Origin of the sequence: Frisingicoccus caecimuris (assembly GCF_004340975.1) — a bacterium.
GTDB lineage: Bacteria > Bacillota > Clostridia > Lachnospirales > Lachnospiraceae > Frisingicoccus > Frisingicoccus caecimuris.
In genome coordinates, this window is sequence record NZ_SLXA01000001.1 from 346,025 (window position 1) to 461,367 (window position 115,343).

At 45.3% G+C, this 115,343-nt stretch carries 114 protein-coding genes, 1 tRNA gene, 1 pseudogene and 1 other annotated feature (2 of these 117 running past the window's edge); of the genes and pseudogenes, 12 read left to right on the forward strand and 104 right to left on the reverse strand.

From position 1 onward, the window contains the following. Nucleotides 1-64 carry the 3' portion of a DegV family protein gene (locus EV212_RS01720; RefSeq protein WP_132087915.1) on the forward strand. 851 nt of this gene lie to the left of the window's left edge, so the window shows 64 of its 915 coding nt (coding positions 852-915); its start codon lies off the left edge, out of view; the stop codon is at nt 62-64. On the opposite strand, the gene EV212_RS01725 is transcribed toward EV212_RS01720, so the two are convergent. The 8 genes from EV212_RS01725 to EV212_RS01760 all read right to left on the reverse strand — a co-directional run bounded on the left by EV212_RS01725 (nt 51) and on the right by EV212_RS01760 (nt 7,671). Next, nucleotides 51-887, reverse strand: coding sequence for an undecaprenyl-diphosphate phosphatase (locus tag EV212_RS01725; RefSeq protein WP_334295604.1), 837 nt, complete (start codon nt 885-887; stop codon nt 51-53). The two genes, EV212_RS01720 and EV212_RS01725, sit on opposite strands and share 14 nt — an antisense overlap. Nucleotides 888-1,063: 176 nt before the next feature. Beyond that, a tRNA-Asn gene (locus EV212_RS01730) sits at nt 1,064-1,135 on the reverse strand. 91 nt (nt 1,136-1,226) lie between these two features. After that, complete coding sequence (gene rplT, locus EV212_RS01735) at nt 1,227-1,583, reverse strand: 50S ribosomal protein L20 (protein WP_132087921.1); 357 nt, start codon at nt 1,581-1,583, stop codon at nt 1,227-1,229. A 24-nt stretch (nt 1,584-1,607) separates the two neighbouring features. Continuing rightward, nucleotides 1,608-1,805 (reverse strand): 50S ribosomal protein L35, encoded by a 198-nt coding sequence (gene rpmI / locus EV212_RS01740; RefSeq protein ID WP_132087924.1) that lies wholly within the window; start codon nt 1,803-1,805, stop codon nt 1,608-1,610. 31 nt (nt 1,806-1,836) lie between these two features. Beyond that, the gene (gene infC / locus EV212_RS01745) at nt 1,837-2,334 is read right to left on the reverse strand and encodes a translation initiation factor IF-3 (RefSeq protein ID WP_132088291.1); all 498 of its coding nucleotides are present in this window, start codon (nt 2,332-2,334) and stop codon (nt 1,837-1,839) included. A gap of 352 nt (nt 2,335-2,686) precedes the next feature. Continuing rightward, a complete protein-coding gene (locus EV212_RS01750; protein WP_132087927.1) occupies nt 2,687-3,265 on the reverse strand; it encodes a DJ-1/PfpI family protein in 579 nt (192 codons plus the stop codon). A gap of 64 nt (nt 3,266-3,329) precedes the next feature. Continuing rightward, nucleotides 3,330-5,585 carry an autotransporter outer membrane beta-barrel domain-containing protein gene (locus EV212_RS01755; RefSeq protein WP_132087930.1) on the reverse strand — a complete coding sequence of 752 codons (2,256 nt, stop codon included), beginning with the start codon at nt 5,583-5,585 and terminating at the stop codon, nt 3,330-3,332. Beyond that, nucleotides 5,575-7,671: an efflux RND transporter permease subunit gene (locus EV212_RS01760; protein WP_132087933.1), complete on the reverse strand. Its 2,097-nt coding sequence runs from the start codon at nt 7,669-7,671 to the stop codon at nt 5,575-5,577. The genes EV212_RS01755 and EV212_RS01760 overlap by 11 nt, the downstream gene beginning before the upstream one ends. Nucleotides 7,672-7,830: 159 nt before the next feature. Here EV212_RS01760 and EV212_RS01765 point away from each other — a divergent pair, with 159 nt between their 5' ends. Then, entirely contained in the window at nt 7,831-8,445 is a 615-nt protein-coding gene (locus tag EV212_RS01765; protein ID WP_132087937.1) for a TetR/AcrR family transcriptional regulator, read from the forward strand. A gap of 184 nt (nt 8,446-8,629) precedes the next feature. Here EV212_RS01765 and thrS read toward each other — a convergent pair whose 3' ends face one another. Then, the gene (thrS, locus tag EV212_RS01770; protein ID WP_132087940.1) at nt 8,630-10,555 is read right to left on the reverse strand and encodes a threonine--tRNA ligase; all 1,926 of its coding nucleotides are present in this window, start codon (nt 10,553-10,555) and stop codon (nt 8,630-8,632) included. A 122-nt stretch (nt 10,556-10,677) separates the two neighbouring features. Beyond that, nucleotides 10,678-10,926: a binding site (T-box leader), on the reverse strand. Nucleotides 10,927-11,134: 208 nt separating this feature from the next. Between thrS and EV212_RS01775 the strand changes: the two genes are divergently transcribed. Continuing rightward, nucleotides 11,135-11,689: a biotin transporter BioY gene (locus EV212_RS01775; RefSeq protein ID WP_132087943.1), complete on the forward strand. Its 555-nt coding sequence runs from the start codon at nt 11,135-11,137 to the stop codon at nt 11,687-11,689. 66 nt (nt 11,690-11,755) lie between these two features. On the opposite strand, the gene moaA is transcribed toward EV212_RS01775, so the two are convergent. The 11 genes from moaA to EV212_RS01830 form a co-directional block, all read right to left on the reverse strand. Further along, on the reverse strand, nt 11,756-12,736 hold the full coding sequence (gene moaA / locus EV212_RS01780; protein WP_132087947.1) for a GTP 3',8-cyclase MoaA: 981 nt from the start codon (nt 12,734-12,736) through the stop codon (nt 11,756-11,758). A 21-nt stretch (nt 12,737-12,757) separates the two neighbouring features. Then, nucleotides 12,758-14,212 carry an iron-containing alcohol dehydrogenase gene (locus EV212_RS01785; RefSeq protein WP_132087950.1) on the reverse strand — a complete coding sequence of 485 codons (1,455 nt, stop codon included), beginning with the start codon at nt 14,210-14,212 and terminating at the stop codon, nt 12,758-12,760. Between the two features lie 2 nt (nt 14,213-14,214). Next, a complete protein-coding gene (locus tag EV212_RS01790) occupies nt 14,215-14,439 on the reverse strand; it encodes a MoaD/ThiS family protein (protein WP_132087953.1) in 225 nt (74 codons plus the stop codon). A gap of 17 nt (nt 14,440-14,456) precedes the next feature. Then, the gene (locus EV212_RS01795; protein WP_132087956.1) at nt 14,457-16,379 is read right to left on the reverse strand and encodes an aldehyde ferredoxin oxidoreductase family protein; all 1,923 of its coding nucleotides are present in this window, start codon (nt 16,377-16,379) and stop codon (nt 14,457-14,459) included. A 26-nt stretch (nt 16,380-16,405) separates the two neighbouring features. Continuing rightward, nucleotides 16,406-17,128, reverse strand: coding sequence for a HesA/MoeB/ThiF family protein (locus tag EV212_RS01800; RefSeq protein WP_132087959.1), 723 nt, complete (start codon nt 17,126-17,128; stop codon nt 16,406-16,408). Further along, nucleotides 17,091-19,004: a molybdopterin biosynthesis protein gene (locus EV212_RS01805; protein ID WP_132087962.1), complete on the reverse strand. Its 1,914-nt coding sequence runs from the start codon at nt 19,002-19,004 to the stop codon at nt 17,091-17,093. Before EV212_RS01805 ends, EV212_RS01800 begins: the two co-directional genes overlap by 38 nt. Then, nucleotides 19,004-20,236: a molybdopterin molybdotransferase MoeA gene (locus EV212_RS01810; RefSeq protein WP_132087965.1), complete on the reverse strand. Its 1,233-nt coding sequence runs from the start codon at nt 20,234-20,236 to the stop codon at nt 19,004-19,006. The genes EV212_RS01805 and EV212_RS01810 overlap by 1 nt, the downstream gene beginning before the upstream one ends. Beyond that, complete coding sequence (locus EV212_RS01815) at nt 20,233-20,937, reverse strand: ATP-binding cassette domain-containing protein (RefSeq protein ID WP_132087968.1); 705 nt, start codon at nt 20,935-20,937, stop codon at nt 20,233-20,235. The genes EV212_RS01810 and EV212_RS01815 overlap by 4 nt, the downstream gene beginning before the upstream one ends. A 3-nt stretch (nt 20,938-20,940) precedes the next feature. Next, nucleotides 20,941-21,636, reverse strand: coding sequence for an ABC transporter permease (locus EV212_RS01820; RefSeq protein WP_132087971.1), 696 nt, complete (start codon nt 21,634-21,636; stop codon nt 20,941-20,943). A gap of 2 nt (nt 21,637-21,638) precedes the next feature. Then, nucleotides 21,639-22,556, reverse strand: a complete 918-nt coding sequence (locus EV212_RS01825; RefSeq protein WP_165873261.1) for a substrate-binding domain-containing protein — start codon at nt 22,554-22,556, stop codon at nt 21,639-21,641. 983 nt (nt 22,557-23,539) lie between these two features. Then, on the reverse strand, nt 23,540-24,565 hold the full coding sequence (locus EV212_RS01830; protein ID WP_132087977.1) for a hypothetical protein: 1,026 nt from the start codon (nt 24,563-24,565) through the stop codon (nt 23,540-23,542). A gap of 408 nt (nt 24,566-24,973) precedes the next feature. On the opposite strand from EV212_RS01830, the pseudogene EV212_RS13995 reads away from it, so the two are divergent. Both EV212_RS13995 and EV212_RS01840 read left to right on the forward strand, forming a co-directional pair. Then, nucleotides 24,974-25,063 (forward strand): annotated as a pseudogene (locus tag EV212_RS13995) (IS3 family transposase); the annotation flags it as partial. Nucleotides 25,064-25,252: 189 nt separating this feature from the next. Further along, nucleotides 25,253-26,494, forward strand: a complete 1,242-nt coding sequence (locus EV212_RS01840; RefSeq protein ID WP_132087980.1) for an IS256 family transposase — start codon at nt 25,253-25,255, stop codon at nt 26,492-26,494. 214 nt (nt 26,495-26,708) lie between these two features. Here EV212_RS01840 and spoIVB read toward each other — a convergent pair whose 3' ends face one another. The 23 genes from spoIVB to EV212_RS01955 all read right to left on the reverse strand — a co-directional run bounded on the left by spoIVB (nt 26,709) and on the right by EV212_RS01955 (nt 44,574). Beyond that, nucleotides 26,709-28,013 (reverse strand): SpoIVB peptidase, encoded by a 1,305-nt coding sequence (gene spoIVB, locus EV212_RS01845; protein ID WP_165873262.1) that lies wholly within the window; start codon nt 28,011-28,013, stop codon nt 26,709-26,711. 68 nt (nt 28,014-28,081) lie between these two features. Then, complete coding sequence (gene recN, locus EV212_RS01850; RefSeq protein ID WP_132087986.1) at nt 28,082-29,776, reverse strand: DNA repair protein RecN; 1,695 nt, start codon at nt 29,774-29,776, stop codon at nt 28,082-28,084. Nucleotides 29,777-29,784: 8 nt separating this feature from the next. Next, nucleotides 29,785-30,234 (reverse strand): arginine repressor, encoded by a 450-nt coding sequence (locus EV212_RS01855; protein ID WP_132087989.1) that lies wholly within the window; start codon nt 30,232-30,234, stop codon nt 29,785-29,787. A 24-nt stretch (nt 30,235-30,258) separates the two neighbouring features. Then, nucleotides 30,259-31,122 carry an NAD(+)/NADH kinase gene (locus EV212_RS01860; protein ID WP_132087993.1) on the reverse strand — a complete coding sequence of 288 codons (864 nt, stop codon included), beginning with the start codon at nt 31,120-31,122 and terminating at the stop codon, nt 30,259-30,261. 12 nt (nt 31,123-31,134) lie between these two features. Then, the gene (locus EV212_RS01865; protein ID WP_132087996.1) at nt 31,135-31,941 is read right to left on the reverse strand and encodes a TlyA family RNA methyltransferase; all 807 of its coding nucleotides are present in this window, start codon (nt 31,939-31,941) and stop codon (nt 31,135-31,137) included. Beyond that, nucleotides 31,938-33,803 (reverse strand): 1-deoxy-D-xylulose-5-phosphate synthase, encoded by a 1,866-nt coding sequence (dxs, locus tag EV212_RS01870; protein WP_132087999.1) that lies wholly within the window; start codon nt 33,801-33,803, stop codon nt 31,938-31,940. The genes EV212_RS01865 and dxs overlap by 4 nt, the downstream gene beginning before the upstream one ends. 15 nt (nt 33,804-33,818) lie before the next feature. Beyond that, nucleotides 33,819-34,730 carry a polyprenyl synthetase family protein gene (locus EV212_RS01875; RefSeq protein ID WP_132088002.1) on the reverse strand — a complete coding sequence of 304 codons (912 nt, stop codon included), beginning with the start codon at nt 34,728-34,730 and terminating at the stop codon, nt 33,819-33,821. A gap of 30 nt (nt 34,731-34,760) precedes the next feature. Beyond that, nucleotides 34,761-34,952: an exodeoxyribonuclease VII small subunit gene (xseB, locus tag EV212_RS01880; protein ID WP_132088005.1), complete on the reverse strand. Its 192-nt coding sequence runs from the start codon at nt 34,950-34,952 to the stop codon at nt 34,761-34,763. Next, nucleotides 34,939-36,210, reverse strand: coding sequence for an exodeoxyribonuclease VII large subunit (xseA, locus tag EV212_RS01885; protein ID WP_132088008.1), 1,272 nt, complete (start codon nt 36,208-36,210; stop codon nt 34,939-34,941). The genes xseB and xseA overlap by 14 nt, the downstream gene beginning before the upstream one ends. Nucleotides 36,211-36,268: 58 nt before the next feature. Beyond that, nucleotides 36,269-36,664 (reverse strand): transcription antitermination factor NusB, encoded by a 396-nt coding sequence (gene nusB / locus EV212_RS01890; RefSeq protein ID WP_132088011.1) that lies wholly within the window; start codon nt 36,662-36,664, stop codon nt 36,269-36,271. Between the two features lie 94 nt (nt 36,665-36,758). Continuing rightward, nucleotides 36,759-37,145, reverse strand: coding sequence for an Asp23/Gls24 family envelope stress response protein (locus EV212_RS01895; RefSeq protein WP_132088014.1), 387 nt, complete (start codon nt 37,143-37,145; stop codon nt 36,759-36,761). A gap of 77 nt (nt 37,146-37,222) precedes the next feature. Next, nucleotides 37,223-37,876 (reverse strand): SpoIIIAH-like family protein, encoded by a 654-nt coding sequence (locus EV212_RS01900; protein WP_243115429.1) that lies wholly within the window; start codon nt 37,874-37,876, stop codon nt 37,223-37,225. A 12-nt stretch (nt 37,877-37,888) separates the two neighbouring features. Beyond that, a complete protein-coding gene (locus tag EV212_RS01905; RefSeq protein WP_132088017.1) occupies nt 37,889-38,479 on the reverse strand; it encodes a stage III sporulation protein AG in 591 nt (196 codons plus the stop codon). Then, entirely contained in the window at nt 38,476-39,096 is a 621-nt protein-coding gene (locus EV212_RS01910; protein ID WP_132088020.1) for a stage III sporulation protein AF, read from the reverse strand. Before EV212_RS01910 ends, EV212_RS01905 begins: the two co-directional genes overlap by 4 nt. A 4-nt stretch (nt 39,097-39,100) precedes the next feature. Then, nucleotides 39,101-40,243, reverse strand: coding sequence for a stage III sporulation protein AE (locus EV212_RS01915; RefSeq protein ID WP_165873263.1), 1,143 nt, complete (start codon nt 40,241-40,243; stop codon nt 39,101-39,103). Beyond that, nucleotides 40,243-40,626, reverse strand: coding sequence for a SpoIIIAC/SpoIIIAD family protein (locus EV212_RS01920; RefSeq protein ID WP_132088026.1), 384 nt, complete (start codon nt 40,624-40,626; stop codon nt 40,243-40,245). The genes EV212_RS01915 and EV212_RS01920 overlap by 1 nt, the downstream gene beginning before the upstream one ends. A gap of 15 nt (nt 40,627-40,641) precedes the next feature. Beyond that, nucleotides 40,642-40,836: a stage III sporulation protein AC gene (gene spoIIIAC, locus EV212_RS01925; RefSeq protein WP_132088029.1), complete on the reverse strand. Its 195-nt coding sequence runs from the start codon at nt 40,834-40,836 to the stop codon at nt 40,642-40,644. A 13-nt stretch (nt 40,837-40,849) separates the two neighbouring features. Further along, nucleotides 40,850-41,368, reverse strand: coding sequence for a stage III sporulation protein AB (locus tag EV212_RS01930; protein WP_165873264.1), 519 nt, complete (start codon nt 41,366-41,368; stop codon nt 40,850-40,852). Nucleotide 41,369: 1 nt separating this feature from the next. Further along, a complete protein-coding gene (gene spoIIIAA, locus EV212_RS01935) occupies nt 41,370-42,287 on the reverse strand; it encodes a stage III sporulation protein AA (protein ID WP_165873265.1) in 918 nt (305 codons plus the stop codon). 95 nt (nt 42,288-42,382) lie between these two features. Further along, on the reverse strand, nt 42,383-42,559 hold the full coding sequence (locus EV212_RS01940) for a PspC domain-containing protein (protein WP_132088038.1): 177 nt from the start codon (nt 42,557-42,559) through the stop codon (nt 42,383-42,385). Between the two features lie 10 nt (nt 42,560-42,569). Further along, nucleotides 42,570-43,457 carry a DUF4097 family beta strand repeat-containing protein gene (locus EV212_RS01945; RefSeq protein ID WP_165873266.1) on the reverse strand — a complete coding sequence of 296 codons (888 nt, stop codon included), beginning with the start codon at nt 43,455-43,457 and terminating at the stop codon, nt 42,570-42,572. Further along, complete coding sequence (locus tag EV212_RS01950) at nt 43,454-44,251, reverse strand: DUF1700 domain-containing protein (RefSeq protein WP_132088044.1); 798 nt, start codon at nt 44,249-44,251, stop codon at nt 43,454-43,456. Before EV212_RS01950 ends, EV212_RS01945 begins: the two co-directional genes overlap by 4 nt. Then, a complete protein-coding gene (locus EV212_RS01955) occupies nt 44,248-44,574 on the reverse strand; it encodes a PadR family transcriptional regulator (RefSeq protein ID WP_132088047.1) in 327 nt (108 codons plus the stop codon). The genes EV212_RS01950 and EV212_RS01955 overlap by 4 nt, the downstream gene beginning before the upstream one ends. Nucleotides 44,575-44,784: 210 nt before the next feature. On the opposite strand from EV212_RS01955, the gene EV212_RS01960 reads away from it, so the two are divergent. Beyond that, the gene (locus EV212_RS01960; protein ID WP_132088050.1) at nt 44,785-45,909 is read left to right on the forward strand and encodes a glycerate kinase family protein; all 1,125 of its coding nucleotides are present in this window, start codon (nt 44,785-44,787) and stop codon (nt 45,907-45,909) included. 51 nt (nt 45,910-45,960) lie between these two features. Here the strand turns inward: EV212_RS01960 and EV212_RS01965 are convergent, their stop codons facing one another. The 10 genes from EV212_RS01965 to aroD all read right to left on the reverse strand — a co-directional run bounded on the left by EV212_RS01965 (nt 45,961) and on the right by aroD (nt 54,609). Next, nucleotides 45,961-46,809 (reverse strand): tyrosine-protein phosphatase, encoded by an 849-nt coding sequence (locus tag EV212_RS01965; RefSeq protein ID WP_132088053.1) that lies wholly within the window; start codon nt 46,807-46,809, stop codon nt 45,961-45,963. 98 nt (nt 46,810-46,907) lie between these two features. After that, nucleotides 46,908-47,297: a methylglyoxal synthase gene (locus EV212_RS01970; protein ID WP_132088056.1), complete on the reverse strand. Its 390-nt coding sequence runs from the start codon at nt 47,295-47,297 to the stop codon at nt 46,908-46,910. 153 nt (nt 47,298-47,450) lie between these two features. Beyond that, the gene (locus tag EV212_RS01975) at nt 47,451-48,443 is read right to left on the reverse strand and encodes a pyruvate kinase (RefSeq protein WP_132088059.1); all 993 of its coding nucleotides are present in this window, start codon (nt 48,441-48,443) and stop codon (nt 47,451-47,453) included. An 18-nt stretch (nt 48,444-48,461) separates the two neighbouring features. After that, nucleotides 48,462-49,310, reverse strand: a complete 849-nt coding sequence (locus EV212_RS01980; RefSeq protein ID WP_132088062.1) for a patatin-like phospholipase family protein — start codon at nt 49,308-49,310, stop codon at nt 48,462-48,464. A gap of 83 nt (nt 49,311-49,393) precedes the next feature. Beyond that, entirely contained in the window at nt 49,394-49,951 is a 558-nt protein-coding gene (efp, locus tag EV212_RS01985; RefSeq protein ID WP_132088065.1) for an elongation factor P, read from the reverse strand. A gap of 68 nt (nt 49,952-50,019) precedes the next feature. After that, nucleotides 50,020-50,532 carry a YqeG family HAD IIIA-type phosphatase gene (locus EV212_RS01990; protein ID WP_132088068.1) on the reverse strand — a complete coding sequence of 171 codons (513 nt, stop codon included), beginning with the start codon at nt 50,530-50,532 and terminating at the stop codon, nt 50,020-50,022. Beyond that, nucleotides 50,525-52,030 carry a cobyric acid synthase gene (locus EV212_RS01995; RefSeq protein ID WP_132088071.1) on the reverse strand — a complete coding sequence of 502 codons (1,506 nt, stop codon included), beginning with the start codon at nt 52,028-52,030 and terminating at the stop codon, nt 50,525-50,527. The genes EV212_RS01990 and EV212_RS01995 overlap by 8 nt, the downstream gene beginning before the upstream one ends. Further along, entirely contained in the window at nt 52,027-52,782 is a 756-nt protein-coding gene (locus tag EV212_RS02000; protein ID WP_132088074.1) for an exodeoxyribonuclease III, read from the reverse strand. The genes EV212_RS01995 and EV212_RS02000 overlap by 4 nt, the downstream gene beginning before the upstream one ends. Continuing rightward, complete coding sequence (cobD, locus tag EV212_RS02005; protein WP_165873267.1) at nt 52,779-53,861, reverse strand: threonine-phosphate decarboxylase CobD; 1,083 nt, start codon at nt 53,859-53,861, stop codon at nt 52,779-52,781. Before cobD ends, EV212_RS02000 begins: the two co-directional genes overlap by 4 nt. After that, entirely contained in the window at nt 53,845-54,609 is a 765-nt protein-coding gene (aroD, locus tag EV212_RS02010) for a type I 3-dehydroquinate dehydratase (protein WP_132088080.1), read from the reverse strand. The genes cobD and aroD overlap by 17 nt, the downstream gene beginning before the upstream one ends. Before the next feature lie 97 nt (nt 54,610-54,706). Here aroD and aroE point away from each other — a divergent pair, with 97 nt between their 5' ends. Further along, nucleotides 54,707-55,576: a shikimate dehydrogenase gene (aroE, locus tag EV212_RS02015; protein ID WP_132088082.1), complete on the forward strand. Its 870-nt coding sequence runs from the start codon at nt 54,707-54,709 to the stop codon at nt 55,574-55,576. Between the two features lie 50 nt (nt 55,577-55,626). On the opposite strand, the gene EV212_RS02020 is transcribed toward aroE, so the two are convergent. The 18 genes from EV212_RS02020 to EV212_RS02105 all read right to left on the reverse strand — a co-directional run bounded on the left by EV212_RS02020 (nt 55,627) and on the right by EV212_RS02105 (nt 73,422). Continuing rightward, nucleotides 55,627-56,208 (reverse strand): isopentenyl-diphosphate Delta-isomerase, encoded by a 582-nt coding sequence (locus EV212_RS02020; protein WP_132088085.1) that lies wholly within the window; start codon nt 56,206-56,208, stop codon nt 55,627-55,629. A gap of 24 nt (nt 56,209-56,232) precedes the next feature. Further along, nucleotides 56,233-56,655 (reverse strand): nucleotidyltransferase domain-containing protein, encoded by a 423-nt coding sequence (locus tag EV212_RS02025; protein ID WP_132088088.1) that lies wholly within the window; start codon nt 56,653-56,655, stop codon nt 56,233-56,235. A gap of 8 nt (nt 56,656-56,663) precedes the next feature. Next, complete coding sequence (locus EV212_RS02030; RefSeq protein ID WP_132088090.1) at nt 56,664-57,179, reverse strand: shikimate kinase; 516 nt, start codon at nt 57,177-57,179, stop codon at nt 56,664-56,666. 27 nt (nt 57,180-57,206) lie between these two features. Beyond that, complete coding sequence (gene cbiB / locus EV212_RS02035) at nt 57,207-58,151, reverse strand: adenosylcobinamide-phosphate synthase CbiB (RefSeq protein WP_306812182.1); 945 nt, start codon at nt 58,149-58,151, stop codon at nt 57,207-57,209. Continuing rightward, the gene (locus EV212_RS02040; RefSeq protein WP_132088093.1) at nt 58,141-59,571 is read right to left on the reverse strand and encodes a cobyrinate a,c-diamide synthase; all 1,431 of its coding nucleotides are present in this window, start codon (nt 59,569-59,571) and stop codon (nt 58,141-58,143) included. The genes cbiB and EV212_RS02040 overlap by 11 nt, the downstream gene beginning before the upstream one ends. 31 nt (nt 59,572-59,602) lie before the next feature. Further along, on the reverse strand, nt 59,603-60,388 hold the full coding sequence (gene cobK, locus EV212_RS02045) for a precorrin-6A reductase (protein WP_132088096.1): 786 nt from the start codon (nt 60,386-60,388) through the stop codon (nt 59,603-59,605). Further along, the gene (gene hemL, locus EV212_RS02050) at nt 60,376-61,662 is read right to left on the reverse strand and encodes a glutamate-1-semialdehyde 2,1-aminomutase (protein ID WP_132088099.1); all 1,287 of its coding nucleotides are present in this window, start codon (nt 61,660-61,662) and stop codon (nt 60,376-60,378) included. Before hemL ends, cobK begins: the two co-directional genes overlap by 13 nt. A gap of 6 nt (nt 61,663-61,668) precedes the next feature. Next, nucleotides 61,669-62,640, reverse strand: a complete 972-nt coding sequence (hemB, locus tag EV212_RS02055) for a porphobilinogen synthase (protein WP_132088102.1) — start codon at nt 62,638-62,640, stop codon at nt 61,669-61,671. Between the two features lie 5 nt (nt 62,641-62,645). Further along, nucleotides 62,646-65,153 (reverse strand): hydroxymethylbilane synthase, encoded by a 2,508-nt coding sequence (hemC, locus tag EV212_RS02060; protein WP_132088105.1) that lies wholly within the window; start codon nt 65,151-65,153, stop codon nt 62,646-62,648. Then, nucleotides 65,146-65,856 (reverse strand): precorrin-2 dehydrogenase/sirohydrochlorin ferrochelatase family protein, encoded by a 711-nt coding sequence (locus EV212_RS02065; protein WP_132088108.1) that lies wholly within the window; start codon nt 65,854-65,856, stop codon nt 65,146-65,148. Before EV212_RS02065 ends, hemC begins: the two co-directional genes overlap by 8 nt. Nucleotides 65,857-65,858: 2 nt before the next feature. Next, the gene (cobJ, locus tag EV212_RS02070; RefSeq protein WP_132088111.1) at nt 65,859-66,599 is read right to left on the reverse strand and encodes a precorrin-3B C(17)-methyltransferase; all 741 of its coding nucleotides are present in this window, start codon (nt 66,597-66,599) and stop codon (nt 65,859-65,861) included. Further along, on the reverse strand, nt 66,586-67,779 hold the full coding sequence (gene hemA / locus EV212_RS02075; protein WP_132088114.1) for a glutamyl-tRNA reductase: 1,194 nt from the start codon (nt 67,777-67,779) through the stop codon (nt 66,586-66,588). Before hemA ends, cobJ begins: the two co-directional genes overlap by 14 nt. Next, nucleotides 67,776-68,753, reverse strand: coding sequence for a cobalt-precorrin 5A hydrolase (locus EV212_RS02080; protein ID WP_132088117.1), 978 nt, complete (start codon nt 68,751-68,753; stop codon nt 67,776-67,778). The genes hemA and EV212_RS02080 overlap by 4 nt, the downstream gene beginning before the upstream one ends. 3 nt (nt 68,754-68,756) lie before the next feature. Then, the gene (locus tag EV212_RS02085) at nt 68,757-69,443 is read right to left on the reverse strand and encodes a DNA alkylation repair protein (protein ID WP_132088120.1); all 687 of its coding nucleotides are present in this window, start codon (nt 69,441-69,443) and stop codon (nt 68,757-68,759) included. Between the two features lie 22 nt (nt 69,444-69,465). Then, complete coding sequence (locus EV212_RS13795; RefSeq protein WP_132088123.1) at nt 69,466-69,978, reverse strand: methylated-DNA--[protein]-cysteine S-methyltransferase; 513 nt, start codon at nt 69,976-69,978, stop codon at nt 69,466-69,468. Between the two features lie 317 nt (nt 69,979-70,295). Next, complete coding sequence (locus EV212_RS02095) at nt 70,296-71,147, reverse strand: 3-hydroxybutyryl-CoA dehydrogenase (RefSeq protein ID WP_207669041.1); 852 nt, start codon at nt 71,145-71,147, stop codon at nt 70,296-70,298. A gap of 16 nt (nt 71,148-71,163) precedes the next feature. Beyond that, the gene (locus EV212_RS02100) at nt 71,164-72,360 is read right to left on the reverse strand and encodes an acetyl-CoA C-acetyltransferase (RefSeq protein WP_132088126.1); all 1,197 of its coding nucleotides are present in this window, start codon (nt 72,358-72,360) and stop codon (nt 71,164-71,166) included. A 276-nt stretch (nt 72,361-72,636) separates the two neighbouring features. Beyond that, complete coding sequence (locus EV212_RS02105; RefSeq protein ID WP_132088129.1) at nt 72,637-73,422, reverse strand: enoyl-CoA hydratase/isomerase family protein; 786 nt, start codon at nt 73,420-73,422, stop codon at nt 72,637-72,639. A gap of 200 nt (nt 73,423-73,622) precedes the next feature. On the opposite strand from EV212_RS02105, the gene EV212_RS02110 reads away from it, so the two are divergent. Then, the gene (locus EV212_RS02110) at nt 73,623-74,507 is read left to right on the forward strand and encodes a LysR family transcriptional regulator (RefSeq protein WP_132088132.1); all 885 of its coding nucleotides are present in this window, start codon (nt 73,623-73,625) and stop codon (nt 74,505-74,507) included. Between the two features lie 48 nt (nt 74,508-74,555). On the opposite strand, the gene EV212_RS02115 is transcribed toward EV212_RS02110, so the two are convergent. From EV212_RS02115 to EV212_RS02195, 17 genes are all read right to left on the reverse strand, one after another. Then, nucleotides 74,556-75,695: an acyl-CoA dehydrogenase family protein gene (locus tag EV212_RS02115; protein ID WP_132088135.1), complete on the reverse strand. Its 1,140-nt coding sequence runs from the start codon at nt 75,693-75,695 to the stop codon at nt 74,556-74,558. 213 nt (nt 75,696-75,908) lie between these two features. Continuing rightward, the gene (locus EV212_RS02120) at nt 75,909-76,361 is read right to left on the reverse strand and encodes a MaoC family dehydratase (RefSeq protein ID WP_132088138.1); all 453 of its coding nucleotides are present in this window, start codon (nt 76,359-76,361) and stop codon (nt 75,909-75,911) included. Nucleotides 76,362-76,374: 13 nt separating this feature from the next. Beyond that, nucleotides 76,375-77,940, reverse strand: coding sequence for an acyl CoA:acetate/3-ketoacid CoA transferase (locus EV212_RS02125; protein WP_132088141.1), 1,566 nt, complete (start codon nt 77,938-77,940; stop codon nt 76,375-76,377). 32 nt (nt 77,941-77,972) lie between these two features. Beyond that, a complete protein-coding gene (locus tag EV212_RS02130) occupies nt 77,973-79,271 on the reverse strand; it encodes a GntP family permease (protein ID WP_207669042.1) in 1,299 nt (432 codons plus the stop codon). A gap of 62 nt (nt 79,272-79,333) precedes the next feature. Continuing rightward, nucleotides 79,334-80,473, reverse strand: coding sequence for an acyl-CoA dehydrogenase family protein (locus EV212_RS02135; protein ID WP_132088144.1), 1,140 nt, complete (start codon nt 80,471-80,473; stop codon nt 79,334-79,336). Nucleotides 80,474-80,475: 2 nt separating this feature from the next. Next, nucleotides 80,476-81,477 carry an electron transfer flavoprotein subunit alpha/FixB family protein gene (locus EV212_RS02140; RefSeq protein WP_132088147.1) on the reverse strand — a complete coding sequence of 334 codons (1,002 nt, stop codon included), beginning with the start codon at nt 81,475-81,477 and terminating at the stop codon, nt 80,476-80,478. Nucleotides 81,478-81,492: 15 nt separating this feature from the next. Next, the gene (locus tag EV212_RS02145; protein ID WP_132088150.1) at nt 81,493-82,278 is read right to left on the reverse strand and encodes an electron transfer flavoprotein subunit beta/FixA family protein; all 786 of its coding nucleotides are present in this window, start codon (nt 82,276-82,278) and stop codon (nt 81,493-81,495) included. Between the two features lie 57 nt (nt 82,279-82,335). After that, nucleotides 82,336-83,109, reverse strand: coding sequence for an enoyl-CoA hydratase/isomerase family protein (locus EV212_RS02150; protein ID WP_132088153.1), 774 nt, complete (start codon nt 83,107-83,109; stop codon nt 82,336-82,338). Nucleotides 83,110-83,402: 293 nt separating this feature from the next. Next, complete coding sequence (locus EV212_RS02155; protein ID WP_132088156.1) at nt 83,403-84,788, reverse strand: sigma-54 interaction domain-containing protein; 1,386 nt, start codon at nt 84,786-84,788, stop codon at nt 83,403-83,405. A gap of 48 nt (nt 84,789-84,836) precedes the next feature. After that, entirely contained in the window at nt 84,837-85,613 is a 777-nt protein-coding gene (locus tag EV212_RS02160; RefSeq protein ID WP_132088159.1) for an HAD-IIA family hydrolase, read from the reverse strand. Between the two features lie 140 nt (nt 85,614-85,753). Continuing rightward, entirely contained in the window at nt 85,754-87,442 is a 1,689-nt protein-coding gene (locus EV212_RS02165; RefSeq protein ID WP_132088162.1) for a Na/Pi cotransporter family protein, read from the reverse strand. A gap of 31 nt (nt 87,443-87,473) precedes the next feature. Then, nucleotides 87,474-88,247 carry a precorrin-4 C(11)-methyltransferase gene (cobM, locus tag EV212_RS02170; protein ID WP_132088165.1) on the reverse strand — a complete coding sequence of 258 codons (774 nt, stop codon included), beginning with the start codon at nt 88,245-88,247 and terminating at the stop codon, nt 87,474-87,476. Beyond that, a complete protein-coding gene (gene cobI, locus EV212_RS02175) occupies nt 88,247-88,945 on the reverse strand; it encodes a precorrin-2 C(20)-methyltransferase (protein WP_132088168.1) in 699 nt (232 codons plus the stop codon). The genes cobM and cobI overlap by 1 nt, the downstream gene beginning before the upstream one ends. Before the next feature lie 17 nt (nt 88,946-88,962). Beyond that, complete coding sequence (locus tag EV212_RS02180) at nt 88,963-90,450, reverse strand: methyltransferase domain-containing protein (RefSeq protein ID WP_132088171.1); 1,488 nt, start codon at nt 90,448-90,450, stop codon at nt 88,963-88,965. A gap of 11 nt (nt 90,451-90,461) precedes the next feature. Further along, the gene (gene cbiE, locus EV212_RS02185; RefSeq protein WP_132088174.1) at nt 90,462-91,727 is read right to left on the reverse strand and encodes a precorrin-6y C5,15-methyltransferase (decarboxylating) subunit CbiE; all 1,266 of its coding nucleotides are present in this window, start codon (nt 91,725-91,727) and stop codon (nt 90,462-90,464) included. Continuing rightward, a complete protein-coding gene (cbiD, locus tag EV212_RS02190) occupies nt 91,724-92,833 on the reverse strand; it encodes a cobalt-precorrin-5B (C(1))-methyltransferase CbiD (protein WP_132088177.1) in 1,110 nt (369 codons plus the stop codon). Before cbiD ends, cbiE begins: the two co-directional genes overlap by 4 nt. A gap of 164 nt (nt 92,834-92,997) precedes the next feature. After that, nucleotides 92,998-93,195, reverse strand: coding sequence for a cold-shock protein (locus tag EV212_RS02195; RefSeq protein WP_132088180.1), 198 nt, complete (start codon nt 93,193-93,195; stop codon nt 92,998-93,000). A 203-nt stretch (nt 93,196-93,398) separates the two neighbouring features. Here EV212_RS02195 and pyrB point away from each other — a divergent pair, with 203 nt between their 5' ends. Then, entirely contained in the window at nt 93,399-94,319 is a 921-nt protein-coding gene (pyrB, locus tag EV212_RS02200) for an aspartate carbamoyltransferase (RefSeq protein WP_132088183.1), read from the forward strand. Next, a complete protein-coding gene (locus EV212_RS02205; protein WP_132088186.1) occupies nt 94,313-94,738 on the forward strand; it encodes an aspartate carbamoyltransferase regulatory subunit in 426 nt (141 codons plus the stop codon). The genes pyrB and EV212_RS02205 overlap by 7 nt, the downstream gene beginning before the upstream one ends. 70 nt (nt 94,739-94,808) lie before the next feature. Here the strand turns inward: EV212_RS02205 and EV212_RS02210 are convergent, their stop codons facing one another. The 4 genes from EV212_RS02210 to EV212_RS02225 all read right to left on the reverse strand — a co-directional run bounded on the left by EV212_RS02210 (nt 94,809) and on the right by EV212_RS02225 (nt 96,282). Further along, on the reverse strand, nt 94,809-95,042 hold the full coding sequence (locus tag EV212_RS02210; protein ID WP_132088189.1) for a hypothetical protein: 234 nt from the start codon (nt 95,040-95,042) through the stop codon (nt 94,809-94,811). 11 nt (nt 95,043-95,053) lie between these two features. After that, entirely contained in the window at nt 95,054-95,503 is a 450-nt protein-coding gene (locus tag EV212_RS02215) for a hypothetical protein (protein WP_132088192.1), read from the reverse strand. 215 nt (nt 95,504-95,718) lie between these two features. Further along, nucleotides 95,719-95,880: a rubredoxin gene (rd, locus tag EV212_RS02220; protein WP_132088195.1), complete on the reverse strand. Its 162-nt coding sequence runs from the start codon at nt 95,878-95,880 to the stop codon at nt 95,719-95,721. Nucleotides 95,881-95,913: 33 nt separating this feature from the next. Beyond that, nucleotides 95,914-96,282: a desulfoferrodoxin family protein gene (locus tag EV212_RS02225; protein ID WP_132088198.1), complete on the reverse strand. Its 369-nt coding sequence runs from the start codon at nt 96,280-96,282 to the stop codon at nt 95,914-95,916. 130 nt (nt 96,283-96,412) lie between these two features. On the opposite strand from EV212_RS02225, the gene EV212_RS02230 reads away from it, so the two are divergent. Beyond that, a complete protein-coding gene (locus tag EV212_RS02230) occupies nt 96,413-97,057 on the forward strand; it encodes a Crp/Fnr family transcriptional regulator (RefSeq protein ID WP_132088201.1) in 645 nt (214 codons plus the stop codon). Here EV212_RS02230 and ftsH read toward each other — a convergent pair. The 6 genes from ftsH to EV212_RS02260 all read right to left on the reverse strand — a co-directional run bounded on the left by ftsH (nt 97,011) and on the right by EV212_RS02260 (nt 108,179). Next, on the reverse strand, nt 97,011-98,855 hold the full coding sequence (ftsH, locus tag EV212_RS02235) for an ATP-dependent zinc metalloprotease FtsH (RefSeq protein WP_132088309.1): 1,845 nt from the start codon (nt 98,853-98,855) through the stop codon (nt 97,011-97,013). The two genes, EV212_RS02230 and ftsH, sit on opposite strands and share 47 nt — an antisense overlap. Nucleotides 98,856-99,096: 241 nt before the next feature. Continuing rightward, nucleotides 99,097-100,002, reverse strand: coding sequence for an Hsp33 family molecular chaperone HslO (gene hslO / locus EV212_RS02240; RefSeq protein WP_132088204.1), 906 nt, complete (start codon nt 100,000-100,002; stop codon nt 99,097-99,099). A gap of 5 nt (nt 100,003-100,007) precedes the next feature. Further along, entirely contained in the window at nt 100,008-100,835 is an 828-nt protein-coding gene (locus tag EV212_RS02245) for a class I SAM-dependent DNA methyltransferase (protein ID WP_132088207.1), read from the reverse strand. A 3-nt stretch (nt 100,836-100,838) separates the two neighbouring features. Beyond that, complete coding sequence (locus EV212_RS02250) at nt 100,839-101,045, reverse strand: small, acid-soluble spore protein, alpha/beta type (RefSeq protein ID WP_132088312.1); 207 nt, start codon at nt 101,043-101,045, stop codon at nt 100,839-100,841. Nucleotides 101,046-101,139: 94 nt separating this feature from the next. Next, nucleotides 101,140-104,784, reverse strand: a complete 3,645-nt coding sequence (gene addA, locus EV212_RS02255; RefSeq protein WP_132088210.1) for a helicase-exonuclease AddAB subunit AddA — start codon at nt 104,782-104,784, stop codon at nt 101,140-101,142. Beyond that, the gene (locus EV212_RS02260; RefSeq protein ID WP_165873268.1) at nt 104,745-108,179 is read right to left on the reverse strand and encodes a PD-(D/E)XK nuclease family protein; all 3,435 of its coding nucleotides are present in this window, start codon (nt 108,177-108,179) and stop codon (nt 104,745-104,747) included. The genes addA and EV212_RS02260 overlap by 40 nt, the downstream gene beginning before the upstream one ends. Before the next feature lie 96 nt (nt 108,180-108,275). On the opposite strand from EV212_RS02260, the gene EV212_RS02265 reads away from it, so the two are divergent. After that, a complete protein-coding gene (locus EV212_RS02265; protein ID WP_132088216.1) occupies nt 108,276-108,713 on the forward strand; it encodes a hypothetical protein in 438 nt (145 codons plus the stop codon). Between the two features lie 75 nt (nt 108,714-108,788). Here the strand turns inward: EV212_RS02265 and EV212_RS02270 are convergent, their stop codons facing one another. The 6 genes from EV212_RS02270 to EV212_RS02295 form a co-directional block, all read right to left on the reverse strand. Then, nucleotides 108,789-110,705, reverse strand: coding sequence for an NAD(+) synthase (locus EV212_RS02270; protein WP_132088219.1), 1,917 nt, complete (start codon nt 110,703-110,705; stop codon nt 108,789-108,791). A gap of 21 nt (nt 110,706-110,726) precedes the next feature. After that, on the reverse strand, nt 110,727-112,733 hold the full coding sequence (locus tag EV212_RS02275) for a fructose-1,6-bisphosphatase (RefSeq protein WP_132088222.1): 2,007 nt from the start codon (nt 112,731-112,733) through the stop codon (nt 110,727-110,729). Between the two features lie 21 nt (nt 112,734-112,754). Then, nucleotides 112,755-113,513 carry a 4-hydroxy-tetrahydrodipicolinate reductase gene (gene dapB / locus EV212_RS02280; RefSeq protein WP_132088225.1) on the reverse strand — a complete coding sequence of 253 codons (759 nt, stop codon included), beginning with the start codon at nt 113,511-113,513 and terminating at the stop codon, nt 112,755-112,757. Nucleotides 113,514-113,584: 71 nt separating this feature from the next. Next, a complete protein-coding gene (gene dapA / locus EV212_RS02285) occupies nt 113,585-114,478 on the reverse strand; it encodes a 4-hydroxy-tetrahydrodipicolinate synthase (protein ID WP_132088228.1) in 894 nt (297 codons plus the stop codon). A gap of 182 nt (nt 114,479-114,660) precedes the next feature. Further along, the gene (locus tag EV212_RS02290; protein WP_243115432.1) at nt 114,661-115,164 is read right to left on the reverse strand and encodes a cob(I)yrinic acid a,c-diamide adenosyltransferase; all 504 of its coding nucleotides are present in this window, start codon (nt 115,162-115,164) and stop codon (nt 114,661-114,663) included. A 54-nt stretch (nt 115,165-115,218) separates the two neighbouring features. Then, nucleotides 115,219-115,343, reverse strand: partial view of a single-stranded DNA-binding protein gene (locus tag EV212_RS02295; RefSeq protein ID WP_132088231.1) — the final stretch only. Its footprint extends 502 nt past the window's final position; 125 of the gene's 627 nt are visible here — the last part of the coding sequence; the start codon falls outside the window, past its right edge — the gene reads right to left on this strand; the stop codon is at nt 115,219-115,221.

Sequence of the window (115,343 nt, forward strand, 5' to 3'; positions counted from 1 at the left end):
TGCCGGTCCCTACTCCATCGGATATGGCGTCATTCAACGAAGCGATTTTATTACACATGTATAATACCACAGATGTTAAACAGGATGACCACCATGCCAAGAATGATCCGATACCAGCCAAATACCTGAAAATCGTGTCTCTTTATGTAATCCATCAAAAACCGAATGACAAACACAGAAACAATAAATGCAACCAGCATGCCAACAATCAATATGGCCGCTTCCATTCCTGTAAAGGACAATCCAAATTTCAATATTTTTAATAAACTGGCCCCAAACATGACGGGAATAGCAAGGCAAAAGGTAAATTCTGAAGCAGCAGTCCGGGACACTCCGACAAGCAGGGCTCCGACAATGGTAGCGCCCGACCGGGATGTTCCGGGAAACACGGCGGCAATCAACTGAAACATACCAATAATCAAAGCGGTCTTAAAATCAATATCTTCCATCTCTCGGATTCTCGGCCGTCGTGATTCATTTCCCCGCTCAATAAGGATAAAAGCAATGCCGAAAACAATCAATGCGATCGCTACCGGAAGGGCATGATAAAATAATGCCTCAAATACATCATCAAATAAAATTCCGACCACTGCCGCCGGAATACAGGCCACAATAATCTTGCACCAAAGCACCATTTTCTCCTGCTCGATCACTGGTTTTTGCCGGTCTTTGAACTGAAACGGAAATATTTTATTCCAGAATAACCATACGACCGCTAAAATCGCGCCAAGCTGGATGACGACCAGAAACATCTCCATAAATTCTTCGCTACAATCCAATTTAATAAAATCATCCAGAATGATCATATGCCCAGTGCTGCTGATGGGCAGCCATTCGGTGATACCTTCCACAATGCCAAAAATAATCGCTTTTATAATTTCTAACAATATTTTTCCCTCCCTTATTTTTTCGGGTATGCGGTCCATTATACTATTTTCCTAAAAAAAATTGCCACATCACTGTGACAATCTTTTTTAAACTCATTTTCATTAAGTACTTTCGGTGTCGTCCGTCAGCTAAATTCAAGCGGCGCTTACGCTTGCTTTCATTAAGTGCTTTCGACCTCCCCGAGCGGGGCTCGAACCTGCAACAACTCGGTTAACAGCCGAGCGCTCTACCATTGAGCTATCGAGGATTAGTATGACATAATCCTAGTCCTTTTTGGCCCATTTGTCAAGACTGAAGATAAAAAATGCCCCCGAAAAATATCGGGGACATTTTACAAATTATGCTAATTTTGCTTTAGCTACTTCGCAAAGTGCTGTAAATCCGGCAGCATCACTGATCGCCATTTCGGAAAGCATCTTACGGTTTACATCAACACCGGCTAATTTCAGACCATGCATTAATTTGCTGTAGGAAAGTCCGTTCATTCTTGCAGCAGCGTTGATTCTTGCAATCCAAAGCTGTCTGAACTGACGTTTTCTTTCTTTACGGCCTGCAAAAGAGCTTGTTAATGCTCTCATTACGGACTGTTTTGCTACTCTATACTGTTTGCTTCTGGCTCCTCTGTAACCTTTAGCCAGCTTTAAAGTTCTGTTATGTTTTTTTCTAGCGTTTAACGCACCTTTAACTCTTGCCATCGTTATATCCTCCGTTTCGTTCTATTACAGATAAGGTAAAATCTTCTTCATTACTTTTGCGTTTGTAGCGTCTGTAATGGTTGCTTTTCTAAGATTTCTCTTTGTCTTTGTGGATTTCTTTGTAAGAATATGGCTCTTGTAAGCTTTCATTCTTTTTAATTTACCAGTACCTGTTTTTTTGAAACGCTTTGCGGCTGCTCTGCTTGTTTTAACTTTTGGCATAGTGTGTATCCTCCTTAATATTTACAAATGATTAATTGCGTTTTTCTGATAAGAACATGACCATGCTCCGGCCTTCCAGTTTGGCTGCTTTATCAATTACTGCAACATCCGATAACTTCTCTGCAAATCCTTCCAGAATAACCTTACCTGATGCGGTATGTGCCAGTTCACGTCCACGGAAACGTACAGAAACCTTTACCCGGTTACCGCCTTTCAGGAACTTCCGTGCCTGGTTCATCTTTGTATTCAAGTCGTTGACATCGATATTCGGTGATAAACGAATCTCTTTAATATCAATAACCTTCTGTTTCTTTCTAGCTTCCTTTTCCTTACGAGCCATCTCATAACGATATTTACCGTAATCGATGATTTTACATACCGGCGGCTTTGCCTGAGGGGCGATCTTTACTAAATCTAAATTAGCTTCTTTAGCCAGTTTCATAGCTTCTTTAGCAGACATAACCCCTAACTGTTCTCCGTCTGAACTGATCAGACGTACTTCTCTGTCACGAATCTGCTCGTTAATCATTAAATCGCTGATAATTGACACCTCCATAATCAAAAAATGGTGAGCAGCATACTACTCACCATTCATAAGACACTTGCGTGCCAATCTCTCGGAATATACCCCAAAGGGCATACCGTAATACATGCTCCTGATGGAGCGGGCGAACTCTGTTCGTCAAGGTATTAACCCGAGTCATTTCAAATGCTGAGGTGAGAGTGAGTACTCTGCTTTCTTATCGTGTTCTAAACACCTAAAATAGAATACAACACTTCTCACCGAATGTCAAGCATTTTTATACTTTATCGCACGCAGCCTGACGGCGTGCGCCCATGCGGAGCATCTGACATACGGTGTGCCCGGATGGGTATAGCTTTTAGATCTCAATCTTAGCTCCGAGAAGTTTTACAAATTCTCTGATGATCGCTGTATCACCAGGCCAGGCCGGAGCTGTAACCAGATTGCCGTCCACAACAGCTTCGGAAGCGTCAACCTCCACATAGGTTCCGCCGGCCAGAGTCACGTCCGGTCCGACTGCCGGATATGCGGTTGCTTTATATCCTTTCAGAACGCCGGCAGCAGTAAGTACCTGAGGTCCATGGCAGATTGCTGCTACAGGTTTTTTATCTTTGAAGAATTCCTGAACGATCTCGATCACTCTGGCATTCAGACGAATATATTCCGGCGCACGGCCGCCAGTGATGAAAAGTCCAACATAGTCTGCTGTATCTACTGCATCAAAATCTGCTGTAATAGCAAAGTTATGACCTGGTTTTTCCGTATAGGTCTGATCGCCTAAAAAGTCATGCACTGCTGTACGTACAACATCACCTGCCTTTTTATCCGGGCAAACTGCATCTACCTGATATCCCAACATAGATAACGCCTGAAATGGCACCATTGTTTCATAATCCTCAGTAAAGTCACCAACAAGCATCAAAATTTTCTTTGCCATACAAATACCTCCTAACATAGATTTTGTCTAAATTATAGCACTATGTCCTAAAAATATCTATCTTTTATTTGTCTGTGATTAAAATAAATTTTACTTCACCCTCCATTTTATCCGAAATGCCTGAAAAATTATTATATTTTTTTGATGCATCCAGAATCTCATTCAAATTATCCAACATGCTTTCCACATCACCATCAAAAGCATTGACTAATTTCTGAATACCATCCTGATTAAACTGAATCATACCGCTGTTTAATTCAGCCGCACCATTGTCCAACTGTGTCACACCGTCTACCAGTTCTCCTGAACCGGACTGTAATGTGCCAAGACCCGAATTCAGAATCACAGTCCCGGCCTGAAGGTTGGAGGCCCCTTCCACTAAAGCCTCAAGGCCAGCCGCCAATGTCCGGGCGCCATCATCCGCCGTTTTCATGTTTTCACTTAATGTATGACTCCCCTCACTGATCTGAGCAGCGCCATCGGCCAGAGTTCCCAATCCGTCATTTAAATCTTCGGTTCCACTCAATAAGGCCCCGGTTCCGGAAGCAAGCTGAGACGTACCGTCTTTTAACTGTCCGGCCATCTGCGTCACACCCGCATCCAACTGGGCGGCTCCGGTGCTCAAATCTTCATTTAATGCGTTATTCAGTCCATCAGCGCCATTTTTAATATCTCCATTAATAGCGCCGGACAAGGCTTCGGCTCCGGCAGCCGCATTATTTAAACCATCTGTCAGTGCACTGCTTCCGGCAGCGATATTTCCGGCGGCAGCAGCCGCATTGGAAAGCGCCTCGTTGACCCCGTCGGCCTGAGTATATAATGCCCCGATAACCGCCTCAATCGTTTGAATCTCTTCATCACTCTTTCCGGCTTCCAGACCTTGCAACGCTCCAATCAAAGCGCTGTTATCAACGCCTTCCGCAGATAAGCTGTCCGCCAGACTCTGAGCTCCGGCCGCCAGTTCCGCTGAAGAAGCCGCCGCATTCGAAATGCCGCTGCTCAAATCCCCCGCACTGGTCCCTACCGTATCGATACCATCAGCTAACCGGGCGGCTCCGGCGGCTGCTTCTTCGATTCCACCCTTTAACTGGCTGGTACCGCCGGAAAGCTGGCCAATGCCGCTTTCAACCTGGGACTGCATCCCTGTCACACCATCATAAAGCTGCTGAACGCCCGAAAGTAATTGTTCTGAAGTACTTTTATGGGCGCTTTCCGCTCCGGCCGCCACCTGGGATGCACCGCCGCTTAATTTTTCCGCTCCGGCCGCCAGTTGGGATGTTCCTCCGGCAAGAGTTTTGCCGCCCTCAGAAAGTTCACCGGCGCCGGATACTAAAGTTCCTGCACCTTTTTCAAGTTCATCACCGCCGGCCGTCAGTTGACCAATTCCATCAATCAATGTCCCGGAAGATGAAAGCAGCGTATCCAATCCGGTCTTCAACTGTCCGGAACCATCGACCAGCTGATCAGCAGCACTCTGGAGCTGGTCCATAGAGCCCTCCAAATCTTCCAGGCTGTCAAAACCGTCATTGCTCATTGAATTAAAGACTTCATTGGTCGCCACAGTGATTCCCTCCACGGCCTCATAATCTGTCACATCCGCCTCAAGAACAAAATAATCCGGAATATCCATATCCTCCACATTTAATGCATCTTTCATTTTCGGTATGCCCATTCCGATGGCGAAATCTCTGTCGCCGTCGGATACAAGCTTTCCATTTTCAATTGTCACATTTGAAAATTTTTCTGTATTTAATATCAGTCCGGTTACCATTAAAAACGGTGTGTAGGCTTCATTTCCATTCCCTGTCGTATTTTCATATTCATAACGCATTTCCAGATGGCCGCTTTTTCCCTCCAACTCTTCGGCACCAATTTTCCTGCCATCCAGCGTATAGGTCACTCGAATTCCGACCGGAAGCTTCTTTTCCGTTGTTCCCTGATAGACGATATCTTTACCGTTGCCGTTCCATGTAAGTTTTCCGCCATTTTGAGAAAAACTTTCTTCTCCTTTGACATTTTCAATATCTTTCAAATCCGAAACATCTTCGATACTTTCTAATCCGCCCACGTTTTTCAACTGATCCGACACTGTCACTGACGTTATTTTTCCCGAACCATCCAGCTTCACATAAACCGTTTCATCCTTCACAGGTTCTGCTTTCGGATCATCCGCCTTTTCAGCAGCCCCCTGAGTCATCTGCCAGGTCCGACATGGACTTTCCGCGGCCCGGACCGGGATGGCAGAAACACCCATACTGCCGATGGTCAATGAAACCGTCAGCGCCATAACTAACATTTTCTGATATTCTTTATTCTTCATGATGATGACCTCCTATGAACTTGATTTTCCTCATTTCTTTTGTCGTTGTACAAATCACTTTATCAAATACTATCAGCATAGACGGCAAAATAAATATAACAACAAACATACTGATGATGGCTCCCCGTGCCATTAATGTACACAGTGAAGAAATCATGTCGATATCGGAATAGAGACCGACACCAAAGGTTGCTGCAAAAAAACCACAGGCCGAAACAAAAACTGATGTAATCGATGTAGAAAGGGCAATTTCAATCGCTTCTTTTTTCTCCCTGCCGGCACATCGCTCTTTCTTATATCTGGTCGTCATCAGGATAGCATAATCTACCGTAGCGCCAAGCTGTATAGTACCAATGACAATGGATGCGATAAACGGCAATTGTGTTCCCGTATAATACGGAATACCTAAATTAATAAAGATAGCAAATTCAATCACCGCGACCAGAATCACCGGAAGGGAAATCGATTTAAATACAAATAAAATAATCAGGAAAACGGCTGCGATCGATACAGCGCTGACCACCTTAAAGTCCTTATCTGTAATCGTGATCAAATCCTTTGTACACGGTGCCTCACCGATCAACATAGCCTCCGGATCATATTTCTTAATAATCCCTTTCAGTTGTTCGCATTGCTGATTCACCTCATCTGAGGCTACCTTATACTCAGACTGAACCAATATCAGCTGCCAGTTATCTTTTTTCAGATTCTCCGTCAGCTCTTCCGGTATCATTTCCCGTGGAATGGCCGAACCAAGCACGCTGTCCAGCCCCAATGCGAACCGCACGCCCTCTACGTCCGACATTTCATTCAGCATGGCTTTCCCATCCTTTGAGGACAAATCCGAACCGGCCAATACCATGTGGGTCGCATTCATATCAAATTGATCGGACAACTTATCATTGGCCTGAATGCTTTCAAGATATTTCGGCAAAGTAGCATCCAGATTATAATAGACCTTCGTATTCTGATATCCATACAAAGCCGGAATCAATACAACAATAAACACGAGGATAAAAACTTTATAATGTTTTGTTATAAAACCGGATAATTTATCCATTTTCGGTATCCATGCCCGATGGGTCGTTTTTTCAATCACTTTATCAAAGATCAAAATATAGGCCGGAAGAATCGTCACGCAGCTAATGACGCCGAACACAACCCCCTTCGCCATAACAATACCCATATCTCTTCCAAGGGTGAAACTCATAAAACAAAGGGCTATGAACCCGGCCACTGTCGTTACCGAACTACCCACAACGGAAGAAAACGTATTGGATATGGCATGGGCCATGGCCCGCTCTTTATCTCCCGGAAAACGCTCCTGATTTTCTTTGTAGCTGTGCCACAGGAAAATGGAATAATCCAGCGTTACCCCAAGCTGAAGCACTGCACTTAACGCTTTTGTTATGTAAGAAATCTCTCCAAGGAACACATTCGTCCCAAGATTGTAAATAACCGCCATGCCGATACTCAGCATGAAAAATAGCGGGATGATCCAGGAATCCATGGAAACCGCCAAAACAATACAGGTCAGCAGTACGGCGATCAACACGTAAATCGGCATTTCCTTATCGGAGAGATTTTTTATATCGGTGACCACCGCCGACATACCGCTGAGATAACATTGGTCATTCGTAATTCTGCGGATTTCGGCAATGGCATCCATCGTACTGTCCGCCGATGTCGTATCATCGAAGAAAATCGCCATCAGCGTTGCATCATCTGTGTTAAAAACGTCTTTTAATTCTTCCGGAAGCACTTCCATGGGAACGGAAATATCCATCAATGTATCATACCAAATGACCTCAGCCACACCATCTACAGCTTCAATCTCCTTCTTAATTCCGGCCACATCCTTCGCGGACATTCCTTCCACGATTTCCATGGCAAAAGCCCCTTTTCCGAATTCATCCATCAGTATATCCTGACCAACCATTGTCTCGATATCATCCGGCAGATAATACAAAATATCGTAATTTACCTTTGTTTTAAAATAGCCCATAGCTGAAGGAATCAACAGTAAAAATCCAATGATGAGAATTGCAACTCGGTATTTTACAATTTTTTTCCTTAATTTCTCCATGCCGTATCCTCCCTTTCATTTTTATGACCTTTGGTCATTTTTAGTCTTTCACTACTATACCGCAAAAATGACCATCAGTCAATATTGTTTTTATAAAAATTTGACTTCTGGTCATTTTTGTTCTATAATCAAATTATCTACTGAAAAAGAGGGAGAATTATGGGGAAAGCAGAAGAAAATAAACAGCAGAAACTGGAAGCACTCTATAAAAACGCCTATGAATTATTTCTGACTAACGGAATCGAAAAGACTTCCATAAGTGACATTGCTAAAAAGGCTGGTGTTGCCAAAGGAACTTTTTATCTTTATTTCACAGATAAGTATGATATTCGAGATCAGCTCATTGCCAAAACTGCTGACAATCTTTTTCATAAAGCTTTCAAAGCTATGGTGAATGAACAGATTCCGTCCTTTGAAGACCGAATCATATTTATTGTCGATTATGTTCTGGACTCTATGCAGAAAAACAAACCAATGCTCCGGTTCATCTCCAAAAACCTGAGCTGGGGAATCTTTCGTCATGCCATTACGAGCAGTCTTCCGGGAGAAGATATTGACAGCTATGACATTTATCAGAAACTCCTGTTTGAAAATCCGGATGTCCGCCTGCGTGCTCCGAAAACAATGCTGTTTTTGATCATCGAACTTGCAAGCTCCACATCCTTCAGTACAATTCTTGAAAATGACCCGATTCCCTTCGATGAATTAAAACCAGACCTCAATGCCAGTATCCGGGCCATCATACGAAATCATACCTTGTCGCGCGAAGCCTGACGGAGCGCGCCCATGCGAAGCATCTGACATACGGGATGCCCGGATGGGTATACATTGTCGCGCGAAGCTTGACGGAGCGCGCCCATGCAAAAAGAGAATTATTCCGGAAATCTCCTCCGGAATAATTCTCTTTTTTAAATCAGAGGAATACCTTACCTCTTAAATTTGCATTTTAAACCACTGCTCAGGCTTCTTCTTCAACCTGACGAATTTCTTTTGTGCGAATCTCTTCTAAAATATCAGCGATAAAGGCCTGCAGATCCTTCTGTCCCTCGTCACCTTTGAAACGGCTGCGGACAGAAACAACTTTTTCTTCTTCCTCCTTAGCGCCGACAACAAGCATGTAAGGAATCTTCTGAAGTCTTGCTTCACGGATCTTATAACCAATCTTTTCGGCGCGTGTATCAATTTCTGCACGGATACCGGCGTCATTTAACTGAGTCAGCACAGTATTCGCATATTCCATATATTTATCAGAAATCGGCAGAACTTTTACCTGTACCGGAGAGAGCCATGTCGGGAAAGCCCCCGCAAAATGCTCGATCAAAATACCGATAAAACGCTCTACGGAGCCAAAGGCCACACGGTGAATCATAACCGGACGATGTTTCTCACCATCTGCCCCGGTATATTCCAGATCAAAGCGCTGAGGCATCTGCATATCCAGCTGAATTGTACCGCACTGCCATGTTCTTCCGATGGAATCTTCCAGATGGAAGTCAATCTTTGGACCATAGAAAGCGCCGTCGCCTTCATTAACAACGTAATCAAGACCCAGATCTTCAAGTGCACCTCTGAGACCATCTGTTGCGATTTCCCAATCCTCATCGCTTCCCATGGAATCTTCCGGACGAGTGGAAAGTTCTACATGATATTTAAATCCAAAGAGATTATAAACTTCATCGATCAGTTTGGCTACGCCTTTAATCTCCTGACGAATCTGATCCTGCGTCATAAAGATATGCGCATCATCCTGTGTAAAACAGCGCACACGCATCAATCCATGAAGCTGACCAGATTTTTCATGGCGATGTACGAGACCCAATTCACCGACACGAAGCGGCAGGTCTTTATAGGAATGTGGTTCGGATTTATAAACCAGCATGCCGCCCGGACAGTTCATCGGTTTTACCGCAAAGTCCGCATCATCAATGACTGTCGTATACATATTATCTTTATAGTGATCCCAGTGACCGGAATTTTCCCAGAGATGACGGCTCAAAATAATCGGTGTAGATACTTCTACATAACCGTTTTTACGGTGAAGGTCTCTCCAGTAATCCAACAAAGTATTTTTAAGTACCATGCCCTTTGGCAGGAAGAATGGAAATCCCGGACCCTCTTCGCGAATCATGAATAATCCAAGTTCTTTACCAAGTTTACGATGATCACGTTTCTTTGCTTCTTCAATCCGTGCCAGATGTTCTTCCAAATCCGCTTTCTTTGTAAATGCCGTACCGTAAATACGCGTCAGCATCTTATTCTTTTCGCTTCCGCGCCAGTAAGCACCGGCCAGACTGGTCAATTTGAATGCCTTCACAGGTTTGGTCGTCATCAGATGTGGTCCGGCACAAAGGTCCACAAACTCACCTTGCTGATAAAAACTAATTTCCGCATCCTCCGGTAAATCTTCAATCAATTCAACTTTATATGGTTCGTCTTTTTCTTTGAAATACTCAATGGCATCCTGTCTGCTCTTTGTAAACCGGGTGATTGGCAATGCTTCTTTAACAACCTTTTTCATCTCTGCCTCGATCTTTGTCAGATCATCGGCAGTCAGGGGTGTTTCGCTGTCCACATCATAATAGAAACCATCCGCAATCGACGGTCCGATAGCCAGCTTCACATCCGGATAAAGACGTTTCAGCGCCTGAGCCATAATGTGGGATGTTGTATGACGGAAAGCTGCTGCGCCGCCTACGGAATCAAATGTTAAAATGTTTAATTCACAATCATTGTCAATAACGGTACGCAGATCCACTGTTTCACCGTTTAATTCACCGGCGCAGGCCGCCCGTGCCAGTCCTTCGGAAATATCCCTGGCAATGTCGATCACTGACATCGGCTGTGCATATTCTTTTACAGAACCATCTTTTAATGTTACTTTCATCTTGTTTTTCTCCCTTCACCAATTATTTATCTTTAAACCAGACAGAAGATTATTTATTTCTTACCCAACCGGGTTACTCTTTTGGACATAAAAAAAGTCCGCTTTCTATCATCTGTCTGACAGAAAGGGACGAGCTATTCTCGCGGTTCCACCCTTTTTGTTTCATACGTATGCTCTCCGATGCATCGATACAATCAGCCATACACCGCACAACATATGCTAAACCACTTCATTTGGATTGATAACGGAATCACCGGACTTGATTAGAGCCACTCCGAGGTAGTTTTCAGATATTTCCCAACAGGACCCTTTCAGCAGCCGGTCCCTCTCTGCGATGTTCCATATCCTACTCGTCTCATCAACGCGTTGCTTCCATTATAAACAACCGCAAAAACCTTGTCAAGTCATAGTTTTAAAGCTATAATCACCCTGCAACACGATTGTTCCACAATATGATTTTAATGCGTTCTCTTTGTTAACCTTTGATATTTTTTAGTTGACATTTCTTTTCTATCATGATATCCTTTTCAAAACTTTAACGTGTACGCCGCTCTTCGGCGTCAGAAAGAGAGGATCATTATGACATCATCGACATCAACAAAAATGAAAACACTGGATATGGCTTATATCGGACTTTTTGCCGTGGTTATAGCAATCTGTTCCTGGATTTCCATCCCTACTGTCGTTCCGTTTACTTTGCAGACTTTTGCCGTTTTTCTGGCCGTTGCTGTTCTGGGCGGAAAACGGGGCACTTTATCGGTTATCGTCTATGTACTTCTGGGGGCTGTCGGTCTTCCCGTATTTTCCGGTTTTAAAGGCGGTATCGGCGTTCTTTTAAATACTACTGGAGGTTACATCATCGGCTTTATCTTTTCTGCCCTTCTCATGTGGGCCTTTGAAAAGGCCTTCGGTAGAAAAGCCTGGGCGCTGATTCTTTCCATGATACTGGCCCTCGCCCTATGCTATGCCTTCGGCACGATCTGGTTTATGATTATTTATGCAAATAATGTGGGGGCTGTCGGTCTTTCCGCTGTCCTTGGGTGGTGTGTCATCCCATTTATCATCCCGGATCTGATCAAAATTGCTCTGGCATTTATCCTGAGCCGCCGAATTTCCAGATCAGTGACATTATAATCAAAGGCTGCAGCCCTGCTGATTCTGATGTGGTCTTTATCAGCAAGGGCGGCAGTCTCCCGGTTTTTATCCGCCAATTTGAGACATTCCTCTTATCTCGTCTTCATTTTTTGTCTTCTTTTCATCAAAATGATGAGCCTTTGGCTTTTGTTTGATAGCTGTTTTCATTGTCTCCCACAATATCTCGTCAGAAACCTTTTGCTCCAGCAATGATTTCAAATAAACTCCATGGTCATATTGAAGACAACTCTTTAAAAAGCCATCGGACGTCAGGCGCACTCTATTGCATGTATCACAAAACTTGTGACTCACAGCGCTGATAAATCCGACTTTTCCAATAAATCCGGGAACATCATAATATTTGCATGGCCCATTTCCTCTGGTTTTACCATAAGGTGTCAACTTTCCATACTTTTCTTCGATCATTTTACGGATAACCGCTTCCGATACAAATGAAAATTGCCTGCCAAGCCCAATCGGCATCATTTCAATAAATCGAATATCCACATCGGCACGTTGGGCATAATTCAGAAGCGCCAGAACATTCTGCGTATCTATGTCAGCAACACAAACACAATTGATCTTTAACCGTACCCTGTTCTCCCGGATTGCTTTTTCAATTCCACGCAAGACCCTTTCCAGTTCATCTCTTCGCGTAATCTGCTGATAAACATTCCGTTTCATCGTATCCAGACTGACTGTGATGCTATCGATTCCGGCATCGATCAACTCATCATAGTATTGTTCCAGCAAAACACCATTGGTCGTCAGGGTCACACTGGTAATTCCCGGAACTTTTTTTAACTTCCGGATAAGTACGATCGCGTCTTTTCTTACCAGAGGCTCTCCTCCGGTGATCTTTATTTTTTTCAAACCGTGTCCGGCCAATACACTGCATATCCGGGCAATCTCATCATAAGAAAGGATTTTCTCATGGCAGATGTTCTTTACGCCCTCTTCCGGCATACAATAAATACATCTCAGATTACATCGATCCGTAATTGATATCCGCAGGTAATCAATGACTCTTCCCTCATTGTCTCTCATTCCCTAAACGCTCCGCTGTCATCATTCTCCAATCAACGATAAGATAAATGTTCTGAAATCTTTTTTATCCCATGTCACCGGCGTCGGATACAATGGATTGCCTTCTTTCTCGGCCCATGCCACGATCTGATCCACATCCTCCTCCTGAATCATTTCAGGATATACCGGAATATTCATCTTATCTTTCATTTCTTCAATCCAGTCTATAAATGCCTCCGCTTTTGCTTTATCCGTATCATCCCCGGCTTTTATACCACATACGTCACACAGGTCAGCCAGCTTTCCATAGGCAGCTGGCCCGAAAGCCCGCATAACATGGGGCAGTAAAATAGACATTGCAAGCCCATGCGGCGTCCCATATAAACCGCCCAGCGTGTGGCCGATGGCATGCACATAGCCCACACAACCTCTTGTAAATGCACGTCCCGCCAAAAAAGCGGCCTTTTGCATATTATAGCGCCCCTTCAGGCTGCTGCCGTCCTGATAAACATTATAAAGATTATCATAAATAAGTTTCACAGCCTTTTTACACATATCTTTTTCCAGCTTCGAGTTATAAGTATTATTTGTATAGCATTCCACTGCATGGCTCAAAGCATCCAGACCGGTCGTTGCCGTTACATGAGGCGGCAGCCCCACTGTCAGTTCAGGATCAAGCACTGCATATTTTGGCATCAGGCACAGATCATTCATCGATGCCTTATGATGAGTTTCAGCCTCGGTGATCACTGCTGCAACGGTTGTTTCCGAACCCGTTCCGGCCGTGGTCGGCACAGCAAAAATTGTCGGGATCGGACGTAAAATCGTAAAAAGTCCCTGTAACTTTTCCACACTTTTTCGAGGTCTGGCGATACGCGCTCCGATACCTTTGGCACAATCCATTGGGGACCCTCCGCCAAAAGCGATCATACAATCACATTTGTTTTCTCTGTAGCACTTTACCCCTTCTTCAACGTTGATATCCGTCGGATTCGGTGCGACTCCGTCATAAATTGCATACTCCAGGCCCTGCTTGTCCATAGCTTCGAGCATACCATCCAATAAATGCAGTTCCATCAGAACTTTATCGGTTACAACCAGAACTTTTTTGAATTTTTTGCGTTTGATCGCCTCAGGCAGCTTTTTGACTGCTGCCCGTCCCCTCAAAGTTTTCGGCACTCGCCATGGCAATATGGCCATTCCAACTTTCATAACAGACTGGAAACCCCGGCAGTAGATTTTCTTCACGTTCAGTTTTGCTTTCATATGATATACCACCTCTCCTTTGTTGTGCATTTCAATCGCCTCAATCGGACACACCTTTGCACATATACCGCAGCCGATGCACTTGGTTTCATCCAGACTGGCAATTGTGTGAATATCTCCATGAAATTTTGGCGCTTCAATGCTCAGACAATCCATCGGACAATTTTCCACACAGACCGAACAGCCGGCACATGCTGCTTCATTGATATACGGCGTTTTCTTTTTTTTCATTTTCAACCACCTCCCGCCGGTGAAAGCATCACAACTTCATCCCCATCGTTAAATCTGTACCACCGGCTGACCGCTTTCCCGTTCACAAGTATGACCAAATCCTTTACTTCATTTTTCGTCATCCCCGGAACTGAATTTTTTAATTCATCCATCGTATGCACATCCGCCTCAAACTCGCTGACGCCGGTTTTCAGACGGGCCACACCAAACATTTTTACTTTGACCACAGACACCACCCTTTGATTTAGATAATTTCCAGTTTTTTCAAAAGTTTCTTTGTCGGCAATCCATGACTATCCCATCCCCGGGCATGATAATAAACTTTCTTCAATTTTTCCAACGGCACTTTGGATGTCGGATCTTTCGGGTCCTGCAATGTTTTCACAAGCCGGGACGGCAGAGCATCTTTATTGGCATTCACCCCAAACCTCCGGTTTATTTCTCTTTCCAGATTATATCCCCGTTCACCGCAGCGCATATAATGTCCAAATGTCATTTTCATACCTGTAGCATATTCAAAACCTTTCGTATGATGGAACACAGGCAGATGAAGTTTTAACATTTCCGGATATTTGTTCATCAGCCGGACCACAGCGCCGCAATATGGCAAGACTCCGTTGACCAGCTTTACATACCAGCTGTTCGGATGCTTCAAAAGCGGTGCCGGGAAAAAGGCATAGCTTGTAAACAGACATTGACCGGAAGCTGATATCATTTCCATCAAATCCTGGAACATCATTGTAAGATCGGCTTTTCCATGATAGGTCGTCTGATTGATCGATAGACCGAGACCCTCCAGAATAACAAGATAACCACCATTTAAATGGCATCCGCCCCGGTTGCTGACCGCATATCCAAGCCCCAGACCTACCGCCTTTCTCGGTTCATATGCCGCCAGCTCCATTCCTTTTGCATGGATGGCGAATTCTTTGCCGCCGTACTTTTCAGACAGCCTCTTACTGCCCTCAGCCAGTTCATTTCCGATTCCCCGACGATAGGCAATGTCCTCAAATATTTTGGAAATTCCTTCAATCTCCGAAAACTTCAACCCATTGTCCCACAACCCCTTTTCATTGGCTTCCATAGCATAGGACAGGGTATTTGCCGCTGAAATCGTATCCATTCCCAGTTCGTCCAGCTCATAATTCCATTTCAACACGGCTTCCAGATCATTATTTAATATACCACCGCCAAGCAACACCAGTGTTTCCAGTTCCGGCCCCTTCACCGGTCTTCCATCAATTTCCACCGTACGTGCACACCGAATGGGACATGTGAGACAGCCTTTATTGACAATATTGTATTTTTCCGCCAAAACCTCGCCGCTGACCTTTTCAAAATCCTCATACTGACCGCGGCTGTAATTTTTTGTAGAGAGCATTCCCCTCATCTGCATCGAACTGACAAGCCCGGCCGTCCCAAGTCTCGGAAGCTGGTCTCCGGTCAACGGGTGCTTTCTCAAATATTTAAACCATTTTTTCGTATGGGCGATCATCTTATCCTTATCATAAATCGGAATTTCCTTTGTGCCGCTGACGCAGACCGCTTTCAGGCGCATCCAGCCCATAACAGCCCCGGTACCGCCCCGTCCCGACACCCGGTCATTGGAAACGATGCTGGAATACAAGACCAGGTTTTCTCCGGCCGGCCCGATACAAATTTTCCCGTTTTTTCGTACACGGCCGTTTTTCATACGAAGCTTATCATCCAAAGTCTCCTGTGTACGGGTCGTTTTCATTCCCCATAAATCATCGGCATTATGGAATTTTACACTGTCATTTTGAATTTCAATCCAGGTCTTTTCCTCACACTGTCCGGTGAGAATCAGTGCGTCCAGCCCCGCCTTTTTCAGATAATAACCAAAATGACCGCCGCAATTTGACGATGTAATATATCCGGTCTGCGGTGACACGGTGGAAATATTAAAGCGACTGGCGCTCGGCGCCCCGGTACCTGTCAGCGGGCCGGTTGTGACCACCAGAAGGTTTTCCGTTGAAAATGCCTTTTCCGTCCCCTTTAAATGATCCCCCAGAATTTTGGCTGCCATGGTTTTGCTGCCGATAAACAGCTCTCTTTCTCTGTCAGAAAAGGGATACTCAGACACTTCCTTTGTCGTCAGATCAATTTTCAAAACTTTCCCCATATAACCCCCATATTGTGTAGCCATACCATCTCACCTCTTTCTCTATTCTATTACATAGCTACCCATGAAAAATCGCTGTTTAACATATCTACAAACAGCACTTTACGGTGCAGCAGTTCTCTGCTCCCTGTAGCAAACTTGATCACTTCACCAACCTGTAGGGCTGCCACAGCGCTGACCGTCGGCATAAGCGCTGTCACTTTCTGTTCTTTTCTGTGCATATACAGTTGTTCCAAAACCCTGTCTCCCGGAAAAATCGTTGTTACCTGACCGTACCAGCCTTCCACAGCTCCATGGACCAGAGGAATGTTTAATTCATCCATTAATTTTTCAAGATAAACCTTAGTCTCCATATCATCGACACAGTCCACCACAATGTCCGCCTCTGACACAAGCTCTTTTCCATTATTTCCATTTAAAAAAGTTTCATATGTTGTTATATCTATTTGTGGATGAATATCCAGAAGCCCGGCTTTCAGTACTTCCACTTTGGAGCGACCCACCGTCGAATCCGTGGCATAGAGCTGACGGTTAAAATTACTGTACTCCAATACATCCTTGTCAACCAAAATCAACTGCTCAAATCCACTGCGCACAAGTTGATGGGCCACCATTTGTCCCAGTGCACCGACACCGATGATGGCAACTTTCGTCTGCCGGATCTGCCCGGCCTGGGGCAATGTAAAGAAGTCCATATTTTTTTCAAACAAAACCTCATCCCCATTTCTATACCAGTCAAATAAAACAAATCTGTCCACATTCTTCACAGCCATAGCCGCCCAACATGTCCAGCCGTTTCTTGAAGGCTTCTCCCTTCAGAACATGAATAAATTCTCGGACAGCCGGAAGCTCCAGATATTTCTCATAAGTCACAAAATCATATTCTTCAAAGCCCACCTCGATGAAATCCAGATCCAGTGCTTTTGCACAGGAATAAATGCCCATGCCCACATCCGCATTATCCTTTTGAACGGCCACGGCCACACTCATGTGTGTCGCTGCTTCATATTCATATCCTGAAATATCTTTTTTAGAAATCCCCTCTTTTTTCAACAGATAGTCGAAGAGCACCCGGGTTCCGGCGCCCCGCTGCCGATTGATATATCGTACTCCGTGCATTATATCATGGATGCTTTGAATATTTAACGGATTCCCCTTTTTTACAATAAATCCCTGACGCCTTCGAACGCCTTTAATAATGACCATCTTCTCATTCGGAAACATCTCGCGGGTAATCGCTGTATTATAACTGCCATCCTTCTCATCCAGCAGATGGGATGGTGCCATATGGGCTTCTTTTTTCTGCAGGGCTATCAGCCCGGCCATTGAACCCACATGGGTTGAAGAAAGACATGTGTCCCGTCCTTCTTCCATCATTAAATCATTGATGACATCCAATATCAAATCATGACTTCCGATAAGTACCAGGGTCTTTCGAATCTGCTCCATGTCCTTCACAAGTTTTACCTGAATATTTTCATGGGCCAGGATTCCCTCTTTATCCTGAGGAATAACGCAAAAGCCATCCGCCCGTACAAGGGACATGGATGCGCCTGCTCCCCGTTCCAAAGGCGAAGCCACCAGCTCATTTTCCACAATTCCAAGCTTCACACGGACATACTCTTCATATTTCAGGCCGGACATCAGTGTCTTTGACAATTTTGCCGTGACCTGTTTTTGCTGCCTGACGAAACCTCCCGTCCTGCAGTACATATTCATGACAGGGAGGACAAACTCGGTAAATGTCAGATAAGAAGATACGGGATATCCCGGCAGACCAATGACCGGCTTATTCTGTATTTTACTTAAAATCACCGGTTTTCCCGGTTTAATAGCCACCCCATGGGTATATACCTCGCCCAGTTCCTGAATCGCATGAATCGTATAATCATCCCGCCCCGCGCTGGAACCGGCATTAATGATCACCATATCACACTCGCTGACGGCTTCGGTCAGCTTTTGCCGGATCAGTTCCAGATCATCCGGCAAAATCGGATAACGGTGTCCGATACCATCATTTTCCGTGACCAGATTTTCAAACATCCAGGAATTGGTTTCTATAATTTTCCCATCTTCCAATGGTTCCGTATATTCAATCATCTCATCACCGGTCGGAATGATTCCGACCACCGGTTTTTTTATCACTTCAATTTCTGTAATTCCCGCAGATATAAGCACGGAAATGTCAATAGCCCGTATCCTGTGACCGGTTGGGAGTATCATTTCTTTAGCTACAATGTCCTCCCCTATGGCCCGCACATGGGCAAAGGGATGGGTCGGGGCAATAATTGTATATCCCTCGCCGTCTTCCGTTTCGATCAAATCTTCTGCCATGATTACCGCATCATAGGGCGGCATGATCATATCACCTGTGTCCACATCCAGATAGTCTTTTTCATAGATCAGTCTCAGCGGATGGCTTTCCGAAGCCCCCTTTGTATGAGCGCTGATAACGGCGATTCCATCCATGGCACAGGAATTATAGGACGGACTGGAATATCTGGCATATACGGCCTCTGCAGTGATACGTCCAAGACTATGAATAACAGAAATCCGCTCCCTTCCCGGTTGAATATGAGAAAATGCCTCTAAAAAACGGGATAACGCCGTTTCCTTCTCCTGAACATTTAAATACAAATTTCTTTTCATCACAACACCTCTACCCAAACAAGTGCACCTTTATTCAGGCCCTCCTGGTTTCTCGGTATCCGCACATAACCATCGGCTCTGCCAAGAGCCCTGATACTTCCTGATTTGGCATGGATTGGCTTTGCTATCAAACCATCCGCTCTACGGACCAGCTGCACGGGCAAACAGGTTTCCCGTCCCTGATTACTGGAAACATTTTCACTGATTCTCGCCATATAAGGCAGAGGCATCTGCAGCCCGCTTTTTTCGCAGTACCAGTGAATGACCACCAATCGAAACATCAGCATCGCTGCCATCGGATGTCCCGGAAGTCCTGCGATTACTGTGCAGTTTTCCCGGTCATAAGCCAAAATCGTCGGTTTCCCCGGCTTTATGGCAATTCCATGGGTAAATACATTTCCCGTAAGCTCCTCCAATACCTTTTTGGTATAGTCTTTATTGCCCTTCGAGCTTCCACCGGATAAAAGAACGATATCGCTGTCTTTCGTCGACCGAGACACCGCCTGTAATATTTCTTTTTCATCATCTCTCACGAGAAGCCGTCTTCGGACAGTCATACCCATCCGTCGTGCCTCTGCCGTCAGCGCGTAAGAATTAATATCACGGATTTTGGATGCCGTCAGGGGTTCTCCAATATCCGCTAATTCATCTCCGGTAGAGATGATTGTCACCACCGGGGGCACGTAAACTTCAATATCACAAATACCAAGAGCTGCCATCATTCCGACATCTTTCGCATTAATCTCCCGCCCTCTTTGAATCAGGCAATCCCCGACCGCCATATCTTCTCCGATCTGAATAATATTTTCATCCTCACTGACCGCTTTATACCCGATGATTTTTCCGTCAGCATACTGTTCCGTATACTCCAGCATCAGAACAGCCGTTGCTCCGTCAGGCACCATAGAGCCAGTCTGCACCTGAACCGCTTCTCCCGAATCCACTGTCATTAACGCCTGTTCTTCAATATTCACATGGCCTGTCACCTGATAAAATGCCGGATTGGAATCACCGGCACCATAACTGTCTCCGGCTATGATCGCATAGCCATCCACCGTTGAACGTCTGAAAGGTGGTACATTCTCTTCCGCAATGACATCCTTTGCACAAATACATCCCAAAGCCTCCTCACAGGCAACCCTATGTATCTTTAATTCAAAATTCTTTGTTTCTTTATATAATTTTTCTCTGGCCTGAGTTAATGTATCCGTCTGTAAAAGTTCTATATTCAAATTAAAAGTTCCCCCTGAACAAATCTCTTTGTTTCTTCATTTTCCGAATGGGTAAAAAACTGCTCTGAACTGCAACATTCAACCAGTTTCCCTTTTTTTAATAAGATCACTTCTGCTGCCAGCCGTCTGGCCTGAGCCAGATTGTGTGTGACCATGACCATCGTTGTATTTTCGAAATGATTCATTTTCATGAGTATTTTTTCAATCTCACTGGTGGTATAAGGATCGATACTTGCACAGGGCTCATCCAGGAGCAGTAATTCCGGCTTAAATGACAAAGCTCTTGCCAAAGCCACTTTCTGCATTTCCCCCAGAGACAATTGATTTGCTTTTTTATTTAATAATGCTTCCAGGTTCAATTCTTGTGTAAGTTCTTGTGTCCTGGCCTCGATGGTTTCTTTAAAATACTTTCTGAGTTTCATCGGATAAGCTATATTCTTTTTGACAGTGGAACCAATTAAATAGGGCTCCTGAAATACGAGCGTCATATCCTTTTCCGGCACCTTTGTATCCCCATTATACAAAATCGTTCCTTCATCTTTTTGTATCAGATTCCCGATTAAATTTAATAAGGTAGACTTACCTGCACCATTTGGTCCGACGATGGCCGTAATCTTCCCTGTCTTGATGGTCAGTCTCTCAATATCCAGCACCATAACGCCCTCATAGGTTTTTTTCAATTTTTCAATCTCTATTTTCATTGATCATCCGTTCTTTTCTCCCTGAAAATGATAAAGGATTGTATTGACCACAAAGGAGATGAGCAGCAAAATAATTCCTACAGCCAGAGCTCTTTCATATTCACCCATGCCCTTCAGCTGAGAAATATAGGTAGTCATAACCCGGGTCTTGCCATCAATGTTTCCGCCCACGATCATGACCGCTCCAACTTCTGAAATTGCTCTTGAAAATCCGGACACCAGAGCTACCACAAGGCCGCCGCGCAGTTCAAACAGAAACAGCCCCATTGTCTGCACGGAGTTCGCTCCTAGGGTTTTCGCCAGCCGCCGTATCTTGTCCTGCTTTTCTCCGGCTGCATTGATCGTCAGGCCCATAATAATCGGCAAAATCATCAAAATCTGTGCAATAATCATGATTGTCACCGTATAATTCAGCCTTAGACTTCCCAGCGGTCCCCGACGCATAAACAATATATACACCAGAAGCCCGCAAAGCACTGGCGGCATTCCCATCAATGTGTAAATCAGTCGCATAAGGAAATGTTTCAGCGGAAACTGATATTTTGATGTCAAAATACCAAGAAATATCCCCAACACCCCTGCCACGAACAGGGATGTCAGCGATACTCTCAAAGATAATAAAACAACTTCAAATACTTCGGCATCTAAAGAAAATATAAGCCGAAAAGCCTCTTTGATGCCTTCAACAATAATGTTCATGCTTACTGAGCATTTGGTGTAAATAACGGAGCGCCATATTTTTCCACTCCATATTCGCCAATCAGCGTCTGTGTTTCTTCGGATACGATCCAATTTTGGAATGCTTTTGCCCCTTCATGATTAATCCCATCATTTTTCTCCGGATTTACACAGATAACACCATACTGATTATACAAAATACCGCTTTCATCTTTTTCACAGACAATCATCAAATCCTCATCCAGTGCAAGATTCAGCCATGTGGCTCTGTCCGATAACGTATAGGCCAGTGTTTCATTGGCCATCTCAAGAACGGCTCCCATGCCCGCACCGGCTTCCACATACCAGTCGCCGTCCGGTTCAATGCCGCATTTTTCCCAAATAGACAGTTCCTTCTTATGTGTACCGGAATCATCGCTTCTGGAAATAAAGGTGGATTCCGTGTCACTTAATATCTGAAATGCTTTAACAGCATCATTCGCTGCCTCCGCATAAATACCCGCGGGATCAGCCTTTGGTCCGATCAAAACAAAATCATTGTACATAACATCTTTTCTTCCGTCTTCGTCTGCATGTCCCGCCTCAACAAAAGCTTTTTCAGCTGCCGGAGAATGAACCAGAAGCACATCAGCCTCACCATTTTCCCCCATCTTCATAGCCTCGCCGGAACCTACGGAAACAACATCCACACTATAGCCTGTGGCTTCCTCAAATACAGGAAGAATCTCATCTAATAAACCGCTGTCCTTCGTACTCGTTGTCGTTGCAAGAATCAATGTACCTTTATCTTCAGCCGCTTCTGCACCAACGCTTTCCGTCTCTGTGCTTTCTGCTGCCGTTGCCTTCGTATCCGCCTCAGTTTCATTTGACCCACCTGTTGTTTTACTGCATGCACAAAGCATCAACGCACATATACACAAAACCAACCATATTTTTTTCATAAATACCCTCCTCATTTTTAATAAGTAATAAACTATTTTAATTTTATCTTATTATATACCACAGTGAAAGTCAATAAAAGTTAATGATTTGACGTTGTGTTTTTTGGTTATTTTGTACTATTTCTTTCCCCCTCAAACCATTTTGTTTTTAATTGCGACAGCTATATTTGTACTGTATAATAAATTTGTACATGAATAGTTTATATGTCAACGTATACAATAACTGGAAAATGGGGTTTTATCCGTGCCACCATCATACATCGCCACCTGCAGATAACTGCGATGAAATGAATTGTAAGTCATCAAAACAAATGCATTTGTAGAATAATGCTTATTTCCCCGCTTTATTAAAAACCTCCAGATTAATAAATTTTTCTTTGCCAGATCACAAGTACACCCAATTCCTTCCTAAGAATTATAATGGCCAACCGTATGCCGATACATCTTGTCACACAAAGAGTTAATTTCAACCTCAGTCACTACCTCTTCTAGCCCTACATAAGTCTTAATCATAGTAACGGTTAGTACCTTCAAGTTTCAATTCTTTTAACACAAATGAATCTGCGGGTCTGACCATCCCTGACACCTAGATATAGGTTTCATTTTCTTTTCCTTTTGTAGTAAGATAATAAGGACGTTGACCTCCTAGTGCTATATTTACAAAAATCACTACTTTTTCTTCGACAGATGCCAGCGTCACAATTGACGTGATTGTCAGAGTACAGCTATCACAAATTGCCGACGGAATTCAATCCATAATAAAAACATCATCCTGAGGAATTCCAGTTACCCTAAGCGTATCATCCTCACCCTCAAATACAATCTTTCCGCTACTCGCATTTGCAAACGCTACTATCTTCTGGTACTGCCCGTTTGAACTCAAAGTAGTGGGATTCTCCAATGTCATAAGATGCAGCTCTCTTTGTCCTTTATTTTTCGAAAAACCTTCTCCGCCTATCGCAAAAAACATTTTTCTAACTTACTTACATATCGTCAAATAAGTCACTTTTTCTTAAGGCAGAATCTAAAATCCGACTTTTCTCCTTTAACGAGAATAACCCTCTTTCCTCGTCTATTCTTTCCTGGCAATAGTCCAACACTTCTCCTTTATAATCTGTAAAATTGCTGATGACGTAAGCAGGCACTCCTTCCCCCAATAACTGTATAATCGCATATTTTGCCACCGCCCCCGCCTGCATATTACCTGTTATTTTCTTTAACATGATAAACATTTTTGTATTGTCCAATTCTTTGTCTACATTAAAATCATCAAAAAACAGCCTATTACTCTTAAGTCCATATTTTTCTAAATACCCTTTTCGGATTTCTCTGTATTTTTTCATCTGCATAGCCAGTCCATCAGGTAAATGTACTCTATAATTGTTAATTACCAAATCATTTAACTGATCGTTATAGTCTTTTATCTTTAACTTCCGAATGGCATCATTTTTCAATCCATAAAACAAAACCAATTTCACAATTAAAGCTGAAATATAATTCGAATAAACTCCTTTTTTCTTTTCTAATAACTTCTCGTTGTCTATGCCATCAATTATTTTATCACATTCTCTTAGAATGCTTTTTGCTACTTCTGCTTTAATCGGTTCCTGCTGATCTGACTCCAACAAATTCAACTCTCGTATTTTCTTTTCATACGCTTTTTTAAATTCCGCCTTTTTTTCAACCGTTTGAAAATAATCATTCGTTTTTCCATATTTATCAAAAAGGAAGCTATAAAAATTACCTATTACTGAATAGTAAATATCTACTGTTGCTCTGCTTTTGACATTTCCAGCTTTTACATAATACTCAACACTTTGTAACAGAACTTCTTTATCTGCTGTATTTAAAAAATAAATATAATTGGCTTTCGTTTCCCTGAGTTTTAAAAGTATAAAATCATAAAAAACACCTATTTTACTCCTATATGTTCTTCTCGTGCGTGGGTCATTCCCAATCTTTTTCATTAGTACATCCATAAATTCTTCAATTTCATCAAATAATTCCATTTTTTTATCCTTTCATTTGTTTTATCTACTCATTTCTTTATTTTCATTGTATCATGTGTTTAAATTTTCTACAATAGAATTTTTAAAAAGTCCGGTAAAGTTAAGTGTCCCCCAAAAATTAGACTAAAAATTTAATGATTATGAAGTAAGTTTTTTCATGGCAAAATATTCACTTGAATAAAAAATCAAATAGTTCTTGAATATTTATCTAGAAAAGAGAGTCCTAATCTTTTGGCAAAAAAAGGTCAGAAGAAATTATTAGATTCAAAAACAAAGAAAAAACACTGCCCAGACGATAAATGAAATAACAATAGACACAAATGGAGAACACGTCAAACAGCTAGAAGAATGAATTGTTGAAACTCAGAATAGAAAATACCTATTTAAAAGAACTATTTCTTTGGACTTTTAAAACAAGAAATGTACTATGGAAATACATGCTACAGTTTTGATGAACTGAACGAAGCTATTGAAAAATACATTGTGTATTACAACTAAAAACGTATTAAAGAGAAACTTGGAAGAGTCCTGTTGAATACATACTCTCAACCTTGCTGTATAAAGGTAGCATAGCAGCCATTAAACTGCTACGCTTTAAAAGTCTAGAGAGTGTGAAACTTTTTCTGTAAAATAGTATTTAGAAGGTTCTTCTATGATAAAATAAAAATCATAGGAGGGCCTTTTATTATGGCAAGACAAAAGAAACCTGTACACAGAGTACAAATGACAGAAGGAAAACGGAATATTATTCATCAGCTCTTGGAGGAATATGATATTCAGACAGCTGAAGATATCCAAGATGCATTAAAAGATCTTCTGGGCGGCACCATCAAAGAAATGATGGAAGCTGAAATGGATGAGCATCTTGGATACGAGAAATCCGAGAGTTCGGACAATGACGATTATCGCAATGGCTACAAGCGGAAACGTGTAAACAGCAGTTATGGAGCTATGGAGATCGAAGTTCCTCAAGACAGAAAATCTACTTTTGAGCCTCAGGTAGTAAAGAAGCGTCAGAAAGATATTTCTGACATTGATCAGAAGATCATCTCCATGTATGCAAAAGGGATGACTACAAGACAGATATCCGAGACGATTGAGGACATCTATGGTTTTGAGACATCAGAAGGATTTATTTCGGATGTTACAGATAAGATACTGCCACAGATCGAAGACTGGCAGAATCGTCCATTAGACGAGGTGTATCCAATCCTGTACATAGATGCAATCCATTATTCTGTTCGTGACAATGGTGTGATCCGCAAGCTGGCAGCCTATGTCATTCTTGGTATCAATACCGAAGGACGGAAAGAGGTATTGACAATCAGCGTAGGAGATAATGAGAGTTCGAAATACTGGCTCTCTGTGTTAAATGAGCTGAAAAATCGCGGTGTAAAAGATATCTTAATCCTCTGTGCAGACGGCCTTACTGGAATAAAAGAAGCAATTGCTGCAGCATTTCCGAAAACAGAATATCAACGATGCATCGTCCATCAGGTCCGAAATACTCTGAAATACGTTCCAGATAAAGACAGGAAAGCCTTTGCAACTGATTTAAAGACGATTTACCAGGCAGCTGATGAGAAAAAAGCGCTGGCTGCCCTTGAGAGAGTGACTGAGAAATGGACTCCTAAATACCCGAATTCAATGAAACGCTGGAAGGATAACTGGGATGCCATTTCTCCGATTTTCAAGTTTTTTGCAACCGTCAGAAAGGTCATTTATACGACCAATGCCATTGAATCGCTGAATTCCACCTATCGGAAACTCAACCGTCAAAGAAGCGTATTTCCGAGTGATACAGCACTGTTAAAAGCCTTGTATCTGACAACCTTTGAAGCAACCAAAAAGTGGACTTCCACAATCCGAAACTGGGGACAGGTGTATGGAGAACTAAGTATTATGTACGAAGGACGTCTTCCAGAATAGGCAATATCCCAACGTTAAAACAGGCGGCAGAACCGCCTGCTCTTGACATGCGTTTTAGTAACTGTTATATATAAACTAAGGGCGAAAAGCTGATTTTGCAAGCCTTTCGCCCATCATTATCATAGAAGAATCCTATTTACAGACTTTTCTTCATAGTCTCAAAGTCTAACTTTTTGGGGCCAACCCAAATGAGCAATATCTCCCTTCCGGACTTTTAAATATGCGAATTTCCAATTTTCTCATTATCTCTTTCCTCGAGCATATTTTCGATAAATATCCCGTATCCTTTGGTGGAGTCGTTGACGAAGACATGGGTAACGGCACCGATGATCTTGTTGTTTTGGATAATGGGTGAACCGCTCATTCCCTGGACAATACCGTTGGTGGTGTTTAATAATTCTTCATCGGTAATTTTGATGACCATATCCCGATTTTTACCGGAGCCGCCAAGTTCCAGGCTTTCGATCGCCACATCATAGTCTCTGACCTCGCCGTCGACGCAGCAACGGACGGTAGCCGGACCTTTTTCTACTTCATGTCGAAAACCTACCGGAAGTGCCTGGCTTTCGTCGTAAAGCCACACGTCGTCGGATAACGTGCCAAAGATGCCATTATCATTATTAGATTCGATTTTTCCCAAGATCTGACCATGTCTATAATCGATATTGCCGACCATTTCTCCCGGAACGCCATTCTGTCCTTTAACAATGGACAGGATATTCGACTGATAGAGCCGACCGCCGCTGATGTCGATTCTCTGACTTGTATCCACATCGGTAATACTGTGCCCCAGGGCTGCAAAGTTGTTTTTAGAATCCACATAGCTTAAAGTTCCGATTCCCTGTGCATCCTGCCGGATCCATACACCGATTTTATATTTCGAATCTTCGGTACGCACTGGTGTCACCCGCACTTCCACAGTCTCATCATTCCTCAAAATTTTTAAAAGCATGTCTCCACCATTCCATTGTTCCAGTATATCTGTCAGATCATCTATGGACTGTATCGGTTCGTTGCCGACCGCCAATATATAATCACCGCTTTGAAGGACATCTTCCGCCGGTTCCACCCGGTCGCCATCGTAAGTCGTTACTGTACCAGTGCCAAGGACCATCACGCCTTTGGTCCGGATATAAATTCCTACCGGCATTCCCAAAGGCATCAGTTTCATTTCATCGACCACGTCGACTTCCACATCTTTCAAATGAAATCCCATCCAGCGCAGTGAAAAATGGTATGTGCCTTTTTCTTCGATATTGACAGAAACCGGTTTATTTAAATTCAAATTTATCTGGTCCGACGGCACCTTCTCTCCATTTATACTGGCCACCGTCAGACTTTCCCCGTTCGCCTGCATTGTCAAAGGCAGATTGAAATTTAAAGTTTCTTCTTCTCCCACCGTCAGCTTCCAGACATCCGGTATGGATGTGTGGATGGTATAAGAAAGATAATACAAAAAAGCGCAGATATAGATTATAAACACAACGATGAGCCACCTGCGGTACTTTTTCCGATTCATCCTATCGCCTCCATACAAAAAATAAAGGATATACGAGCTGCGTACATCCTTCATAGTATGTGACATATTTAGTTTTTCAAACAGGTTTTTCTAAACTGTTCTGCCATTTTTTTCATTTCATCAGCACTATCTAAAATGGTTTGAGTGATTTCCACACCACCCATCAGGCGTCCCACTTCACGCACCTGTTCTTCTTCGGAAAGCTCACGAATCCGCGTCTGTGTCCGCTCGCCTTCCGCTGTTTTTTCAATCAGATAATGACTGTCCGCCATGGCAGCAATCTGCGGCAAATGGGTAATGCAAAGAACCTGATGGCTTCTTCCGATATAGGCCATCTTTTCAGCCACCTTCTGGGCCGTCCGTCCGCTGATTCCCGTATCGATCTCATCAAAAATCAACGTAGGAATTTCGTCAATCTCAGCAAGTACGGATTTGATACCAAGCATGATTCTGGAAAGCTCACCGCCGGAGGCTACCTGTCCGAGAGGCTTTACATCTTCACCCGGATTGGTGGAAACGAGAAATTCCACATCATCACTGCCGTTCTTTGTATATTTTCCCAACGGAGATATTTTTATCTCAAAACGTACCTGAAGAAAATTTAAATCTTTCAGTGAAGCTTCCATCTGTTTTTCCAAAACAGCCGCATATGCCTTTCGGATGCCACTCACCTCTCCCGACAGGGCTTTCATAACTTTTTCACTGGCAGAAAGCTTCGCTTTTGCTTCAGAGAGCCATTCATCATAGCCTTTCAGACGATCAAGCTCCTTCTGTTTTTCCGCCTGATAGTTTAAAATATCTTCAACGGTGGCTCCATATTTCGCCTTCAGACGATTGATCAGATCCAGTCGATCTTCCGTATCTCTGAAATCCTGCTCGTCAAAGGATAGTGTATCCATATATCCGGATAAATCCCGGTTAAAATCATTTAAAAGACTTTCAATATTTTCCAGTTGTTCACGGAGAAGGACAAGTTCCGGATCAAAGTCTTCCAGATTATAGAAATTTTTAAGTCCCCGTCCAAGCTGTTCACCGGCCGATGAAGCGTCATCATAACCTGTCCACTGATGTATCTGGGAAAGTCCCTCGATAATCTGACGTCCATGGGACATCTTCAGGTAATCGGCTTCGAGCTGCTCATCCTCTCCGACGGTCAGACGGGCATTTTCGATTTCCTCAATTTCAAATTCAATAAAAGCCATCTGTCGCAGACGCTGTTCATTGTCCATGGCATGATTTTCAAAAGCATCCTTCCAGTGCATATATTCCTGATAAGCCTTTGCCAGCCTCTCCTTTTTATCGCCTAATGGCTCTCGGATAAACCGGTCCAGAATGGTCAGATGTCTGGACCTATCCAGCAGGGACTGATGGTCATGCTGGCCATGAATATCCAACAAAAGCTGCCCGGCCCGGCGCACATCAGCAGCAGAGACAATTTCCCCGTTGATCCGGCTCACACTCCGGCCTGAGGTCATCCGTCGGGATATGATGACTGAATCATCCTCCACCGGAATCTCCATTTCTTTCAGTGTTTCCAGCACCCGTTCATCCGATACAGAAAAAAACAGCTCTGCCAGGGCATAATCGGCCCCTTTACGAATCATATCCCGGGATATACGACCGCCAAGAGCCATATTTACTGCGCCCATAAGGACAGATTTACCCGCACCGGTCTCACCGGTCAGAATATTCAGATGATTTTCAAAATTCATCTCCACTTCATCGATTAATGCCAGATTTTTTACATGTACACTTAAAAGCATTTTATCTCCTATTTCAACATCTGATTAATTTTTTCCATCACCATATGAGCATCTTCATCGCTGCGAAGGGCACACATGATCGTGTCATCTCCGGCAATGCATCCGACCACACCCGGAAGTTCCATATGATCAATGGCCACCGCCACTGCCATGGCCATCCCTGTCACCGTTTTAATAACGATCAGGCTCGTAGCAACTTCTTTTGAAATGTAGCCTTCCTTTAAAACTCTGGAATATTTGTCGGTCATCTCCATGGTTGGTTTAATGAAAGCGACATATTTCTGACGTCCGTTACTGCCCGAAACCTTAGATAATTTAAGTTCGCGGATATCCCGTGAAATAGTGGCCTGAGTGACCGAAAAGCCGCTTTCATTTAATCGGTCTGCCAGCTCTTCCTGGGTTTCAATATCATATTTATCAATTAATTCCAAAATTTTTGCATGCCGTTTTGATTTCAAATCTAACACTTCCCTTCCGCATTATTATACATTTTTCATTTTATTGCGTAATATATCGCAGAAGCTTTTCTGACGTATATTTACAATCGGCACCTTTGTACTTGCCTGCACGATCTCCACCACATCTGAGGATTCCAGTTCCCATACCGTCTGACCGTCATAAGTGACCAGAGCTTCCTCCTTCTGAGTCTTACGCCTTCGGCCTACCTCAATCTTTATCTTTGCCTGAGCTGAAACGACAACGCTCCGGGCCGATAAAGAATGGGGACAGATCGGAGTAATGATCATCATTTCTGTTTCCGGGAAAACCACCGGACCGCCGGCCGAGAGATTATATCCCGTCGACCCCGTCGGCGTAGAAACGATCACGCCATCAGCAGCATATATATCCAATAATTGATCATTCACATATATTTTTAACTCTACCAGTCGTGAGAAACCAGAACGGGTCACAATGACATCATTAAAAGCAATACTTTTCTGGAGTCTCCGCCCCTCCCGATAGACCTGGCCAAGGAGCATGATTCGCTGCTGTATGCTGAATTTTCCATCGATCAGAGCATCAATACCGTCATGAAGTCCATCCACATCGATAGCCGCCAAAAATCCCACCGTTCCCATATTGACGCCGACCATCGGAATATCCAGCCCGGCAAAATCCCGAACTGTCTGAATAAATGTCCCGTCACCGCCAAGTACAATGACACAGTCCACGTCCTCCTGCAATTTACTCATATCCGTATAACCGGTCTGAAGCGGGTCGGTACCCACCAATGGTTCCGCCAGATGACATGTACAATCTCTGGATTCAATATATTTTTTGATTTCCTTTGTAACCCTCAGTTCCCTGTCCTTGTCCTGATTTGTCACGATTAAAAATTTATCCATCCGTTTCTCCTGTTACAGCGAAGCATGGGACTGCTCCACTACTCGTCCCACATCTACCGATTCATGGACCGGTACCTCATTCTCCGGCCGTTTTTCAAGATAAATCAAATACTCAATATTGCCCTCCGGACCTTTGATCGGTGAATAGTCCAGACCAAGCACCTTAAAATGAAGTCTGTCAGCAATGCCAATGACTTTTTCAATCACTTCGATATGTACGGCCTTATCCCGGACAACGCCTTTTTTTCCTACTTTTTCCCGTCCGGCCTCAAACTGAGGTTTGATCAGACAGACCATATGACCGTCTTCCATTAAAAGATTTCTGGCTGCAGGCAGCACCAGCGCCAATGATATAAAGGAAACATCCACCGATGCAAAAGCTACTGCCTCGCCAATATCCTCAGGCGTCACATAGCGGATATTGGTCTTTTCCATACTGACGACCCGTTCATCCTGCCGCAGCTTCCAATCCAGTTGTCCCCGGCCCACATCCACGGCAAATACTTTTACTGCTCCGTTCTGAAGCATGCAGTCCGTAAAACCACCGGTGGATGAACCGATATCCATACAGACCTTATCCCGGACATCCACTCCAAAAACCTCTATCGCTTTTTCCAGTTTATAACCGCCCCGGCTCACATATTTCATTGTATGACCTTTAATTTGTATGGACGCCTTTTCCTCATCAAAAGTTGTTCCGGCCTTATCCTCCCGCTGACCATTAACAAATACATTGCCGGTCATAATAATGGCTTTAGCCTTCTCACGGGAATCAGCCAGACGACGTTCCACTAAAAGCACATCCAGTCTCTTTTTCATAATAATACCTCAGATAAAATCTTTGCGGATATGGCCCACGGGTCCATTCCCATGGACGTCTTTAATTGAGCCACATTACCGTGTTCTACAAATACATCCGGAATACCCACATGTTTAACAAATACCGGCAGTCCCTTCGTCATATAATAATCGGACACTGCTTCGCCGAAGCCTCCCCGAAGTACATTTTCTTCCATTGTCACGATCATATTGTGCTTTTCCGAAAGTGCGTCCAGCATATCCGTATCGAGAGGTTTGATAAACCTGGCGTTGACCACCGTGGCTGCAAGCCCCGCCTCTGCCAGATAATCTTTCACCTGAATGGCCGTCTCCACCATACTTCCCACAGCTACCAGAGCCACCTGTTCGCCCTCATAAAGCATCTCACTTTTTCCACAGACAATCGGCGCCCGATGCTGCTGTTCGCCTTCATAGGCATCTCCCCGCGGATAACGAATGGCCAGCGGATGTCCGAAATTCAGTGAAAACTTCATCATATCATATAATTCATATTTATTCTTCGGTGCACAGATGGTCATTCCGGGAATGGACGCAAAAAAGGATAAGTCCAGGATTCCCTGATGCGTCTCCCCATCTGCCCCGACAATACCTGCCCGGTCAATACAGAAAGTTACCGGCAGATCCGGAATGCAGACATCGTGAATGATCTGATCATAGGCTCTCTGAAAAAAGGAAGAATAAATAGCCACATAAGGTTTTAAACCTCCGGCCGCCAGACCGCCGGCAAAGGTCACCGCATGTTCCTCCGCAATTCCCACGTCAAAAAAACGTCCCGGAAATCGTTTGGCAAATTTTGTCAGTCCCGTTCCCGACGGCATGGCCGCACTGACAGCGACAACCCGTTCATCCTTTGTGCCGAGATATTGAATGGCTTTAGAAAAAGCTTCCGTATAGGTAATATTCGGACTTTTGGCAATCTCACCGCTTTTCACGTCAAATTTGCCCACGCCATGAAATTCGGAAGGCCGGGTCTCCGCCGGTTCATAACCTTTCCCTTTTTGGGTAATAACATGGACAATGACTGCCTGCTTCTCCTTCTGAGCTGTCCGGATGACCCGGAGCAGCTGGTTCATGTTATGACCGTCCACCGGCCCCATATATTCAATTCCCAAATCCCCAAAAAATCCACCCGGAATCAGCCATTGCTTCAAAGAATCCTTTGACCGCTTCACGCCCCGGGCCACCGAATCACCGATGCCGGGAATCCGGCGAAGGGCCGTCTCCACATCCGACTTAAATTCCACGTAATTTTCATTGGTCCGGATCCGGTTCAAATACTGGCTCATCCCGCCCACATTTTCCGAAATGGACATCTTATTATCATTTAAAATAATAATTAAATTCGTATTCAGCCGCGCCGCATTATTCAGTGCCTCATAGGCCATACCTCCGGTCAGGGAGCCGTCTCCGATCACAGCCACGACCGTATAATCCTCTCCGGTCAATTCTCTGGCCCGGACATAACCCAGCGCCGCCGAAATCGATGTGGAGCTGTGGCCCGTATCAAAGGCGTCACACTGACTTTCCCGATGTTTCGGGAAACCACTCATGCCGCCATAAGAACGGAGACCGGCAAATTCTTCTTTCCGTCCTGTCAAAATCTTATGGGTATACGCCTGATGTCCCACATCCCAGATAATCTTGTCTTTCGGTAAATCCAGACAAAGGTGGAGAGCCATCGTCAATTCAACAACACCCAAATTCGAAGCCAGATGTCCGCCTGTTTCGCTGACTGAATGTATAATAAACTCTCTGAGTTCTTCCGCCAGAGCATCATACTGAGACGGATCAATTTTTTTTATATCATTCGCCTGTTTAATCTGCTCTAATATCGCTGACATAATCCTATCACCTGCTTATTTTTCTCTGTGTACAAGCTGACATATCAATTCCATTAAAAATGGATTCTCCATGCCCTTCGCTTCCGACATTTCTTCCAGTAAATCGATGGCTATTTGGGAAAAATGCTCCGCTTCAGCCATCGCACCGTCAATGCCAAACAATGTCACGTAGGTCGTTTTATGATTTTTCTCATCACTGTGAATCGGTTTTCCCAGAACTTCCGGGCTTCCTGTCACATCCAGTATGTCATCCTGAATCTGAAAGCTGATACCAATATTTTTTGCCATCTGCTCCACTTTATTCAAAGCGGGCCCATCTGCTCCGGCCAGTACCGCCCCGATCATCATGGAACACTCAATTAAAGCACTTGTTTTCATCTCATGAATAAAATCCAGCACCGTTTTATCCAGAGGCTGTCCTTCCCGCTCGACATCCACAACCTGTCCGCCGATCATACCATAAATCCCCGGTTTGGACGACAATATCTGAAGCGCTTTGGCCACACATTTAAATTCCTCTGTATCCTCTGCCAGATCAAAGGCTTTTGATGCTGTTTCAAAGGCATAATTTAACAGAGCATCTCCGGCAAGGATGGCCATAGCTTCACCAAATACAACATGAGAGGTCTTTCTTCCTCTTCGGTACTCATCGTTATCCAGAGCCGGCAGATCGTCATGAATGAGCGAGTAGGTATGTATCATTTCGATTGCCGCCATAAACGGATGAACCACCGCCTCATGGCTGCCTCCAAACAGCCGGTAGGTCTCCTGAATCAGCATCGGACGCAGACGTTTGCCTCCGGCCATCAGGCTGTAATTCATCGCCTGAAATATGGTCTTCTGATACCCCTCTTCTTTTGGCGCACAGGCGCTCAATATCATCTCGATTTCTTGCGTTCTTTTTCCTAATTCTTCTTTAAAATCCATGATTTTTTCCTCGTCACTGACTTCATCAGCTTATTCTTCTTCACTTACCTCAATCAGCTTCTTCTCCACCTTGTCCAGGGAATCATTGCAGTATTTCACCAGTTTCATCCCTGCCGTATATAATTTAAAGGATTCCTCCAGACTGGTTTCTTTATTCTCCATCTGTCGGATTAAATCTTCCAGCTCTTCAAAGGCTGTCTCCAATGTCTTACTTTTTGCCATGCGCCCCACTTCCTTTCCCGGTTATTCCTCCAGTCACTGACTGCTTCGATACTTCGGATGTATCGGTATGCACCACAGATACCACCGCTTCCAGCCGTCCGTCCAAAAGACGCACCTGTATGGCTTCTCCAACAGCCGTGTCTTCCACAGAATGAATATCCTGTCCATTCTTTTTTCCGACCACCGCATAGCCCCGTTCCAATTGTTTCAGTGGTGATAAGCCAGAAAGTCTTTCACTGTAAATGGCCAGTCGATGCCGCTTCTCGTTCAGTCGTTCCCATATCAACCGATCCAGCTGGTCTTCCGTATGCATGAGCTGCTGGCGATAATCATTGATTCTTGAAAATGGACTGACATATTTCAACTGTTTTTCATACTGGCCCGTCATACTTCGATACCAGTTCAGTCGTTCTTCCATCTTCATACTCAGCCGACGGCTGCCATCCTCCAGTCGCCTTAGAATCTCTGACCACTCCGGGACTGCCAGTTCGGCGGCTGCCGAAGGCGTCGGCGCCCGCAGATCAGCCACAAAATCAGAAATAGTCACATCCGTTTCATGTCCCACTGCCGAGATGATCGGTGTCTTACATCGGTAAATGGCATCCGCCACTATTTTTTCATTAAAAGCCCAAAGATCCTCAATGGAGCCTCCGCCCCGGCCCACGATCATAACATCCACGCCATAGGCATCCAGATACTTTATTCCCCGGACAATACTTGGCGCCGCCTGTTCGCCCTGGACGATCGCCGGATATAAAATCAACTGAACATAAGGATTTCTCCGGGACGAAATGTGAATCATATCCTGAATCGCCGCTCCGGTCCGGGCCGTCACAATGCCAATCCGTTTCGGATAAGACGGAATGGGCTTTTTATGTTCCGATGCAAAATAGCCGGCCTGCTCCAACTCTTTTTTCAATGCTTCGAACTGCTGATAGAGAAGTCCCTGACCTTCCATGACAATCTCCCGGGCATAAAGCTGATACCGGCCGTCCCGCTCGTAAACACTGATATTGCCCAGAACGATGACCTGCTGTCCTTCGCCCAGGCGAAACTTCAGGCCACTCCTCGAACCTGCAAACATAACACAGGGGATGGCCCCTTCCCTGTCCTTCAGGGTAAAATAAATATGCCCGGAAGTATGATATTTGCAATTAGATACCTCACCCCGGACATAAATCCGGCTTAAAAAATAATCCTCCGAGATCAGACTTTTAATATATCGATTTACCTGTGACACGGAATATATATTCTTCAACCGAGTTTTCTCCTTTATCTTTATCGACTCTTCTGAGCCGTCTTATGTCCGGCCGTCTTCAGGCCAGTTTTGCCAGAACCGCATTGACAAAGGCCGGCGACTGATCCGTACCATACCGTTTTGCCAGTTCCACAGCTTCATTAATGGCGACCCCCGTAGGGACTTCTTCATCATAAAGCATCTCATAAGCTGCCAGTCGGATGATCGTCAGATCTACTTTTGTCATTCGTTCTGTTTTCCATTTATCTGCTACTCCGTCAATCCGACTGTCCAGATCCACCTTTTTTCCCCGGATAGCATCTACCTTTCCCTGAATATAGGTCCGGTCTTCATCGGATATTTCACCAAGGTCGTTCAGATAAAAAACTTCCTGTTCTGTCATCTCCGCTTCCGAATGAAATTCCGTGCGGAATAACAGACGAAATATATGTTCCCGCAATTCTCGTCTGCCCATAATTTCCTCCTAAAACATACCCTTTATCACTGTAAAAGTGACGCAGGGTCGGAAAGGCCCTACGTCACTTATACTCCCACGCATACGTGAAAAATTATTCGTCTTCCAGATTCACACCGGCCACCCGGATATTTACGTCCTCAACACTGAGTCCGGTCATTGTCTCAATGGCATTCTTTACTCTATCCTGAACAGCACCGGTGACTTCCGGAATATTATATCCATATTCCATATTAATGGCCAGATCAACGCTGACTTTACCGTCAGATACTTCAATCTTCACGCCTTTGGAAAGATTCTTCATGCCGAGCTTTGCGACCAATTCATTGGTAATGTTGCCGTACATGGAAGCAACACCCTTGACTTCCGTCGCTGCCAGCCCTGCAATGATTGCAACAACTTCATCCGCAATCTGCACCTCGCCGATCACACGGTCATCATGTATTGAATAATTCATTGTGTTTTCCTGTTCTTTAGCCATCGGTCTCTACCTCCATTATTTTTAACACTTCTTATCTTGTATTATAACAAAATTATATGCTTTTGCAAAGAAATTTATCAATTTAATGTCGTGATGACCACATTTTCCGTACCAACATCGGTTTTTCTTGAAATAATATCTTCGATCTGTGCCCGTTCACTCTCCGTCAGGCTTTCCCGGCAGACAACTACGTCACAGGAATCCTTTGTCAGACTCACTACTGAATTTTCAAAGCCTTTGGCAGTCAGCAGATTTTCCGCAGCAACTTCCATCTCTGAACGATTTGTCATATCCATCAGGTCCTCCATTGCTGACTGCTTCAAATCCTCAGTGACATTCTCATTATTAATGACATCGATGAGCGCTTCTTTATTTTTGGAACGCATCTGCTCCCGGTTTAATTTGGCCTGGGCGCTGAAATTCTGAGCTGCCGCTGTACTTGTCAGCACTGCTTCACCCACGTCTTCCGGGCTTTCTGTTTCACTGTTCTCCAAATCCTCCATATCCTCCTCATCAGCAACTTCAATCTCCTGAAAATTATTTTCCGTCAAATCCAGCAGAACCTCGTCCGCTGCGGTTTCTCCTCCTTCGCCGACCGCCGCATGAGACAGTACCGATGACTCTCTGGCCTCTGCTGCACCAGACTTGAAATTCAAATATCCGGCAACAACGATCATCACCGCCAGGGCCGCAATAATTACCTGATTTTTTCGGATACTTTTTTTCTTCAAACAGGACCCTCCTTATTCACCTTTCATTTTTACTACTTTAATTTTATGTACGGGAATATTAAATAGAACCTGAACCGCCTGAGTAATTTCATTTGCAACATTTTCATTATCGCCGCCCTCAGCCGCTACCAGAACCCCTTCGATCTCCGGCTCCATCTCCTTAATCACCCAGGGTACATCATTCCCGCTGCCATCCTTTGTATAAAGTGAACTCTCGCTTTTACTCGCCTCATTACTCTGACGGGTACCACCCTGGGCATCCGTTTCATTGACCGTATTTGTACTGGTGGTCAGATCCTTCTCCACCACATATTCTTTCGATGCCCTTGCCCGAATCATCACCTGACTCTTCCCGACACCATCCATTTGTTCCAGAATGTTTTTAAGCCTCTGTTCCTGATTTTCCACATAAAGGTTTAATGTTGTCTCTGTAGCATCCGAAGATGTACCTCCTGCTGCCCCGGAACCCCTTCCACTTTCCGAACCGGACAGAGAATAGCCGCTGCTTCCCGATGTTTTTCCGGAAGTCGGCCAGACGACAATAAGGCACAAAATCCCTGCCAATACGATGATCAGCGCACTCTCTTTATTCCATTTCTTCATGATAATATCTCCAGCTCCAACTGTTCCACATCCATTCCAAACTGCAGCGTTAAATCCTTTGTCCATTGTTCTATTTTTTCCTTCGGCACAGAAGATTCCCCGGCCCCCTTCTTTACTTCCTCTCCGATGCGTATTTCTTCCACATATACATGTCCGCTTTTCTCCGAAGTTTCCCCCTGAGAAATATTTTTGTCTTTTGGCAAAATCCCCACCTTCATCCTATAAATTTGTCCGTAATCACTACTCTCCACATCTTCATTCATATCCAGTTCACAGTACTTGACCACCATGGCATCCGCTTCAAAGTAAGTCCTCACTTCCTCTTGAATCATTTGACGATATTCTTTGACAAAGGTTCCGTCCATTCCAAAAATTTCTTCTCCGGCCTGAGCATCTGCTGCCGAAATGCGAAAACTCTCTTTTATAAAATTTTGATAAATCCGCTGATCCATTCCTGCCAGCCGGGTCAGTGGTAAAAGAATGACCAGAATCAGGAGCAGTCCCATCGTAAGGCGTATATATTTTTTATACTTTTCATCAGGAATCAGTTGTCCTGCCATAGTCATGAGCAGAAGAAATACGACTACATTTTGAATCCATTCCCGAAAAACCGCCATCTGTTTATCCTCCGAAAACTGCCCCTGAAGCCGCCGTCATCATTGCCATTGATAAAAAGAAAAGAATAAATACAGTCCCCTGGACCTTCAAAATGAGAAGCACCCCCTCCGCCACACTGTGGAGACAGGCAAGCATCCGCTTGTCCGCCACAGGTTGAACAATGGCCTGGGTCACCTGATACATGAGCACGATCGCCGCCAATTTTACGGCCGGTATCAGAAATAAAACCGCCAGCACGATAAGGCCTGCTGTCCCCACACCATTTTTTATAAGTACCGCTGAACCGAGCACCGTCTGCATCGCCGCTCCCATGGCATCTCCCACACCGGGAACCGCCGAGGTAACCCGCGCGGCCCACCCGTTTTTTAATGAATCAAAGGCCGGCATGATCAGACTCTGTATAAAATTCAGGCCAAGAATGACTCCAAGAACCGTTTTCAGAGACCAGCCGGCAATCGTCTTCATTAAATCGGCACATTTTGAAAGAGCATCTTCTTTTGAAAGCTGATTCACGAGAGATATCAGTACATACATATGAATCAATGTGAAAATAAATCTGGAAACCAGCCATTCCGTCAGTGTAATTCCGGTCACCATAGCCTGCTGATACCATATACCTGTCTGAATGTTTCCGGTCAGAGTCACTGACAGACAAAACACGGGGACCAGCGCCGACATGAATTTCAGCATGTTGCCCATCAGTTCCGATGCCATTTCTCCGGCCGTCATAAAGGAGGTCAAAAGAAGCGAAAAAAGTACCATATAGGTCAGATAAAACCCGGTCTCCGCAACAAAAGTCTTAGAAAAAGCCATGGAAAAATTAGTGAAAACGGCACTGATAAAAACAATGCCGAGCATTTGAACTAATATCGCTTTATTGCTCTTAATCTCATAAAAAAGCTGGTCCAGCAGATAGTCCTTCAGTTTCTCAACCACACCCTGAATATCACCGCCGACCAACTGACCTACCAGTTCCGAAAAGGATATATCGACGGATTCAGGCAGCATTTCATCCATGGCCTCCTGAATCTGTCCGTAATCCAGGGTATCATCCTCTGCCGCCAGTACTGCTGCTCCACCAAAAAACCACAGACAAAGCGCCAATACCGCCATCCACCGTGAAAGACCCGTTTTTATCTGCCCCATCATTCCCCCATAAATTCCTGAATCGTTGTGAGAAGTGTCGTTAAAATCGGCAGACTCATTACAAGAATACTCAATTTGCCAAACATTTCTATCTGAGAGGCAATACCGCCATACCCCGCATCCTTACACAGATTGGCTGAAAATTCGCTGACATAGGCGATACCGATCACCTTCAGAATAATACCGATATAGGCGCTGTTCACGGACAGATACTGGCGTATCGTGTCAATGCCGGAAAAAATAACTTCCAGCTTGGTCACCGAGAACCCAAAAAGGACGACACAGGAGGCAATTCCTGTCAGCAGGGCATATTCCGGCTGGACACTTTTTAGTTTCAAAGCCAAAAACACAGCCATCAGACCGATACAGGCAATTCGAATCATCCAAATCCCTCCCAACTAAAGTGCAAACATCTGCTCTACGGTCTGAAACAATTCATAAATATAGGGAACAATCCAGAGCAGCACAAGAATCAACCCGGCCAGACTGACTAAAAACGCCTGTTCATCTCTTCCCGAATGTTTCAGCACCTGGGTTAAAATGGATATCAGGATGCCTACGGCCGCAATTTTATAAATGATATGAATGGACATAGACGCCCCCTCCCTAAATCAACAAAAGAACAAGAAAACCACCGATGGTCAATGAAAGCACCTGATATACTTTTTCCTTATCCGGCCGTTCCGACTCCATCAGGGAAATCCGTTCACGAAGTTCTTGAATACAGTCTTCCACCGCCGCCGCCTGAATGACCACATCCTGAATACCTATAAAATCCCCAAGGCGCCGAAAAAGTTCCCTGTCTTCCCTCTCAAACACATCCCCCATCTCTTCCACCGTCTGCTGCCACAATAGCGCGCCTTCCGGCTGCTCCTGCTGTTCAAAATGTCCGGCCAGTTTTCGGTAAAAATCAGCCATCGGCAGTTTCATCTGGCTGCTGATCCGTAAAAACACCACATTCAACGGAAGACGGTAGGTTCCTGTCAAACTTTTAAAAAGTATCAGACTCTGAATCATTTCTCTTAACAGCCAGATTCGACGCCGAAGCATCGCCCCCTTCTCCCATCCGAGAAAACCACAACCGGCAAGAATCAACAGGCTTCCTATACATTTCATCCACCACATGTCAGACCGCCTTATAAAGTATCCGGCCCGCACGGTCCAGTATCTGACATACATGTCCTGCCCGCTGCCAGCCATCCAGAAACACATATCTATCAAAAAGAAATTTGCCGCACCGCTGTTTCACATCCTCCGGACGACTCCCATGGATCGTTGTCAGCACCCGGCAGCCACTGTGAACTGCATAATTTACCGCATCCAAATCTTCTTTACCGCCCAGTTCATCGAAAGCCACCACCCGTGGGCCCATCGCACGGACCATCATCTCTATGGCCGCCGCCTTCGGACAATTTGCCATCACATCGGTGCGTATGCCCACATCATTTTGCGGTATCCCCATATGACAGGCGCCAACCTCTGATCGTTCGTCGATCAGGGCCACACTGACACCCGGATACCCTGAAAAGCCATTGGAGAAAAGCCGTATAAAATCTCTTAATAAAGTTGTCTTGCCTCCGCCCGGAGGAGAGACGATCAATGTATGACATGGGTTTTCTTCCTGCCAGAGATAAGAAAAAAAGGGCATCCCACACCCTTTGATCTGATGTGAGATCCGTATATTCAGTGAGGATACACAGGATATACTTTTAATTTTTCCCTGTTCTACCGCGGCCTGTCCGGCAACACCGATACGATGACCACCCCGGACAGTTATAAATCCCCGGCGAATCTCATCCTCATAGGCATAGAGGGAATACTGGCATATGTAAGCCATGCTCTCCTGAATATCCTCCGCCAGTACCCGGACTGCCCGTGTCTCATCTCTGCAAAATGTACCGGTTTCATCCAAAAACCACTCTTTTCCTCCCCGACAGACAATCAGAGGCTGTCTGCTGCGCAGGCGTATTTCCTGAATTTCATCCCAGGATTCCCGAAGCTTCGAAAAACTCCGCCGCAATCGGATTGAAAGAATATTCTCCAAAGGACCACCACCTGAGATTAATATATGTACAGGCCATAAAAAAAATACCTTCTGCCCATTTTTCAAAATGAACAGAAGGTATTAACTTCACCGAATTATTCTTCCGGTATGATGACTGCCGCCACGATATAGGCGATCAGTCCGCTCCCCGTAAAGCCAAGCAGTAAGCATAACAGCCGGATAATCGTAGGGTCCACATTCAGATAATCTCCGATGCCTCCGCAGACACCACAAAGTACACGATTATCTTTAGAGCGATATAATCTTTTCATAACTTTCACCTCATTTATTTTTTACATCCATTTTAATTTTACCTGCATCACAACTAAGCTCCCAATCTGCCGGTGCACTGTTGTCCAGCATCTGCTGATCCTCAAGCCCTGAAAATGATTTATCATTGATCGTCAGACTGCCCGCACTTACATTGATACTGTAATTATAATCCGTCACCTCAGCCCCAGTCAATACAACTTCGGCGGAGCCGGCGTCCACATCTACAACCCCGCCATCCGAAACCCGACCTTTAAAAGAAATTTTTCCTGCATCGCAGTCCAAATCCGCCCACCCTGCATTCATATCCTTGATCGTTGCAGAACCGGCATCCACATCCACATACAGATTACTGCACTCCATCGGTAATTCGATACTGCATCCGCCCGCATCTACGTCTACTTCAATATCGTTAAAATGAATATTCTTTGGAAGATAAAGCGTTGCCTTTACAGAATCCAGATCTCCCCAGTTCCAATGGTCACCGTCCGTATTACGGATCAGCAGCATATTTCCATCAAAACTCCACTCAAAATCATCGGCATGTTCACCGGCATCCAGATAGGCTTCATTCGAATCGGAAGCCTTCACCAGAAGGCTGCCGTAATCCATATCCACCTCAAATGTCTCGATTTCTGACGAAAGGCTCACTTTTTCACTGCCGTCCGCATTTAAATTGCCTTCCATCGAAGAGTGCCCGTTCCCGGAATTTTCTCTGTAATCATCCTCAAACCATCCGCTGTGAAATGGTCCGATACGCCATGCAAAATCTCCATCGTAAACCATCTGCCGGACTTCGTCAAAAGTAACGCCGAGAATTGCTGCCGAAAGGCATAAACCACCACCGACCAGCGCAAAAATCAGAGCCACGATCAGCCATACTTTGGTTCCTCTCTTCATGCATCCGCACCTCCTCTGCGAAATATCCTGCGAATCAGTCCGGCAATCCCCCGAACAATCCATGGAATCAGCCGTGTACAAATGGCCAATGTTGCTATAACGAACAAAATACCCAGTGCCAGAAGAAGGAAAGAACAACCCATCATCAAAAGGCCTTCCGGTACAGAAGCGATCATACGGACGATGCTCATCACAAAGAGAACCACACCACCCACAACACAACCGATAGCACCGCCGCCAATGCCGACCACAAGAGCAAGAATCCCACCGGCAATTCCCATAAGAATACCTACAACTCCGGTCCCGATACCGCCGATCAACGGAAGAGCTACAATGCAAAGCACAATAATCAACAAAATCTTACCCAGATTATTTCCCCTGATTCTTTCAGACTTTGGAGAGGTACTGTCATCGGTCTTCCACTCTGTACGTCCATCCTCTGATGTTTTCCCTTCAGAAGCTTCCTTCCAGGCCCCCTCTGTCTGTTTTTCATCTTTCTGCGCCCAGTCATCCCTCTTATAGATATCCGGCATATGTTTTTGGGGTTCCCAACGGCTGTCACTGACCCCCTGCTCACTGAACTCATTCTGCTCCTCATTGTCATCATTCAGAGAGGCCCGAATCGATATGGCAATTTTCTCCGGAACATCTAAGAGCCCATCTACAGAAGCAAACTCAGAGATACCGGCCTCGTCCATATAGTCTCTGTAATATTCCAGGGCATCATCCCTGTCTTTCTCATCGATATCCTGAAGCAAATACTCCAGTTGTTTCAAAAAGTCCATACGAGTCATTGCTTCATCTCCTCCCTGTCAAATAGCTGCGTAATTTTTGATGCATAAGATTTCCATTCATTTCGATACAAATTCAACTGTACCAACCCCGCAGGAGTAATTTTATAATATCTCCTGTTTCGTCCGCCAAACTGAACATCGTATGTTTCAAGGCACTCGTCTTTCTGAAGCCTTCGAAGCACCGGATACAGTGTGGATTCTGAAATATCAATCACCTGCCGGACATCCTGAGTGATCTTATAACCATAGGTTCCATCTTTTTCTTTTGAAACAACTGAAAGAACTATGGCATCCAGCAATGCGGCGCCTGTATTAAAAACCATCCAAACCTCTCCTTTCTCCACAAGATCATCCTACTTTCTAATACAATATTATTTTTATGGTTATATTATATATTGTATAATATTAGTTGTCAATAAATATTAATTAAATTATAATATTATTTTTCTTTCATTATTCTTACAGTAACTTACAATTGCATACTCTCAGCAAAACTGATAAAATATTTTATTATCGAATATGGAGGATTCGCTATGAAAGTTGTTATTGCTATTGATTCATTAAAAGGCAGCCTGAGTTCCATGGATGCAGGGCATGCAATTAAAGAAGGCATACTCAAGGCAACCGATGCTGACGTCATCATTAAACCACTGGCTGACGGAGGTGAGGGCACCACCGACGCCCTGATCGAAGGCATGGGCGGTGAAAAGATTTCTCTCACTGTCAAAGGTCCTCTGCAAACCCCAGTTGAAGCTTACTATGGATACCTTCAGGAAAGCAATACGGCCATCATGGAAATGGCTATGGCTTCAGGAATCACGCTGATTCCAAGAGAAGCTTTAGATCCGCTGAATACCACCACTTATGGCGTCGGCGAAATGATCAAAGATGCTGTTCATCGTGGAATCCGAAACTTTATTATCGGTATCGGCGGAAGCGCTACCAATGATGGCGGTACCGGAATGCTCAGTGCCCTCGGTTATGAATTTCTGGATACCAATGGACAACCGGTTGGCTTTGGTGGACAATGCCTTGAAAAAATTGCAGCCATTTCCGATAAGAATAAACTGGCCGATCTGGAGGAATGCCACTTCCAAATTGCCTGCGATGTGGAAAATCCACTGTGCGGCCCAAAGGGAGCTACCTATATCTATGGCCCTCAAAAAGGCGCTGCAAATACATTGCTGCCGCTTCTCGACGCAGGAATGAAAAATTACGGACAAATCGCGGAAGCCTTCACCGGCAAACAGACCATGGAAACGGCCGGCGCCGGAGCAGCGGGCGGACTTGGTTTCGCCTTTGTCACCTTCTTAAACGGTGAATTAAAATCCGGCATCGATTTAATTCTGGATGCTGTCGGACTGGAAGAAAGTCTGGAAAATGCCGACTTCGTCATCACCGGAGAAGGCCGTCTTGACCAGCAGACTGCCATGGGCAAGGGCCCGGCCGGCGTCGCAAAACTCGGCAAAAAATATGGTGCAAAGACAATCGCTCTGGCAGGCTCTGTCACCGAAGATGCATCCGCCTGCAATGCAGCAGGCATCGACGGATATTTCTGTATCCTTTCTTCAATAAGTACACTGGAGGAAGCCATGAATCCGGATACGGCACGCAAAAATCTGACCCTGACCGCAGAACAGCTCTTTCGTCTGCTTTAAAACACACAAACACCTTTCAGAAACCGTCGGTTTCCAAAAGGTGTTTATTTTTCAACTCACGCAGAGCTGTTTCAGATATTCTTTTTTATCCCGGTTGAGTCCAAGTCCTTTCTCAAGATATCCATCCATCGTCCCATAATGAACTTTAATCGTATCAAACATTTTCTCAATATATGCTCTGTGTACAATGAACATCTTCATTAAACCATCATGGATACGGTGATTGTTCATTTTATCTTCTACGGATCGACAGAGCTTTTCGTTTTCGTCACGCAGAAAATCGTTGACCTTAAAATAATCGGCTTCAACCACAGCCTCCGGAACATCCAGAGCACTCAACACAAGAATCGAAGCAATTCCCGCTCTGTCCTTTCCTGCTGTACAATGCCAGAGTGTCGCTCCTTCTTCCTGTGCAAGTAATTCATCAAACATCCTTCCGTATTGCCGGGTTGCATTATCACTGAGGATAATCTTTTCATAAATATCTGACATATAACGGGTCGCGTCAAACCCCGGTGACATCACTGAAGCTGCAAGCTGGTCCAGGAAATCTCCATCCTGACCCTCCCGGGTCACTCCTAAAGCCTTTTCATCCAATACGGGCATATGTAAATTGACCACGCCATCCATTACCGGATCCGGATGCTCTTCCCGCTCCTTTGCTGTTCGAAAATCAAGCACTTTTTTCAGATCATATTCCTGCATTAACACTTTTCTGTCTCTTTCCGTAGTCACGCAAAGTTCACAGCTTCGAAGCAGATGATGTGGTTTGATATATTTGCCATCTTTTGTCGGAAACCCTCCAAAATCACGAATATTTTTTGCTCCTTCCAGAGGGATTCTCTGGATTTCTATCTGTTCCCCAGAAATATCTTTTGTTTTTTTATGCGTATCCCTCATACGCCCTACACTCCCTTCATTCTGTTTTTCCAGCACAAAAAACAAGCGACTTAGTCCTCACAACTATGCCGCCTACTTCCTGCCTTACAAATTTCTTCTTAATGCGCACGCCACTCCAGATCCCCATGCTCAAGGCCCATGATCAGGGCTTCCGCCGTCGCAATATTCGTTGCCATAGGGATACAGTAAGCGTCACACAAATTCATCATCGCATATATATCCGGTTTTTCTGTTGCTGCCATCGATGGATTATAGAAGAAAATAACCATATCCATCCGATTATCCTCAATCATCTCCATAAACTGCCGGTCACCGCCGACACTTCCCGGTAAAAACTTATTTACCTTCAGATTCGTGGCTTCCTCAATACGGCGTCCTGTAACACCGGTTGCATATAACGTGTGTTTACCAAGAATTTTTTTATATGCAATGCAGAAGTTTTCAATCAGTTCTTTTTTATTGTTATGCGAAATAATACCAACATTCATGTTCCATATATTACCCCTTTCAATACTATATACCTTCCCCCATATATAGATAATTTCCTACTTTATATATTACTTTACTTTCATTTACTTTGTCAATAACATAGCTGCATCTAAATTGTTTCCATCTTAACAATTTCTAAACCGGCTGTCCCTTTACACTTCGCACACAATTTTGTGTCTGAGGCTGCTTTCCGCTGTCTTGACCAGATACTCCATAGCTTCTGCCGGATACTCGCCCACGGCCGTTTCTCCTGTAAGCATCAGGGACGAAGCGCCTTCCAGCACCGCATTATAAATATCAGACACCTCTGCCCGTGTTGGTACGGGAGAATGTTCCATTGAATCCAACATCTGAGTGACGACCATAAATGGTTTTCCGGCCCGCCGGCACTGAGCTCCGATCCGTTTCTGTACTGCCGGCAATTCCCATAGCGGCATGGCATTGCCCAAATCACCCCTGGCGATCACAATTTCATCAGCCAGGGAAAAAAATGTATCTAAAGCTTCAACCCCCTGCATATTCTCTATCTTTGCAAAAATCTTTATATGTCCACTGTGATTTTCTTCCAGTTTCTGTCTTAGACAGAGCAGATCCCTGTCGCTTCGCACAAAAGGCAGCATCACTCCGGTAACTCCATACTGCCCGGCAACCTTCAGGTTCTCCAGGTCCTTTGCTGTCAATGTTGGCGTCTCGATGATCGTTCCTTCCGGAGTAATACTTTTTCTTGACTTTAAAATACCTCCGCGGAGTACTTTTGCCAGCATCTGACTGCTGTTACATTCCAGAATTTCTACTTCCATCTTACCATCATCCAGAAGAAAACGCATCCCTTTTTTTCCCTGAGCCAACAAAATCTCCGGCACCGGAATTCCCCTCTGCCCAAAAATCACATGACTGTCCGTTTTCAACGTTCGATAACCGGATATATCCCCAATACGTAATTCCGGTCCCTCCAGATCAATTAAGATTTTTGTCGGCTTTCCAAGAGCTTTTGCTGCCGAAGAGGCCACATAAAGCCAGTTGGCATGCTCCCGCAGCATCCCGTGGGATAAATTCAGACGTACGCCGGTCATTCCCACTTCATACATTCGGGACAGCACCGGATGCAGACAGCAGGCCGGTCCCAAAGTTCCGTAAAAATCCATAATCCCCTCCTGATCTGCCTACCCTTCCAGATAAGCTTTCAGCGCATCATAATCTTTCATCATCTGAATATACCCGTGACGGTAGAACTCCATCAGTCGTTCCCGGTTTCGTTCCGTTCTTGAAATCGTCCTGATCTCCGGCCGGATGACAAAAATCTTTCCCTCTGACTCAAGACGATCCACCAAATCCATCTGCCGGTTATAAAGGGCATACCGCATCTCCAGCGTCTGAGCCAGTTTCGGATATTTTCGAAAATAACGATGCCATATCTTATCCACCCGGGGTGACGGCGATTTACGATACCCTTTATTTCGCGTCAACACCACAAAAACTTTATCATATCCGAAGGCCAACGTTCTTTCCAAAGGAACGGAGTCGGCCACACCACCGTCCACATAAAAATCATCACCCACACGAACCATCGGCGTTACCATTGGCATACTGCAGGAAGCCCGGCAAATCTGCATCAGTCGTTCCCGGTCGCTGTTTTCCGTAAGATATTCTGCCTTACCCGTCCGAACATTGGTCGCTACAATCTCACATATAGATTCAGAAGCAAAATAGGTATCAAAATCAAAAGGATAAATACCCTTCGGATACTTGTCAAAAATCAGATCCATATCAAAGATGCTTCTTTTTTTCAAAATAGCTTTTGGCGTCATATAATCATTTTCCTTCTCCGGCATGAGACAATGCCGCGTTCTGTCGAACTGTCTGGACACAAAATCCACCGCATTACAGCTTCCTGCCGATACTCCGATGATATACGAAAATTCCACATTTTTTTCAATAAGGAAGTCCAGCACCCCAGCAGTAAATATGCCGCGGGTAGAGCCGCCTTCAAGAACTAATCCTGCCTGATACATGTCTGTTCCACCTTTCTGTCCGTTGAAAGAAAAACCCCGCAGTGATTTGCGGGGTTTTATAAGTCCTGTCCATTCTTTATCCATTATACTCTGGATAAATATTCTCCTGTACGTGTATCAATCTTGATAACATCACCGATTTCAACAAATAATGGCACATAAACAAGAGCGCCTGTCTCAACAGTTGCAGGTTTTGTTGCTCCAGTTGATGTATCGCCTTTAAATCCAGGTTCTGTCTCCGTAATCTCAAGTTCTACAAATAATGGCGGTTCCATTGCAAACACTTCATTGTTATGAGAAAGAATCTTGACCATCTCGTTCTCTTTAACAAATTTCAATGTATCGCCAACCTGATCATTGCTCAGTGCGATCTGATCGTAAGTTTCTACGTCCATGAAATGATATAAATCACCATCACTGTAAAGATACTGCATATCTTTTCTTTCAATATGAGCCTGTGGGCACTTTTCTGTTGGACGGAAAGTTTTTTCAACAACACCGCCGCTCTTGATATTTTTTAATTTTGTACGAACGAAAGCCGCACCCTTTCCAGGTTTTACATGCTGGAATTCGATAATCTGATAAACATTGCCTTCATATTCAATAGTCAAGCCATTTCTAAAATCACCTGCTGATACCATGCTTGGAATCCTCCTTAAAAATATTGCATAAATAACTTATTCTAGTATAAATAACTTCCCGCAATTTTTCAACTGTTTTTTTCTCGCTGACGTTTCTTTTTATAAAAATATAAAACAATTTTTTCCAGTTTTCGCTTGAATACGATCTGAATCTCCTCTTTCGGATGAATTGGCTGAACAAGAATGCTGTAAATTCCCGCCATATGCGCTCCTAAAATATCTGTAAAAATCTGATCGCCGATAAAAAGGACTTTGTCCTTCGGCACATCCATCAGAGCTGCTGCTTTCAGGTAATTTACCGGGCTTGGTTTATGAGCATCGCACACCGTGTAAGCGTGGATATTTTCATTAAACATCTGAACCCTCGGCCCCTTATTATTCGAAATCAATGCAAAGGCAAAGCCAATTTCCTTTAAACGCGCAAACAAAGCTTCCGCCCGCGCATCTGCCGGCGCTCCGTGGGGTACCAGCGTATTATCAATATCAAAGATGATTCCCCGATACCCTTTCCTATATAACTTTTCAAAAGGTATATCATATGTGGACGCCACCCATGCGTCCGGATAAAGTTTCTCAAACATCCGGTCTTCCTCCCATAATCTGATATATTTTTTCCATATCCAGCGATTTCCGTACCAAATCTGCCAGCTTGTCATATTCCGCTTCTTTATAGGCTTTTACATCCTGGCGTCTGCCAAAGTCTCCATTTAGATGATACTTTTCCATCAGCGGTTCAATGAGACGGCTCAGGAAATCTCCTTCATCAAAAACACCATGTAAATAAGTTCCCATCACAGTGCCATCCCGGCTCGTTATTCCATCCATACGCCCGTCGTCAAGCCTGATCCAGGGCAGAAATCCGCCGTTGTTCCCATCTTTCATCCGGGTATCACCCATATGGATTTCATAACCTTCCACCGGACATCCTTTCAGGACGCCGTTGATCACTGCCCCACGTATCCGGGTCCGGGTCTTTTCTTCACGGAAAATCGTCTGTCCGGGAAGCAGGCCCATTCCGGCCATTTCACCTCCATCTTCCACCCCTTCCGGGTCCGAAAGCACACTGCCCAGCATCTGATAACCACCGCAGACGCCCATCACAGACACCCCGTCCCTTGAAAGACGTATGATCCGTTCTTCCAGGCCATTATTTCGCAGCCACCGCAGATCCGCCATCGTATTTTTAGTTCCCGGCAGTAAGATCAAATGGGGGCTTCCCAGCTTTGACGCCCTGTCCACATAGCGCAGAGATACGCCAGACAACCGTTCAAAAGCAGTAAAATCCGTAAAGTTTGATATATGGGGCAGCCGGATGACCGCCACATCCAGACCTCCGGTCATTTCTTCCGACAGCAGATGTTCCGACAGGCTGTCTTCATCGTCGATATGGATTTTTTCCATTGGCACCACGCCCACTACAGGGATATGCACCAGGTCTTCTATCATCCGGATCCCCGACTTTAGAATCTCCGGATCTCCCCGAAATTTATTGATAATAAGCCCCTGAATCCTCGCCTGTTCTTCCTCTTCCAACAATTTAACGGTTCCGTACAGAGATGCAAACACGCCGCCCCGATCAATATCCCCGACAAGGAGCACCGGCGCATCCGCCATTTTTGCAAGCCCCATATTGACGATATCATTTTCCTTTAAATTAATCTCGGCCGGACTCCCGGCGCCTTCGATGACAATAATATCATAATCCTCAGCAAGCCGTCTAAAGGCCGCCATAATATCCGGAATCAGCTCGGTCTTGTGTTTAAAATAGTCCATAGCTTTCATCTGTCCCCGGACCCGTCCATTGACGATCACCTGTGAACCGGTGTGGCTTGTCGGTTTTAAAAGAATGGGATTCATATCTGCCGTTGGCTCCACTCCGGCCGCCTCTGCCTGTACCACCTGTGCCCTTCCTATCTCCAGTCCGTCTTTTGTAATATAAGAATTCAGCGCCATATTCTGAGATTTAAAAGGCGCTACCCGATAGCCATCCCGGGCAAATGCCCGGCACAGTCCGGCAGTGATAAAGCTTTTCCCCGAATTCGACATGGTTCCCTGAACCATAATAACCTTTGCCTTCATATATCCAATTCCAGTTCTACCGGACAATGGTCTGAACCAAAAATTTCCTGATGGATAGATGCACTCTGAAGTTTATCTTTTAATATTTCCGAAGTCAAAAAATAGTCAATGCGCCATCCCGCATTATTCTTTCGTGCATTAAACCGATAGGACCACCAGGAGTATTCCCCCGTCTTATCCGGATAAAAGTACCGGAAGGTATCAATAAACCCGGCATTTAACAGTTCGGTCATCTTTGCCCGCTCTTCATCGGAAAAGCCGGCATTTTTACGGTTTGTTTTCGGATTTTTCAAATCAATCTCTTCATGGGCCACATTCATATCTCCGCATACAACCACCGGTTTTGTTTTTTCCAGTGCTTTTAAGTAATTACGAAACGCATCCTCCCATTCCATCCTGTAGGGCAGCCTTGCAAGACCATCCTTTGAATTCGGCGTGTAAACATTGACCAGATAAAATTTATCATACTCTGCCGTAATCACCCTGCCCTCCGTATCGTGCTCTTCGATGCCAAGACCGCAGGTTACTGAAACGGGTTTTACCCGTGTAAAGACAGCAGTCCCGGAGTAACCTTTCCGCTGTGCATAATTCCAATACTGCTCGTATCCCGGCAACTCCAATGTGATCTGTCCGGCCTGAAGCTTTGTCTCCTGAAGACAAAATACATCCGCATCCAATGTATGAAATATATCCACAAAGCCTTTGCCGACGACAGCACGCAGGCCATTCACATTCCATGAAATCAACTTCATTTCAGCCACTCTCCAATCTTTTCTATCAGCGTTTTATTCGCTTCATGGGTGTTAATCCCGATTCGATAAAAATTCTCATTTAAGTTTTCATAATCATCACAGCAACGAAGCATGATCCCCTGCCGGAGCAACCAGTCTCCCAGAGGTTCTCTGTCGCCGCAGGACACTTTAAACAGCAGGTAATTGGCCTGACCGGGCACGACCTTCAAACCCAACCGCACCAGTTCTTCATACAGCCATTCCCGCTCCGATTCCACGTAAGCGAGCACTTTGCTTTCATAATCCGCCGACTTCAATGCCTCAAGTCCGGCCGCCTCCGCCACACAATTCACATTCCAGTCACAGCCGAATTTATCAATCCTTTCGCCGAGCCCTTCCTCGCCGCACAATAAATACCCCAGACGCAATCCGGCAATACCAAACATTTTAGTAAAAGATTTTAGTACAAGCAGTTTTGAATGGGCCATCAGTTCCCCGATCATGGAATACCGCTCTCCCTGTCGGACAAATTCCAGAAAGCATTCATCCACCACCATCCACGTCTCCGTCGCTTCACACCGCTTTAACACCGATATGAGGAAATCCTTTGACATCAGAAGTCCGGTGGGATTATTCGGATTGCACAGAAATACGACATCGGTCTCCGGGCGAATCTGTCCACATATATCCGCCTTTACCTGAAAATCTCCATGATTTATCTGATAATACTCTATCTGCCCATTAACACACCGAAGAGCCGCTTCATATTCGGCAAAGGTCGGCGCCAACACAAGAGCCCGCTTCGGCCGGAGGGCAAAGACCGTCCGGAAAATCAAATCCGACGCTCCGTTTCCCACACAAATATTTTCTGCCGGCAGGCCATACTTTCTATTCAGCGCTTCTTTTAAATTTCTCTTGCTGTCATCCGGATACCACCCGGCCCTGGACAGACTCTCTTCCATCGCCCGCCGGATATTCTCAGGAATTCCAAGGGGTGTCACATTGACCGAAAAATCAATCATATCTTCTTTCCTTTTATCTGCAGCTATCGCACCATCCCGACGTTTCCCGCCGTGATGTATATTACGCCATGCTTTCATGAATCGCATCCAATACCTTTTCTAACTGTTCAGCCGGCATCTGCCCCGGAGCTGATGCCTTTACTCCGGCCCCAAAAGTGATCGCCGAACCAAAAGTTTCTCCGGCCAGACGGCTGATCAGCCCCATCGGTCCCATGGACATGGTCACCACCGGTTTTTCTGTGTAAAGCCGTCCCATTTCCTCTGTAGCCGTCAACAATTCCAGTACATCGGTTTTACTCTTTGGCATCACCGCAATTTTTAGTATATCCGCACCCATTTCATCCATAAGAATCAGTCGACGGGTCATCTCATCCTTCTCCGGCGTTTTGACAAAATCATGATTCGATGCAATGACGACCATTCCCTGTCTATGGGCCATATCGATAATCTCTCTCGTTATCTTACCATCCATAAATAATTCCACATCCAGCGCATCGACCTGTCCGGACGCACAGACCGTGCGGCTGACTTCCAGATACTGGTCCGGGCGAATCGGCTTTTCGCCGCCCTCCTGGATTGAACGGAAAGTAAATAACAAAGGTTTATCACCGAGCTTATGGCGTAATGACTGCAGCATCTCTTCCAGACTTGCTCTGTCAAACACATCATCATACCAGTCAGCCCGCCATTCGATCAAATCCGCCGAAAGCTTTCGGGCAATTTCCGCCTCCCTGAAAATGTCTTCTCTGTTTTTTCCGCAGACAGGCACACAAATCTTCGGTCTTCCTTCTCCAATCGCCAATTTTCTTATATAAACTGTATCCATACAAACCTCCGTCCAAATTGACATTCCGTCTTTTTTATTTTAATATTTATTTGATATAATGGCAAGCTTTAGATTAATCAGATAAAGGAGAACACTTATGAAATCAAGAATTACCGGACATACTGTCCTGACCGGTCTTTTAGGAAGCCCGGTCGCTCACAGCATTTCACCAATGATGCACAATGAATCTTTTCACCAGCTTGGCCTGGATTACGCCTATCTGGCTTTTGATGTAGGAACAGAAAACCTGAAAACCGCCGTCGAAGGTCTGAAAGTCCTCGGCGTCCGTGGATTTAATCTGACCATGCCGGATAAAAATCTGATGGCGGAATATTGCGATAAATTATCTCCGGCGGCTGAAATCATCGGCGCTGTCAATACGGTCGTTAACGATAACGGCATTCTCACCGGGCATACCACCGACGGCATCGGCTATATGCAGGCGGCAAAGGACGCCGGATTTGACCTGACAGGAAAGACAATGACGCTCCTTGGCGGCGGAGGCGCGGCCACGGCCATCTGCGTTCAGGCTGCCCTGGACGGCTTAAAGGAGATTCATGTCTTTAATATCAAAGACCAGTTTTTCCCTCGTCTCCAGGCCCTCGTTGATAAAATTAACGACCGAACCAACTGTAAAGTCACCCTCAATGACCTGGCAGATACTTCCGCCCTTAAAACCGCTGTCGGAAACAGCCACATTTTAACCAATGGCACTTCCGTCGGCATGAGCCCGAACACAGACGGCTGCCTGATCACCGATATGTCCATGTTCCGCCCGGATTTAATCGTTTCCGACGTCATCTATAATCCGGAAGAGACCAAATTGCTCCGTCTTGCCCGCGAGCACGGATGCCGGACCTTCAACGGCCTTTACATGCTGCTTTATCAGGGAGCAGCTGCTTTTACCCTCTGGACTGGTAAAGAAATGCCGGTGGATATTATTAAAGAAAAATATTTCAACCGTTAAGTTACGAAAAAAATCGAGGCTTCCAAAAAAAGTCTCGATTTTTTGCCTGTCTATACTCTCATGCTGCAACCGTTTTTCGCCAGTGCATAGGCCCCGGCAAACCATGTGGAGAAGTCATCCGGCGCCTGACTCAGCCATTGATCCAGTTCCTCCAGAGAAATCCACCGAATTTCCGCGACTTCATCCTCATTCATCTCAATTTTGTTTTTTATCACTTCATCCGGATAGTATATAAATACACGATCCATTTCGTGCTCTGACAGTTCGCCATACCCGGAATAATATTTAAATCGGCCGGCATACCGGATATGATGCACATCCGCCACCATGTCTTCTACGATCAAATCGTCCGCAAAATCCGGCCGGATTCCCAGCTCTTCGCCCATACATCTTTTGAAGGATTCCGCCCAGGTTTCATTTTTATAAGGATGGGAACAACACGCGTTGCTCCAAAGTCCCCCGGAATGATACTTATTCAGCGCACGTCTCTGTATCAGCATCTTTCCGTCGGTTGTGTCAAAAATAAAAACAGAAAAGGCGCGGTGCAACTGCCCCAGTCGATGAGTTTCTATTTTTTCTCCATATCCAATGACTTCATCCTTCTCATTGACCCAAATTAATTGTTTTTCCATGACTCCTCCATCTTTGTTCCGACCTCATAAACCGTTTATCCATTCAAGAGTTTCTCTGCGACAAGCTACAACGGCTTCTTTGCACTCTTCAATATCCTCTGAATCCAGCATAACACTATCTTCTCCTGGATAGCGTGCTGAAAAATAAAAGCCGTCAATCAACTTTACTTTTTTTCCCTCTTTCCTTATATTCTGATAGTAAAGCATCCGGCTCTTCTCCCATTGATTTCCAATGACAATCTTCATATCTACTTCCGGATCTTCCAGATTATCCGTCGACACATTTGCCTGAAGCATCCGCATCTCTTTCCGAAGCAGCTTTCTATCAAAGTTTTCATTCAAAACAAGAAGTAAGTCTACATTGCTGCCATATTTCTCTTCTCCACGACTGCAGCTTCCATAAAGAAAAGTTGCCTGATGTCTTTCTGATTTGATAACCTTCTCCATAATATCTCCTACATCTCGTTGATTCTGCGGATGATCTCATCACAGATATCATCCACCCTTCGATGGTCCGTAGCCACGGCAATATCCGCTGCCGCAGCATATTTCGGCCGGCGCTTTTCAAGCAATTCGCCGATAAAGGCCGTATTTTTATTGCCTCTTAACAATGGTCGGCTGTCGTCATTCTTCACCCGCTTTAGAATCGTTTCCGGTTCGGCTGTAAGCCATACCACGGTTCCTGCCGCTTTCATAATAGCCGCATTGGTATCCCGAAGAGCCATGCCGCCGCCGCAGGAAACGATCAGATCATGTGCGGATTCCAGTTCCTTTAAAAGCGCTGTCTCCATATTCCGAAATGCTTCTTCCCCTTTTTGAGCAAAAATATCTGAAATGCTCATACCTTCACGTTCCACAATCAAGGCGTCCGTGTCCACTTCCCTCATATTCAGCCGTTTTTTCAGCCGGGAGGAAATCGTTGACTTTCCCGTACCCATAAAACCAATGAGTAATATATTTTTTCTATCCATTTTATCGTCATCCTATATCTATTTTAATTATAAAGGCCATACAAATCCAATCAAGGTTAAACAAAGAATGCTTGTCACAACCATCAATCGATTTGCCCGTCGTATATCCTCCGGCCCGGCCTGTCGTTTTTCATCGCCCAGAGTGGGCTTTTCCACCGGTTTTCCAAAATAATCATGGGTACCTCCGAGCTGAATTCCCAGGGCCCCTGCACAGGCGCTCTCCGTCTGAGCGCTGTTGGGGCTTAAATGCTTATTCCGGTCACGGACAAAGCAGCGCCAGGCCCCCGACGCATCATAACGGCATAAAAAAGCGGCAATGACCATCAGACCCCCGCCCAGACGAGCCGGAATAAAGTTGACCACATCATCGGTTCTGGCAGACGCCGTGCCAAAATAGCGGTATTTGTCATTCCGATAACCCACCATGGAATCCAATGTATTCACGGCTTTATAGGCAAATCCCAGGGGCGCGCCTCCAATCGCCATAAACAGCATCGGTGCGATCACCCCATCGGTCGTATTCTCCGCCACCGTTTCCACCGTCGCCTTAACAATCTCTTCTTCTGAAAGATTCACCGTATCCCGGCCCACCAGCCAGGACAGCCGTTGTCTGGCCAGGGCTATATCCTGATGCGCCAGTGCATCGTATACTTTCAATGCCTCAACCTTTAAGCATTTCATTGCTAAAATCTGATACATCCAGAAAACTTCCAGAACGTATGCCAGCCACGGATGAAGCTTTCCCGCCATGAAAATGATTCCGGCCGGCAGTCCAAAAGAAGGCAGGACCACCAATATCGTCAAAAACACGCCGGCCATCCTTTCCCCCCACAGATTTGCCGGAAAATATTGCCGCAAGAATTTTTCCGTCAGAGAAATCCATTTGCCGATCACACGAATCGGATGATAAAGCCAGACCGGATCGCCAAGCAGCGCATCCAGGACAAAAGCCAATATCAGTTTAATCATCATACTTTACTGCCTCCATTGCCCGTACAAAATTTTCTGCAATTTCCGGATTTGCGTAAAAGTATAAATGAGGGTATGCCGCATATAAGTATTTTCCGGCAGTACCGCCGCTCCAGCTGCGTCCATTGGATTTGGACAACCGAAAATCCTTTGCTCCGCCGTCCATCGCCGAATAGTGAAACTCATGGGCTATGAATCGTTCTCCGGCCGGTCCGATCAGACTGTCTTTCTGACCGGTTCCGGTCACATAACCAAAGGGCCCAAGTTTTCCCGTCATCCGACATTTTCCCGGAACAATCCCCACCATGGGCCATAGCCCGCCTCCGCCATTTGATGTATCGCGCTTCTGCATGTTCTCATTCTGAATACTTTCCGACAAATACATATATCCACCGCATTCACCGATGATCGGCAGTCCCCTTCTGGCCGCCTGACGGATGTCTTCTTTCATCCTTTTATTTTCCGAAAGTTCCTTTGCATAAAGTTCCGGATAACCGCCGCCAAGATAAATTCCCCGGATATCTTCAGGCAGATGGACATCCCGTATCGGACTAAAAGACACCAGCTCGGCTCCCAGACGACGCAGCAGTTCCAGATTGTCTTCATAATAAAAACAAAACGCCTCGTCCATCGCCACCGCCAGACGAACATGTCCCACCGGAGAAATAGTACCATAAGCATCCTCAGCCGCCATCGGTTCCGCTGTTTTTGCAAGAGCGAGCAGGCCGTCCAGATCCATATACTTTTCCGCCAGTTCGCCGAGGACCGACAGTTTTTCAGACAATCGCTCCTGTTCTGCGGCGGTCACAAGTCCCAGATGACGGCTTTCCAGAGAAACTTTAGAATCCTTCGGCAAAAATCCATAGACTTTCAGTCCGGTTTCCTCTTCGACCAGTTTCCGGTAAAAGTTATACATCGCTTCCCGAACACCATTGAGAATAACGCCCCGAATCATAGAATCTTCCCGAAAGTTTTTAAATCCCTGTATAATGGCGGCCACCGACAAAGCGGTCCCCTCTGGCCGCACAACCAGTACGACCGGTGTTTTTGTAATGGATGCCACATGATAACTGCTGCCTTTGCTGCCGCCTCCCTGACCGTCATAATAACCCATCACGCCTTCGATGAGCGCCATATCCTTTTTCTTCATGTGCCATGTAAAAATCCGACGAAGTTTTTCAGGCTCCAGAAAAACACTGTCCAGATTGATTGAAGGATTTCCCGTAATCCGGCGATGGAACATGGGGTCGATATAATCCGGACCGCATTTGTAAGTCGCCAGTTTCATTTTCCGGGCCGTCAATGCCTGAAGCGCCGCCGCCGTCACCGTCGTCTTACCACAGCCGCTCCCGGTTCCTCCAAACATCAGCCTCGGCATGGATACAAACTCTGCCGGACAGTTTTGAAATTCCCCTTTATCCATCCTTTTTCCTCCTTTACCGGACTTCTTTCTGTCATGTGAAATACACATCCAATCTGTCCAGATTTTCCAAGATATCTTTCTCCTCCGGTCTGCGGATTAAAATAACTGAAACGCCCTCCAAACGGGCAGCTTCCAGTTTTTCCGGCAGACCTCCGGCTGCGCCGCTGTCCTTTGTGACAAGCGTCTTTGCCCCGCATGTCTGCAAAAATGTCCGGTTGGCTTCCACATCGAAAGGCGGCGTCTGGGCCTGCCAGTGGGTCTCATCCTCAAAAATCTCCCGACACCTGACCTTTGACGTTTCATTATCCAACACCCGGGCATAACAGCGCTCCTGAAAGTTCCTCACATGATTCCGGTAAACATCCAATGTCTTTACCCCGGTCAGAAGAGCCACATTCCCAGATAATTGATTTAAGACCCGGGCAGCTTCCCGGCCATCGGCCACAGAATAAATCTCCGGCATCAGATTGCCTCCCGCCGCTGCTTTTCCATCCTTCATTCTATCCCGCCGGGTATAGCGGATATAAACCAATCCCAGTTCATCGCAGACCCTTTGAACAATCTGTGTCACTTCCACTGCATAAGGATGAGAGGCATCCAGTACATGGGTGATTCCTGAAACCTGTATTTTTTTGGTAAACTGGTTCTGATTTAAATAGCCGACCCAAAGTTTTACAGAAAAATCGACATAAAGAGCCGCTCCCATATCCGTTGCCACCGAGACGGTAACATCCGCTCTTTTTGACACCAGATACGTTACCGCATCCACTGACTCGGTAGTACCTCCGATGACCAGCCACCGCATTATGCCTGCCATTGTCCCAAAGCCTTTCCAATGGCTGTTTCTGTCTTCCGGATATCCTCATCCGAATGGACGCCACTGACAAACAAGGCCTCAAACTGGGATGGCGCAATGTAGATGTCTTCTGCCAGCATCACGGCAAAATATTCTTTAAAACGTTCCAGATCAGAAGATGCCGCCGAAGGATAATCTGTCACCGGCTGTTTTGTAAAGAAAATGCTCATCAATGAGCCGGCCCGGTTGCACACCGCATCCACATGATATTTTTCTATATTTTCAAGAAATGCCTTTTCCAGTTTTTCTGCCTGCATCTCCGCCTGGGTATATATTTCCGGATGAGCTTTTAATATTTCCAGAGTTTTTACTCCGGCCGCTACCGCCGCAGGATTTCCTGAAAGGGTTCCCGCCTGATAAACCGGACCGGAGGGCGCCACCATTTCCATAATCTCTTTTCGTCCGCCATAGGCCGCCAATGGCATGCCGCCGCCAATAATCTTTCCCATGGCCGTCATATCCGGCAGGACCTTATAATGCCCCTGAGCGCCGGAGTAACCGAGACGAAATCCGGTAATGACTTCATCAAAAATAAGAATGCTCCCGTAATCCTCTGTGATTTTACGCAATCCTTCCAGAAATCCCGGTTTTGGAAGAACGACGCCCATATTGGCGGCCACCGGCTCGACAATGAGGGCCGCGATCTGCTCTCCGCAGGCTTCAAATAAAGCTTTCACACTGTCCAGATCATTATAGACTGCCGTCAGCGTTTTGGAGGCATAGGCTTCCGGCACCCCGGCGCTGTCCGGCACATTCTGAGTCATCAGACCGGACCCGGCTTTCACCAGAAGGCCATCGGAATGCCCATGATAGCAGCCCTCAAACTTGACGATATAATCCCGTCCCGTATAGCCTCTGGCCGCACGAATGGCGCTCATGACCGCCTCTGTTCCCGAATTCACCAGCCGGACCATTTCCACGGAAGGCATTGCATCGATGAGCATCTCACAGAGAGTCACTTCGCCTTCCGTCGGCGCACCATAACTTGTTCCCCGGTATACAACCTGACAGACGGCCTCTGCCACTTCCGGGTTGGCATGTCCCAGAAGCATCGGTCCCCAGGAACCGATATAATCAATATAATCATGACCGTCCACATCATAGATATGACTGCCCTTAGCCCGCTCAATAAACCGGGGCGTCATGCCGACCGCCCGATAAGCCCGTACCGGACTGCTCACACCGCCCGGCATCAGCCGGCAGGCTTTTTCAAATATGTTCTGACTTTTATCCATGCTCTTTCACTCCTTCAGCCACCGGGCAATATCCAGCGCATAGTAGGTAATGATCATTTTTGCTCCGGCACGCTTCATCGCTGTCATTGTCTCCATGACAACCCGTTTTTCATCAATCCAGCCGTTGAGAGCCGCTGCCTTCATCATAGAATATTCGCCGCTCACACTGTAAGTACATACCGGCAGCGGGAATTCATCTGAAATGGTTTTTAATATATCCAGATAGGCCAGTCCTGGTTTTACCATAAGAATATCGGCTCCTTCTTCCACGTCAAGCTCCGCCTCAACGAGGGCCTCTTTTTTATTCCGCCAATCCATCTGATAGGTTTTCCGGTCCCCAAAGGACGGGGCTGAATGGGCCGCCTCCCGAAACGGTCCGTAATAGGCCGACGCATACTTGATACTGTAGGCCATGATCAACACATCACCGAAGCCTTTGTCGTCCAGCGCCCGGCGCATATGACCGATTCGCCCATCCATCATATCTGACGGCGCAACCATATCCGCTCCGGCGGCTGCGCAGCTTAATGCCGCCTTTGACAGCATCTCCAAAGTTTCATCGTTTAATATTTTACCGTCGTGAATCAGACCGCAATGACCGTGATCCGTATATTCACACAAACAGATATCGGCAATACAGATCATTTCCGGATAAGCCTCTTTTGTCAGACGTATGGCCCTCTGAACAATCCCTTCCGGATTATAGGCCTCGCTGCCCATCGCATCCTTGTGTTCGGGTACGCCGAAAAATATAATCGCCCGCACACCGCTGTTCCATATTTCCTCTAAATGTATCCTAAAGGTGTCCAGTGAATAATGATAAATTCCCGGCATAGACAGAATTTCTTCTTTCACACCGGTACCTTCCACCACAAAGACCGGATAAATCAAATCCGAAAGCTCCACCTCATATTCATGAACCATATTCCGAATTGCCTGAGAACTTCTCAGGCGTCTCGGCCGTCTTATCATATCCATTATTTTCACTCCCTGTCCCGGAGCTGACATAAACATTCGGTCAACCCCTCGATTGTATATTTTTCTGCCGTCGCTGTCACTGTCAATCCCACTTGTTCTGCTTCCTTAGCCGTCACCGGACCAATACAGATAATTTTCGGATATTCTGTCGTCCCAACCGTCATTTCGGCAAAGGCCCGGACCGCCGAACCGCTGGCAAAAGTCATATAATCTGCATCCCGCATCGCCCGAAGCAGCAAATCCTTTTTTCGCCAGTCGATACGGGTTGTGTAAGCAGCCACATCGTTGTACCTGATTCCCTTTGCATCAAAATGCTGGTTCAAAAGTTTTGAACCCTCTCTTGCCCGGAAGATAAGTACCTTTTTCATAACTCCTATCTGTCCGGACAGGCCTTCCGCCAGACTTTCGGAAGTATAACTTTCCGGCATATAATCCGCAGAAAATCCATAATTGTTCAGCATATCGCCTGTTCCTGGTCCGACAACAGCAAATTTCAAATGGGCCAGCCGTCGGTAATCCATGCTGAATCTCTTCATCGATTGAAAAAAAAGTTTGACGCCATTGCCGCTTGTAAAAATCAGCCATGAATAAACGTCTAAATCCCGAAGTGTTTCTTCAAGTATTTCTGCCGCCGCAGGTTCCGTATAGATCAGGCTCATATCAATGGCCTCCCCACCTTTTTCCGAAATGCTCTGATGCTGCTTACGCACCAGCTCCCGTGTTCCGGTCAAAAGCACCTGCTTCCCGGTAAGCGGCAGTTCCGGCCGCCAATAAAGTTTTTCAGAAAGTCCGGCCACTTCACCGACCACAAGAATTCCCGGCGGTCTAATATCGACCTTCTGACAGGCCTCTGTAATGGTTTCCAAAGTAGCTGCCACTTCCTTCTGATTACTTATCGTGCCGTTACAAATCACAGCCGCTGGTGTATTTTTATCTTTCCCATAGTGCATCAACGCGCCACAGATCTCGGCCATCCTCTGAATTCCCATAAGAAACACCAATGTCCCACCGTAAGCCGCTAAAGCGGCATAATCAATGCCGGAAGCCCTGCCGTCTGCAGCTCTTTTGCTCTCAGAAGACCTGCAGACCTTTGCCTGCTCATGTCCGGTGATAAACTGGACCTGAGACGCTATTCCCCGATGAGTCACCGGGATTCCCGCATAAGCCGGCACACTATAGGCCGAAGAAACCCCCGGGACAACTTCAAAAGGAATCTCCGCCGCCGAAAGAGCCAAAGCTTCCTCGCCGCCCCGGCCGAAAATAAACGGGTCACCGCCCTTTAAACGCACAACCCTCTTCCCCTCAAAGGCTTTTTCCAATAAAATCTCCTGAATTTCCTCCTGAGACATGTGATGATGTCCTGAACGTTTTCCCGCATAAATCAGTTCCGCATTTTCACCAGCTTCATTTAATAAGGCATTGGATGCCAGATAGTCATAAACGATCACATCCGCATGACGAATGCACCACAGTCCTTTAACCGTCACCAGCCCCGCATCCCCCGGACCTGCACCAACAAGAAAGACCTTTCCGCGCGGGCTGCTCTGCACACTTTCACTACAGTGAAAGGCTTCCTCCTTAAGATTCTCTGCTAATTTTTTTCCTATTTTTTCTATGTCGGCCACATCACCTTGAACTTCATCAAAAATCATATGCCGGCCATTCCAGGCAACCCCCCCCTTCATATGAAGCTGCCTGCCGTCCAGCCACGAAAATGCGCACACGGGGGCATTGCATCCGCCGCCGATATCATAAAGAAAACTCCGTTCTGCCAAAAGCTGATATTCTGCTTCATTTTGATTCAATTCACCACAGATATTAGCAAACTCCTCATTCTTCAAAGCTTTTTCAGGGACTTCCACCGCCAAAATTGCCTGACCTGCCGCCGGCAAAAATTCCTCTGAGTTTAAAATTTCATAATGAAACCTGGCATAAAAATCGTCCCTCATTTCCTCTGACATCCCATATTTCTGTGCATCCCGACGAAGCCGTTCAATTCCTGCCCGGGCCAGAACGATGGCGTCATACTGGCCTTCTTTCAGTTTTCGAAGCCGTGTCTGCACATTGCCGCGAATCTCTTTTGTCTGAATTCCCGGATTCAGCCTTTTAAGCTGCAGGCTGCGCCTCAGGCTTCCTGTACCAATGACAGTCCCCGAAACCATTTCTTTTAGAAGCTTTCCATCTCGTGTCACGATCATGTCTTCCCATTCAGCCCGCTCAACAACGGCGCCAATCGTAAGTCCCTCAGGAAAAACCATGGGCATATCTTTTGCACTGTGAACAGCCATATGAATCCGCCCATCCAGCAATGCCTGTTCCAGTTCCTTTGTAAAAACGCCTTTACCGCCAAAGCTTCCCAACGATTTATCCAGCCGCAAATCACCTTCTGTATTTATAGGAAGAATCTCTATTTCAATTTCCGGCGCTATCTCTTTGATTTTTTCAGCCACAATCCGGGTCTGGGCCTGAGCCAGCAGACTCTTTCGCGTTCCAATTCGGATTTTTTCAATCATTTTCTTCTCCCGACCGGTTTTCCCGGATAATTTTATCAATATCTTCCTCCGTCAAACGTCCCCTGTCTTCCAAAGCTGCCCGAAGGACTTTAACTAAAATCTCTTTCCGCTCACCCAAATCCGACGTTGCCTGGTGAATTCGTTCTCTGGCTTCAACCCCTGTTTCTGCCAGAGTTTCATACCAGTCCGGTAAAGTCTCCTGAATCTGCCGTGACACCATCCGGGACAATGCCGGTGTCCGCCCGCCTGTGGATATACCAACCATCAGATTTCCCCGACGTACTACCGACGGAAAATAGAAATCACAATCTGCCGGGTTAGTTGCCGAATTTGCCGGAATCCCATGCTTTCTCGCCCACAAAACCATCTGATGATTGACTCGTTCATCATCCGTGGCACAGATCAACATAGTTACATTTCCGATGCCTTCTTTTCTGGCATTTTGCTCCAGCCATACGGCCGCTGCCAGCGGACCTTCATTAATCTCATGGCATTCCAGATTCCCTATTGGCGCCGAACAGCATTCCCTGTTCTTCTGGCCAGACTGAAGTTTCAGCAGTTCCGGTTCAAATCTCCGGCTGATGACATGGACTTCTGCTCCCATATCCAAAAGCACCTCCGCCTTGCGAAGCGCCACCTTTCCGCCGCCAATGATCAGGCAGATTTCTTTTTCCAATTCAATAAACATAGGAAATACGGCCATCTTTATACCTCCTTCAAAACATATCCCCTCGGTGTTATCATCTTTCCGTCCCGGACATACGTCGTGGAATTGCCGATAATAACAATCGTAAACATATCTACTTCGGCATTATTGAGTTCCTTTAAGGTCGTCAACTCACAGGAACTATTTTCCCTTCCGACCCGGCGTACAATGCCCACCGGCGTTTCGGGTTTTCTAAAGTTCGACACAATATCCGAGGCTTTTTCCAAATAATCTTTCCGTTTCCGACTTTTTGGATTATACAGACAGATGACAAAATCACCCTCTGCCGCACATTTAACCCGCAGCATGATCTGTTCCAGCGGCACCATCAGATCACTTAAGCTGATTACCGCAAAATCATTCATCAATGGCGCTCCCAGCATAGAAGCTCCGGCGCTGGCCGCCGTCACTCCCGGAATAATCCGGACCGGAATATCCTCTCCTGATGCCTGAACAACCTGGAGCATAATCCCCGCCATACCATAAATCCCACTGTCACCACTACTGACCAGGGCTACCTGCTGCCCCTTCCCGGCCTCTTCCAGTGCAATTTTACACCGTTCCACCTCCCGTGTCATCGGTGTATTTAAAAAGGTTTTATCGGGGAAGATTCCCCGAATCAAATCAATATATGTCGTATACCCGACAATAAGGTCGGCAGCCTTCATCGCCTCAATGGCCTGAACGGTCATATATTCATAACCTCCCGGTCCAAAGCCGACCACGTCAATTCTCTTCATAGGATCCCTCAACTTTCTTCAAAGCTTCCATAAATATTTCCAACTGCTCCGGATCCAAACTTTCTTTCAGAGCAAAAAAGAAATGAGAAACAGCCTTGTCCATCCCTTTATTTTCGGCCTGCCTGCATATCTTTTCCTTCATCAGCTGCACAGCACCAAAAGATTTTTGAAAAATCATCCATTTTTTAAATTGAACCCGGTAATCTTCCAAAATATCCACGGCCGCCGCCGCTTCTTTTTCTTTCTTCCGATTATTTTCATCTGCCACCCGGGCAAAATCATCCATATTATAGTAACCTGTATTTGAAAGCTCCCGAACTCTCTTATCAATATCCGGTGGTACGGCCAAATCAACAAAAACCCGGCGTTTTTCCGTGATAAGGGCTTTTTTGACTTTCTCCAGAGTCATCGTATAATGGGGACTTGACGTCGCACTAATGATAACATCCATCTGGTCCAGCCATTCATAACGCTCACCATAAGGCAATTCCAGATATCGCCTGCCCGTTCCTCCATGACAATGCTGACGGGTCGTCATATATACGTGGGTCTCCCCTTCTGATAAAAGATTTTTGAAAATACTGTTTCCGATCTTTCCTGACGCACCGAGCAAAAGAACATTTTTTTCCTTTAAATCTCCCAAATATTCTCTGGCCGCCTTCACCGCAATGGTAGCCGTTGACACAGATGTTCTGGACAAAGCTGTTTCTGTCTTAACCTTTTTTGCCGCAGTGACCGCATATCGGAAGCATGTATCCAAAAATGTCCCCATAGTTCCTGCGTTCCTCGCCTGCTGCTGAGCTTCCTTTACCTGTCCTAAAATCTGGTCCTCACCTATAACCATGGAATCAAGTCCGGCTGCTACAAAAAAGAGATGACGTTCTGCTTTTTCACCTTCGTAAAATCGCAGATATTCTGCCCCGTCAATACCTGCTGGAAATGTAATCCGTCGAAGGAGGACCCGCTCCGCCTCTGAAAAGATTTCCCTCTGATTTTCATCTGGGCCATAAAGATATACCTCCAAACGGTTACAGGTCGACAAAAGGGCACATTCTTCAATGTACCCAAGGGAGATCGTTTCTTTTAAATATTCAATTTGCGTTTCTCTGTCCAGTGCAAAGCAGCTACGTATATTTAAATCCGCTGTCTTATGGCTGATGCTGATCAATTGTATGCTCATATGTCAATCATCTGTTTCATCTCTGCCACCGCAAAGGTGATTCCTTCATATTTTTGTTTTTTTATACTTAAACGCGCCCCTTCTTCTGGCACAATATAACGTCCTGTTTTATATTCACTCCCCACCATAGAGCGGGCAGCCAGATAGGCGCTGGCCTCTGCCACAGAACCCACGCCCAGATTTTTCTCTACAAAAGGCGAAAATTCTAAAGGGCCTCCCGGCACTGTATGAAAATCAAGTTTTCCTATCATTTTTCTGGAAATAATCATCAATGGAATCTCAAGTTTTTCAGCAAGAGACAAAATGGCCCTTTCTCCTGCTTTTACATCGACTGTTGCCACTGCCCGGATACACCGCATGTCCGGAAGATATTCTTTGGCAAAGCTATGAAATGCTTCCACCATCCGTTCCGGCGACATACCTTTTTTGCACCCCACGCCAAGGACCAGCGTCTGAGGTCTCAAACACAGTGTCTTTTCACCATCCACTTCATAAAAAGGGTCAATAACCACTTTCACTTCCTTCTTATCAAGCAGCCGTCCACTGACATATTTCAGGGCAGATAGATTTTCAATCAACAATTGATTTCTTTTTGCCACCTCATCAAAAGCGACAATGCCCTCAACATCTGTAGCGGTCGTCACTATCGGATGCCCTTTGGTCACCGCTGCTAATTGAACGGCCAGTTCATTGGCTCCTCCAAGATGACCGGATAAAAGGCTGATCACCCACTGCCCACGGGTATCCATGACAATAACCGCCGGATCCTTATCCTTTCCCCGGAGCAAAGGCGCAATATAGCGCACCACAATTCCCGCCGCCATCACGAACACCAGAGCATCTGACTGCCCCCATGCTTCTTCTATATGCTGTTTTAAGTCGGCTTTTGGAAAAATCCCGCCAGGCCAACGTTTATTCAACCGATGTACCAGTTTAAATCCCTGCTCCGTTAATGCAAAATATCCTATCTTCATTTTTTATTTTCGTTTCAAACTGCGAAGCCGGGCTTTTTTCTCCTTATCCACCCGGTAAGATTCACATATTTTCTGAATTGCTTTATTGTGGGTAAAATCATCCAGCTGGTTTTCCAGGATGTAATTCTCCGTTATGTCCGGCAAATGGACATAAAATACGGAAACAGCCCAGGCCACAGCCATCTGAACATAATAGTCTGAATGCTTCATATGATCAAAATACTGAAAAACAAACGGAGTATATTCCGGCAGAACATAATAATCCAGAGCCATTACCGAAGCAAACCTCAGATCATAAGTTTTATCCGAAGTAAAGCAGGTTTTCAAAAACTCCCAGACCGCCTCCCGATGTTTTTCAGTAAATTTCAGAGTAGAACAAAAGCAATCGCAAACTGCCCAATTATGAATACTCGGCAGAAACTGACGAATTCTTTCCAACCGCTCTTCCAAATTCATTCTTCCATAGCCGACCATAAAGCCCCGAAGCATATCCTCTTCATAATACATGTTCGGCGCCGCCTCAAAATATTCCCGCCAGTCCTCTTTCACAAGCTTCCTGGCCAACTTCCGAAGTTCCGGTACCCGCACGCCGAGAATATTTTCCGTTCCCGGCACCAATTTGCTGTGAAATGCCCGATAATCCTCATCTGCCAGATCTATCAACTTTTTTCTTACGCTCTCAACATCCATAATCGCATTCCTTCCTATTGTTTCATCCGGCATGACTCATTTCCAGATCAAGCAGACGACGCTTTACATCCAGACCACCGGCATACCCTACCAACTGTCCATTGGCGCCGATGACACGATGGCACGGAATGATAATCATGATTGGATTGTAGTGATTTGCCATCCCCACAGCTCTGGCCGCTTTCGGTTTTCCAACAGCCTTCGCGATATCTCCATAGGTACGTGTCTCTCCGTAAGGAATATCCAACAGCGCTTTCCAGACACTTTGAAAAAAAGCGGTCCCATCCGGCTTTAACAATACATCAAACGATTTCCGAATTCCCGCAAAATATTCCCTGAGCTGTTGCTCCGTCTCCGCCAAAGCTTCCGTCTTCTCAGTCACTGCGGATTCAAAGGTCTCTGCTGTTTTAATAATCTTCCCTTCAGAATCCAATCGAGCCGCCGGCACATCCGCCCGGGATATTTCCTTAATAAAGCCGTCACTTTCAACCAGACGGAGCCGTCCGATCGGAGAATCCATAAAATATTGATACATCTGCCACATACCTCCTCTGTCCGTAAATCAGTCTCTTATTTCAATTATTCTAAGTATACAACACGTTCCATTAACTGTCCAATAAAATTGTGTACTCATCTGCTGCACACCCTTTGGGTCAAAAGAAATGTGGGAAGGGGCACACCCACCGATAATTTTCTGGTAAACCATACAAAAAGCGTCTCTGGCGCATTTCTCTGCATGCTATAGCATGTCAAAAGCCCCTGCAGTGGTGCAAACTGCAGGGGCTTTCGCGTATTTATTATTGGTTTAAGGCAGGACTCTTATTTCACGGCTGGCAATAGCCATTGTCAATTTTATTCGTAAGTATAGAAGCCGCGTCCGGCTTTCTTACCAAGCCATCCGGCTTTTACATACTGGCGAAGCAAAGGACATGGACGATATTTGCAATCCGCATATCCTTCATACATAACTTCCATGATTGCGAGTACTGTATCCAAACCAATGAAGTCTGCCAGCTGCAACGGTCCCATCGGATGATTCATTCCAAGTTTCATTACCGCGTCAATATCTTCCACGGAAGCTACGCCTTCATACAGACAATAAATCGCTTCATTGATCATCATCTGAAGGACCCGATTGGAAACAAATCCCGGAACATCGCGAACTTCAACCGGTGTTTTATTTAATTCCACGGATAAATCCCGAACCGCTTCATAGGTTTCATCGGAAGTGGCCAGCCCACGGATGATTTCCACCAGTTTCATTACCGGAACCGGATTCATAAAGTGCATTCCGATAACCCTGTCTGGCCTTCCTGTCACCGCCGCAATTTCCGTAATCGGAAGCGACGATGTATTGGAAGCCAGAATACAGGACGGCTTACATATAAAATCTAATTTCTGAAATGTACTGCTCTTAATATCCATGTTCTCAACAATAGCCTCAACAACAATATCACAATCCGCCGCATCTTCCAGGTTCTCTGAAGGAAGCAGTAAAGAGAGTGTTTTGTCTTTCTGCTCTTCTGTAATCTTCCCCTTTGCCACATCTTTGCTGAGAAGTTTTTCGATAAACTGTATACGATTGTTGACGATTTCTAAATTAATATCATTCAGATAGGTTTCAATTCCTGCCGCCGCCATAATCTGGGCAATTCCCCCGCCCATCTGACCAGCGCCAATGACCATTGCTTTCTTTACACTCATTATGTTATACCTCCTGTTATTCAACTTCCACCCAGACAGCATCCCCCTGGGCCATACCGGAACAAATTGCGGCTACGCCGCTCTTTTTACCAGATCGTCTCAGTTCATAAATCAATGTCATCAAGATTCTTGCACCGGTAGCTCCAATCGGATGACCCACCGCAACTGCACCTCCGTTGACATTTACCTTTGCATCCATTTCTTCTTCACTCATTCCCAGGACTCCCAGACAACTCACCAATGGAACTGCCGCAAAAGCTTCGTTAATTTCCATCAGGTCAAAGTCTTTAACCGTCAGATTATTTTTCTCCATCAGATTCTGAATAGCCAATCCCGGAACAGTTGCAATATAACGGGATTCTCTGGAAGCCTGTGCATAACCCCTGATGGTTGCCAAAATCGGAGCTCCGAGCTCTTCCGCCTTTTCCCGGCTCATAATAACAATAGCAGAGGCGCCGTCATTTGTTCCCGGTGCATTGCCTGCAGTGACTGTTCCATCCTTGACAAACAACGGCGGAAGCTTTGCAAGTCCTTTCATTGTTGTTCCCGGACGCGGTGCTTCATCTTTATCGAAGATGATTGTCTGACCCTTTTGGGCCGGAACCTCTACGACAAAACGTTCATCGTCAAATTTTCCCTGAGCTTCTCCTTCGGCCCAAAGTTTCTGACTTCTAAGGGACCACGCATCCTGCATTTCTCTTGTCACGTTATACTCGGAAGCAACCTGCCCTCCGATGACCGCCATATGTACATCATTTTCCGGACACCATAATCCGTCCAGTACCATTGCGTCCTTTGCCTTAACATCATTCATCCGGGCGCCCCAGCGCATATTCTCCAACACATATGGAATGTTGCTCATGCTTTCCATTCCACCAGCTACAATAATATCGGCATCTCCGGCTTTAATCATCTGTGCTCCCAAAGTCACAGCCTTTAAAGCGGAACCACAAACTTTATTAATCGTTACGACCGGCACTTCATGTGGTATGCCGCCCTTTACAGATGCCTGGCGTCCCGGAATCTGACCCTGTCCGGCCGGAACAACCATGCCATAAACAACTTCATCGACCTGTCCCCCCTGAATCCCGGCGCGGCTCAATGCTTCTTTAATCGCAAGACCGCCAAGATCTGTCGCTTTCAATGATTTTAATGTACCGCCCAACTTTCCAAATGGGGTACGTGCCGCACTGACGATAACTACATCTCTCATTTTCTTTTTCCTCCTCACAGTAATAATATAACCCTTTGCTTTAAACCCTTTACCCGACGCATTTTATCTTTCCGATTCCGAGTCTGATTGGTTCTGTCTCGATTCTCTCATAACTTTTTTTAAAAAACAATGATCGGATATTCCCGGTTTTCTTAACGGTAAATTTAAGATTTTTTCTCATTTTACTTTAGAGAAACAATAAAAAAAGAAGAAATCTGACCGAATTTTATGAATCCTAACCAAATCTCTTCTTTTTATCTATTTATTGCAAAATCATTATCGGCCCAAAAAAGGCTTCGGAGTTCTTTTTTCCAAAAATGCGTGCATCGCTTCCTGTTGATCCTCGGTTCCATAGAGTTGTGCAAAAAGAGCTGCTTCAATCTGAAGTCCTCTCTGTAAATCACATTCCATACCATCCGTCACGGCAATCTTCAGGTATTTCATTGCCAGCGGACCCCAATGAGCAATTTTTTCCGCCATAATCAATGCATCCTTCATCAACTCCTCCGGTTCAGACAGTTCATCCACCAGACCAATACGATAAGCTTCCTCCGCAGAAATCTTATCCCCTGTGAACATCAATTGTTTTGCTTTTGATACGCCAACAAGTCTCGGCAAACGCTGTGTTCCGCCCCATCCGGGAATCACTGCCAAAGAAATTTCCGGGGAACCCAGAAATGCTTTTTTCGAAGCAATACGAATATCACAAGCCAAGGCAAATTCCAGGCCTCCGCCTAACGCATAGCCATTGATTGCTCCGATAATCGGTGCCCGGAAATGCTCCATTGTATCCAATACCTGAGCGCAATTTCGGCTGAATTGATATCCGGTGATAACCGTAGTCTGGGATTCTTCATTAATATCTCCGCCAGAACAAAAAGCCCGGCCTTCGCCAGTAAGTATTAAACACCGAATTTGTTCATCTTTTTCAATTTTATCCAATAATTCCCGCATTTCATTAACTGTTTCCGTATTCATTGCATTTAACGCCTGCGGCCGGTTTAAGGTAATCACCCCAATACTCTTATTTTTGCCGGCAATCTCATACTTCAATCCATTCATATGTTTCCCTCCTTCATGATTGATATATTTTTAACATTCTAAATCCTATTTTCTCTATCTCCATTTTCCTATATTTTCATTTAAATCACAATTACCATATATTCAAGAACTTTTTTACTTTAAGTTAATGCTTTTTAAGATTATTTATGAACAGTATGATATAATATTTTTATAAAAAATAAAATTCAAAGGAGAAAAAAATGGAATTAAGAGAATTAAATTATATTACTGCAATCGGAAAGACACGGCATATGTCCCATGCCGCTAATGAACTATATATTTCTCAGCCTGCATTATACAAGAGCCTGCGCAAAATAGAATCTGAATTTGGCACACCGTTATTTTACCGAAAAGGAAATGAGCTGCTGCCTACGGACACCGGACAGATCGTATTGGAAAAGGCCGGCGAAATATCCATTTTAATCTCTCAGATGAACGACGCTGTCGCTGCGACAAAAAACTTAAAGCAGGGAAAGGTCAATATCGGCTTCCCTTCTATCATCGGAACAATGTTTCTTCCAACCCTTCTAATTGAATTTCAGAAAAAATACCCGGATATTTCTTTGCATACTGTTGAAGCAGGCGGCAATGCCCTGGCCGGAATGGTCATCTCCGGCGATATCGACATGGCTATCATTATGCGCCCGGTCTTCTCGGAACTTCTTAATGAAATCCCTCTGATCCGTGATCAGGTTACCGCAGGCGTCCTTCCATCCCACCCGTTGTCCAGGCGTTCCTATGTAACTATAAAAGATTTTGATAACCTTCCTTTCATTACCTTTGATAAAACCTTTAACATGCGGGCACAGCTTATGGAACTCTTTCGCACCGAAAAGTTTCGTCCGAATATTGCTTTCGAAGGTGCAAGCTGTCAATTTCTTTTTGAGCTTACCACTCTGTCCGACGGTATTCTTATACTTCCCCGGCCTATTATTGAATTTTATGCCCATGATTCAATGATCACTCTGCCTTTTAAACCGTCATTTCAATGGGAGCTTTCGCTGATTTTTCAGAAAAACACCTTTTTATCCACAGCCAGCAAAGCACTCATTAATCATATACAGGAATATTTTTTCCGAGTATAATTAAAAGCCCTGCGGCACAAGCCGCAGGACCCACTGTTATCTACTTTATTAATATTCTTTCAGCAAATGGTTTGCAATGACCACTCTTTGTATCTCATTGGTCCCTTCAAAAATCTGATAAATTTTTGCATCCCGCATGAGTTTTTCTACCGGGTATTCCCTGCTATAGCCATAGCCGCCAAAAATCTGAACGGCTTCCGATGTCACTTTCATGGCCACATCGCCGCCATAAGCCTTAGCAATGGCGGATTCCTTACCATAAGGCCGCCCCATCTCCATCAGCGTACATGCATGCGCTACTATCTGACGGGCTGTTTCAATCTGGATTTCCATATCCGCCAATTTAAAGGCAATGGCCTGATTGCTCACAATCGGCTTTCCAAACTGAATACGCTCCTTACCATAAGCAATGGCTTCTTCCATCGCTCTCTGAGCAATTCCCACTGCCATACAACCGATAAATGTACGGCTGACGTCCAATGTCTGCATGGCAATCCTGAAACCTTCGCCTTCTTTTCCAAGAAGGTTTTCCGCAGGAATACGACAGTCATCAAAAACAAGGTCGCAGGTTCTGGATCCACGGATGCCCATCTTATCCTCATGTTTACCATATGTAAATCCCGGTGTGCCGTCCTCTACAAGAAAAGCACTCATCCCCTTGATTCCTTTACTTTTATCTGTCATCGCAGTAACCACATAAATACCAGCCACGCCGCCGTTGGTAATAAAGCATTTCCGTCCATTCAGCACGTAACTGTCGCCGTCTTTTCTGGCCGTCGTTCTTCCGGCCGCCGCATCTGAACCGGCCTGAGGCTCAGTCAGAGCAAAGCCGCTGAATTTTCCAGAAATTATCGTATCGCAGAATTTCTTTTTCTGTGCTTCCGTTCCTGCCATAAATACAGACTTTAATCCAATATTGCTGACGGAAAATGTCAAAGCAAAACCGGCGTCCGCTTTTGCCATTTCCTCCAGAATTGCAGCTATAGAGAGTTTATCAAGTCCAAGGCCGCCGTAGGCTTCAGGTATATCCAGCATGTGTAACTGCATCTCCATAGCCTTATCATAAATCTCCTTCGGCCATTCTCCAGTCCGGTCATATTCCTTCGCCTGTTCTCTCACCTCATGATTACAAAACTCGCGTACCGCTTCAATTAATTCCTCTGTTTCTTCTGAACAAATATATCCCATATCGATCTCTCCTTTTTTCTTTTATTGTGCTATGTTTTGCGTTAAAATTCAATGACAATTTATTCAAATTCTTTTCAACCTGTAGTTTATAAGCCAAAAGTAGAGGCTCCACAACTGGTGCAAATTGCGAAGCCTCCACTAAAAAGGAAGTTTTTGTTTCTGCTTTCGCAGAATATGAATTTTATTAATGGATTTTAGTTTATCAACCTATTTTTACAGTTTCTTTGTTGCCATGATCTTGGCCTGACCATCGACAACAACCGTACCGTCCTGAATCGCTACAACAGTCTTCATGGTTAAAATTTTACGCTTTTCGTCCATGTCGATGATTTCAGCCGTTGCTGTGATCGTATCGCCTACATGAACCGGTGCTGTGAATTTCAGGTTCTGCTCCAGGAAAATCGCATCCGCGCCAGGAAGGGCCATGCCCAATACGGTAGATATAAAGGAAGCCGTTAACATACCGTGGGCAATCTGACTGCCAAAACGGGTTGTCTTTGCATATTCCGCATTGACGTGCACCGGATTAAAGTCTCCGATGATCCCCGCAAAATTGTAAATATCTGAAGCTAAAATTGTTTTACTAAAGGATGCTTTCTGACCAACAGATAACTCCTGAATCGCATAACCGCTCATATTAATACTGTTTGGATCTAACATACTCATATAATCACCGGTCCTATTCTTCAAAACTTAAGTTCATCAGCGCATCTGTAAAGATCTTTTCATCCATAACTTTGATCTCTTCGTCCATGATCGGTGTGAATTCCATTTTATCAAGAATATCTTTCTGTAAATCAACACCCGGTGCGATCTCAAGAAGTTTCATGCCGCCCGGAACCAGTTTAAACAATGCACGTTCTGTGATATAGTAAACGGTCTGTCCGGTCTCCACACCGTATTCGCCAGAGTATGTGATCTGCTCTACGGCCTTTTTAAATTTAATGTTCGGCGCGTCTTCGATGATATTTAATTTGCCGTCTTTGATCTCCCATTTCATCTTACCGGCTGTAAATGTTCCGCAGAATCCTACAACCTTGGCATTCTGAGTAATATTGATGAAACCGCCAGGACCTACCATACGTCCGCCGAATTTAGATACGTTGACATTACCTTTTTCATCCACCTCAGCCAGTCCGAGGAAGGCCATATCGAGACCGCCGCCATCATAGAAATCGAATGTATCCGGCTGTTTTACAATAGATTCCGGATTCACTGTACCGCCGATTCCAAGGCCGCCGGTCGGAACACCGCCGAGAACACCGGATTCGATGGACAATGTGATCTGGTCGGCAACACCTTCTTCACCGGCAACTGCAGCGATCGCTTCAGCCACACCGATACCCAGGTTGACAACAGCGCCCTTCTTTAAAAGCATAGCGCCGCGGCGTCCGCAGATCTTACGCGGATTTAATGGCATTGGTTCAATGGCATCCAGTGGGATATAAATCTCTCCGGTAAGTTCCGGACGATAATCCGGTCCCATAAAGGACTGGGGATGATTTTCAGGTTTTGCTTCAACAATATAATCTACCATAAAGGACGGAATCTTAATATCTTTTACAGGAAGACTGCCCTTCTGTACCATCTTTTCAACCTGGACAACAACGATACCGCCGCTGTTTCTTGTCGCCATCGCCATTTCAAGCTGATCTCCATGAAGTCCTTCTTTGACCATGGATACATTACCGGTTTCATCCGCATAGGTTCCGCGGATAAAGCAGATGTCCAGTGGAACAGACTTATAGAACAAATAGTCCTTTCCGTCAACCTGAAGCAACTGGACAACCTCATGACCGGACTGACGTGCTGCTTCATTGCCTTTACATGCTTCAACTCTAGGGTCCGCATAAGTCTTTAAGCCAACATGAGTAACGAGGCCCGGTTTTCTTCCGGCTGTTGCACGAAGGATATGACTGCATACACCCTGAGGAAGAATGAAACATTCCACTTTATTTTCCATACAGAGCTGTCCAAGCTTTGGCGCAAGACCCACATGGGCACACACAAGACGTTTGATCAGACCTTCATGGCCCATATGATTCATACCTCTGTCTTTTCCGTCGCCGATACCAGCGCCATGGAATACCGTAAGATTTTTTGGCTCTCCGGTTTCCAGGTATCTTTTTTCAATGGCAACCAAAGCTTCTTCTGGTGTTCCGAAACCAACAAAACCTCCCATGCCAACACTCATACCATCTTTAATCAAGGATGCGGCATAATCCGCTGTAACTAATTTACTCATTTATGTAACCTCCGTTTCTCATCTCTTTATAATTACGGTAACATTGGGAACAGTTGGAATAAAACAATCGCCAATGCACAAGCCATAAATGGCAGAACAACTGTCAACCAGAACAATGGCATATAAGCGTCTTTATGTGTTTCACCACAAAGATTCAGCAATGTTACAATATATCCATTATGTGGGACAGAATCCAGTGCTCCGGATGCAATGGATGCAACCCTGTGCAATGCAGCAGGCGCTACGCCCATTTCTACATATGTAGGACCCACAAGCGGAATAGCAATACCAAGGCCGCCGGAAGCAGAACCAGTCAGGCCACAAATAACCGTTACTGCAATTGCTGCACCGAGCAGCGCCGGTCCAGGAATATTTAACATAACACCCAAAATAGACTGGAATAACGGGATTGCTTTTACAACAGAACCAAAACCAACTACAGCACTTGTATTGGCAATTGCACTAATCGCTGATGTAGCGCCGCCTGCAAATGTAGCTGCAATCATCGTTGGTTTATATGTTTTGTTTAATAATACAACACCAATAACGATGCTGATGAAGATAGCAATTGCTGCCGGAACCTTAAAAGCATTCATCAAGACGATAGTAACGATCAATGGAACAAATGAAAGGGCAACACTCGGCATTTCATCTTCACTTAACTGTGCAGTCTGTTCGCCTTCTTTAGCCACAAAATGTCCGCCTTTAGCCACTTCTTTTTTAATCATACTATTCAGCCAAATATAGCCGACAATAAACATGAATATACCGGCAATAATACCAACAACAGCGCCAGACATAGTTGTTGTTCCCAACGTCTGAGACGGAATGATATTCTGAATCTGTGGTGTGCCAGGACAGGTCATTGCAAATGTAATGGAACCAAAACCAATGGTTCCCGGAAGCATATTTCTTGGAAGATCTGCTTCTTTAAATAAGCTGATCGCAATCGGAAAAATAGTAAAGCCTACAACGAATACACTAACACCGCCGTAACACAATACGAAACAGCTAAGTACAATAGCCAGAACAGCCTTCGATGCCCCCAGTTTCTTAACAATCCAGTTAGCAATAGCATCCGCCGCATGACTGTCATTCATAAATTTACCGAACAAAGCGCCTGCAAGGAACACCAAAAAATTTGATGTGATAAAGCTTGAAAATCCAGGCATATAATTTTCTGTCAATACTGTCCATACATTCATACCGCTTGTTGCAGCAAGGATTACTGAACAGATTAACCCAATTGCCAAAACATGAATTCCTTTCATAGCCAAAAAAACTAACAGGAACATGGCAATAATCAATCCAATAACACTTAACATTTGCATATTTTATCTTCTCCTTTGATTTCTTCTCCCTAAATCCCCTTAAATATCCCTTAGATACATTTTTACTTTACACCGATAGCTCTGGAAATGACCATCTTCTGAGCTTCCGATGTCCCTTCATAGATCTCCGTGATCTTTGCGTCACGCATCATACGTTCCATCGGATATTCTCTTGTGTAACCATAACCACCGGAAAGCTGTACACACTCCCGGGTCACAAGGTTCGCCACATCCGAATTGTAGAGTTTCGCCATGGCCGCTTCCTTACCATATGGAAGGCCTGCATCCTTCAGCATGGCGCAGCGCCATACGAGCATCCGGCCCGCATCCACCTTTGTCTGAAGCTCCGCCAGTTTGAACTGGGTATTCTGGAACTGGGAGATACGTTTCCCGAACTGTTTCCGTTCTTTGACATATCGGATCGTCTCATCGATGGCTCCCTGGGCGATGCCGAGTGCCTGCGTTGCGATACCCATCCGTCCCGAATCCAGGCTGGCCAAAGCCATCTTTAAGCCCTGTCCTTCTTTTCCGAGGATATCATCTTTGCTGACACGGACATTCTTAAGGATCAGCTCACATGTGGCTGAACCGCGAATACCCATTTTCTTTTCGTGTTTTCCGACAGAAAATCCCGGCGCATCCTTGTGGACGATGAACGCGGTCATCCCATTGTTCTTCTTAGCACGGTCTGTCACGGCGATGATGATGTACCATTCTGCCTGTCCGGCCGTTGTGATAAACATCTTTGTCCCGTTCAGGATATAATCGTCACCGTCTTTCACTGCTACCGTCTGCACGTTTGATGCGTCTGTGCCCACGCCCGGCTCTGTCAGGGCAAAACATACCAGTTTATCAGTGAACGCGCCTTTCTGATATTTTTCTTTCTGCTCCGGCGTACCGTATTTTGCAAACAGTCCCATACCGAGACCGGCCTGCACGGAATAAATAACGCCGGTTGTCGCACATACTTTTGAGATCTCTTCAAGAGCGATGACATAGGCCAGGCTGTCTCCGCCCTCGCCGCCTTCCGACTCCGGATAGGCTGCGCCAAAGAAACCATATTTAAACAGTTTCGGGATCGTCTCTACAGGAAATCTCTCTTCTTCATCCAGTGTTGCTGCTAAAGGTTTTACTTCCTTTTCAGCAAACTCTCTCGCTAACTGACGTACAAGTCTGTGTTCCGGTTTTAATAATGCATACATTCCTATTTTCCCTCCTTGTACTCTTTGATCGCTTCCGTAAGTTTCGGAAGTAAGGTATCCACATTTCCGACAACACCAAGATCGGCGATGTCAAAGATCGGCGCACCGTCATTCTTATCAACGGCCACGATATATTCGGCGCCTTCCATACCGGCAACGTGCTGGATAGCGCCCGAAATGCCGCAGGCCAGATACAGATCCGGGCGTACCGTCTTACCGGTCTGTCCCACCTGGCATTCATGATCGATCCATCCTGCATCGACAGCGCCACGGGAACCAGACACGACACCACCGAGGACTTCTGCGAGAGGGTCTAACAGAGCGTTGAAGTTTTCCGCATCGCTCATACCGCGTCCGCCGGATACGAGGACCTTAGCCTCTGTGATATCCACTGACGTCCGCTCTTCCCGGATGACCTCGACGACTTCTACAGGCATATCTGCTGCACTGAACGCTACTTTCAATTCTTCAACTTCCCCTGTTCGTGTGCTGTCTGCCGCAAGGGCTTTCATCACACCCGGACGTACCGTTGCCATCTGAGGGCGATGATCTTCACACACGATGGTCGCCATGATGTTCCCGCCGAAGGCCGGACGGGTCATCAGCAGATTTCTGCTGGCTTCATCAATCGCAAGCCCGGTACAGTCTGCTGTCAGACCGGTATGTATCCTTGCAGATACACGCGGCGCAAGGTCACGGCCGATGGCTGTGGCGCCGATCAAAAAGATCTCCGGTCCTTTTTCCCGGATCACTTCAACGACTGCTTTTGTATAGGCTTCTGTCGTATATTCCGCAAGCATTTCATCCTGTACGAGTACGACCCCGTCAGCGCCTGCTGCGATCAGGCTGCCGGCCTGGGCGTCCATTCCCTGTCCCACAAGGACCGCATATACTTTTTCATCTAATGTATCGGCAAGCTCTCTTGCCTTTCCTACTAATTCATAAGCAACCTTCTGGATGTTTCCGTCGCGCTGCTCTGCAAATACATATACATTTTTGCTCATCGAATTCATCCTCCTCTAGATCAAATGCTTTTCAGCAAGTCTGCTTACGATAATGGCTACTGCTTCATCTTCAGGGACATTAATCTTTTCACCGGCGCCCTTTGCCTGTTTTGTAAAGGATTTCCGGACTCTTGTCGGTGAACCTTTAAGGCCGATGTTCGCCATGTCCACCGTGTCTTTCATATCCTCAAGGCCCCATACCTGGACATCCTTTTTATAAGCTCTGAAGATGCCGCCGATGGACATATATCTGGACTCATTTAATTCAGAAAGACACGTCAGGAGGCACGGAAGCTTTGCACGCAGGAGGTGGCTCCTGTCTTCAAATTTACGCTTGACAAGAAGTGTCCCGTCTTCAACTTTAATGTCTTCAACATAACTGATCTGAGGAATGCCGAGGTGCTCCGCGATCTGAGGTCCGACCTGAGCCGTATCACCATCGATCGCCTGCCGGCCGGTGATGATCAGGTCATAATCCAGTTTTTTCAGCGCCGCAGCGATCGTGGAAGACGTCGCCCATGTATCCGCGCCGCCAAATGCACGGTCACTGATGAGAATCGCATCGTCAGCCCCCATAGCCAACGCTTCTCTCAGAGCCACATCGGCCTGAGGCGGTCCCATGGATACGATCGTCACTGTACCTCCAACCTCTTCTTTGATCCGGAGAGCCGCTTCGATGCCGGCCTTATCATCCGGGTTAATAATACTTGGAACGCCATCACGAATCAAAGTGTTTGTGACCGGGTCCAAACGGACTTCTGTTGTGTCCGGAACCTGTTTTACACATACAACAATTTTCATCTCTCAATTTCCTTTCTTTATTAAATTCCGCACTCGTCTTGAACCTATTGCGGTTTTTCATTTAAAATTTGCAGGCCGCTTTTCAAGGAAAGCTGTCATACCTTCTCTCTGGTCTTCTGTTGTAAAGGCCACTGCAAACAGGGAGGCTTCATGCTCAATTCCCTTCTTTAATTCCATTTCCATTCCTTCATTCATGGCTTTCTTTCCTAAAGCAATGGCCGACATGCTGTTTTTACAAATCTGAGCCGCCAGTTCTTCTGCTTTTGCCAGCGGATTTTCATCAACAACATAATTCACAAGACCAATTTCCTTTGCTTCATCCGCATGAACCTTTCTTGCCGTGGCAAGCATCTCTTTAGCGATACCTGTACCAACCAATCTCGGCAGTCTCTGCGTTCCGGCAAATCCCGGAAATACTCCCAAAGTAACTTCCGGAATACCAATCTGAGATTTTGCTGAAGCAACACGAATGTCACAGGCCAGAGCCAGTTCACATCCGCCGCCCAGTGCAAAGCCATCGATTGCCGCAATGACGATCTTTGGCATATCCTGAATCTTGTTATAAGTCGTCTGTCCAAGTCTCGCATAGTCATACGCCTCGACCGCCGTCATATGCTGCATGGCAGAGATATCTGCTCCGGCTACAAAAGCTCTTCCGCCGGCTCCGGTGATGATCACGACCTTGGCGTCATCATCTTTCGCCGCCATATCCAGGGCTTCCGACAATTCTGTCAGGGCTTCTTCGCTCAGTGCGTTCAGAGCCTTTGGTCGGTTGATCGTGATATAACCGATCCCATTGTTTGTTTCATAGATGATTGTGTTAAATGCCATTTTTTTACCCCTTTCTTTAAACAATGTTTCTCTGATATGTGATACTTTTATATTTCGCAATTCGGATGCCAATTTTTTCACAAACAACTTTATATAACAAAAAAACTGGAAAAAGCCTTGAATTTATCAGGTTTTTCCCAGTTTTTTTAATTTTTCAAATTGATATTTATTATACTTTTTATTGAGTGATTTGCAGCTATAATTGTAATAATATATTACAAGATTTCTGAAAATCCCTATCTTTTGTACTGTAATGTTCCGTTACAATGTAACATTTTGATACTTTTTTAACTTTATAATTCCTCTGAGGAAATTTTTTCCATAATCCGATATAATCTTGGACGGGAAATTTTCAAAAAATTTGCGGTTTTTGTGATATTATTGTCATTTTTTCTTAAGGTTTCAATGACCAAATGCTTTTCCAGTTCTTCCACCATCGCATCCAATCCTTCTTCTGTCGTCTCAATCGGTGAAACGCGTTCCGCATAACGAATATGCCTCGGAACGTGGACCGCTGTAATTTCATCACCATCCGACATATAATATAACTTTGAAATAACATTATTCAGTTCACGGACATTCCCCGGCCAGCTGTATTTCTGCAATATGGTGTAGACCTCTTTTGAAAGGACCTTTTTTGTACCGTTTTCATTCTTCAACCCCTCTAATATATCTTCAACAAGTTCGGGGATATCCTCCAGATGCTCCCTCAGCGACGGCGCCTTAATATTTAAAATATTCAACCGATAATACAAATCCTCTCTAAAATCCCCATCCTGAACCATTTTTCCAAGATTCCGGTTGGTGGCTGCAATAATACGGACGTCGACAGGAATCGTCTGATTTCCTCCAATACGGGTAATCTCACGTTCCTGCAAGACTCTCAAAAGTTTAGACTGCATAAATACAGGAAGCTCTCCAATTTCATCCAGAAAAAGCGTTCCTCCGTTTGCCAGCTCAAATTTTCCCATTTTTCCGGATTTGGATGCGCCTGAAAAACTGCCTCCGACATAACCAAAAAATTCACTTTCAAACAGATTTTCCGGTATAGCTGCACAATTAACCCGCACAAACATCCGTTCATGCCGTTCACTGCAATGATGAATCGAATGTGCGATCAATTCCTTTCCCACACCGCTCTCACCGGTGATCAGTACGGTAGATCTCACAGACGCCACCTTAACGATTTCTTCCTTCAAAGTCTGAATGACTACTCCATGACCAAGAATACTGTCTAAGGAATATTTTGAACTCTGCAGTTCAATAAACTTTGTCTTATAATAAGCCAATTCATCATTGATTTTCTGGTTTTTTTCAGCCAGAGCCATTAAATCCTCAATACTGGTGAACATCAATAAGCCAAAAACCGCCAGCGATTTACCGTTCTCTACGATTGGAATCCGGTGAACGATAATTTCCCGGTCTTTCACCTTTCCCTGGGTGTACTTATGTCTGTCCGCATATTCGGCCTTCTGGGTTTTTAATACCAACGGCGTTCTTGAATTCTCGATAACTTCATAAACATGTTTACCGATCACACTGCTGGGTTCTATACCTAAAAATTCCCCATAGGACTTGTTCATAAAAAGAATATGCTCGTCTGCTCCAACCAGCAATACAGGCATTGGAAATACTTCCAGTGCTTTTTTGTATATACTTAGGTCATTTTCTTTATTCATTATATCTCTCCCTTCATATCATCACATATCAGAGAGAACATTTGAATTTCATGATTTGGGAATATCACCTACACCATTTAAAATAAGCCTTGGACGATATGGATACCCTTCCATTTCAGTTTTTGAAGTAACCCCGGACAGAACAAGACATGTATCCAGACCTGTTTCAATACCTGCAATGATATCTGTATCCATACGGTCGCCAATGATTGCCGCATCCTGGGAATGGACTCCCAGAAGCTGCAGTCCTGTACGCATCATTAAAGGATTCGGTTTACCTACAAAATACGCTTGCTTTCCTGTCGTCAACTCAATCGGTGCAATAAGCGCACGGCAGGCCGGAACAATTCCCTGCTCTGTGGGTCCTGTTAAATCCGTATTTGTTCCTACCAGCTTGGCGCCGTTTTGAACATGATGAACAGCCTGACAAATATTCTCATAATTATAATTATTAGTCTCTCCAATGATCACGTAATCCGGATTTACCGAATTATTCGTAATGCCCGCCTCACTCAATGCCAGAAATAATCCCGGATCGCCAATCACATAGGCTGAACAATTCGGCTTCTGTGAACTGACAAATTTTGCAGTGGCCAACGCACTTGTATAAAAATGCTTCTCATCCACATCTAATCCCATACGCCCCAGTTTCTGCTGAAGCTCTTTTGGCGTCTTACCGCTGGCATTTGTAAGAAAAAGGAAATTTTTATTCTCCCTGTAAAGCCATTCTACAAATTCCTTTGCTCCTGGCAAAAGTCTGTCACCGTGATAGATTACGCCATCCATATCACAGATATACCCTGCTTTATTTCGAAACTCTCTCATTTATAATTCCTTTCCTGACATTTTTTATACAAAAATTTTAACATTTTTCTCAATATAATTGAAGTCTTTTTAAACAATTCTTACGTAAAAATACGAAAGGGCAGAGTTATCTGAATATTCTCTGCCCATCTCTTCCTGTTTTAAACTGTTACTTTTTCTGCTTCTACATATTCTGCAATATTTACGGCATGATCTGAAATACGTTCCAGATTACTTAAAATATCCAGGAATACAATTCCCGTATCCGCCGAGCATAAACCTTTGGAAAGACGTTCCATATGATTATGACGCATATCTTCTTCCATACTGTCCACATCATCTTCCAGCATATACACCCGCTTGGCATCCATAATGGACTCCCGGTTTCTGGAACTGATGGCTAAATCTACAGTCTTTAAGACCACATCTTTGATATCCTTTAAATCTTCTACAGCATCACCGGATAATTGAATATGTCCCTGAACGAGGCACGAAGCAAGTTCTGCAATATTATCGCAGTGATCGCCAATACGCTCCAGGTCACTGACCGTAAAAAGCAGATGACTGACCGTCTGAATCTGTTGTTCTGTCAGAGACTCATGGCTCAAATGAACCAGATATTCCGTTAAATCCTTTTCAAAGACATCCAGTGTTTTTTCCAGTGCATCGGATCTGCGAATCTTTTCTTCACTGACATCAAAGACACTGCCCATGGAAATCTCCACATGTTCCCGGGCCAGCTCCCCCATATGAACGACCTGCTCTGCCGCACTCTGAATAGCAAAAGACGGTGAGCTCAAAATACGCAGATCCAGATGCGGACGTTCAAGGACTTCTTCATCCACAGAAGTCATAGATATTTCTGCGGCTGCCAGACGTTCCGGTTTTTCCCGGATAATACGTCCCGAAAAAGTAACCAGTTGTTTCGCAAATGGGAACAGGAGCAGTGTATTACTGATATTAAATACGGTATGAAAAATAGAAATACCCACGCTGGTCACCTGTCCTCCTGCAAAGACCGGATTCATCGTAAATATGGCAAACATCAAGATACCAAATACGACCGCACCGATGACATTAAACAGAAGATGTATGACCGCCGCCCGTTTCGCCGTACGATTTGCTCCTGCACTGGATATGAGTGCCGTCACACAGGTACCAATATTTTGTCCCAAAGTAATATAGATTGCCGAATTCCAGGAAACCACGCCGTTGAGCGCCAGGGTCTGAAGTATACCTACCGACGCCGAAGAACTCTGGATGATCGCCGTAACTATCGCACCCGTCAAAATACCAAGAATCGGATTTTTGCCAAGCACCCGGAAAGCCGTGGCGAAAATCGGCGCATCCTTATATGGTGTAATCGATGAGGACATAAAACTGAGTCCGATAAAAAGGACACCAAAACCGACAAGAATTTCTCCAACCTGACGATATTTTTCTTTATTGACAAACAAAACAATAAATGCGCCCACTCCAATGAGCAGCGGTGCAAAAAATTCCGGTTTCAGCATCTGTCCCCACTCGCTCATAGATACGAGCCATGCCGTGATCGTGGTACCGATATTGGCGCCCATAATAACACCAACGGCCTGAGTCAGGCTGATAATCCCGGCGTTAACAAAACCGACGACCATAACTGTCGTCGCCGACGAACTCTGGATCACCGCCGTTACCAGTGCGCCTACCAGAACGCCCAGAATCCGGTGATTTGTTAAGATACCCAATAACTGTTTCATCCTGCCGCCGGCCGACTTTTGAAGCCCGTCCGCCATCACGTGCATGCCGTACAAAAACATACCGAGTCCGCCAACGAACTTAAACAGCATCTCAATATCTGCGATAGACATGTTATCTCTCCCCTCTAATGTCTTTTACAGCTTATTGATGTGAATCATCAATTGAACCGCCTGTCTTACGATATTCGGTTTCAAAATTCTGGTCATAGAGTTTTGACAGCTCATATTTATCTCCGAGGAAATCCCCGACAACGACCAGAGCTGTCTTTGTAATCCCTGCTGCCTTTACTTTATCTGCAATCGTCTCCAGGGTCCCATAAATAATTGTCTCTTCCGGCCAGCTTGCTTTGTAAACGACAGCCACCGGAGTATCCTTTTCATAAGACTCGCTCATTAAATGAACCAAAACTTCGATTTTACCTACACTTAAAAATATTATCATGGTAGCATGGTGTTTTGCAAGGCTAAGAATTTTCTCCTTTTCCGGCACCGGCGTACGACCTTCAATCCGGCTTAAAATCACGGTTTGTGATACCCCAGGGAGGGTATACTCCTTCTTCATGCTGGCTGCAGCAGCTAAAAATGAACTGACGCCCGGAATGACTTCATAGGAGATACCCAGGTCGTCCAGCGCATCCATCTGCTCCCGAATGGCTCCGTAAATAGACGGATCTCCCGTATGCACCCGGGCGACGGACTGCCCTTTTGCTGCTGCCTCTTTCATCACGCCAATGACCTCCGAAAGCGTCATATAGGCGCTGTTGTAAACCTGTGCGCAATCTTTACGATCTGCCAGAATTTTTTCATTTACCAGCGATCCGGCATAGATGATCACATCTGCCGAATCGATGAATCTTTTTCCTTTAATCGTCAGTAATTCCGGGTCTCCCGGCCCGGCGCCAATAAAATGTACCATCACAGACCGCCTTTCTTTATGATCAGGGTCGTAAAATAACCATACTCTCGATCTTCTTCCGGCGGGCCGATATATTCATCTGCCATACCAATATTGCTGAGTACAACGGTCCTGTCTTCCAATCCCTGTTCTTTTAATATTTTGTTTATCTGTGCCATGGAACTTCCGGCCTTCATCACAACAATATTATCGCACACCTTCAAAGCTGTTTCCAGAACCTCCGTTCCCTTTAAAGAAGAGAGGACCATCATGTTCTGGCTGCCCTCCACGAGACTGATCTGCGCCAAAGCAGCCCCTCCGGAAAATGCCGAAATGCCCGGAATATTTTCTGTCCTATAGCCCTTTTCACGGATAAACTTAAAAGCCAGATGATACGTACTGTAAACAGATATGTCGCCAAGCACGATCATGGCCACATTTTTGCCCAAATCCAGCTTTTCCATCAACTGCCCGGCCGCCTGTTCCCTGCAGGCTTTCCGCCTTGATACCGAATGCTCCATCGTAAAAACCACCGGCATAATCTCTTTTCCCGTCAGATTCACTGCCGGCTGTACGATCGACAACGCCCGGCTTTCTTCTCCCGGTGCTTTTACCGGCACTGCAATGATGTCTGCCGACTCCAGGACTTCCTTTGCTTTGAGTGTCATAAGCTTCGGATCTCCCGGTCCGATACCCACGCCATATAATTTTCCTGTCATAAATCGCTCCTATAATGTTATTTATCTTTATTTTGTAAAATATACAACCAGGATGTATGATCCTTTGCCATAGGAATTCTCTGAATCCGATGTATCCAGGAATTTTCAGCTAATTTTTTCTCCATAAGTTTTCCATCTTCGCTGTAAACGACCATAATTCCCTGAGGTGCCAGAAGCTCCCGTCCTCTTGTAAACAAAAGTTCATAGAGATAGGATGCCGACTCTCTCTCTCTCAGATTCTCTGTTCTCGGCATATCCGTTAATATTTCATCAAATTTATATTCATGTTTAAAATCATTAAAATTCCGGTGTACCGCATGTATGGTTGTTCCGGCCCTCCGACTGTTTTCCCGGGCGGCCTGCACTGCCTGCTCCGAAATGTCCAGCCCATACATACTTTTAAAGGATACCTTCGCTGCCCGCTCGATGAGCAATGTTCCCGTTCCGCAAAAAGGATCCAGTATGTTTGCTTCCGGCTTCAGATAAGTTTCCGCATATTGCATGATGAGAGCGGCCTTCGCCGGATGCATCGAGGTTGAAGTTGTATATTTGCGGTATGAAAACCGCTTGTCCGGCATAGACGTTAGTTTCAGAAAAACTCTGCTCCCCTTCGTTCCTGCTGCGATCACCCGGATTTCAACTTCATAAAAAGAAGATTCATTGACGAGCATACCGCCGCTGTTTTCTTCCAGACATTTTGAAAGGGCCTTTGCCAATTGATTTTTTTTGGCAATATCTTTCATCCCCTTTACATCCACCCGGAACATAAACGGCCTTTTTTCCACATGTCGATCTTCAATATAGGGCAACAGTCCTTCTTTTAAGATTTTCTTTCCTATGGTTTCTCCATCCATGGACGAAATCAGCGCCGGATAAAAATCAAACAAGATGGCCTGAAAGGTTCGTATCTGACGCACCTTCTCCAGATTCTTTGTCGTCACCAGACAGCCTCCCGTCATCACCCGCCCATGGGTTTCCGGAATATTTTCTACCTGTTTTAAAACCGTTTCCTCATGTCCCCCTGGAACAATCAGCAAAATTCTGTTGTCTATTTTATCTCCGCAAAAGCTGTGACGCTTCGGCGGCTCTGCCTTCCATATTAGCTTTTGAAGCTGTTTCATCTCCTCTGCAGAATGCTTCGTCCGTTCCTGACCTTCCAGAATTCTATATCGTTTTTTCAACTCGGGAAGATAACTCTTATATTCAAACCCGGCCATAGCTGCCAGATAATCGCCTTTTAAAAATTGGGTTTCTTCCGTCTCATAATGCTGAAAAAGAATATCCAAAAGCACCGGGTCTCCAACCCTTCCGAGAAGCTTCACCGCATTTTTCCGCACCTTAGCGTCATCATTCTCTAAAAGTCCGGTAAAACACGCCTCATGCTCATAGTATTCATCCAGAAAATCATCCAGAACAGATTCGGATTTTACCATCTGATTCAATTGAATCAGATTTTCCCGGAGGTTTTTTCCCTCATATATTTCCGCACATGTTTTTTTAATCATTTGCACTCTCCTTATTCATCCTGTCCGCCGCAGGTTCGGGCAATGAGCAACGTCACCGGATGACCGCCCTCCATTAAATGATAGCTGCCCACCGAACGTTCTTTTTCTATACGAATGGTCAGCTGCTCTGTCTTTTCCAGTCCTTCCATCGTCTCAGCCAATTGACAGGCTTCGATCATCGTTTCCAGTGTCACAGAGGCAATCACCACTTGGATACCCGGTCCCTTCTTGCAAAGAACCTTTAAAATATCTTTTAGCGCCCGACCGGCGCCACCGACAAACACATGGGTTGGTCGTTCCAGTCCCTCTAAAACCTCCGGCGCCGCACCTTCGATGATTTCCATGTTATCTGATGCCAGCTGCTTTTGATTTTCATATAAAACTTCCAATGCTCTTGGATTCTTCTCAACCGCGATTACTTTGCCCATTGGACAGTGTCTGGCGCATTCAACGGAAACGGATCCTGTTCCCGCTCCCACATCCCAGAGTACCGAATCCGGTAACAGATTTAACTTTCCAAGAATAATCCACCGGACTTCTTCCCTGGTCATCGGCGTCTGATTTCGAAGAAATTCATCGTCCCGCAGCAGTCTATTCAAAGCCCCCTGTTTTCCATTCATCGGCACAGGCTGCTCCATATCATCCGATTTACTTTTTATCATTACAAGACTTAACGCCGGCCATTCGGTCCCAATCAGCTGCTCCGGAGCGCCGGATATTATTTTCTCATCGAGATAGGATATCCGGCTTCCCGCTGACATGTCCACCGCCGCCAGGCCCATATCCATCAGCTGTCCGGCCACCCATCCCGGCGTCCGCTCATTGTCGCACAAAATAAAAAGCTTCGGGTATTGACGAACCGCCGCCGCCAGAAATTCTCCTGTCATATTCCGTCCATGAGCGCTGATAATTTTTGACTCCTCCATGGACTCCCCAAGCCGCGCGGCAAATGCCTGAACAGAACCGATTCCCGGAACAATCCGGACTTCCGCTTCCGGAAACGTCCGCCGCACCAATCGGAACATGCTGTATATCAGGGGATCTCCTGAAACAAGAATTCCGGCTTTTAAAGAATCCGGCTGCTCTTTGAGCCATTCCAGCCGTTTCATCATCGGTCCCATTTCAAAAACGCATTTTTCATCGACTTCCAGTCCAAAGGCCCGGAGCATCCGCCCATCTCCGATAATCAGGTCGCATTGTTCTGCCGCCTGCCGGGCTGCCGGAAGTATATAGGCTGTATCTCCTGGACCGCCGCCAATAATTCTAATATCTTTCACCCTGTGATTGCCTCCATATTCCTGCTTTTTCCTAAAATTCTTCCGGATTCATCCAACAAAACAACTGCCACATCCCCGTTGCGGCCCATTCGGAGCCGGCACTTTTCAGCAGCTCTGTCACTGATCGAATTCCATATCTTCTCCAGACCATAATCTTTTAAAAGCCGCTCCGCCTCTGTTACAGTGCGGCACGCATAAAGCTGCTCGATCATAGCCTGTTCTGCCCCGGCCAACGCAGCAAAGGTACAGATTGTCTCCATCCGCCCATCTGCCACATGACTGTGGGTATTCATAATATCCGCCGCCAGCTTGACAAGTTTTCCTGCAAAACCGCCAATCAGGATTTTCTTCACATTCAGCCGGACCGCCTCATCCAGCATCACCCCCACATAATTGCTGATCTGGACAAATTCTACGCCGGTCCGTGTCTTTTTCTGTGCTGTCAGCCATTCTCGCATCCGGCGTTCTCCGGTCTCTCCCAAAACAAAACAAATGTACTCCGGCTTTGAGACAGCCGCTACGGAAAGACAGGTTTTCAATGACTCGACCACAGCCGATTCACTCATCGGCCGTACGATACCACTGGTTCCAAGAATTGACAGACCACCTTCAATACCTACTCTTGAATTAAACGTCTTTGCTGCCAATCTCTCCCCGCCGGGAATGGATATCTCTACCTCAGCCCCCACGTCGCCAACATAATACCGAATCTCTTTTTCAATCATCTGACGAGGTGCCGGATTGATAGCGGCCTCTCCCACCGGAACTTTAAGTCCCGCCCGGGTCACCCTGCCAATACCTTTTCCTGCTTTAAAATGAATATCTCCCTTTTCATGAAAAAGAGTTACCCGTACGATCACTTCGCATCCATCGGTTACATCCGGATCATCTCCCGCATCTTTAATCACGCCGCAGGCAGGAAATCCTTCCTGGATCACAGCCAAACAGACCGTCTTTCCCGACGGCAAATCTATTCGGACATTTTTCGGACATTGCCCGGAAATCTGCCACCGGACAGATGCCTGGGCTGCGGCCGCTGCACAGGTCCCTGTGGTAATCCCCTCTCTTAAATTGCTGCCTGGTGTCACTTTATCCAAACTTATCATTTCCTTCTTTTATCTATCAAAACATCGGCATTGCAAAAGAAGGCCATCCCGAGGATAGCCTTCTTCTGATAATCACGTTATGACAATACTGCAAATTCTGATACTAACGATTTAAAAACTTAAATGTATGATATTAGAAAAGGCACATTGGTACGAACACTTGATTATAATTTGGTTACATTGGTTGCCTGAGGTCCTTTTGAACCTTCAACAACATCAAATTCAACTTCCTGGCCTTCATCAATTGTCTTGAATCCATTCATGTTGAGTCCTGTATAATGCAGGAACACATCATTACCTGTCTCATCACTGATAAAGCCAAAGCCTTTCTGGCTGTTAAACCACTTCACTGTACCTTTCATAATTAAATCCTCCAAATATCTACTGTACCCTAATGGTATTCAGTACTCCTAGAATAGCATAGTCATCTTGCAGTGTCAAACATTAATTGTCGACACTCTGTGAAAAATTTTTTGCTCTTTTCATAAAAATTCTATGGTATAACCGTCCAATTTGTATTATGATAGTAACAGTATGAAACCTAAGAAAGACAATGGAGGTGTCTATGAAACATTTAATTAATCCATTAGATTTTTCCGTTGAAGAAACCGAAGAACTTCTTCTTCTGGCCGAGGATATTGCCAAAGATCGGAGCCGTTACAGTGAAATCTGTCATGGTAAAAAGCTGGCCACACTCTTTTATGAACCAAGCACCCGAACCCGCCTGAGTTTTGAAGCCGCCATGCTGAATCTGGGAGGAAACGTTTTAGGTTTTGCCAGCGGCGGTGACAGTTCCGCATCAAAAGGAGAAAGCGTTGCCGACACGATTCGCGTTGTTTCCTGCTACGCAGACATTGTTGCCATGCGCCATCCAAAAGAGGGAGCTGCCCTGGTTGCAGCAACTCATGCCTCTGTTCCGGTCATCAATGCCGGCGACGGCGGACATCAGCATCCGACTCAAACATTAACCGACCTTTTGACAATTCATTCCCTGAAAGGTCATCTGGACAATCTGACCATCGGCTTATGCGGCGACTTGAAATTTGGCCGTACCGTTCATTCCCTGATCAGTGCGCTCGTCCGTTATCCAGGCATCAAATTTGTACTGATCTCACCGGAAGAATTAAAAGTACCATCTTATATTCGTAAAGAAGTTCTTCAAAAAAACGGCATAGAGTTTAAGGAGACCGAAGATTTGGAATCCGTCATGCCGGAACTGGACATTCTCTACATGACCCGTGTTCAAAGAGAACGTTTTTTCAATGAAGAAGACTATATCCGTTTAAAAGATAAATACATTCTGGATATGAATAAGATGGCTCTGGCCAGAGAAGATATGCTTGTTCTCCATCCACTGCCGCGTGTCAACGAAATTTCTGTAGAAGTGGACAATGATCCAAGAGCCGTATACTTTAAGCAGGCTCAATTTGGCGTCTATGTCAGAATGGCATTGATCATGAAACTCCTGGGGGTAGAATTATGTTAAATATAAGCGGTATTGAAGAAGGATACGTCATTGACCATATCCGCGCCGGAAAAAGCATGGATATTTACAAGTATTTGAAATTGGACAAGCTGGACTGCCAGGTGGCCATTATTAAAAATGCTTCCAGCAACAAGATGGGAAAAAAGGATATCATCAAAGTTCAGGGCGACATGAACCTGAATCTGGATATTCTCGGCTTTGTGGACGACCAGATTACCGTCAACATCATCAAAGGCGGAAAAATTGTTGATAAACAAAAGCCAAAACTGCCTCAGACCATCACAAATGTGATTCGATGTAAAAATCCCCGGTGTATCTCATCGGTGGAACAGGAACTGCCTCAGATTTTCAAATTAACAGATGCTGAGACACGGACCTATCGATGCATTTATTGCGAAGAGAAATTCGATTCGAAATAAAAATCCGATATAAACTCGGGGACTATCTATTTTCTGATAGTCCCCGTTTATCTTTTGTATATTCATTTACCTATTTCTCCAATAGATTTAAATACTTATCTCTTTCGGTTTCCGGAACTTTGAGAATGTCCATCGCCTGTTCAACCGGCCAATCCGTACTTTCAATCAAGTTTTTAATCGACTCCAGTATGGCAGCCTCATGACCTTCGATACGCCCTTCCATGCGTCCTTCCATGCGTCCTTCCATGCGTCCTTCCATGCGTGCCTCAATACGTGCGTCTTTCAGTTCTTCCCACAACCGCATATACTTCACTCCTAAGTCATTCGAAACGTATACATGTACTTGCCTTCCCCAAACAAATCAAATGGCGCAATGAAAATAACATAGACATCGTTCATTCTCCCAAAATCCAAATCTCCCGGTTTCAAAAGATTCATATCAATGGCAGATTGATACAGACGGCTTCGTCTCATTAAAAATCTTTTTCCCTTATTTTCCTTCTGAGCCTCTGCATCATACACACTATCATCTTCATCAATGGCCAGAAGGTCCAACCGCACGGCTCTTGAATCATAGTAAGGTTCTTCCGTCTGTTCCACAGCACTGATTCGGATAGCCGGTATCTCCCTGTCACTGAAAATAATCGACAGAATATTATGACTAATCTCCGGATCGCTCATGGCAGTGTCAAATAAAAACCGATCCAATAATGTCAGGTCTTTTAACGGTTTGCGCATTTGTTTTTGTTTTTCTCTGTTCTTCAATAAGTTTCCTCCTTCATAGTAGCATATTTTTCTATGTATCGCAAGAACAGGTTACCATAATATCTATGCACAAAGTATCAAAACCCGTTGTCGAAACCCGATTATTTATCGACAAAGTAAAAACCGTAAATGCCATTATAAAAATATCCCCGCAGGATAATGCAATGTTTTTTAAACACTCACTCCTGTGGGGATATGGTTTTTATACAGATATCTTATTCTACAACTTTAAATTCGTCTTTACCAACGCCGCAGATCGGACAAACCCAATCTTCCGGTAAATCTTCAAAAGCTGTTCCCGGTGCAATACCGTTGTCCGGATCACCTACAGCCGGGTCATACACATATCCACATGGTTCACATTCATATGATTTCATAGTCATTCTCCTTATCTATTATTCAATGTCAAATCAAGCTTTCCAAAGTCCATGGAGGTTGCAGTACGCATAAGCAGCCACTACTTTATCACCTTCAGCCAATGCAAATTCAGCTTTCGGAGCTTCTTCCGGTTTTAAATCAACTTTCTGATAGCCTTTTTCTGTTTCAAGAACAATCCACTCGATATAGTGTTCTGCTGCCATTGGATGGGCTACGCCGCCAACTTCAACAACCACTTTCCGGCCATCCTGGTTGATTACAGGTACATGTTTTTCAACAGCCGCATCTGTTGTTCCAGGAACAAGCTCCACCATTTTCTGGCCGCAGCACATTACCGGAACTCCAGAGTTTTTTGCATAAGTAATAATATTTCCACAATGTTCACATACATAAAATTTCATATTTCATTCCTCCTGAACGTTTCTTTTTTCATCAGATGATTTTATTATATCCCGTTTTCTTATTTTTTCAGTTGCAATTGCAACTTTTTGTCATCTGTGTTACAATTAATTCAAAAAAGGAGGCTATTCCATGGACAATGTTTATATTTTTGACAATATTTCTCACCAGGAACTGGAAAAGATGATGGTCTGCTTCAAATCTCAGATCAGGACTTTTCCGGCTCATGAACAGCTTTTATTGTCTTCCTCATCTGCGAATCAGATTGGCGTCATCCTTTCCGGGGAAGCCGACCTGATCAAATACGACTACGATGGTTATCGGAGTATCATCGAACATCTGACCACTCAGGATATCTTTGGTCAACTCCTTCTTCGTCCCTTTGATGAATCTCCGATGGAAGTCTTATCCTGCACCAACTGCGAAGTCCTCTTTTTTGATTATGAGTGTCTCATTAAACGCTGTGCTTACGCCTGCGCTCACCACAGCATGCTGGTCAATAATGTACTCCAGATTTTTTCTTCTAAAACCCGTCAGCTTCATACCCGTCTGGATATTTTAAGCCAGCGCTCCATCCGCAATAAGCTTTTAACCTATTTCCGCCACCTGGCCTACGAATATCATTCAGAAAGTTTTATCCTTCCCTTTACATTGAATTCCATGGCCGACTATCTCTTCATCGATCGAAGCGCCATGCTCCGGGAGATGAAAAAAATGCGGGATGAAAACCTTATTCAATCGAAGGGGCGTCGGATAACACTTCAACACCATGAATAAAATCCATAAATTCCTGGCCAGTGATCGTTTCTTTTTCAAGCAGATAATTTGCGGATTTTTCCAGAACCGCCCTATTCTCTGTAAGAATATTTATCGCTTTCCGATAAGCCTCTTCCAGAATCTTCCGGACAATTTCATCGGCCTTCACCATCGTCTCATCGGCGCAGGTCTTTACCGGACGTCCATCCATATACTGGCTACCCGGAATCTCCAGACCCATCATGCCAAACTCGGACGACATACCGTACATAGTCACCATTTTCCGCGCCAGGTCTGTGGCTTTCTCAATATCATTGGACGCTCCGGTAGTGATACTGCCAAACTCAACTTCCTCTGCAGCACGACCGCCCAGATACGTTACCAGTTCATCCAGCATCTCCTGTTTCTTCATGAGAAAACGCTCCTCCGACGGCATCTGCATCGTATATCCCAAAGCGCCGGATGTTCTCGGGATGATCGTAATCTTCTGAATAGGCTGAGTATCCTTTTGTTTAGCCGCCACAAGCGCATGTCCAATTTCATGGAAGGCCACGATTTCCCGCTCATCCCGGCTCATAATATGGTTCTTTCGCTGCTGTCCGGCAATAATCACTTCAACCGATTCAAATAAATCTTCCTGGCTGATTAATTTCCGGTTCATGCGGACCGCCCGCAGCGCCGCTTCATTGACAATATTCGCCAGATCTGCGCCGGAAGCGCCCGATGTTGCCAGAGCAATAGCATCCAGATTGACACTTTCATCCAGTTTCACCTTCCGGCAATGGACTTTAAGTATATCGATACGCCCCTGCTTATCCGGCTGAGTCACATTGATGGTCCGGTCAAACCGCCCCGGACGACGCAACGCCTTATCAAGCACCTCCGGCCGATTGGTTGCCGCCAGAACAACAACCGCTTTACTGTCATCAAAACCATCCATCTCTGTCAAAAGCTGATTCAATGTCTGCTCCCTTTCGTCATTGCTTCCGAGCTGATTATCCCGGCTCTTACCAATGGCGTCAATCTCATCAATAAAAATAATGCATGGAGCCTTTACCTCCGCCTGTTTAAACAGATCGCGGACACGGGAAGCGCCCATACCAACGAACATCTCGACAAAATCCGAACCGGCCAGAGAGAAAAAAGGTACTCCGGCTTCTCCGGCTACCGCCTTGGCAAGCAATGTCTTACCTGTTCCCGGAGGACCGACAAGCAATGCTCCTTTCGGAAGCTTTGCTCCGATTTCCCGGTATTTCTCCGGATGATTCAGATAATCTACAATCTCCATCAACGATTCCTTGGCCTCATCCTGTCCGGCCACATCCTTGAACGTCACCTTCGATCCTTCAGCCACATATTCCTTGGCACGGCTTTTTCCCATGCCGCCAAAGCCGCCCATACCGCCCATGGCCCCCATGCTTTTTGCTGCCTTCCGGGACAAGGCTGACAGGAACCAGAAAGCCAGTAATAGCGGAATGACCCAGGATAATAACGTGCTCATAATTGAAGAAGTCTGGGTCGGAATTTCGGAATTTACATCCACGCCATACTCTTCCATCTTTTCCGCCAGAGAGGTATCAGAAGATACAATTCCTGTATAATAAGCCTGAATCAGTCCCCGATTCGTATCCTCATCGCTCGGATAAATAAATATCTGACTTCCGGCTTCATCAATACTGATGGCCTTAACTTTGCCATCCTTTGCCATTTCCATAAATTCACTATAACTAATCTGCTTTGTCGCCGTATCTTTGACAAAATTGTTCATACAACTATTAAACAGCATTGTCATCACGAGACCAAGCAGAAAAATCATCATCAATTTATCAATGGAAGGGCCGCTCTGTCCCGTCGGCGCTCCGTTATTCTGTCCGCTTCCGCCGGGAGGTCTGTTTCCCTGTGGCGGCGGTCCTGTTTTTTTAAGTTCCGGTCCTTCGTTTTTGCTCATACTGCATCCTCCTTCGATGGTGTTAGCACTCCATCTTCCCGAGTGCTAATTTTCATCTATTGTACCACTTAATTCGGAAAATTCAAGCCTTCTCCCGTTTATTTTCGAAAGTTCATAGTTTTTTAAGAATTTTTTTTAAATCATCCAATGTAAATATGTAGTGACTGTTGCAAAAATGACAGTTCACTTCAATTGGCTGTCCGTCATCGATCATTGACTGAATTTCTTCCCGTCCAATGCTGATAATGGCCTTTTCCACCCGTTCTTTGGAACAGTTGCATTCAAAACTGGTCGGAACCTTATCCATAATTTCCACATTCATACCATCCAGTACTCTCCGAATGATATCTTCCGGCGTATTACCTTCCTCCAGCATCGTTGTTACTGATGGCAGTATCCCGATATTTTTCTCAAGCTTCTCAACCACTTCTTCTGTGGCAAAAGGCATAAGCTGCAAAATAAAACCGCCGGCCCGTTTCACTGTATTGTCTTTTTCCATCAATACCCCAAGAGCCACACTGGAATTCACCTGCTCCGAAGTAGCAAAATAATAGGTCAGATCCTCAGCAATCTCCCCGGAAACCAAATGCGTCTGTCCCATATAAGGCTCCTTTAAGCCCATATCTTTAATGACGCTTAAGACCCCCATGTCCAAAGCGCCGCCCACATCCAGTTTCCCGGCTTTATTCGGCGGCAGCATGACCATCGGATTTTCCACATAGCCTTTCACCCGCGCCTTTCCATCAGCAGTTACCGTCAGTCCTTTCATCGGTCCGCTGCATTTAATCTGAAGAGTGATCAGATCATCCTCTCCCTTCTGCATACTTCCCATCATGGCTCCGGCTGTCAAAAGACGTCCCAATGCCGCCGTAGCCACCGGACTTGTATGATGAATCTGGCGGGCATAATCTACCATTTCCCGCGTGGTTGCCGCAAAAATCCGAACCTGATGGTCTGCACCGGTTGCCCGGATAATATAATCAACGCCTTTTTTTTGTTCTGGTTTATTACATGACATATCTTTTACATCTCCTCTGTTGTTTTGCTTTTTCCCTGTTCTCTGGCAATAATATAAATCCGTTCCGAATCCTCCCGGACCGGATCCATCGTAAAGGCATCATAAGCCCCTTCCCACCGCAGCCCTGAAGCTTCGATCAGTTGACGGATTTCCTCCAGGTCATAGGCCCTCTGGTAGTGAACCTCTTCAAAACGGTCATAACGGCCATCTTCGCCCTGAATAAAAAGGTTTAAAACATATTCATTAATTCCGGACGAAATGTCGTAATAATTATCCCAGATAAAGCAGTGATCCTCCCGGGTTTCCCCAATAGTCTGATCGCCGAGTATTTTCTCATATTTATAGCGTGTATTCAAGTCAAAAATAAAAACGCCATCCGGATCCAGATAATTATTGACCAGACGGAACACCTGTGTCAGTTCCTCCGGATCAAGAATATAATTCATGCTGTCACAAATACTGACGATTGCCCGGACCGTTCCATATAATTCAAATTCCCGCATGTCCTGACAGAGATAAAGGGCCGGCTTAAGTCCATCCTTCATTGTTTCGTACATCCTGTCATCCGCCGCGGCGTTCTCTGTTCCGCAGGACATATTTTTTTCAATGGCTTCCGCCAGCATTTCTTCCGAATTATCAATGCCGATCATATCATAGCCCCGGCGTTTTAAAGCCTCGGTCATGTTTCCTGTACCGCAGCCCAACTCCAGGACCAGACCATCCGACACACCATACTGCTTTAAAAGCGTCACCAGATAATCACACCATTCCTCATAAGGTATATTGTCCATGAATAAATCATACACCTGGGCAAATTCTGAATAAGCTTCCATGCTTTATTCCCCGTTTCTTTTTTCTTTTTTCTTTTGATTCATAAGACCGCCGATACGTCCGGTCTCTCTCGCTGTCAGTCCCTTCCAGCCAAGCGCCTCCACTTTATCAAGCAATCCCAGTTCCTCGGTAATTTCAAATTTAAGCCGTTCTCTCGCCTGCTCCTCCGGCGTCTTTTTTTCCCATTTGTCCGGCTCATTGAACTGCTCCATGACCTGCTGCCAGCGGGACTCCTTCTTCTGCTCCATGCCTCACACCTGCCTTTCCGTTATCTTGATTATGACCACGAAAAAGCAGGTCTATTCATCAGCAATGGATTTCTCTGTTCATTATAACAGAATATAAAATCCTGTCTTTCACTTTTTTTCCGGATATTTGTTCGATGGCCTTCTGGTAATAATCCAGCTGAGTTTTGTACCGTTTGATCAGCAGTTCCTCTCCTGTCTTACCTTTCGGAATTCTATCGGTCTTATAATCCAGCAGAACAACACCATCATCCTCTTCAAAGTATACGTCGATGACTCCCTGGATCAGAATCCGCTCCGAGGTTAGTCTATCGTTTTCCCTATCTGAGAGTTTTTCGGAAATACCGGATATCTCCCACGCTGCCAGTTTCGGATAAATTTCCTGCACGGGAATTCCCATAACAAAAGGCCGCTCTCTGTAAAGTTTTCCATTTTTCTCTGCCCGGGCCATCCGCTGTCCCAATTCTGAGCAACAGAAATCAAACACCTTTTGTGCCGGAATAAGTTCTTCCCAGAACGCCGGAATCTGTTCTTTTTCCACACATTGCCGGATAAAACTGACAACTTCATCCTCAGAAGAAATCTCTGCAAAGGGCAGTAATTCAAATATCTTATGTGTCGCCGTTCCCTTTTGCTGAGCTATATAAAGGGGATTCCCCGGATCCGGTAAAAGTTTTTCTACATTTTCCGGGTAAAGAACCATACCGTTCATCTCTTCACCGGCCATTTTTTTCAATTCACTGACTGTCATTTTTCCCTGAAGCCGGGTCATCAGTTCCCGCGGATACTGCCATCGAAGCTTTTTATCAATTAAATCGTACAACGGCGTACATCCTTCTTTGATTTTCTCACAGCCGCGCAAAAATTCTTTTTCACCGTCCGACTGGATTTCTTCCCGGATATCCTCTGCGGCCATATACGCCGGATTGATGCATCGAAATTCAAATCCCCTCTCTGCCCCCTGCCGTTCGTCAGACCACAAAAGAGGACCGAGCCAATCCAGGTAACTTTTGGCGCGAAGCATACGGCTGTAGGTCAGAGGCGTCGGCGCCTTACCGGCCAGAGACCATTTTTCGGCAGTCTGCTCCATATCCTCCACTGTTCCTACAAGAATCAACTTTTCTCTTGCCCGGGTCAAAGCCACATAAAGTACCCGGACTTCTTCTCCCATCTGATCCAAAAGGAGTTTTCTGGCAAAGACTTTTTTCGACAGACTGTGAATCTTGACCCGACGCTCCAGATCCACCCCATCGGCCGCCACGCCATATCGGGCATGGATAACAATACGGCTCCGGGATTCGGTAAAATTCATGCTTTTTCCAAGACCTGCCACAAAACAGATGGGATATTCCAACCCTTTACTTTTATGGATACTCATGATCCGCACTGCCTGGCCTGCATCTCCCGGAAGTACGGCGCCGCCCAGATCTTCTTTGGATTCTTTCAACTGGTCTACATAGCGGATAAAATGAAACAATCCCCGATAACTGGTATTCTTAAAATCTTTGGCATATTCTACAAGCCGTTCCAGGTTCGCCCGCCGCACTTCGCCCCCAGGCATAGCAAACATCTGCTGCACATATCCGGTCATCTCATAGATTTCATGAATAAGTTCTTCAATGGAAAGATGAATTTTACTCCGGCGCAACCGGTCATACACCATAAGAAAAGAGTTCAGCTTTTCCACCAGAAACAAATCGTCCCCCTGCTTCAAGTAATCCTGAATATTTTCATACAAAGACATCGAACGATTCACCAGCCTCAGCTCTGCCAGCTCTTCATCCGTTAACCTGCCCATGGATGATGTTAAAACAGCCGCCATGGGAATATCCTGAAGGGGATTATCCAGAATACGCAGCATATTTAAAATTCCCTGAATCTCCACTGTATCAAAAAACCCGGATGATGTTTCACCTACTGCCGGAATTCCCATGTCTTTAAGAATCCGCACATAATCCTCCGTCCAGTTTTTTACCGTCCGGAGCAAGATCACGATGTCACCGTATTCCGCCTTGCGGTATGCTCCGGATTCGGTGTCCATCACCCACAGTCCGGAAGTCTCATTCACAATCTCCCGTATACGCAGGCCCACAGCCCGGGCTTCCGCTTCCCGCTTCGTCATCTCCGGGTCATTTCCATGTTCTACCATAAGCCATTCGGCGCTCTCGGAAATTTTCTGTCTTGTTTCCGGATAATCAAGGCCCGGATAGAGAGCCGCATCTGCATCATATTCCATACCACATATTTCCGGTATCATTAAAGCTTCAAAAATCCGGTTGATGCTCTCAATCACACAGGCCCGGCTCCGAAAATTTTTATGTAAGTCAATCCGCTGATGGCTCCCCTCTTGTTTTGTATAGGTTTGATATTTTCTAAGAAAAATTTCCGGTTCTGCCATTCGGAAGCGATAAATGCTCTGTTTGACATCGCCTACCATAAAAATATTCGGCTGACCTTGCCGCTCTCTGGAAATGCTGTATAACAGTGTCTCCTGAACCTGATTACTGTCCTGGTACTCATCACACATAATCTCTTCAAACTGCTCACTATATCCCTTTGCCACCGCCGTCGGTTCATGGCATTCATCCAATAATATATTTAATGCAAAATGTTCCTGATCATTAAAATCAATTAAATTTCTTTGTCTTTTTTCTTCCCGGAATCTCTGGGAAAATTCCTCTGTCAGATGAATCAGCACAGCAAGTCCCGGTAAAATCCGTGCTTCTTTTGAAAGCACTTCCGGCAAACTTTCAGCAAAGTAATTCTTTTTAAGCCATCCAAACACATCCTTGGCTTCCTGACGCAGGGCCTTCACCATGTCCACGACCGAAGGATTAGCTTCCGGCTGCTTTTTTCCTGACAACCGCTTCCATTCCATATGTTGAATATGGTCATAAATATCTTCCCATGTGTTACATTCAAGCATTGCTTCCGTCTGTTCCAAATCCGATAAAAGCATCGGTTCATACAGAGACGGTCCTCCGACACCAAGGCTCATATCCAGAGCTGTTTTCAGAACAGCCGCCATCTCCCTGAGAATCCGACAGGTTTCTTCCATGATGAGACAGACCATCGGACTGTTCTCCACCTCTTCCTCCATAGTACCCGGATTCATCGTCAGTGACTTTTTAAGCCATTCCTCCGGCCAGGGATAACTCTGAGAAAAATCATAAATTCTTAAAATCCAGTCGGTCAGTCCCTTATCCAGTTTACCGCTGGAATAGGTCTGAGAGAAGGCAATAAATTCCTCTGTTTTGTCTGCATAACAATCCTCCAGAAGCTGCTCTGCCACATCCTGCTTTAACAAAGTGATTTCCTGGGGATCTCCGACACGAAATCCCGGGTCCAGACCGATGGTATCAAAATGTTCCCTCAGTACACTCATACAAAAACTGTCAATGGTGGTGATCATAGCTGAGGGAAGAAGCATTTTCTGCTTTTGGAGATGGGTATTTTCCGGGTCATCCAAAAGCCGGGCGTCCACAGCCGCCATGATTCGCTCCCGCATTTCTGCTGCCGCCGCTTTCGTGAATGTCACCACAAGTAATCGGTCAATATCCACCGGTCGGATGGTGTCTGTGATTTTTTGAATAATACGTTCTACAAGAACCGCTGTTTTTCCTGAGCCTGCCGCCGCTGAAACAAGAAGACTGCGATTCTGTAAATTTATGACCTGCCGCTGTTCTTCGGTCCACGACTTTCCCATGCTTCTCTCACCTCCTCATAAATTCGCTGCCATACCTCATCGGCCGACAAATGCATCAAACGATGGTACTCGCAGCCCTCCACCTGTTCGTCAAAACGACAGATTCCCCGATAACTGCAATAATCGCAGGCCGTCCGTTTCTTACTTCCATTAACCAACACATATGGATTTTTTGATATATCTCCCGACATCCAGCCTTCTGCCAGCTGCTCGATCCTTCGATGAACCAGATAACCAAGCTCATCCAGCTGGTCTCCACTGGCAATGCTGGAAGTTTTAGAAAAAGTCCCGTCTTTTTTCAAACTGACCGGCAATACCTGTGGCGCCTCAGAAGGCTTCTCATCCATCCACGCCACCACCTGGGGATCATCATTGACCAAGCCCTCCAATTTCAGCATGGACGCAATCTGACTATCTAATTCCTCAGGATTCTCCGGCATTTCCTCCAAAATCGGGTCCTGAATATGATAATAAAACATCCCGGCTTTCACAACAGGTTTCTCCGGATGCCTGGCCGTCTCAATCCGCGCAATAGATTCCATGTAAACAACCAATTGAAGCGACAATCCATAAAAAATCTCTGTCAGATCAAATTCCTTCTGTCCCGACTTATAATCCACGATTCGCACAGCCCGCGCTTCTTCACCATCATAGATATCGTAACGATCCACCGTCCCGATCAGCTGCACCCGCTCGCCAACAGAAAACTTTGTCTCAAATCCGGCAGGTACAAATTCTCCTTTACAGATCTGCTTCTGTATCGTCCAGGCCGTCCGTTTCGCCATACGGACCAATTGTTCCAGATAATGACGATAACGGGCATTCTCTAAAAACATGGCAGAACCGTACGCCATCCCTGTTTCCCGAACACACCGCTCCATCGTTTCATCCCTGAACGTATCGGGCATTGTATGCCAGTCATAGGCACTTTCCTCCACCGCTTTTGAAAACCGCTCCATTGACTGGTGAAGAATATTTCCCAAATCCGGAGGAAGAAGTTTTGATGTTTTCCGCTCTTCCAGCCGCAGGCCCGCACTTAAAAAATGAGCGTAAGCACAGGCCGCATATTTTTCCAATGTGGTAATACTTGCTCTTGGCCGCTCCCCATACAAAGCCTTTATGATTTTCTGAGATAAGGGACTCATACGCCGTATATCAAACATCTGGGATATCCAACCGGACAGTTTTTCCTTTGTCCCGTCATGTTCCGAAAACCACGCAAAAAGGGTCTGCCAGAAATCATTCCGAAGTTCCGGCTTTTTCAATCCTTCCAGCAAATAATAACTACTCTCCTGCATTCCGGTCAAAATCCGGCTTTCTTCCCACAGCTCCGGTACTTCCGGTCGTAAATCCGGAAATATTTTGTATATATCATTTAACAATGCAGACGGCCGGATAGCCTTCCCACTGCCGTCCATCTGGGCATAAGTCATCACAAGTTTCTGCTCGGGCTTTGTCATAGCTGTATAAATATAGAATTTCTCGCGGAAATTATTCTGTTTCCCCGTCGGAGCCAATTCCACCGGACATGAAACCAGGACTTCCTTTTCTCTGTCAGTAATCAGACCTCCTGTCGGCACAGGCGTAGGTATGACCCCGTCATTGCATCCAAGAATAAATACAACCTTCACATCACCAAGACGGGTTCGCTTTAAATCGCCCAGAACCACCTGGTCCAATGTGGGTGGAATGACACCTAATTGAATCTCTGCAAATCCGGCTTCCAATATTTCCATATATTCTTTCATCGAGACTTTCTCATTCTCTAAAATCTGTTCACACTTTTCTAAAAGCCCGTCTACCGCTTCATATACCTGGGCATATTCCCGTTCACGCACAAAATTGCCCTCTGCCCTGAACCCTTCACTATAAGCTTTCAGCTGTTCCCCGCCATGAATTTCCTGTATAAAGGTCCGGAGAGCCTTTGTATAATCGCCTGCCGTTCCCTGACGTTCCATTTTGAATAAGGGCGTCAGTTCCCTGACAACCTGTTCCCGGGTTTCATTGATCCTTACAAAATCTTCCGGCCCAAAATCCCGATACCGCCGGATAAATTTTTCATTCCATCTTTTCCGTCCCCGGATTCCTGTGGCCAGCAGATAATTATCCAGTACATCCACTTCAGATGCTGATACAAGAGAATAGCCGGAACGCAGATAACGAAAAACACTTTCATACGAAAAATCCTTGTAAATAACATCCATGCCACTCCGGAGCATTTCCACAAAACTATTCTCCGAAAGATTGGCTTTATCATCAATAAAAAGCGGAATTCCCATACTGTCAAACCGGCGCCTGCACGCTTCCCTGTAACGACTCACATCACCTGTGATCAGGGCAAAGTCTTTATAGGACATGCTTTCGTCCATGACCATCCGTCGGATTTCTCCGGCAGCAAAACCAACTTCCTCCGCCGGATAACTGAGGGCATAGACTTTCAAATGTTCCGGTATTCCCTGCCACGGGTGGAATCTGCGAAACCGGAATAAATGTTCCTCCATAAAATTCAATTCGTCCCGGCCGGCCGCCCCCGGTGTATCCAGCAAAATATCCGGCTCTTTCTCAATATTCAGCCGTATACACATTTTATTTATCTTCCATAAAGTCTCCTTGGTCAGATAAAACAACTGGTACTCCTGGCCCAGTTCATAAGGTTTGTCATGAACATCAATACTCAGTCCGATCACCAGACGTTTACACAACAACATAAGCTTTTCCAAAAGACGATACTGTGACGGGGTAAAACCGGTAAAATTATCAATATACAGGATACTGTCTTTCAAAATTCCCGAATCCGGCACCTTCTGAGCCAATACTTCCAAAAGTTCTTCAGACGTCATATAAGTATCCGACATATATTCTTTAAAAGCATCATACAATATCTGAATATCCCCAAGCTTTTTCCCAAGCATCGTATGTTCGCCAACCAGTTTCCGGCTCTCCGAAAGGTCGCAGGAACGAACACTGTACTGAAACAGCTCAGAGAGCATGGATTTAGCCTGGCCGACAAAACCGCTTTTGCCGACACTGGAGGCAAAAGCTTCCAGCTCATTCTTATGTTCGGATAAAAGTCTTCGGATGACCATACTCTTGCCTGTATCTTCCAAGATCGTTTTCCGGATACCCCCAAGTTCGTCGAACACCCGATAAGCCAGTCTCGGAAAACTGACAACATCCACATTCATAACACCGTGTCCCGGATGAAGTTCTGTCATCTTCATCTGGGTCTGCATCGTATACTGTTCCGGTACCACCAGATAAAAATTTTGCTCCGGCGCTGCCAGGGATTCTTCAATTAATTTCCGGTACATTATTTCTGAGCGACGGGTTCCGGCGCCGCCAATAACCATCTGAAGTGACATCTTATGACCCCTTTCTGTACTGTTACTTATCATAGCACATTTTCCATGCGCCTTCCACACCCATTCGGATGTCATATTCTTTTACCGACCTGCATAGGTTATATTAAAGTATTCTGAAGGAGGCCGATTATGGGTTCAAAAACACGCATCATTATTCTCCAAATGAAGGAAATCATCTATACTATCGTCTTCGTCGTGTTAGCCCTGCTGATGATTTTCCTGTTTATTTATATGTTTTTCCTCAGGGATAACGCAAAATCCAGCGAGCCGGCATCCGCACCTACATATACTCCGGGCGTCTACACCACCTCCATTGTTCTTGGAGACCACCCGGTCAGTCTTCAGGTGAGTGTAGACGCCGACCATATTAACAGTATTACGACCGCTCCCCTTGAAGAAAGTGTCACCGCTATGTACCCGCTGCTGGAATCCTGCCTTGAAGATATCAGCGCTCAGCTCACCGCCGGCGTTCCCATCGGTGAAGTCACCTACGACGATTCAAGCCAGTATACCGCTTCCATCCTGCTGAATGCCATTTCAGCAGCGCTGGATAAGGCATCCAATTAGACCAGACGCCGCAGGGCGCACATAAAAGACCTCCGGAACAGTCTTCTGTCCCGGAGGTCTTTCACTTGTAATAAATTAAATTTGAATTTTTTCAAGTTCTGCCTTCCACAGATGTGCGGAAGCGTCACTCGGCATCCGCCAGTCACCTCTTGGTGACAAGGCTACCGAACCGACCTTCGGGCCATCCGGAATACAGGACCGCTTAAACTGCTGTGTAAAAAACCGATGATAAAAATTCTTCATCCATTTTAAAATGATCTCTGGTGGATATTCACCCTCAAAAGCAATATTAGCCAGACGGTAAATCTTTGCCGGCGGACAGCCGAAACGCATCATATGATACAGGAAGAAGTCGTGGAGTTCATAAGGTCCGACCAAATCTTCTGTTTTCTGAGATATTTCTCCTTCCTTCGGTGGAATGAGTTCCGGACTTACCGGCGTATCCAGGATATCCAAAAGAACTTCTCTCAGGGTTTTTGATTCACAGATATCCGCATAATAACGCACCAGATGACGTACCAACGTCTTTGGAACCGAAGCATTTACGCCATACATCGACATGTGGTCACCATTATATGTGGCCCATCCCAAAGCCAGTTCGGACAAATCACCGGTACCGATGACCATACCGCCGCACTGATTTGCCAGGTCCATCAGAACCTGGGTCCGCTCTCTGGCCTGTCCATTCTCGTAAGTCACATCATGTTTTTCCGGGTCCTGACCGATATCTTTAAAATGAAGAGCGACCGCCTCCCGAATATTGACTTCCAAAAGCTGTGCCCCAAGTTCATGGACAAGCTGACAGGCATTATTGTAAGTTCTGTCCGTTGTTCCAAAACATGGCATGGTGACCGCTTTAATCTCTTTTCGATCAAGGCCGAGCAGATCAAAGGCCCGCGCCGTTACAAGCAGCGCCAGGGTCGAATCCAATCCTCCGGAAATACCGACCACCGCATTTTTACAATGGGTATGGGCAAGACGTTTTTTTAGGCCCATCGCCTGAATGGATAAAATTTCCTCACAGCGCTTACGCCGGTCCTCATCCGATGCAGGCACAAAAGGCCGGGGATCCACATAGCGATTAAGTTCCAGCGGCTCCGACGACATTTCAAAGCCCACACGTACATAGTCCCTGTCCTCATTCTGATTAAACGTGTTCATACGGCGGCGTTCGCTCAAAAGCCGTCCCAAATCCACATCGCCATAAACAATGCCCGTCTCAAAACGCCTGGATTCGGACAGACAGACACCATTTTCACAGATCAGATCATGCCCTGGAAATACCAGATCGGTCGTAGATTCGCCCTCACCGGCTCCTGCATAGACATACCCGCAGATCAGCCGTGCTGACTGACTGTTTACCAGTTCCTTCCGATAAACATCCTTTCCTGTCGTCTCATCACTGGCGGACACATTGAAAATCATCGTCGCTCCTGCCAGTGCATGGGATATGCTCGGAGGATTCGGCGCCCACAAATCTTCACAAATTTCACCGCCGATGACCAGTCCCGGCAGATTGGTACACGCAAAAAGAAGATGGGTTCCAAACCAGGTCTCCTGTCCGGCCAGCGAAATTAAAATCGGTTTCTCCGGTCCCCGCTCAAAATGACGGGCCTCATAAAATTCAGAATAATTTGGAATAAAGGTCTTCGGTATGACACCGAGAATAACACCTTCTTTAAAGACCACAGCCACGTTGTATAATTTTCCATTCACTGTGAGGGGCATGCCTACAACGCCAAGGATATCCATATTTTCAGACGCCTCAAGAAGCCTTTCCAGCGCATCCACACAGCTCGTCAACAACAGCTCCTGAAGAAAAAGGTCCCCGCAGGTATAGCCGGTCATACAAAGTTCAGGGAACACAATCATCCGTGCCTTCTGCCCACAGGCTTCTTTCAGCATCCTTTCCACCTGTTTCCGGTTATATTCACAGTCCGCCACCTGAATTTCCGGCGTTGCCGCCGCCACTCTGATAAATCCGTCCTTCATTCCTGATTCCTCCAAATTTCTTTATTTACCCGCATTTTCCCGAAGTTTACCATTTCTGTATGCCTTCAAGAGTAATTCCAGATCATCAATCTTCTGCTGAATCACCTTACCATTATCCGTATCTGCCACGTACTTTCGTTCGATCAGTTTTTCAATCACATTGATATCTTCACAGATATCCGTCTCCTCCTTAACGGCCTTTTCCGCACTTTCGAAAGGCAGATGGGTGACAAGCTTTAACCCATAGGAATTGTAAACCAGCGTATATCCGGCAATACCTGTGGTTTTTTGATATGCCTTGGAAAATCCGCCATCGATAATAAACAGTTTACCATTCCCCTTGACCGGACTTTCGCCTTTCTTCAATTTTACCGGCATATGCCCGTTAATGATATGGGAGTCTTTCGGATTCAGACCAAATTCCCGGATAATATTATCACAGACCATCTCACTGACATTCTCATCTTCGATCAAACGATAATAAGGATCCTTGCGTTCCTCATGCGTATCTTTTTCGCCAAGGAAATAGCGCTCAAACGTAGCCATCTTCTCTTTACCGAATACCGGCGAATTTTCATTCGTCCATGCAAACCACATCAAATCCTGGCCATAGGCTTTTTCTTCCGACTCAGGCAGATAATAACCTCTCCGGACATTCTTTTCAAGAACATCATACAAAGCCTTACCTTTATAACCTTTTCCCTGAAGATAGACTTCCCTGAAACTGCCATCCTCATTCATCGGAACACAGCCATGATAATAAAGATTATTATTATAGCATAAATACAAACTGCCGGATTTTAATAAAAACTGAACATGTCTCTGAAGCTTCTCACAATTCTTGAAGTTATGAATCAAGCGCTTCATGACCTTCTCTTCTTCCTTGGACAGCTGATATGGATCGCTCCACATGATGGTCGGGAATTTCGTATCCAAAAGCTTATATGTACGGCCATCCACTTCCACAGTACCCGTCTCCGGGTCAATCTTATCCAACAGAAGACGATTTTCCATGAGCATTCCCGGACGCTTTTTAATAAGCTGCCCCTCCAGCTTGAACTGGATAATGGAGATTGCCTTGTGCATCTTCATCTCCGTCTGTTCTTCAATGCGGCTCAGCATATCCGCATCTCCATGGTCCTGAACGTGGAACAGTTCACAGTCGTCATCGGCATAAACTTCCAGTGCAAAATTCGCCAAAGGCATAAGATTGATGCCATAATCGTCTTCCAATGTCGCCAGATTCCCGTAACGAGCACAAATTCGGATGACATTGGCAATACAGGCTGCCTGACCGGATGCCGCACCCATCCAGAGCAGATCATGATTTCCCCACTGAATGTCCACCGAATGATAATTCATCAGATGATCCATGATGTCCGCTGCACCGGAACCCCTGTCATAAATATCGCCGACAATATGCAGATGGTCAATGACCAGTCGCTGGATCAATTCGCATAAAGCGATGATGAAGGCTCTGGAACGTCCGATACGGATAATTGTATCAATAATTCCATTGTAATAAGCCTCTTTATTTGTCATCTCTTCTTTTTCATTGATCAACTCTTCAATAACATAAGCGAAATCCTTCGGAAGAGCTTTTCGAACCTTGGAACGGGTATATTTGGAAGCCACACGCTTACACACCTGAATCAGCCGGTGCAGTGTGATCTTATACCAGTCGTCCAGTTCCTCTTCCTCTTTTTCAATCAAATCCAGCTTTTCCGCCGGATAATAAATGAGGGTGGCCAACTGCTTTTTGTCCCGTATACAGAGTGAATTTCCAAACTCATCGTCAATCTTTGCTCTTACCGCACCGGAGCCGTTTTTTAATACGTGAAAAAACTGTTCCGCCTCTCCGTGAATATCACTGAGTACGTGTTCAGTCCCCTTCGGCAGATTTAAAATTGCCTGAAGGTTGATGATTTCTGTCGACGCCGCCGCAATAGACGGATACATTTCCGATAAAACTTCCAGATACCGTGTCTGCAGTGTATCACGTTCACTTGTTTTTCTAGTATTTCCCATAATTGTAACCCCCCATCTGTTTTATCCGGCAATAACATTACTCATTGTATATATACCAGGCTCTTTATCTTTCAAAAATGCTGCAGCAGAAATAGCCCCCTTGCCAAAGATTCCTTTGGAATAAGCCGTATGCTTAATCTCAACAACCTCATCTGGTCCGCAGAAAAACACTTCATGTTCACCAACAATATTACCTCCGCGAACGGACTGAATACCAATCTCTTTTTTGCCCCGTTTTGCCCGTTCCTGACTCCGGTCTAATTTATAGGCATACTCTTTATGAAGCACTTCGTTCATCACATCGGCAATAGCCAGAGCCGTGCCTGAAGGCGCGTCCAGTTTCTGATTATGATGCTTTTCCACGATCTCAATATCATATCCGGCCTGTGCCAGCACCTGAGCCCCAAGAGCCGCCAGTTTGAACACCATATTCACACCAAGAGACATATTTGCCGATCTCAGGATGGCAATCTGTTTACCGGCCGCTTCCACATGGGCCAACTGTTCCTCCGAAAGACCGGTCGTGCACAACACAAGAGGAAGCTTCCGGCTCACTGCGTAATCGACCACTCCATCTACCGCCTTTGCCACTGAGAAATCTACGATCACATCTGCCGGAACATCACATTCCTCAATCTTTGTAAATACCGGATAGCCATTGTCTATATTATCCTGAATATCAATTCCTGCCACAATCTCTGTCTCCGGATCTTCCTTTGCCAGTCGGGTAATCACCTGTCCCATAGCGCCATTACATCCATGCATAATAAATTTCGTCATTCTGCTTCTCCTTTCTTTCCAAAAAAGCTGTACCAGATTGTCAAAAATCTGACACAGCTCTCTCTACTGACTTATTCTTTTATTGTTATACCAAAATCTTTCATCGCCTGAATCAACCGTGCCTTATTCGCTTCTTCCATCGGTGTCATAGGAAGTCTCAGCGGTCCGACCTCCATCCCCATCAAATTCATCGCTGTCTTTACCGGAATCGGGTTGACTTCGCAGAACAGAGCATGCACCAAAGGCAGGGCTCTCAATTGAAGCTCACGGCTTCCGGCCACATCGCCATCCAGAAATCTGGCTACGATATCGTGTGTTTCCTGTGGACAGACATTAGATAATACGGAAATAACACCCTTGCCCCCGAGAGAAAGGATTGGCACGATCTGATCGTCATTACCGGAATAAACATCGATATCTCCTTGTGTCATCTGCATGATATCTGCTACCTGAGAAATATTTCCGCTGGCCTCTTTCACGGCGACCACATTCTCATGAACGCTCCGAAGCTCGGCAACGGTCTGCGGCAGAATATTGACACCTGTACGGCTCTGCACACTGTAAAGTATCAACGGCAGACTGGTATTTTGCGCAATCATGCCAAAATGCTGAACAAGTCCTTTCTGGGTAGCCTTATTATAATACGGTGTTACCACCAGTGCTCCGTCCGCACCGGCCTTCTCCGCCTCTTTCGTCAAATAAATCGCTGTTTTCGTACAATTAGAACCGGTCCCTGCAATCACCGGAATTCGCCTTGCCACCTTTTCCACAGCAAAACGAATGCATTCTACATGTTCTTCTTCCGACAAAGTGGATGCTTCCCCTGTTGTCCCTGTAATAATAATACTGTCTGTGTGGTTCGCAATCTGAAATTCAATCAACTCGCCCAGTTTATCATAATTCACCGTTCCATCCTGATACATAGGAGTCACGATTGCTACGCCAGCGCCTGTGAAAATGGCCATAATGAACCTCCTTGTCTTTATACTGCTGTCCTTATTATTTATATTATATTCCAAAACATGAAGATGAGCCGACGACTGCCGGCTCAATAAATATTTACATCTAAATCTGTATTACAAGCAGCTTTCTCCCTACCTTTGATAGTAGCATTTCTGCCATTTAATGTCAACCATTCGATGTTTTTTTAGGTTTCATCATCTGCTTTTTTTACGATATCAATTCGCGAAATATAATCAGCTTCACCGACCAGTTCTGCCGGTAAATTTCTTCCGGTAAGAATCAATTCCACTTCTTCCCGCTTTGTCTGAATTAAATGAATCACATCAGATACATCTAAAATTCCCAGATCAACTAATCCCAGAATTTCATCCAGGACGAGAACGTCACATTCGCCGATGGCCAATACTTTTTTTGCAAAATTCACACCATTCAGAATATTAATATTCTCCTCTTTCTGCTCATTCTCTGAAAGTTCTTCATAATAACGATCCATTTTCTCAAAGCGAAAAACCTTTACCTCCGGTTCAAGCCGTTTAAAATAATCCAACGTTCCCGTATGCCGGCCTTTTAAGAACTGTATCATAAATACCTCTTTACCTTCACTGGCACAGACCAGCGCTCTTCCCAGCGAAGAGGTAGATTTCCCTTTTCCTTCGCCAAAGTATATTTTGACTAAACCTTTCTCCACAATATTCACCTCATTGTATGTTAATATCATATTTTTGAGGCATCGTCAATCTTTTTATTCAATACACTCGATTTTACTCACCGAAATCTCATAGGCTGTCCGACGTTCCACCTGATCTCCTTCAATCCGTTTCTGGTAAGTCCGGCTCTGAATCCGTCCCCAGAGATGGATATGGGTCC

Coding starts and splice junctions, on each gene's coding strand:
- EV212_RS01940 (WP_132088038.1), bottom strand. CDS start 42,559: ATGAAAAGATTATATCGCTCTAAAGATAATCGTGTACTTTGTGGTGTC.
- aroD (WP_132088080.1), bottom strand. CDS start 54,609: ATGGATACAGTTTATATAAGAAAATTGGCGATTGGAGAAGGAAGACCG.
- EV212_RS01910 (WP_132088020.1), bottom strand. CDS start 39,096: ATGGCGGTTTTTCGGGAATGGATTCAAAATGTAGTCGTATTTCTTCTG.
- EV212_RS02135 (WP_132088144.1), bottom strand. CDS start 80,473: ATGTATGCATTATTAAAACCGGAACACAGACTTGTACGTCAGTTAGCG.
- EV212_RS01995 (WP_132088071.1), bottom strand. CDS start 52,030: ATGAAGGCAAAGGTTATTATGGTTCAGGGAACCATGTCGAATTCGGGG.
- aroE (WP_132088082.1), top strand. CDS start 54,707: ATGAAATCAAGAATTACCGGACATACTGTCCTGACCGGTCTTTTAGGA.
- cobD (WP_165873267.1), bottom strand. CDS start 53,861: ATGAAAGCATGGCGTAATATACATCACGGCGGGAAACGTCGGGATGGT.
- EV212_RS02165 (WP_132088162.1), bottom strand. CDS start 87,442: ATGTCTATCGCAGATATTGAGATGCTGTTTAAGTTCGTTGGCGGACTC.
- EV212_RS02270 (WP_132088219.1), bottom strand. CDS start 110,705: ATGAAGGACGGATTTATCAGAGTGGCGGCGGCAACGCCGGAAATTCAG.
- cobJ (WP_132088111.1), bottom strand. CDS start 66,599: ATGAAGAGAATTGACGTGGTCGGCTTTGGACCGGGAGGTTATGAATAT.
- spoIIIAC (WP_132088029.1), bottom strand. CDS start 40,836: ATGTCCATTCATATCATTTATAAAATTGCGGCCGTAGGCATCCTGATA.
- EV212_RS01975 (WP_132088059.1), bottom strand. CDS start 48,443: ATGGATTTTTACGGAACTTTGGGACCGGCCTGCTGTCTGCATCCGGTG.
- EV212_RS02205 (WP_132088186.1), top strand. CDS start 94,313: ATGTTAAATATAAGCGGTATTGAAGAAGGATACGTCATTGACCATATC.
- EV212_RS01820 (WP_132087971.1), bottom strand. CDS start 21,636: ATGAACATTATTGTTGAAGGCATCAAAGAGGCTTTTCGGCTTATATTT.
- EV212_RS02195 (WP_132088180.1), bottom strand. CDS start 93,195: ATGAAAGGTACAGTGAAGTGGTTTAACAGCCAGAAAGGCTTTGGCTTT.
- nusB (WP_132088011.1), bottom strand. CDS start 36,664: ATGGGCAGACGAGAATTGCGGGAACATATATTTCGTCTGTTATTCCGC.
- EV212_RS02160 (WP_132088159.1), bottom strand. CDS start 85,613: ATGAGAGAGTTTCGAAATAAAGCAGGGTATATCTGTGATATGGATGGC.
- EV212_RS01915 (WP_165873263.1), bottom strand. CDS start 40,243: ATGGGGCAGATAAAAACGGGTCTTTCACGGTGGATGGCGGTATTGGCG.
- EV212_RS02095 (WP_207669041.1), bottom strand. CDS start 71,147: ATGAGTGTAAAGAAAGCAATGGTCATTGGCGCTGGTCAGATGGGCGGG.
- dapB (WP_132088225.1), bottom strand. CDS start 113,513: ATGACGAAATTTATTATGCATGGATGTAATGGCGCTATGGGACAGGTG.
- EV212_RS01865 (WP_132087996.1), bottom strand. CDS start 31,941: ATGAAAAAGAGACTGGATGTGCTTTTAGTGGAACGTCGTCTGGCTGAT.
- EV212_RS01965 (WP_132088053.1), bottom strand. CDS start 46,809: ATGAGGGATACGCATAAAAAAACAAAAGATATTTCTGGGGAACAGATA.
- EV212_RS02120 (WP_132088138.1), bottom strand. CDS start 76,361: ATGAGTATGTTAGATCCAAACAGTATTAATATGAGCGGTTATGCGATT.
- EV212_RS02265 (WP_132088216.1), top strand. CDS start 108,276: ATGGGTTCAAAAACACGCATCATTATTCTCCAAATGAAGGAAATCATC.
- pyrB (WP_132088183.1), top strand. CDS start 93,399: ATGAAACATTTAATTAATCCATTAGATTTTTCCGTTGAAGAAACCGAA.
- EV212_RS02145 (WP_132088150.1), bottom strand. CDS start 82,278: ATGAAAATTGTTGTATGTGTAAAACAGGTTCCGGACACAACAGAAGTC.
- EV212_RS01920 (WP_132088026.1), bottom strand. CDS start 40,626: ATGATTCGAATTGCCTGTATCGGTCTGATGGCTGTGTTTTTGGCTTTG.
- cbiD (WP_132088177.1), bottom strand. CDS start 92,833: ATGATAAGTTTGGATAAAGTGACACCAGGCAGCAATTTAAGAGAGGGG.
- EV212_RS02225 (WP_132088198.1), bottom strand. CDS start 96,282: ATGAAATTTTATGTATGTGAACATTGTGGAAATATTATTACTTATGCA.
- dapA (WP_132088228.1), bottom strand. CDS start 114,478: ATGGCCATTTTCACAGGCGCTGGCGTAGCAATCGTGACTCCTATGTAT.
- EV212_RS01830 (WP_132087977.1), bottom strand. CDS start 24,565: ATGGAATTATTTGATGAAATTGAAGAATTTATGGATGTACTAATGAAA.
- infC (WP_132088291.1), bottom strand. CDS start 2,334: ATGATTAACGAGCAGATTCGTGACAGAGAAGTACGTCTGATCAGTTCA.
- EV212_RS01895 (WP_132088014.1), bottom strand. CDS start 37,145: ATGGCTAAAGAACAGGAAAACACAATGAATTATTCAATACATGATGAC.
- rplT (WP_132087921.1), bottom strand. CDS start 1,583: ATGGCAAGAGTTAAAGGTGCGTTAAACGCTAGAAAAAAACATAACAGA.
- EV212_RS02260 (WP_165873268.1), bottom strand. CDS start 108,179: ATGATAAGTAACAGTACAGAAAGGGGTCATAAGATGTCACTTCAGATG.
- hemA (WP_132088114.1), bottom strand. CDS start 67,779: ATGAGCATACAATTGATCAGCATCAGCCATAAGACAGCGGATTTAAAT.
- EV212_RS01805 (WP_132087962.1), bottom strand. CDS start 19,004: ATGAAAAGAAATTTGTATTTAAATGTTCAGGAGAAGGAAACGGCGTTA.
- EV212_RS02105 (WP_132088129.1), bottom strand. CDS start 73,422: ATGAATGGATTGAAGTATGAGATTGCCGGCAAAAATAAGAGTATTGGG.
- EV212_RS02250 (WP_132088312.1), bottom strand. CDS start 101,045: ATGGAGCAGTTCAATGAGCCGGACAAATGGGAAAAAAAGACGCCGGAG.
- cobI (WP_132088168.1), bottom strand. CDS start 88,945: ATGACAGGAAAATTATATGGCGTGGGTATCGGACCGGGAGATCCGAAG.
- spoIVB (WP_165873262.1), bottom strand. CDS start 28,013: ATGAATCGGAAAAAGTACCGCAGGTGGCTCATCGTTGTGTTTATAATC.
- EV212_RS02025 (WP_132088088.1), bottom strand. CDS start 56,655: ATGGAGAAGGTTATCAAATCAGAAAGACATCAGGCAACTTTTCTTTAT.
- thrS (WP_132087940.1), bottom strand. CDS start 10,555: ATGAAAGTAACATTAAAAGATGGTTCTGTAAAAGAATATGCACAGCCG.
- EV212_RS01860 (WP_132087993.1), bottom strand. CDS start 31,122: ATGGATAAATTTTTAATCGTGACAAATCAGGACAAGGACAGGGAACTG.
- EV212_RS02140 (WP_132088147.1), bottom strand. CDS start 81,477: ATGAGCAAAAATGTATATGTATTTGCAGAGCAGCGCGACGGAAACATC.
- EV212_RS02030 (WP_132088090.1), bottom strand. CDS start 57,179: ATGGATAGAAAAAATATATTACTCATTGGTTTTATGGGTACGGGAAAG.
- rd (WP_132088195.1), bottom strand. CDS start 95,880: ATGAAATCATATGAATGTGAACCATGTGGATATGTGTATGACCCGGCT.
- EV212_RS02020 (WP_132088085.1), bottom strand. CDS start 56,208: ATGGAAAAACAATTAATTTGGGTCAATGAGAAGGATGAAGTCATTGGA.
- EV212_RS01980 (WP_132088062.1), bottom strand. CDS start 49,310: ATGTATCAGGCAGGATTAGTTCTTGAAGGCGGCTCTACCCGCGGCATA.
- ftsH (WP_132088309.1), bottom strand. CDS start 98,855: ATGATGATTTTTCTGCTTGGTCTCGTGATGACAATGCTGTTTAATAGT.
- EV212_RS01755 (WP_132087930.1), bottom strand. CDS start 5,585: ATGAAGAATAAAGAATATCAGAAAATGTTAGTTATGGCGCTGACGGTT.
- cbiB (WP_306812182.1), bottom strand. CDS start 58,151: ATGATGATTAAACTGATATTGGCTTTTGTCCTGGATGCGCTGCTTGGC.
- rpmI (WP_132087924.1), bottom strand. CDS start 1,805: ATGCCAAAAGTTAAAACAAGCAGAGCAGCCGCAAAGCGTTTCAAAAAA.
- EV212_RS02210 (WP_132088189.1), bottom strand. CDS start 95,042: ATGCGGTTGTGGGAAGAACTGAAAGACGCACGTATTGAGGCACGCATG.
- addA (WP_132088210.1), bottom strand. CDS start 104,784: ATGGGAAAGTCGTGGACCGAAGAACAGCGGCAGGTCATAAATTTACAG.
- EV212_RS02040 (WP_132088093.1), bottom strand. CDS start 59,571: ATGGATAAAGGGGAATTTCAAAACTGTCCGGCAGAGTTTGTATCCATG.
- EV212_RS01775 (WP_132087943.1), top strand. CDS start 11,135: ATGACATCATCGACATCAACAAAAATGAAAACACTGGATATGGCTTAT.
- EV212_RS02100 (WP_132088126.1), bottom strand. CDS start 72,360: ATGAGAGATGTAGTTATCGTCAGTGCGGCACGTACCCCATTTGGAAAG.
- recN (WP_132087986.1), bottom strand. CDS start 29,776: ATGCTTTTAAGTGTACATGTAAAAAATCTGGCATTAATCGATGAAGTG.
- EV212_RS01800 (WP_132087959.1), bottom strand. CDS start 17,128: ATGGCTGTGAAGAATGTGGACAGATTTGTTTTATTTGACTGGTATAGA.
- EV212_RS02180 (WP_132088171.1), bottom strand. CDS start 90,450: ATGATTAAAAAAACATGTGCGGAAATATATGAGGGAAAAAACCTCCGG.
- EV212_RS01760 (WP_132087933.1), bottom strand. CDS start 7,671: ATGGAGAAATTAAGGAAAAAAATTGTAAAATACCGAGTTGCAATTCTC.
- EV212_RS01990 (WP_132088068.1), bottom strand. CDS start 50,532: ATGTTTGAGAAACTTTATCCGGACGCATGGGTGGCGTCCACATATGAT.
- EV212_RS01840 (WP_132087980.1), top strand. CDS start 25,253: ATGGCAAGACAAAAGAAACCTGTACACAGAGTACAAATGACAGAAGGA.
- EV212_RS02150 (WP_132088153.1), bottom strand. CDS start 83,109: ATGGCATTTAACACAATCATCTATGAAACAAACAATGGGATCGGTTAT.
- EV212_RS02130 (WP_207669042.1), bottom strand. CDS start 79,271: ATGCAAATGTTAAGTGTTATTGGATTGATTATTGCCATGTTCCTGTTA.
- EV212_RS13795 (WP_132088123.1), bottom strand. CDS start 69,978: ATGTATCAATATTTTATGGATTCTCCGATCGGACGGCTCCGTCTGGTT.
- EV212_RS01945 (WP_165873266.1), bottom strand. CDS start 43,457: ATGAAGAGAGGAACCAAAGTATGGCTGATCGTGGCTCTGATTTTTGCG.
- EV212_RS02110 (WP_132088132.1), top strand. CDS start 73,623: ATGGAATTAAGAGAATTAAATTATATTACTGCAATCGGAAAGACACGG.
- EV212_RS01905 (WP_132088017.1), bottom strand. CDS start 38,479: ATGAAGAAATGGAATAAAGAGAGTGCGCTGATCATCGTATTGGCAGGG.
- EV212_RS02155 (WP_132088156.1), bottom strand. CDS start 84,788: ATGAATAAAGAAAATGACCTAAGTATATACAAAAAAGCACTGGAAGTA.
- hemL (WP_132088099.1), bottom strand. CDS start 61,662: ATGGATAAAAGTCAGAACATATTTGAAAAAGCCTGCCGGCTGATGCCG.
- cobK (WP_132088096.1), bottom strand. CDS start 60,388: ATGGCAGGCATAATGCGGTGGCTGGTCATCGGAGGTACTACCGAGTCA.
- EV212_RS01875 (WP_132088002.1), bottom strand. CDS start 34,730: ATGGATTTTAAAGAAGAATTAGGAAAAAGAACGCAAGAAATCGAGATG.
- EV212_RS02230 (WP_132088201.1), top strand. CDS start 96,413: ATGGACAATGTTTATATTTTTGACAATATTTCTCACCAGGAACTGGAA.
- EV212_RS01825 (WP_165873261.1), bottom strand. CDS start 22,556: ATGAAAAAAATATGGTTGGTTTTGTGTATATGTGCGTTGATGCTTTGT.
- hemB (WP_132088102.1), bottom strand. CDS start 62,640: ATGGATATGATAAGACGGCCGAGACGCCTGAGAAGTTCTCAGGCAATT.
- moaA (WP_132087947.1), bottom strand. CDS start 12,736: ATGAGAGACAATGAGGGAAGAGTCATTGATTACCTGCGGATATCAATT.
- EV212_RS01950 (WP_132088044.1), bottom strand. CDS start 44,251: ATGACTCGTATGGACTTTTTGAAACAACTGGAGTATTTGCTTCAGGAT.
- EV212_RS02065 (WP_132088108.1), bottom strand. CDS start 65,856: ATGGCCGTATTTCCTATGTTTATTGAATTGGAAAAAGAAATCTGCCTG.
- EV212_RS02115 (WP_132088135.1), bottom strand. CDS start 75,695: ATGGGATATATTTGTTCAGAAGAAACAGAGGAATTAATTGAAGCGGTA.
- EV212_RS01785 (WP_132087950.1), bottom strand. CDS start 14,212: ATGAAAAAAAAGAAAACGCCGTATATCAATGAAGCAGCATGTGCCGGC.
- hslO (WP_132088204.1), bottom strand. CDS start 100,002: ATGTCATGTAATAAACCAGAACAAAAAAAAGGCGTTGATTATATTATC.
- efp (WP_132088065.1), bottom strand. CDS start 49,951: ATGGTATCAGCAGGTGATTTTAGAAATGGCTTGACTATTGAATATGAA.
- cobM (WP_132088165.1), bottom strand. CDS start 88,247: ATGGTACATTTTATTGGCGCCGGGCCGGGAGACCCGGAATTACTGACG.
- EV212_RS02080 (WP_132088117.1), bottom strand. CDS start 68,753: ATGAAGATAGGATATTTTGCATTAACGGAGCAGGGATTTAAACTGGTA.
- hemC (WP_132088105.1), bottom strand. CDS start 65,153: ATGATTGAAAAAATCCGAATTGGAACGCGAAAGAGTCTGCTGGCTCAG.
- EV212_RS02000 (WP_132088074.1), bottom strand. CDS start 52,782: ATGAAGTTGATTTCATGGAATGTGAATGGCCTGCGTGCTGTCGTCGGC.
- EV212_RS02085 (WP_132088120.1), bottom strand. CDS start 69,443: ATGGATGTTGAGAGCGTAAGAAAAAAGTTGATAGATCTGGCAGATGAG.
- EV212_RS01815 (WP_132087968.1), bottom strand. CDS start 20,937: ATGAAAATAGAGATTGAAAAATTGAAAAAAACCTATGAGGGCGTTATG.
- EV212_RS02245 (WP_132088207.1), bottom strand. CDS start 100,835: ATGGAAGCTTATTCAGAATTTGCCCAGGTGTATGATTTATTCATGGAC.
- EV212_RS01765 (WP_132087937.1), top strand. CDS start 7,831: ATGGGGAAAGCAGAAGAAAATAAACAGCAGAAACTGGAAGCACTCTAT.
- EV212_RS01955 (WP_132088047.1), bottom strand. CDS start 44,574: ATGGTTTTTAATACAGGCGCCGCATTGCTGGATGCCATAGTTCTTTCA.
- EV212_RS01795 (WP_132087956.1), bottom strand. CDS start 16,379: ATGGCTACACAATATGGGGGTTATATGGGGAAAGTTTTGAAAATTGAT.
- EV212_RS01970 (WP_132088056.1), bottom strand. CDS start 47,297: ATGAATGTTGGTATTATTTCGCATAACAATAAAAAAGAACTGATTGAA.
- EV212_RS01750 (WP_132087927.1), bottom strand. CDS start 3,265: ATGGCAAAGAAAATTTTGATGCTTGTTGGTGACTTTACTGAGGATTAT.
- xseB (WP_132088005.1), bottom strand. CDS start 34,952: ATGGCAAAAAGTAAGACATTGGAGACAGCCTTTGAAGAGCTGGAAGAT.
- dxs (WP_132087999.1), bottom strand. CDS start 33,803: ATGTCAGCGATATTAGAGCAGATTAAACAGGCGAATGATATAAAAAAA.
- EV212_RS02275 (WP_132088222.1), bottom strand. CDS start 112,733: ATGGGAAATACTAGAAAAACAAGTGAACGTGATACACTGCAGACACGG.
- EV212_RS02125 (WP_132088141.1), bottom strand. CDS start 77,940: ATGAGTAAATTAGTTACAGCGGATTATGCCGCATCCTTGATTAAAGAT.
- EV212_RS01960 (WP_132088050.1), top strand. CDS start 44,785: ATGAAAGTTGTTATTGCTATTGATTCATTAAAAGGCAGCCTGAGTTCC.
- EV212_RS01930 (WP_165873264.1), bottom strand. CDS start 41,368: ATGTGGTGGATGAAATGTATAGGAAGCCTGTTGATTCTTGCCGGTTGT.